The following is a 95,053-nucleotide window of genomic DNA, read 5'->3' as shown; positions in this document are numbered from 1 at the left end:
TGGTCATCATCGGCCGGCTGCGCCGCGACCCCGACACCCAGGCCTACTTCCACCGACGCACCAGCGAACACAAGACCCGCGCCGAAACCATCCGATGCCTCAAACGCCACCTCGCCCGCACCATCTACCGAAACCTCAAAACCGACCTCATGACCACTTGACGATCTATAGGACCGTCGGCCGCCATCGCTCCGCTCCGCTGCGCATGGCGGCCTACTCGATGACCGTGACGGGCAGGTCGACCCAGACCGAACCGGCGGGGATCGGCGCACTCGCTCCGGCGGTGAGTTCGGCGATCCGCGCGGTCAGCGCATCGGGGTCATCGGCGGTCAGCCGCAGCCGGACCGACGCGCCGTAATCGGCGCCGAGGACGGCCACCCCGGCATCGCGCAGCTCGGCCTCGACGCGGCCGGCGTCGGCGTGCGGCAGGTCGAGGTCCAACCGGACCCACTCGACCCGGCGTACCAGCCGCGCACCCTCGAGCGCCGCCCGGACGGCGTCACCGTACGCCCGGGTCAGCCCACCGGTACCGAGCAGGGTGCCGCCGAACCAACGGGTCACCACCGCCACCACATCGGAGAGTTCCTTGCCACGCAGGATTTCCAGCATCGGCGCACCCGCGGTACCGCTGGGTTCGCCGTCGTCGTTGGAGCGCATGATCGCCGGCGCCGGTCCGAGGATGAACGCGGTGCAGTGATGCCGCGCATCGCGATGGGTACGCCGTTGCTCCTCGATCACCGCACGGGCCGCGGCCTCGTCATCGACTCGCCGCACGACCGCGAGGAACCGCGATCGCTTCACCTCGATCTCCGCGGCGGGGGCGGTACCGGCCGCCAGCGTCAGATAGGTCACCTGGTTTCGACTCGCTCGTGCCTCGCTCGCTCAACCGGCGTGGCGCGAATCTCACTCCACCGTGACGGACTTGGCCAGGTTGCGCGGCTGGTCGACGTCGTGGCCGAGCCGGGTGGCGAGCTCGCAGGCGAAGATCTGCAGCGGCACGGTGGCGACCAGCGGCTGCAGCAGGGTCTGCACCTTGGGCAACCCGATCAGCACGTCGGCGTACGGGGCCACCTCGTCGTCCTCGGCCTCGGCGAGCACGATGGTCCGGGCGCCGCGGGCGCGGATCTCCTGGATGTTGGAGACGACCTTGTCGTGCAGCATGTCCCGGCCGCGCGGCGGGACGACCACGAACACCGGCAGGTCCTTGTCGATGACCGCGATCGGGCCGTGCTTCAGCTCACCGGCGGCGAATCCCTCGGCGTGGATGTAGGCGAGCTCCTTCAGCTTCAGCGCACCCTCCAGGGCCACGGGGAAGCCGGCATGTCGGCCGAGGAAGAGCACCGACGGCTGACCGGTGAGTGCCTCGGCCAGGTCGAGCACCGGCTGCTGCTCGTCCAGCACCTGCTGGATCAGCTCCGGCATCTGCTCCAGTTCACCCATCACCTGGGCGATCTCGTCGCCGAACTTGGTGCCCTTCACCTGGGCGAGGTAGAGCCCCAGCAGATAGCAGGCCAGCACCTGGGTGAGGAAGCCCTTGGTGGAGGCGACCCCGATCTCCGGCCCGGCGTGGGTGTAGATCACCGCATCCGACTCGCGCGGGATGGTGGAACCGTTGGTGTTGCAGATCGCCAGCACCTTCGAGCCCTGTTCGCGGGCGTGCCGGATCGCCATCAGCGTGTCGGCGGTCTCCCCGGACTGGGAGATCGCCACGACCAGGGTGTCCGGGCCGACGATCGGGTCGCGGTAACGGAACTCGCTGGCCAGCTCGACCTCGCAGGGCACCCGGGTCCAGTGTTCGATGGCGTACTTGGCCACCATCCCGGCGTAGTGCGCGGTGCCGCAGCCGATGATGACGATCCGGCGGATGCTGCGCAGGTCGGCCTGGGAGATCCGCAGCTCGTCGAGCGCCAACGCACCATCGGGGGCGTACCGGCCGAGGAGGGTGTCCGCGAGCGCCTTGGGCTGCTCGTGGATCTCCTTGCGCATGAACCAGTCGTAGCCGTCCTTCTCGGCGGCCGACAGATCCCAGTCGACGTGGAAGGGGCGTACCTCGGCCGGATTGCCGTCGAAGTCGGTGACGGTCCAGTCGTCGGCGGTGATCACCACCATCTGGTCCTGGCCTAGCTCGATCGCCTCGCGGGTGAACTCGATGAAGGCGGCGACATCGGAGGCGACGAAGTTCTCACCCTCGCCGACGCCGACCACCAGCGGGGAGTTGCGGCGGGCGGCGACCACCCGGGAGGGGTCGCTGGCATCGACCGCGACCAGGGTGAATGCACCCTCCAGCCGGTGGCAGACGCGGCGCATCGCGGTCGGCAGATCGGTACCGCCGTCGACCTCGCGGCCGAGCAGCTGGGCGACCACCTCTGTATCGGTCTCGGAGACCAGTTCGATGTCCTCGGCCAGCAGTTCGGCACGCAGCGCGGCGAAGTTCTCGATGATCCCGTTGTGGATCAGCGCGACCCGGCCGGAGGCGGACAGGTGCGGATGGGCGTTGATGTCGTTGGGGGCGCCGTGGGTGGCCCAGCGGGTGTGCCCGATACCGGTACCGGATTCCGGCAGCGGCTCGGCGGCCAGCGCGGTCTCGAGATTGGTCAGCTTGCCGGCCTTCTTCGCCGAGACGATCTTGTCCTCGGCGACCAGCGCGATCCCGGCGGAGTCATAGCCCCGGTATTCCAGTCGGCGCAGCCCCTCGACGACCACCTCGGTGGCCGACCGGTGACCGACGTAACCCACAATTCCACACATGGGCACGAGCGTACTTGCCCGGTCCACGTACGGCAGAATGCGGAGCATGGCGTCCGACGAAGAGGGCAGATCCGACGGCGGGGTGCGCGAGGAGGTATCAAGTCCCTACGTGCAGATAGCCCGGGCCGATTGGACCGAGATGGCCCCCCGGGTGCCGATGACCGTCGACCAGGGAATGCTCGACGCGCTCCGCGGCCTGGGCGATCCGATCAGCCTGCAGGAGGTCGCGGAGGTCTACCTGCCACTCACCCGGTTGCTCTCCCTCTACGAGCAGCACACCGGTGAGTTGTACGCCTCCACCAACGAATTCCTGGGGATCAGCAGCCGGCGTACCCCCTTCGTGATCGGCGTCGCCGGCTCGGTCGCGGTCGGCAAGTCGACCACCGCCCGGCTGCTGCAGGCCCTGTTGTCGCGCTGGCCGGAGCACCCGCGGGTCGAGCTGATCACCACCGACGGCTTCCTGCACCCGAATGCCGAACTGCAGCGCCGCGGGCTGATGAACCGCAAGGGCTTCCCCGAGTCCTATGACCAGCGGGCGCTGCAACGCTTCGTGATGGAGGTGAAGTCCGGGCGTCCGGAGGTCAGCGCGCCGGTCTACTCACACCTGGTCTACGACATCGTCCCGGGTGCGCAGGTGACCGTCCGCTCCCCCGACATCCTGATCGTCGAGGGGCTGAACGTGCTGCAACCGGCACGGCAGCGCTCCGACGGCAGGACCGGATTGGCGGTCAGCGACTTCTTCGACTTCTCGGTCTATGTGGACGCCGCCGATGCCGACATCAAACGCTGGTACCTGCAGCGGTTCATGCGGCTGCGGGAGACCGCCTTCCGCGATCCGCGCTCCTACTTCCGCAAGTACGCCGAGCTCAGCGACGAGCAGGCGGTCCAGCTGGCCGGTGACATCTGGGACACCATCAATGGCCCCAACCTGGCGCTGAACATCCGCACCACCCGCTCCCGCGCCACCGCGATCCTGCGCAAGGGTGAGAACCACGAGGTGAAGTGGGTACGCATCCGCAAGGTGTGAAGGGTACGCCGGCTGAGCGAGCGCAGCCGCCCCGGTACGCCGGCTGAGCGAGCGCAGCCGCCCTGGTACGCCGGCTGAGCGAGCGCAGCGAGTCGAAGCCAGCGGGTGACCCCTGCGCTGCCTACCGTGACACCGTGAGAGGGCATCGATGAGCGGCAAGGGCACGGTCGCCAAGACCGCTGGTGGCTTCATCCTGAAGTACGCGGATGACTATCTGCGCATCCCGCGAACCTTCACCAAGGGCGCGAAGAGCGCCGATGAGGTGGCCCGGCGGATCGCGAAGAGCGGGGTGGATCCGAACACCTTCAAGAAGACCAAGCGGCTGCGGGAGAAGTTCCTCGGGAAGACCCCGGGAAAGCTCTCGGATACCGGTCAGAAGGTCTTCAAGCGGATGGCGGAGAGGGGCAAGATCTTCGATGCCCGCGGCCGGCCCATCAATCCAGACAACTACCCCAACGGTTTGACGCCCAGAGACCTGAACAAGCTGCGAATCCGGGACGCGAACGGCACACTTCGCCCGCTCAAGCAGGCTCACATGGGCCACAACCCGGTCGATGCCGTGGATCACTGGACCACTCGTGGCAGTCGAACGAGCCCGCAGCAGAACCGCGATTGGATGAACGATCCGGACAACTACGAGTTCGAGTATGGTCCCGACAACATGGCAAGGGGCCGCACCAACTCCAATCGGTATCGCAATGCCGCCCCCTCGCACGACACGGCTGAGATCCCATGACGGTGCGAACAGGCTTCGGCAGGTCCGAATTGCGGGCGTTAATGTGGCGATGCAACGACAAGGAGGAACACCGTGAATCAGCGCAAGCCTCTTCCTGAAGAGCTCGATCCCAAACTCGACGAACTCGAAGCCCGGATGGACAAGGCCATCGATGACGGCGACGGTGCAGCGCTCGCACAGGCCGCAGAGGAAACCTGGAAGATCCTGCCTCGGCCGGTGTTGGAATGGGAGACCCAGGGACTGGTCGGGTGGTGCACCGATTCCCTGGAGGAAATCGGTGAGTGGGATGCGCTCCGCGTGTGGATCCCCCGCTACACCGAGCAGTACGGCCCCGACGATCCCTCCACCCGCATCCTCGTCGGCATCCTCGACTACAACACCGGCAAGAAGGACGAAGCCCAACGCATCCTCACCGACGTACTCGACGAGTTCGGCCCGACGGTCTTCGAAGGACGCAAGGAATATCTCGACGTGGCCAGGAGAGGACGACCGCAATGAGCGAGACCCCGGTGGAACTGCCGCAGCACATCGCCGATGAACTGGACGAGGTGGCCGAGGCCGGTACCGATCTGCTCGACGAGGAGGACTGGGACGGCGCACTCGCCCGCTTCCGCGCCGGTCTGGCACTGATCCCCGAGCCCAAGCGGGAGTGGGAGGCCTCGACCTGGTTGAACGCCTCGATCGGTGACGCACACTTCTTCGCGGGCCGGTATGCCGAGGCGCGCGATGCGTTCTACGAGGCATCCCAGTGCCCCGGCGGCCTCGGGAATCCCTATGTGCAGCTGCGATTGGGCGAGACCGAACTCGAACTCGGTCATACCGATGCGGCCGCCAACGCCCTGATCGGGGCCTACATGCAGGAGGGCCGCGAGATCTTCGAGGACGAGGATCCGAAGTACCTCGTATTCCTGCGCGAGGCCGGGCTGCTCCCCTCGACCGACTAGGTCGCGATCCGCCTTACCTATCGGTAAAACCCCATAATTGGCCCCTCGTTTCCGGGGGCGGCCCGCAAACCCGCATCCGCTCGTCACCACTCACGGACTGGGGTCGAGAAATGGGGTTCTACCGATTGGTCAGCGCTGCTCGATGCCGCGCAACACAGTGGCCACGAAGAGATCCGGGTGCTCGGTGATCATCCGCCAGGTGAACTCGAGGACCAACCAGCCGTCGAGCGTCACCGAGTTCCGCCGCGGATGGTCGTCCTCGAACACCTGGCGCTGACCGTGCCGCTCGAAGCCGTTGATCTCGATCGCGAGCTTCAACTCTGGGAATGCCACATCCAGATAGAACAGCGAGCCATCGACACTCACCGGGAAGTTGGTCCGGAATCCGTCAAGTCCGGCTTCCCGGAGCAGCCGGTGTGCCAATCGCTCGGCCTCCGACCACGGCCGATCGCGGGAGTCCTCAAGGATCTGGCGGCGCACCGTGTTGCCCGGCCGGTTCGGATGCGCATGGAAGGCCCGCCACAGCTGCCCCAACGCCCAGGCCCCGTTCTCCCGGTGTCGGCGCAGCACATCGTCCACCGGTTGCCCACCCAGCTCCGGAATCAGATCCACTGCGGTGAGGAACTGGTTCGTGCAGCTGATCCCACCGGACTGTTGAACCCATTCGGGATCGATCGGGCGCCGGGTCCACACATAACCAGGATGACGTGACGGCACCCGCCGTCGGGGCGCCGCGACGGTCAGCATCGTCGGCGCCAGTTCAGGCCAGCCCGTGAACATCGCCGCCGAGCGACCGATCAGGACCGCATCGGGTGCGTACCTGCGCATCGCGACCGCGCGGATCAGCGGCTCATCGGCCAACCCGGCCGCCGCATAGCAACCGGGCAGGAGCGGGACCAGATCGCCGGCGCGTACCAACCAGCGCACCGCCTCGCGAAGCCCCCCCGGGCATCCCGAAGCGTGATCACGCCGCCGTGGTCGGCCAGAAGTTGCTGCACCTGCGCCCGCTGCCCCATGCAGCACCATGGGGACCGAGGCGCCGAATCGTTCGGGCTCGCGGCCCGCCCTGTGGAGAACCCGAGCCCGGCGAACGCCTGTGCACAACTCGCGCTCAGAGCGTCAGGTACTCGCGTACCTTCCCGGCGAGATGGTCGGCGACCCGCTGGGCCCGGTCGTGGCTGTCGGCCTCGACCATCACCCGGACCAGCTGTTCGGTACCCGACGGACGCAGCAGCACCCGCCCGGAGTCCCCCAGATCGCGGGAGGCGGCCTGCACGGCCTGGACCAGGTCGGGGTGGATACCGGCACGGGACTTGTCCACCCCGGACACGTTCACCAGCACCTGCGGCATCCGGGTCATCACCGACGCCAGCTCGGCCAGCGACTGCCCGGCGACCGCCATCTGGGCCATCAGGTGCAGCCCGGTGAGCACCCCGTCACCGGTGGTGGCGAACTCGCTCATCACCACGTGCCCGGACTGCTCACCGCCGAGGGTGAAGCCGTTGGCCTTCATCGACTCGAGCACGTAGCGGTCGCCGACCTTGGTCTGGTCGACGGTGATGCCGTGCTCGCGCATCGCCCGGACGAAGCCGAGGTTGCTCATCACGGTGGCCACCACGGTGTCGTTGACCAGCTTGCCGGCCTGCTTCATCGCCACCGCGAGGATCGCCAGCACCTGGTCACCGTCGACGATGTTGCCGGCGGCATCCACCGCCAGGCAGCGATCGGCGTCGCCGTCCAGGCCGATCCCGAGGTCGGCACCGTGTTCCACCACCGCGGCCTGCAGGTCACCCAGATGGGTGGAGCCGGAATCCTTGTTGATGTTCGTACCGTCCGGTGCCGCGTGGATCGCGGTCACCTGCGCACCGGCGTTCTCGAACGCCGCCACGGCGGTGTGGAAGGCCGCACCGTTGGCGCAGTCGACGACCACATGGATGCCGTCCAGGCGTACCCCGGCCAGGCTGCCGACCAGATGCTCGACATACCGCTCGACCAGGTCGTAGTCCGGGCGTACCCGGCCCACATCGGCCCCCACCGGACGCTGCCACTGCTCCCGCATCCGGGACTCGATCGCATCCTCGACGACATCATCGAGCTTCGCCCCACCACGGGAGAAGAACTTGATCCCGTTGTCGGGCATCGGGTTGTGACTGGCCGACAGCATCACGCCGAGCTCGGCGCGGGTGCTGTTCACCAGGTACGCCACCCCCGGCGTGGGGACGACGCCGAGGCGCACCACATCGACCCCGGCGCTGGCCAGGCCGGCGATCACCGCGGCCTCCAGGAATTCCCCGGAGGCGCGCGGGTCGCGGCCCACCAGTGCGATCGGTCGAGCGGCGCGGAAGACCCCGGCCTCGCCCAGCACGTGGGCAGCGGCGACGGACAGGTCCAGCGCGAGTTCCGCGGTCAGGTCGACATTCGCCCGACCGCGGACTCCATCGGTACCAAACAGGCGGCCCAAGGCAGCGCTCCGCCGATCAGCGCTTGCTGTACTGCGGCGCCTTGCGGGCCTTCTTCAGGCCAGCCTTCTTGCGTTCCTTGATCCGCGCATCGCGGGTCAGCATGCCGGCCTTCTTCAGCGACGGGCGGGACGCCTCGGCGTCCACCGCGTTCAGGGCGCGGGCCACGCCGAGCCGCAGTGCACCGGCCTGGCCGGTGATGCCGCCGCCGTGGATGCGGGCGATCACGTCGTAGGAGCCGTCGACCTGGGCGGTCGCGAAGGGCTCGGAGACGATCTGCTGGTGCACCTTGTTCGGGAAGTAGTCATCCAGCGCGCGGCCGTTGATGGTCCACTGGCCGGAACCGGGGACGATCCGGACGCGGGCGATGGCCTCCTTGCGGCGGCCGGTGGCCTGGCCGGGGGCGACCACGGCGGGCCGCTCGGTGGCCTGCGCGGCGGATGCGGCGCCGGCCTCGGAGCGGTAGCTGATCTCGCGCTCGCCCTCGGTGAACGGGGTGACGCCGTCGAGGGTCTCGTTCTCGGTGGTGTTCTCAGACATCTGCGGTTCTCCCGGGTTCACTGGGCGATCTGGGTGATCTGGTACGGCTGCGGCTGCTGGGCGGTGTGCGGGTGCTCCGGACCGGCGTACACCTTGAGCTTCTTCATCAGCTTCCGGCTCAGCTTGTTCTTGGGCATCATGCCCCAGACCGCGAGCTCGACGGCCTTGCGCGGATCGTGATCCAGCAGTTCGCCGTAGGGGGTCTGCTTGAGGCCACCCGGGCGACCGGAGTGCCGGTAGGCCATCTTGTCGGTGCGCTTGTGGCCCGACAGCGAGATCTTGGAGGCGTTGACGACGACCACGAAATCGCCACCGTCGACATGCGGGGCGAAGGTCGGCTTGTGCTTGCCGCGCAGCAGGGTGGCGGCGGTGGTGGCGAGGCGACCCAGCACCACGTCGGAGGCGTCGATGACGACCCAGTTGCGGTCGACCTCGCCGGGCTTGGGGCTGTACGTGGACACGTAGAACCTTCTTCGTTCGGGCTGATTTCTCAGCGGCTGGCGGTTCAGCACCCGGTGCCCTGGCCTCGACGGCACGAGATCGCGCCGGAGACGGCACCGCATCTCGAAACCAGAGTTTCGGACAGACGAAGGGATTCGCGGCGAATCTCTCCCGTTTGCGACCGAGCGCAACAGCAGATGAATGTACGCCCCCGAGGGCGCTTCGGGCAAATCGGCCGGGTACGCAGACGGGCCGCCTCCCTGCCGGGAGACGGCCCTTCTCGCTCGGACAGCCGAGGTCAGTCCTTCTTGGCGTAGTCCCGCTCGGTCTCGCCGATGTAGACCTGCCGCGGGCGGCCGATCTTGTTGTCGGGGTCGACCATCATCTCGCGCCACTGCGCGATCCAGCCGGGCAGCCGGCCGAGCGCGAAGAGCACGGTGAAGTAGTTCATCGGGAAGCCGAACGCGGCATAGATCAGGCCGGTGTAGAAGTCGACGTTCGGGTAGAGCTTGCGGGACTTGAAGTAGTCGTCGTTGAGGGCGACCTCCTCCAGGCCCTTGGCGATGTCCAGCAGCTCGTTGTCGGTGTCGGCGAGGATCTCGTCGGTGTGCTTCTTCACGATGGCCGCACGGGGGTCGTAGTTCTTGTAGACCCGGTGGCCGAAGCCCATCAGCTTGACCCCGTCCTCCTTGTTCTTCACCTTCTCCATGAAGGTCGCGGTGTCGTTGTCCGACTCGTGGATCGCGCTCAGCATCTCCAGCACCGCCTGGTTGGCGCCGCCGTGCCGCGGGCCCCACAGCGCGTTCACGCCGGCGGCGATCGAGGCGAAGATGTTGGTGTCCGCGGAGCCGACCAGCCGCACGGTGGAGGTGGAGCAGTTCTGCTCGTGCTCGGCGTGCAGCACCAGCAGGGTGTCCATCGCCTTGACCTGCTTCTCATCGACCGAGTCGCCGAAGCACATCCGCAGGAAGTTCTCGACGTAGCCGAGCTTCGGGTCGACCTCGATGAACTCCTGGTTGGTGACATAGCGGAAGATGTACGCCGCCAGCGTCGGTACCTGCGCCATCAGGCGCACGGTCGCGGCCTCGACCTGCTTCTCGTCGCGCACCGCGACGGCGTCCTGGTTGTAGGACTCGAGGACCATGATGCCGGCCGACAGCATCGCCATCGGGTGGGTGTCCCGGGGGAAGGCCTTGAACAGGTTCTTCACCTCGGGGTCGATCTCGCGCTGGGCGAGGATCTGGTCGGTGAAGTCCTTCAGCTCGGCGGCGGTCGGCAACTCACCTTTGATGACCAGCCAGGCCACCTCGAGGAAGTTGGACTGCTCGGCCAACTGGTCGATCGGGTAACCGCGGTAACGCAGGATGCCCGCATCGCCGTCGATGTAGGTGATCGCCGAACGGCAGGACGCCGTGTTCGTGAAGCCCGGGTCCAGGGTGGTGTTCCCGGTGGTCTTCATCAGTGCGGCGATGCCGTAGCCGCTGTTGCCCTCGGTGGCCGGGGTGACCGGCAACTCGACACGGAACTCGCCGTCCTGGAGCACCGCAACGTCGTCGTTCGACATATTTCTCCCTTGGTGTATGGCTCTTCGCGGCTTACCCTAACGTCCCCCGAGACCTGCTCGTGACCACGTTCCGGGCGATGGATCGCACGCGCGGCCCCCAGACCCGCGACCCAGCGGGTGACCAACTGGTCAAATTGAGATGAGCGGCACACTCCCCGGCGGCACACTGCGCGAATCGACGATGTCCTTGCCGAACGGGAAGCAGGTGATCGGGATCATCTTCACATTCGCGATCGCCAGCGGGATGCCGATGATCGTCACCGCCTGAGCGATGGCGGTGGTGATGTGGGTGGCGGCGATACCGAGCCCGGCCACCACGAACCAGATGATGTTGGCGATCGCCGAACCGGTGCCGGCGCCGGGCTTCTGGATGACGGTCCGCCCGAACGGCCAGAGCGCATAGGACGCCATCCGGAACGAGGCGATCCCCATCGGAATGGTGATGATGAACACACAGGCGATCAGGCCGAACAGGAAATAGCTCAGCGACAGCCAGATGCCTCCGGTGATCAGCCAGATCAGGTTCAGCAGTGTCTTCATGCTCCCATTGTGGTGCCCACCGGCAAGCCGATCGCAGCCGGGTTGCCGAGGCGCCGGGTCGCTAGAGTCTGCCCCCATGACCGGCCCCGAACAGCGCACCCACCGCGAGGTGGTCTCCTTCGTGCGCCGGAGCACCCGGATGAACCCCAGCCAGGAGCGCGCCTGGGCCAACCGGGAGCGGTATCTGGTCGAGGTCCCGCGGGCGGCGACCAGCACCTCGATCGCCGCATCCGCGGCCGTGGACTGGCCTGCGGTCTTCGGCCGCAGGGCCGAGCTGGTGGTGGAGATCGGCTCCGGGACCGGGGACTCGCTGGTCGCGATGGCCGGCGCCGCCCCGGAGCGCGACCATGTCGCCTTCGAGGTGTTCCGGCCCGCGCTCGCCTCGACGATGATCAAGCTGCAGCAGGCCGGGATCGAGAATGTCCGCCTGGTCGACGCCAACGGCGTCGAGGGCCTGACTCGGTTGTTCGGCACCGGGTCGGTGAGCGAGCTGTGGACCTTTTTCCCCGATCCCTGGCACAAGACCCGGCACCACAAGCGGCGGCTGGTCTCGACCGAGTTCGCCGATCTGGTGGCCGACCGGCTGGTCCCCGGTGGGCTGTGGCGGATCGCCACCGACTGGGCCGACTACGCCGAACACTGCCGCGAGGTGCTCGATCCGCATCCGCGCCTTGTCAACCAGGGCACCGATTCCGGCGATCTGGTTCCGCGGCCGGAGACCAAGTACGAACGGCGGGGGGTGGCCGCAGGGCGCGCGGTGACCGAGCTGGCCTATCGGAGCCGACCGTGACGACCAACAGGTGGCGGCTCGACATCTCCTACCACGGCAGGGATTTCTCGGGTTGGGCAGCCCAGCCGAACCGGCGCACCGTGCAGGGCGTTCTGCAGGACTGGATCCCGCGGGTACTGCGGCTGACCGACCCGGTCGAGCTGGTCGTCGCCGGGCGTACCGATGCCGGGGTGCATGCCCGCGGCCAGGTCGCCCATCTCGATCTGCCGGTCGAGGTCGACACCGATTCCTTGCAACACAGGCTTTCCCGGGTGCTGCCACCGGATCTGGTGGTACGCCGGGTCTCGCCGGCACCGCCGGGTTTCGATGCCCGCTTCGCCGCGATCTGGCGCCGTTACGTCTACCGCTTCGACGATTCCGGTACGCCGGATCCGCTGCTCACCGACCATGTGCTGTCGATGCGTGATCGGCTCGACGTGGACGCGATGAATGCGGCCGGGGAGCTGTTGCTCGGGCTGCACGACTTCGCGGCCTTCTGCAAACGCCGCGAGGGGGCGACCACGATCCGTACCCTGCTGGAACTCTCGGCGGTCCGCGAGGGGCCGCGGGTGGCGTACACGGTGCGCGCGGACGCGTTCTGCCACTCGATGGTCCGGTCGCTGATGGGCGCGCTGACCAGTGTGGGCAGCGGCCGGCGCGATCTGGACTGGCTGCGCGGGGTGCTGGCCACCCCGCACCGGGAGAGCAGCGTGCCGGTGCTGCCGGCGCACGGACTGTGCCTGGAGGAGGTCGGCTACCCCACCGACGACCTGCTGGCCGCGCGGGCCACCGAGGCCCGATCGAGACGGGAGCTGTCGTGAGCGAGCACTACTTCCGCACCCCGGACGGGCCGGAGAAGCGGCGTACGGTCGGCGCGCGGATCTTCGACACCGACTATGAATTCCAGACCGCGAACGGGGTGTTCTCCGCCGACGGGCTGGACCTGGGCACGGCAGTACTGCTGCGTACCGTCGCCCCGCCGACCGCCGCGACCCGGCTGCTCGACCTGGGCTGCGGCTGGGGCCCGATCGCGGTGGCGCTGGCCGACCACTCCCCCGGCGCCGTGGTGGACGCCGTCGACACAAACGAGCGCGCGCTCGCGCTCTGCGCCGAGAACGCCGCCGCGGCCGGGGTCGGCGACCGGGTCCGGCCGATGCTGCCCGAGCAGGCCGATCCCGAGGCGGAGTATGACGAGATCTGGTCCAATCCCCCGATCCGGATCGGCAAGGACGCGTTGCACGAACTGCTGCTCGACTGGCTGCCCCGGCTGAGCAGGGAGGGGACGGCGTACCTGGTGGTGGGCCGCAACCTCGGCGCGGACTCCCTGCAGCGCTGGCTGATCGAGCAGGGGTACGGCTGCGAGCGGCTCGCCTCGGCGAAGGGGTTCCGCGTCTTCGCGGTCACCCGGGTCGCCTGACACGCGCCCACCCCAACGGTTACCCGTATCGACATGTGGGCATAATGTGCACATACCGCGGCGAACCTCGCCGCTGGCCGATCTAGGAGGTACAGCATGGGACTGGGCGACAAGATGCAGAATGCGGCCGACAAGGCCGGCGGCAAGATCAAGGAAGGCGCCGGCAAGGCCACCGGTAACGAGCGCCTCGAGGCCGAGGGCAAGGGCGATCAGGCCAAGGGCGGCATCAAGCAGGCCGGCGAGAACATCAAGGACGCCGGCAAGGATGTCACCCGCTGATCTGTCGTACACCAACGACTCGGAGGGCCCGCCAGAACACTGGCGGGCCCTTCTTTATTCCCCGTCTCGACCCGGCAGACCCCCCGGCGGGTCGGCGTACCCCGCCACCTAGAGTGGATCAGGTCAGGCCTGCGAAAGGACAAGGAGCATCATGACCTACACACTTCCGGATCTCCCCTACGACTACAGCGCGCTGGAGCCGGCCATCTCGGCCGAGATCATGCAGCTGCACCACGACAAGCACCACGCCACCTACGTCAAGGGCGCGAACACCGCGGTCGAGAAGCTGGAGGAGGCCCGGGCGAAGGGCGACTTCGCGACGATCAACCAGTTCGAGAAGGATCTCGCCTTCAACCTCGGCGGCCACGTCAACCACTCCGTCTTCTGGAAGAACATGTCCCCCGACGGCGGCGGTGAGCCCGACGGCGAGCTGGGCGACGCGATCAACGAGTTCTTCGGCTCCTTCGAGGGCTTCAAGGGCCAGTTCCAGGCGAACGCGCTGGGCATCCAGGGCTCCGGCTGGTCGATGCTGGTCTGGGACACCCTCGGCAAGCGGCTGAACATCCAGCAGCTCTTCGACCAGCAGGGCAACCTGCCGGCCGGCCAGCTGCCGATCGTGCAGATCGACATGTGGGAGCACGCGTTCTACCTGCAGTACAAGAACGTCAAGGCCGACTACGTGACCGCCTGGTGGAACGTCGTCAACTGGGCCGACGCCGCCGACCGGCTGTCGCAGGCCAAGGCCGCGCAGATCGACTACTGAGTCCGCCGGCTGACCCAGCCGAACGCACTGCCCGCACGGGGCCGGCCCACCTGGGCCGGCCCCGTTCGCGTCCGGGTCTAGAGTGCAGAAATGCTGTACACACGCGACCTGAACACCCTGCGACGCGACGACCTGACGGTCGCCGGTGGCAAGGGCGCGAACCTCGGCGAGCTGCTCGCCGCCGACCTGCCGGTCCCGGACGGCTTCGTGCTGACGACCGACGCCTACACCGAATTCGTCACCAGCAATGGGCTGCAGCCGCGCATCGACGAGCTGCTGGCCGCCGGTGATCCCGACGCCGCCTCGGCCGCTATCACCGCCCTGTTCACCGGCGGTGAGCTGCCGCCGGCGATCCAGACGGCGCTGCGCGGGGCGCACGCCCGGCTCGGCGACCAGGTCGCCGTCGCGGTGCGCTCCTCGGCCACCGCGGAGGATCTCGCCGAGGCGTCCTTCGCCGGGCAACAGGAGACCTTTCTCAACGTACGCGGGGATTCCGCGCTGCTGCAGGCGGTGCGCGACTGCTGGGCATCGCTGTGGAGCCCGCGCGCGATCGCCTATCGCGCCGCCCACCGGGTGACCGGCGACCTCGCCCTGGCCGTGGTGGTGCAGCGGCTCGTCGACGCCCGCTCGGCGGGGGTGATGTTCACCGCGAACCCGACCAACGGGCGTACCGATGAGACGTTGATCTCCGCCGCCTGGGGGCTCGGCGAGTCGGTCGTCTCCGGCAGCGTCAGCACCGACGACCTGGTGCTGCGCGACGGCCGGGTGATCGAACGCAACACCGCCAGCAAGCAGATCCACACGGTGCGCACCGATTCCGGCGTACGCGAGGAGGCGACACCGTCCGACCGGCGCGATGCGCCCGTACTGGACGACGCGGCGGCGGCCGGGTTGGCTGAACTGGGGCGGCGGGCGGCGGATCACTTCGGCCCCCCGCAGGATCTGGAGTGGGCCATCGACACCGACGGCACGCCGTGGCTGGTGCAGTCGCGGCCGATCACCGCGCTGCCGGAGGAGACCGGGGAGGCGCCGACCGAGTGGCCGGTGCCCGCGCGGCACGACGTGTTCATGCGGGCCAGCATCACCGAGCAGTTGCCGAATCCGCTGTCCACCCTGTTCGCCGATCTCGCCGAGAAGCTCGTGGTACCGGGAATGATCGGGACCATCAACAGCTTCTTCGGGCCGCAGAAGTTCTTCACCGCCAAGGACATCTCGTTCGTCACGATCAACGGGTTCGCCTACTACGGTTACGGGAATTCGCTGTTCGTGAAGGTGTTGCCGGTGCTGCCGTTCGCCAGCAAGCTGATCTTCAGCCAGCTCGGCCGGGAGAAGCGGCAGCAGCTGTTCCGGCCGCGTTATGCCGCGGTGGTACGGCGCCGGCGCGAGCAGGATCCCGGTGGGCTGTCGGCGAGCGAGTTGCTGGCCGGCATCGAGGAGCTGGTCGGCGCCGGCTTCGCCTACTACACCTCGGTGCAGACGATCATCCCCGAGGCGGTCACCAGCGAGTTGCTGTTCACCGGTTTCTATGACCGGGTGGTGAAGCGGCCGGGTGATCCGCGGGCCGAGGATTTCCTGCTGGGACTGGATTCCGCGCCGTTGCGCGCCGATCAGTCGGTCTACGAGCTGGCCCGTTGGGCGGCCGGGCGCCCGGCACTGGCGGCAGCGCTGGGGCGCACCGAGGTGGAGCTGGGGGACGCGGCGCCCGCCGGCGTCGACGAGGCCGACTGGGCGGAGTTCCGGCGACTGTTCGATGCGCATCTGGATCGCTTCGGGCACGCCGTCTACAACCTGGATCTGATGAATCCGGTGGCCGCCGACAATCCCGCACCGGTGCTCGATGCGCTGCGCTTCTATCTGTCCGGGACCGATGCGTCACCGGTGCAACGCCGGAATCGACTCGCGACGAACCGGAAGGCGGCCATCGACCAGGTCCTGGGCCGGCTGCGGGGCACCCGGCGCACGCTCTTCCAACGCCTGTTGCAGAACGCCAACGAGATGGGCCCGGTACGCGAGGACTCACTGGCCGACATCGGACTGGGCTGGCCGACCGCACGGGCGTACGCCGCCGAGCTCGGGCGGCGGTTGGTCGCCGCCGGGGTGCTGGAGGGGGCCGAGGACGTCCACTGGTTGCGGCTGGCCGAGTTGGAGCGGGCCGCCGCCGAGCTGGACGCCGGGCGTACGCCCCGGCCGGCCCAGCAGGAGGTGGCCGAGCGTCGTCGGGAGTGGCGCGGCCGGCGCCGGGTGACGCCACCGGCGATCGTGCCGGATCGCTCGCTGTGGCACGTCTGGGACAACTTCATGCCCTCGGTGATGGGTGACCAGTCCGGTGCGGTGCTGCGCGGCACCGGGGCGAGCGGCGGCCGGGTGACCGGCACCGCCCGGGTGGTGCACGGGCCGGAGGACTTCTCCGGAATGCAGCCCGGGGAGATCCTGGTCGCGGCGATCACCACCCCGGCCTGGACGCCGCTCTTCGCGCTCGCCGCCGGCGTGGTCACCGATATCGGCGGCCCGCTGAGTCACTCCTCGATCGTGGCCCGCGAATACGCCATCCCGGCCGTGCTCGGTACCACGGTGGCCACCGCACGGATCAAGACCGGCGACCGGCTCGCCCTCGACGGTGAGGCCGGTACGGTGACCCTGTTGGACGAACAGCAGCCGGAATCCGCACCGGTGCAGGGAAAACGCGGAACGATCAGGAAGGTCGCCCTCGCCGCCGGCGCGGTCACTGCCCTGCTGATCGGCATCCGCCTGGCCCGCCGCCAGCGCTGACGCTCATCGAGTAGCTGACCCGGCGCAGCGACCCCCACCACGTTCATCGAGTAGCTGGCCCGGCGCAGCGAAGCGGAGCCGGGGCAGCGTGTCGAGATGAACCCACGACACCAGCACCTCTCGACACGGTCGCTACGCGACCTACTCGAGGTGCGTACTAGTCGTCCTCGACCTTGCTGCCGAACTCGCGGTACATCCAGCGCGGGAGGGGTTTGCGGGTGAGGGTCGCCTTCCAGCAGGCGAACACCGTGAACAGGATCATCCCGTTGTTGGTGTTCCAGTAGGTCATCGTCCGGAACGGCAGCACCTCGGTGACCGGGATGAACTCGACCTCACCCGGCCCGGCGTTGGCCCGGGAGGCACAGACGTCCAGGGTGCGGCCGTCGATGGTCACCCGCAGCCAGCTGTGCCCCATCCGCCACCAGGGGTTGATGTCCTGGCGGACCCGGGTGGCGAAGACCCGTTCGACCTGGAATCCCAATGCCTCCAGGATTTCAGCGAGCGCGCCGTTGTACTGGTTGGCATAACCGCGGGAGTTCCGGAAGGCGAGCCCGGGGGTCTCCCAGAGGTTCAGGATCGAGTAGCGGGTGAACTTGCGGTGCACCAGCGAGCGGGCGAACTCGACCAGCTCCCAGCCGGACAACCCGCTGTTCCGGCTGACCCAGATCGCATCCCGGATGGTGTGCACGCCATCGGGTTGGGCGCGCAATGCGCGCGGGGCCTGGAGCACCAGTGGCGCCACCGCCGCCCCGGCCGCACCCGCGGCCAGCGCCCACTTCTTCCAACTCATGATCGATCCCCTCGTTCCCGCCTGGCCAGTCGGCCGCGTACCCGGTCCCGCCACAGGGACTGGTACGGCGCCCGTCGGGCCAGCTCCTGGTGCAGCTGCAGCATCCGCTGCACCGATGTGTTCCAGTCGTAGCTCTCGGCCCGCTGCCGGGCGCTGTGCCGGGTCGCGGCACGGGGCCGGCCGGCCATCCGCTCGATCGCGTCGGCGATGCCCATCGGGTCCGGCGCTCCCCACTCACCGCAGCTCTCATCGACCAGTTCCCGCGCGCCACCACGGTCGGAGGTGACCACCGGCGTACCGGTCGCCAGCGCCTCCAGCACCGCCAACCCGAAGGTCTCGGCCGGGCAGACCGACAGCGAGACGTCGGCGTCGGCGTACGCCTCGGCCACGGCCTCCCGGCCGGAAAGGTAACCGTGGAAGGAAACCGGGGCATCGCCGGCGATCTCGCGCAGCTCGTCCAGATGGGGCCCGTCACCGTAGACGTCGAGGCGTACCGGCAGACCGCGACGATGCACCTCGACCGCCCCGGCGACCGCCAGGTGCGGGCTCTTCTCCCGGCTCAACCGACCCACATAGCAGAGCTTGAGAGTGTCGTCGTCGGCCGGGGATCCCTTGTCGGGGTTGAAGGTCCGCAGATCGACACCGAGCGGGACCTTGACCAGGTTGGCGCCGGTGTTGTGGAACTCATCGGCCGCGTACTGGCTGGTGACCACCACCGCGTCGAAGGATTGCGCCAGCCTGCGGTTCAGTGCGCCGACGGCGGTCTCGACGCCGAACTGACGGCGCAGCCAGAGCCCGAGCATGGCGTCCAGGCGTTCGTGGCTGAACAGGATCGAACCGACACCGCGGCGCCGCGCCCAGCCGGCGACCGGCGACAGCGTCCACTTGTCGGAGACCTCGACGCTGGTCGGCGCGAAGCGATCCAACACCGCCAGCGCGCGCCACGGTTGGGCGATCATCCGGTACGCCGAGTTGGGCAGATGGGGGGAGGCGACCTCGACCACGATCCCGCGTTCGGTCTCGGTGGTGCGGTCCTTCTCACCGGGGACCACCAGGATCCGCTCGTGCCCGGCGTCCACATAGCCGGCACCGAGGCTCTCGATGGCCTGGCGCATGCCACCGGAGACCGGACCCACGAAGTTCGCCAGCTGGGCGATCCGCAGGCGGTCAGGTTCACTCACCCGGCCAAGGGTAGTCGGCCCCAGCGAACCGAGATCCGCGCCAAGGAATGATCATGGAATATTCGTACTGGCATACGTATGTTTGCAGGTGAAGGCCCGGATATTCCATGATCATTCGCGGCGATCGGGAAAACGAACGGCGCCCGCCCCCTGCTGGGGACGGGCGCCGTCGGTCTGCTGAGACTCAGGCCTCGTCGGAGTCCTTGGCCTCGGCCTTGTCCTCGTCGGCGTCCTTGTCCTTCACCGCGTTGACGAAGCCGGCCTTCTCGGCGGCCTCGGCGGAGTTGAACCAGACCTCGGCGACGGTGCGGTCGTACCACGGCGACTCGGGGGTGTGGAACTTCATCGAGTCCTCATTGCCCTTGATGTCGTAACCGGCGGGCGGGTTGTCGCCCTTGTACGAACCGTCGGCCTGGGCCTCACCGGCCTCGGTGTCGACGGCGGCCTTCTCCTCGGCCTTGGTGTCGGCGACCTTGGCCGGCTTCGCCGCGGCCTTCTTCGGCGCCTTGGCGCTGACCGGGTCGGTGATCACCTCGATGATCGCCATCGGGGCGTTGTCGCCCTTGCGGGGACCGACCTTGGTGATCCGGGTGTAACCGCCCTCGCGGTCGGCGACGGCCGGCGCGATCTCGGCGAACAGGATGTGCAGCACACCCTTGTCCCGGATGTGGGTGGCGGCCAGCCGGCGGGCGTGCAGGTCACCGCGCTTGGCCTTGGTGATCAGCTTCTCCGCCAGCGGACGGACCCGCTTGGCCCGTGCCTCGGTGGTGGTGATCCGGCCGTGCTCGAAGAGCTGGCTGGCCAGGTTGTCCAGGATGATCCGCTCGTGCGCGGGCGAACCGCCCAGCCGCGGACCCTTGGTTGGCTTCGGCATTCTCTATCTCCAAATCTGTTTCGGGCCGGGAGGCTCAGTACTGCTCGGTCTCGGCGAAGTCCTGGTCGCCGTCCTCGTCGTCCTCGTCGTAGCGACCCACCGCACCGAGCGGGTCGAAGCCGGGGGCGGAGTCCTTGAGCGACAGACCCATCTCGTGCAGCTTCAGCTTGACCTCGTCGATCGACTTGGAGCCGAAGTTGCGGATGTCGAGCAGGTCCTGCTCGGAGCGGGACACCAGCTCGGAGACGGTGTGGATGCCCTCGCGCTTGAGGCAGTTGTAGGACCGGACGGTGAGGTTCAGGTCCTCGACCGGCAGGGCCAGGTCGGCAGCGAGCTGCTCGTCCACCGGGGACGGGCCGATCTCGATGCCCTCGGCCTCCAGGTTGAGCTCACGGGCCAGGCCGAAGAGCTCGACGAGGGTACGCCCGGCGCTCGCGACGGCGTCCCGGGGACGGATCGCGGGCTTGGTCTCGACGTCGACGACGAGCTTGTCGAAGTCGGTGCGCTGCTCGACACGGGTGGCCTCGACCTTGTAGGTGACCTTGAGCACCGGCGAGTAGATCGAGTCGACCGGGATCCGGCCGATCTCGTGGTCGCCGGACTTGTTCTGCACCGCGGAGACGTAGCCACGGCCACGCTCGACGACGAGCTCCATCTCGAGCTTGCCGTTGTCGTTGAGGGTGGCGATGTGCAGCTCGGGGTTGTGCACCTCGACCCCGGCGGGCGGGGCGATGTCGGCGGCGGTGACCGCACCGGCACCGGCCTTGCGGAGGTACATGACCACCGGCTCGTCCTCCTCGGAGGAGACGACCAGGGCCTTGAGGTTGAGGATGATCTCGGTGACATCCTCCACGACGCCCTCGATGGTCGAGAACTCGTGCAGGTTGCCGTCGATCTTGATGCTGGTCACCGCGGCGCCCGGGATGGACGACAGCAGGGTGCGACGCAGCGAGTTGCCGAGGGTGTAGCCGAAACCGGGCTCGAGGGGCTCGATGACGAACCGGGACCGGTTGTCGTCGACGACCTCTTCGGACAGCGTGGGCCGCTGGGCAATGAGCATGTGTTGTTCTTCCTTTCGTGCCAACCGCTATTTGATGGCAAGAGGTGGATCCGCCGGGGGCGAGAAGCCCCCGGCGGGTGGCGGGGACCAACCGGCCCCCGCCCTCGACTCACTTGGAGTAGAGCTCGACGATCAGCTGTTCCTGAACGTCGACGGTGATCTGCTGCCGGGTGGGCAGCTGGTGCACCAGGATCCGCATCTGGTTCGGCCGGGCCTCGAGCCAGGCCGGTACCTCGCGCTCGCCGTGGGTCTCGCGGGCGACGACCAGCGGGTGCAGGTTCAGCGACTTGTCCTTGACATCGATGATGTCGTGGGCGGAGACGCGGAACGAGGGGATGTTCACCTTCTGGCCGTTGACCAGGAAGTGACCGTGGACCACCATCTGGCGGGCCTGGCGGCGGGTGGCCGCGAAACCGGCGCGGTAGATGACGTTGTCCAGTCGCGACTCGAGGATCTGCAGCAGGATGTCACCGGTCTTGCCGGTGACGCGGTGTGCTTCCTCGTAGTAGCGGCGGAACTGCTTCTCCAGCACGCCGTAGGTGTAGCGAGCCTTCTGCTTCTCGCGCAACTGCAGGGCGTACTCGGAGTCCTTGGTGCGACCCCGGCCGTGCATGCCGGGCGGGTAGGGGCGGCGCTCGAAGGCCTTGTCGTTGCCGACCAGGTCGGAGCCCAGGCGACGCGACTTCTTGGTCATGGGACCGGTGTAACGAGCCATGTCAGTTTCTCCTGTTCTCCGCGATCAGACGCGACGGCGCTTGGGCGGACGGCAGCCGTTGTGCGGCACGGGGGTGACATCGGCGATGGCACCCACCTCGAGGCCGATGGCGCCGAGCGAGCGGATGGCGGTCTCCCGGCCGGAACCGGGGCCCTTGACGAACACGTCGACCTTCTTCATGCCGTGCTCCATGGCACGACGCCCGGCGGCCTCGGCGGCCATCTGGGCGGCGAACGGGGTCGACTTGCGCGAGCCCTTGAAGCCGACGGTGCCGGCGGAGGCCCATGAGATCACGTGCCCGTTGGGGTCGGTGATCGAGATGATCGTGTTGTTGAACGTCGACTTGATGTGGGCCTGTCCGGCCACGACGTTCTTCTTCTCCTTGCGGCGCACCTTCTTGGCGGCGCCGCGTCCTGCGGTAGCCATATCTGTTCAGATCTCCCTGGTGCGTCCGTTACTTCTTCTTCTTGCCGGCCACGGCCTTGCGCTTGCCCTTGCGGGAGCGGGCGTTGGTCCGGGTGCGCTGACCGTGCACCGGGAGCCCGGCGCGGTGCCGACGGCCCTGGTACGAGCCGATCTCGATCTTGCGGCGGATATCGGCGGCGACCTCACGACGGAGGTCACCCTCGGTCTGGTAGTTCGCGTCGATGTGGTCACGCAGCTGGACGAGCTGGTCGTCGCTCAGGTCGCGGACGCGGGTGTCGCCACTGATCCCCGTGGCGTCCAGGGTCTCCAGGGCGCGGGTGCGACCCACGCCGAAGATGTAGGTAAGTGCGACCTCGAGGCGCTTCTCGCGCGGGAGGTCGACACCCATGAGGCGTGCCATTTCAGCAGTCCCTTCGGGTCCGGTTCGTGGCGCCGGTTCCAAGGGCGCTGATCCACGAGCCGCGGAGGTCTCTGGCGTGGTGCGTCCGGCGTACCTTCTGATTCGTACGCCGGGCCCGGCCTCCGTCCGGGCGTGGGCCCCGGGGGATCGCTCCCCCGGGATTGGCACCACGTTGGTGGTTATTGAGTTGTCGTTGCTATTGAGTTGTCAAGGGTGCTCTGCGGGCCGTCCGCCCCCAGCGCGAAAGCGTAAACCTGTCGACTCGGCGTACGCCGGGCCTTTCGGGCTCACGCCAGGGACTCAGCCCTGGCGCTGCTTGTGCCGCGGGTTCTCGCAGATCACCATCACGCGACCGTGCCGGCGGATCACCTTGCACTTGTCGCAGATCCTCTTGACGCTCGGCTGAACCTTCATTGCTGAGCTTCCTATCGATTCTGGGCATGCCCGAGGTCGGACACACCTGTGAGTGGTGATTGACCGACCCCGACCACGAAGGGCATGGGATCGGCCGGACTGTCGGTCACTTGTGCCGGTAGACGATTCGGCCGCGGTTCAGGTCGTAGGCAGAGATCTCCACGACCACTCGGTCGCTCGGAAGGATGCGGATGTAGTGCTGCCGCATCTTGCCACTGATCTGGGCGAGCACCTTGTGACCATTGGCCAGCTCAACGCGGAACATCGCGTTGGGCAGCGCCTCGACCACGGTGCCCTCCATCTCGAGGAAGCCCTCTTTCTTCGACATGTACTCTCAATCTGTCGGGAAGTCCGGATGGACGAATTCGACGAATCGCACGACCGATCACCCGGCGTGGGTGACCGACGTGCAATACTACGTCACCCTTGGCGTACGCCCAAATCTTGCGTCGGCCGGGCGCGCGGATGGTTCCTCCCTGCGAGACGACCGAGACGACCGCCACTGCCTCTACGCTCGTCGGCATGCAGTTCGTCGCGCTCGGGCCGGCCACCACTGAGGAGTTGGCCGCGCTGCCACAGGTCGCGGGCGCCGCCCTGCCGCCGGACTATCTGGACTGGCTGGGCACCGTCGGCGGCGCCGACCTCTCCAGCTGGGTGGACATGCCACCGGCGATCGGCACCGGCTGCTTCAACCACGTCTACACCGCGATCGAGGCGATCCGCACCCAGCAGAACCGGGCCCGCGACGACCGCAACTACGGTCCCGAGTTTCTCGGGATCGCCAGTTCCGGCAACGGCGGCTCGGCATGCCTGCTGCTCACCGGCCCCGACGCCGGCTCGATCTGGTGGTGCGACGACACCATCGCCGATGCCCAGGGGCCCGCCGCCCCCGGCGTACTCACCCCGATCGCCGCCACCTGGACCGAGTTCTGGCAGCGCACCCTGGCGACGGAGGAACTCGATGGGTAAGGGCACCGCACTCAAGGGGTTCGTCAAACCCCTGGTCGATCCGCTGCTGCGCACCGTCGACGACGCCGCCGGCGCGTCCGCCAAACAGGGGGCGAAGAAGGGCGGCAAGGAGGCCGCGGAACAGGGCGCGAAGAAGACGGCGAAGAAGAGTGCCGCCGACCCGCTCGCCGCGTCGAGGAGCGCGAAGGAGCAACGGCTGACGCGCTTCAAGCCGCCGGACCCCAAGAACGCCGGGCACCGCAATCCCAACTTCCGGGAGCCCCAGCGGGCCGAGGATCTCGACCCGCGGGAACTGGCCCGCGCCCAGCGTCGGGGCCGCTCCATGAACGGGGGCCAGGCACCGATCAACTCGCAGTACGCCGGCCAGCGATTCCCGCTGGAGAAGGACTATCCGGAACTGGCGAAGCAGTACCCGGAGGGCGTTCGGTTCTCCCCCGAGGGTTATCCACAGTTCGGCCGTTATGCGCTGCACGAGGTGGAGTTGCCGACCCCGTTGGCGAAGACCTCCGGGGGTGACATGGCGGCCGCGAACCGACTGGTCGAACCGGGGTTCAAGCAGCCACCCGGTTTCACCTGGCACCACGTCGAGGGTGGCCCGCCGGTGCGGATGCAGTTGGTGCCGACGCAGCTGCACGGGGCGGTCCGGCACACCGGTGGACGTTCCCAGAATCCGCACCTCTGACCCGCGGGGAAGTTCAGTCCTCCTGGGCCGCGAGTTCGCGGATCCCGGGCTGATCGGCCTCGGCCCGGGACCAGTAGGTCTCGGCCATCTCGGCGTCCCCACGGCCCCGCTCGATGGATTGCGCGATCCGGGCGAGACCGACCGGCTGATCCCCGCCGGGACAACGCATGGCGAACCGGAATGCCAGCTCGGCCATCGGATAGTCCGCCAGCCAGTAAAGCGATTCCCCCATCCCGCCATAGATCGTCGCCGACCAGGACCATTCCTGGGTCGGGGCGGGGATCACGTCCCAGGCTCGCTCCCAGACCTTGAGCGCCTCCCGGTGCTGCTCCTGGTCATCAAGGCCGGCGGCCTCGTCATAGATCGTCTGCAACTGCGCAAGCGCGCTCTCGCTGAGTTCCTCGGGGGCGCGGCGGTCGGTGGTCACCCAGGGCACCGGCATCCGCACGACCGGCAATCCCTTCAACTCCCGGTACTGCGCCAGCAGCTTCGGATGCTCGGCGAATTCGTAGAAGTAGCCGCTCAGTGCGACGGCGCGATCCAGCGCCTCGACTGCCCGCTCCCGCAGGCCCATCGCCAATGACAGCCGGCCCACCAGGGCCCAGTACCCTGCCTGTTCGCCGCGGTCGTCCGGGTCGGCGACCTCGCGATAGCGCTCCAGCCACGTCGCGGCAGCCTCATGATGCCCGGCGGCCAACTCGCCCTCGGCCGACTGACGGGCGACCTCGGCCCCGGTCTGCACCCACTGGTCGCGCGGTTCGGGAATCGCCTGCCAGGCACGCTCGGCGAGTTCGGCGGCCCGCTCCGGGTCGCTGCCCCAGAGTTCGGCGGCCTCGTCGGCGGGCACATAGACTGCGGCGCTGGCGTCACCCAGCAACTCCTTGCGCTTCATGCGCCCAAACCTAACAGCGGACGGGCCCGGATCAGGCGGCCAGCGCCTGCTCCCGCTGGCGATGCAGTTCCAGGCTCTCCCGCAGCGCGCGGAGCACGTAGGGCGGGAACTCCATCCCCTGCCGGTGGGCCCAGAGCAACCGGGCCTCCAGCCGGCCGACCTGCTTGGCGTACGCCTCCAGGTCGCGGGTGATGCCGAGATTCTCCATCACCCCGCCCATGTCGGCGGTGTAGGCCTTCTTGCCGTTGGTGCCGACCAGGCCGTAGGAGATGGACCGCAGCTGACGGGCCAGCCAGAGCTGCCACGGCTTCAACCGGCCGCTCTGGATCATCTCGGTGGAACTCATCTGGTAGAAGGCGAAGTGGCCCGGTTCCTGCTGCTTGATCGGGCCGATCACGGTCTGCGCGATGGCGTCCTCGCCCATCTCGGTGAGCGACTTGTTGAGGGTGTTGTACGCCAGCACCGCCTGGCGTTCGGTGCTCGCGCCGGTCAGGTAGTAGAGCAACCGGGTCACCTCACCGATGGCGGGCAGGTGGGAGAGGGCGCCGAGGATCTTCATCGACAGCTCCACCTCCAGCATCGGCTCGGAGGGCTCCATGCCGAGATCCTGACCGAGTTGGTCGATGATCAACCCGTGCTGGATCTCCTGCGGCTGCCAGACGTCCTCATAGAAGAAGCGGTCCAGCTCCCGGGTGTGCGGCAGCAGGGTGAGCAGCTCGAGCACATTGCGGTCGACCTCGAGCTCGACCCGGGCCAGGTATTCCAGCACGTGACCGAAGCGTTCGCGCACCAGGCGGGGGTTGCGGATGGTGCGATCGACCGAACCAAGACGGATGGGCGGGTGGAGGTCGGCCAGCCGCTGCACGTGGTCGCGGATCTTGGCCGACGTGATCAGGTCCCTTGGCACGGCGCCATACTACCCAGTAGAGCGGTGTGCCGCTGGGTGATGTGCAACTCAGAGAAGCACGGCCAGCAGCACGATCAGCACGATCAGGATCAGCCCGCCGGCGACGCCGCCGACCAGCGCCAGGCTGGCCCGGTTGCTCGGTGTCCGGGCCTCGCTCAACTCACCGGGTCGCCCACCGGGTGTCTGCTGCACGATCGCCGGTTCGTTGTGGGTGGCCGGCTTGCCGAGCCGCTCCACCACCGGCGCCAGGTCACCCAGCTTCGTGGCGCCGAAGATCCGGTCCAGCAACTCGTCGTAACCCTGCTGATCCAGCTGCCCGGCGGTGAAGGCCTCGTTGAGCTGGGTGGAGAGCTGGTTGCGCTCCTCCTCGGTGACCGGCGCATCGGGCTGGGTCCGGTAGCGCGAGGAGATCGGCAGGTTGCTGCTCATGGGAGGAGTCTATGAACGTCGACTGAGCGAGCGCCAGCGAGTCGACGTCGATGCCTGCCGTACGCAGGCTTCGACTCCTCGTTCCTCGTCGCTCAACCGGCGTACGAACCGCGCGGGTCAACCGACACCCAGCAGGGCCTGGGCCCGTTGGCCGTCGGCGCGGAAGTCGGCGACCGTGGAGCGGTGCACGATCTCGCCCTTCTGCATCACCAGCACCCGCTGGGCGACCTTGAAGGCGAGCCGCAGATCCTGTTCCACCAGCAGCACCGCCACCCCGGTACTGGCCAGCTCGGTGAGCACCTCCCCCACCTGGGCGACGATGGTCGGGGCGAGTCCGTCGGAGGGTTCGTCGAGCAGCAGCAGCCGCGGATTGCCGACCAGGGCACGCCCGATCGCCAGCATCTCCTGCTCACCGCCGGAGAGCTGGGAGCCGAGATGGCCACGGCGTTCACCGAGCCGCGGCATCAACGCCAGCACCGAGGCCGGGGTCCACTCCCCCTTCCGCGCCGAGATCGCCAGATGCTCGTCGACGGTCAGCGAGGAGAAGACCCGCCGGCCCTGCGGCACGATCGACACCCCGGCCCGGGCCATCGCATGCGGCAGCCGGCGGGCCAGCTCGGTGCCATCGACCCGCACCGAGCCGGAGCTGGGGCGTACCAGACCCATGATGGAGTTGATCAGCGTGGTCTTGCCGACGCCGTTGCGGCCGAGCACCGCCACCGACTCACCGGCATCGACGGACAGGCTGACCCCGTCCAGCACCCGCGATCCGTCGTAACCCGCAACCAGGTCGCTCACCTCGAGCAGCATCGGCGCGTCCCCTTCCAGGAAAGAAAAAGCATCAGTAGAAGAGCGGTTCGGCACCCTCGGATTCACCCAGGTACGCCACCTTGACCTCGTCGTTGTCGCGGATCTCGGCGGGGCTGCCGTGGGCGATCAACCGGCCGGCGGCCAGCACGCTGACGGTCCGTGCGAGCCGGAACACCACTTCCAGATCGTGTTCGACGATGAGCACCGTGACGGACTCCGGCAGCCCCTCGATCAGCTCCATGAACCGTTTCGTCTCGGCCGCCGACATGCCCGCGGCCGGTTCGTCGAAGAGCACCATGGTCGGCTCGCAGGCCAGCACCATCGCCACCTCGAGCTGGCGGCGCTCACCGTGCGAGAGGGTGCCGCAGATCAGCTCCTCCCGCCCGGACAGTCCGACCGCGGCCAATTGCTCGGCCGCCAGCTCCCTGATCCGCCCGTCCCGCCCGGGTACCGGGAAGAACCGCTTCGGGCTGCCCTCGACGCCCTCGACCGCGAGCACCACGTTGTCCAGCACGCTGATGCCAAGGAACAGGCTGGAGTGCTGGAAGGTGCGCACCAGCCCGGCCCTGGCGCGGGCCGGTTCGTCGAGGCCGGTGATGTCGCGGCCGGCGAAGCCGATGGTGCCGGCACTGGCCGGGGTGGCGCCGCCGATCACCGAGAACAGCGTCGATTTGCCGGCGCCGTTCGGCCCGATCAGGGCGTGCCGGGCGCCGCGCTCGACGGTGAAGCTGACGTCATCGACGGCCTTCAACGACCCGTAGTGCCGGCTCACCCCGTTCAGCTCGAGCAGTGTCTCGCCCATCACTTGGCCCCTTCCACGCCGGCGTCTCCCTCACCGGCCACGGCGAGCGTCGGCCCGCGCCGTCGGCGTACCAATCCGGCGATGCCGCGCGGCAGTGCGAACACCGCGACCACGAACAGCAGGCCGAGGATGGTGGCGCCGTGCCCGTTCACCATCGCGCCGACGTAGTCGCGGATGAAGATCACGATCGCCGCCGCCAGGATCGGGCCCCACAGGGTGCCGGCGCCGCCGAGCACCACCGAGAGCAGCGCGATCGCGGCGAGCGAGAAGGCCATGTCCCCGGGGGAGAAGAAGCGGGCCTGTGCGGTCCAGGCGGTACCGGCCATGCCGGCGATCGCACCGGCGAAGGTGTACGCCATCAGCTTCACCGGGTAGCTGCGCTGGCCGAGCGCGTGCAGCCGGGATTCGGCATCGCGGACCCCGCGCATCGAGCGGCCGAGCGGGGAACGGACCAGCACGATGGCCAGCGCCAGGCCGATCAGGAAGACGAACAGCACCCAGAAGTAGACCAGTCCGGCCAGCCGCAGCGGTTCGCCGCCGGGGGTCAGGGTGACCGCCGGGATCCCGGACAGGCCGTTGGAGCCGCCGGTCACCGCGGTCATCGAATCGGCCTGCCGGTTGGCCAGCTCGGTGATCGCCAGGGTGACCATCAAGAAGACGAATCCGTTGGTGCGGACCGCGACGGCGCCGGTGACCAGGGCGAGCGCGGCGGCGACCAGGGTGCCGAGCAGCAGTTGCAGGAAAGCGTTCGTGGACAGGTGGATCCCGACGAGCCCCGCGGTGTAGGCGCCCGCACCGAAGTAGGCGACCTGGCCGAGCGTCGGCAGCCCGGTGTAACCGGTGAGCAGGTCGACGCTGATCACCAGCAGCGCGAAGGACAGGATCCGCGACAGCAGCAGCACCGGATAGGGCGCCACCCAGAACGGCACCGAGACCAGCAGCAGGATGCCGACGACGATCAGCGGGAGCGCCAGCCAGCGCGGCCGCCGGGGTTTCGGTGCCGTGGTGGTCGGAGACGACGCGGGGGCGGAATCACCGGGGCGGGTGACGGTCGACATCAGTGCCCTCCCCCATGTCGGGCGGGCAGCAGCCCGGCCGGCTTGAGCAGCAGCACCAGGGCCATCACCGCGAACATCAGGAAGCTCGCGTAGCTGGCCAGCACCGAGACGCCGACGGTCTGCACCTGGCCGACCAGCAGCGCACCGACCGCGGCGCCCTTGAAGGAGCCGAGACCGCCGATGACGACGATCACCAGCGCGTAGAGCAGCACCAGGTCGTCGTTGCCGGGCTGGGCACCGAGCAACGGGGCCGCGATCAGACCGCCGACGGCGGCCAGCGCGGCGCCGCCGCCGAAGATCCCGGCCAGCACCAGCCGGGTGCGGATCCCGGTGGCCTCGACCATCGCCCGGTCGGCCACGGTGGCGCGGACCACCGCACCGATCCGGGTCTTCTCCAGGATCAGCCAGAGCCCGATCCCGACGACCAGACCGATCGCGATCATCACCAACCGATAGATCGGGTACGGGGCGCCGAACACCGGCACCTCGCCGCTCAGGAAGGGCGGCGGCGGTACCGATTTCACGTCGGCACCGAAGACGATCAGCAGCAGGTCGGCGACGATCATCGCGACACCCAGGGTGAGCATCGCCTGGCGCAGATGGTTGGTCACCGACTGGGTGAGCACGGCGAGCAGGATGCCGGCCAGCAGGCCGATCACCGCGGCCACCAGCACCGCCACCAGCGACATCGCACTGGAGGCGCCGCCGCCGAGCAGGGCGACCCCGACATAGGCGCCGATCAACGACACCGACCCGTGCGCCAGGTTGAGCACGTCCATCGTGCCGAAGACCAGGGAGAGGCCGATGGCCACGATGAACAGCACCGCCCCGAGGGCGAGGCCGTTCACCGCGGTGACGGCATAGGCGGAGAAGAGTTCCATCGGCTCAACTCGCTGACACGGTGCCGAGGACGGTGTTCACGAACTTGCCGTTCCTGGTGACCACCTGCCGCTCGTAGAACGTCTGGTCCGGGTCGTGGTTGGCGGTGAACTTCCAGGTTCCGCGCGGGCTGTCGACCTGGCTGACGGTGCCGAGCGCCTTGCCGATCGCCTCGCCCGAGGTGCCGTCGGCGGCGGCCAGTGCCTTGTCCAGCACGGCGGCGGCATCGTAGGCCTGCACCGAGAACGCCGTCGGGGTGGCCCCGCCATAGGCGTCGGCGTACGCCTTCACGAAGGCCTGGTTGGCGGGGTTGTCCAGCTGGTCGGAGTAGTGCAGCACGGTCTTCAGACCGTCCGCGGCCGCCCCCTCGGCCTCCAGTGCGGTGCCCTCGGTGAGGTCACCGAAGCTGAGCAGCTGGATGCCGTCACCAGCCAGGAATTGCTTGTACTGCTTGACGAAATTGACCGCCTCGGCACCGGCGTAGAAGACGAACACCGCCTTCGCCCCGGAGGTGCGGACCTTGTTCAGATAGGGCTGCCAGTCGGTGGTGGTGCCGAACGGCGTGTAGTCCTCACCGACGATCTGCCCGCCCGCCGCGGTGAAGGATTCCTTGAATCCGGCCAGGTGCTCCTTGCCGGAGGCGTAGTCGGCGCCGAGCAGATAGACCGACCCGTCACCCAGTTCCTCCTTCACCTTCTTCCCGTACGCCCGGCCCGGATCGCTGTTCTTGAAGCTGGTCCGCCAGATGTAGTCCGAGGGCGGGGTGGTCAGCCCATCGGCCCCGGCGTTCGCGACGACCAGCGGCACCTTGGATTCGACGAAGGTCTTCTTCAACCCCGCCGCGGTGGCCGAGTTGACGATGCCGGCGACCGCGGAGACCTGGTCCTGGGTGATCAGCTTCTCGGTGGCGGGTACGCCGGTCTGCGGACCAGAACCCTCATCGGTCTCGACCAGGGTGATGTCCTTGCCACCGAGCTTGTTGCCCTTCTGGTTCAGATAGAGCTTGAAACCCTGCTCCATGTCCCGACCCAGGGAGGCGTACACCCCCGACTTCGGCACCGACAGCCCGATCTTCACCGGCCCCGACGCGGCACCTCCCCCGCCGCCGCTGCCGCCGAGGCTTCCCCCGCCACAGGCGCTGAGGGCCAGCACGGCCGACAGCACCGGAATCACCCACGCCCTGCGGCGCAGCGAAGCCATCCTGGATGCACTCATGTTGCTACATCTCCCCGGTCCCGGCCGCTCACCCTTGAGCGACATCTCCACTGAGTGAATCGTCGTGACTCAGCGGGCGTCAATGGGCGTTGCATAACGGTTCTTGTTCCGCGGTTCTGACGCCCATCGAGTAGCGAGCCATGCGCAGCGGAGCGGAGCAATGGCTCGCGTGTCGAGATGAGCATCCCTCCCCACTCAGCTCAGCTTCACGCTGCCGGTGACGGAGTTGACGTACTTCCCGTCCTTCATCACGACCTTGCGCAGGTAGTAGGTCTGGTCGGGATCGTGGTTGGCGTTGAACTTCCAGGTGCCGCGGGGGCTGTCGATGTCGCCGACCTGACCGAGTGCCTTGCCGATCGCCTCGCCCGAGGTGCCGTCGGCGACCGCGAGCGCCTTGTCCAACACCGCCGCGGCATCGTAGGCCTGCACCGAGTAGGAGGTCGGTGAGGCACCGCCATAGGCGTCCTTGTACGCCTGCACGAACTCCTTGTTGCGCGGGCTGTCGATCTGGTCGGAGTAGTGCAGCGAGGTCTCCAGCCCGTCGGCGGCGGCACCCTGGGCATCGAGCACCGACCCCTCGGTGAGGTCACCGGAGCTGTAGAGCGCGATCCCGTCATTGGCCAGGAATTGCTTGTACTGCTTGACGAAATTGACCGCCTCGGCGCCGGCGTAGAAGACGAAGATCGCCTTGGCACCGGAGGTGCGGACCTTGTTCAGGTAGGGCTGCCAGTCGGTGGTGGTGCCGAACGGGGTGTACTCCTCGCCGGCGATCTTGCCACCGACCGCGGTGAACTCCTTCTTGAAGCCCTCGAGGTGCTCCTTGCCGGCCGCATAGTCGGCGGCGAGCAGATAGACCGACCCGTCGCCGAGCTGCTCCTTGGCCCGCTTGCCGTAGGCGCGGGCGGTGTCGGCGTTGGTGAAGCTGGAGCGCCAGATGTAGTCCGAGGGCGGCGTGGTCAGCCCGTCCGAGCCGGCGTTGGTGACCACCAGCGGCACCTTGGATTCGACGAAGGTCTTCTTCAACCCCGCCGCGGTCGCGGAGTTCACGATCCCGGCGACCGCGGAGACCTGGTCCTGGGTGATCAGCTTCTCCGTCGCGGGTACGCCGGTCTGCGGACCAGAACCCTCATCGGTCTCGACCAGGGTGATGTCCTTGCCACCGAGCTTGTTGCCCTTCTGGTTCAGATAGAGCTTGAAACCCTGCTCCATGTCCCGACCCAGGGAGGCGTACACCCCCGACTTCGGCACCGACAGCCCGATCTTCACCGGCCCCGACGCGGCACCTCCCCCGCCGCCGGTACTGGCTCCCAGGCTTCCGCCTCCGCAGGCGCTGACAGCGAGCACCGCGGTGACCGCCGGAATCACCCACAGCCTGCGCAGCACGGCACCGATCGATGTCTTCATGGTGACCTCCCCGGTCGGCCCGCTCACCGTTGAGCGGTCTTCTGAGAATCGAAGCGTCCACCGTCACCGGGGTCAATGGAACTTGTATAACGGTTTCGCTTCGCCCGTCGCGCAAGCGCAATGCGGCACATCGGGCGTACGCCGCACCCCGGGGAACTCCCCAGTCCTCACCCAGTAGAGCCCTTGGAGCTCCACCCCACGCCGGCTGAGCGAGCGAGGAACGAGCGAGACGAAGCCATCCACCGCCTGAGGGCCACGTGGCTTCGACTCGCTGGCGCTCGCTCAGCCGACGTCGGCGAACGCCGGGGCTCCAGCGCCGCCGCGCGAGCCGACTTCAGAAAAGGGGCCCGAAGGGGACGCCGAGTTCGGCGAGCATCGACTCGCCGCCGTCCTCGGCGGTCAGCACCCACAGGCCGTCCTTGGTGACGGTGATGGTGTGCTCCCAGTGCGCGGCGACGCTGCGGTCGCGGGTGACCACGGTCCACTCGTCGGCGAGGGTGTCGTTGTCGGGGCTGCCGAGGGTGAGCATCGGTTCCACCGCGAGCGCCAACCCGGGCACGATCCGCTGGCTGCGGCCGTGGTGCCGATAGTTCGGCACGTCCGGCGGCTGGTGCATGGCCGAGCCGATGCCGTGGCCGACGTATTCGGCGACGATGCCGTACTGCTCCGGCTGTTCGTCGATGAAGTCCTCGATGGCCGCGGAGATGTCGGAGACGCGGCCACCCAGCCGGGCGGCGGCGATCCCGTGCCAGAGCGCCCCGCGGGTCACCTCGCTCAACCGGGCGTACTCGGCGGAGGTCTCACCGACCGCGACGGTACGCGCCGAGTCGCCGTGCCAGCCGTCGACGATCGCACCGCAGTCGATGGAGATGAGATCACCCTCGGCGAGCACCCGCTGGCCGGGGATGCCGTGCACGATCTCCTCGTTCACCGACAGGCAGACCACGCCGGGAAAGCCGCCCGAGCCGTCGGCGCCCGCGCCATAGTCGAGGAAGGACGGGGTGGCACCGGCGGAGGCGATCACCTCGGCGGCGATCGCGTCCAGTTCACCGGTGGTGATGCCCGGGCGCACCTCGGAGACCGTGGCGGACAGCGCCCGGGCCACCACCAGACCCGCCCGGCGCATCAGCTTGAGCTGTTCGGGGGTCTTCAGCTCGACCCCCGGCCGGGAGAAGATCACTCGCGGTTCAGGTGCGTGTCCAGGGCGTCGGTGATCCGGTCGGAGACCTCGTCGATCTCCCCCAGGCCGTCGACGGCCACCAGCAGTCCGCGATCGGAGTAGATCCGCAGCAGGTCGGCGGTCTGCTCGGCGTACACCTGCTGGCGCTTGCGGATGGTCTCCTCGTTGTCGTCGGCGCGGCCCTCCACCTCGGCGCGCTTCAGCAACCGGGCGACGAGCTCGTCCTGGTCCGCCTCCAGGGAGATGACGCCGTCGAGGCGCTGGCCGTTGGCGGCGAGCATCGCGTCGAGCGCCTCCACCTGACCGGCGGTCCGCGGGTAGCCGTCCAGCAGGAAGCCCTCGGCGGCATCGGCCTGGCCGAGCCGCTCGGCGACGATCTGGTTGGTGATCTCGTCGGAGACGTAACCACCGGAGGTCATGATCTCCTTGACCTGCAGCGCCAGCTCGGAGGCGGTGGCGGCGTCGGCCTTGGAGATCGCCCGGAAGATGTCACCGGTGGAGACCGCGGGGATCTGGTACGCCTCGGCGATGCCCTTGGCCTGCGTGCCCTTGCCGGCCCCGGGGGGACCCATGATCAACAGTCTCAACGGAGGAACCCTTCGTAGTTGCGTTGCTGGAGCTTGGACTCGATCTGCTTCACCGTGTCCAGACCGACGCCGACGATGATGAGCAGTGAGGTGCCACCGAAGGGGAAGTTCTGGTTGGCCTGGAAGAGGATGAAGGCGATCGAGGGCAGCAGCGAGATCAGACCCAGATAGAGCGAACCGGGCAGGGTCAGCCGGGAGAGCACGAAGCCGAGGTATTTCTCGGTGGGCTTGCCGGCCCGGATGCCGGGGATGAAGCCGCCGTACTTCTTCATGTTGTCCGCGACCTCGACCGGGTCGAAGGTGATCGCGACGTAGAAGTAGGTGAACCCGACGATCAGCAGGAAGAAGGTGGCCATGTAGATCGGGTGGTCACCGGTGACGAAGTTCGCGGCGATCCACTTGGACACCTCGTCCTCGGGGCGGAACTGCGAGTACAGCGTCGGGATGTAGAGCATCGAGGAGGCGAAGATCACCGGGATCACACCGGCCTGGTTCACCTTCAGCGGGATGTAGGTGGTGGTGCCGCCGAACATCCGGCGGCCGACCATCCGCTTGGCGTACTGGACCGGGATCCGGCGCTGGCCGAGCTCCATGAAGATCACCCCGGCCATCACCAGCAGGCCGACGATCAGCACCAGGATGAACGGCACCCAGCCCTTGGCCTGCTTGATGCCCCACATGGCGGTCGGGAAGGTGGCGGCGATCTGGGTGAAGATCAGCAGGGACATGCCGTTGCCGATGCCGCGCTCGGTGATCAGCTCGCCGAGCCACATCACCAGGCCGGTGCCGGCGGTCATGGTGAGCACCATCATCGCCAGGATCAGGTAGTCCTCACCGACCGGGCTCATCCGGAAGTCGGCGCTGAGGCGTACCACGCCGGAGCAGCCCGGGAACAGCTGGTCGTTGGCGGCCAGGGTGACGAACGCGGTCGAGTTGAGGATCGCGAGCACCAGGGTGAGGTAGCGGGTGTACTGGGTGATCTTGTTCTGCCCGGCGGCGCCCTCCTTCTTCAGCGCCTCGAGCCGGGGTACGACGACGGTGAGCAGCTGCAGGATGATGCTCGCGGTGATGTAGGGCATGATGCCCAGCGCGAAGATCGCCAGCTGCAACAGGGCGCCGCCGGAGAACAGATTGATCAGCGAGTACAGGCCGGCCTGCGCGCCGGTCTCGGCGGCCTTGCGGCAGACGTCGACCTGCTGCACGTTCACATACGGCACCGGGACCGTCGAGCCGATCCGGAAGATGACCAGGATCATCAGCGTGAACAGCATCTTCCGGCGAAGATCCGGCGTCTTGAACGCGTTGGCGAAGGCGGAAAGCACCGAGCCCTCTTCCTGTGGTGGACAACTGGGGCATGCCGAAGCACACATCGCCTGACGGCAACCGTGGCAGCGTACCAAGCCGAGGCGCAGAATCTGAAAAGTTCGCCCCGATCGGCGGTCGAGCACGGCGCCCCCGTCGATCGCGATGACGGCGATCGAGAGCACGACGCGGTCGCGGGCCACGTTGCGCGGCGGCCCGAAGACCCGTTGGAAACCCGCGATCCATCGAATCCTGGGTCCATCCAGTGCATGCTGCAGGAATCGACGGGTGCACCCAGGGATCGATGGATCGCCGGGGCCGCTCGCGAGGCTCCGCAATTGAACAGGGGCGGCCCCGGTGGAACCGGAGCCGCCCCTGTGGCGTACCCTTCGACTCGCTCGTTCCTCGCTCGCTCAGGGAACGCGACGTCGGGCTCAGAGCTCGGTGGCCGAGCCGCCCGCCTTCTCGATCTTCTCCTTGGCGCTGGCCGAGAACTTGTCGGCGGTCACCTGGACCGCGACGCCGATCTCACCGTTGCCGAGCACCTTGACCGGGTGGCCGGCGCGGACCGCGCCCTTGGCGACCAGGTCAGCGACCTCGACCTTGCCGCCGTCGGCGAACAGGTCGGCGATCTTCGAGACGTTGACCGTCTGGTACTCGACGCGGAACGGGTTCTTGAAGCCACGCAGCTTCGGCAGCCGCATGTGCAGCGGCATCTGACCACCCTCGAAGTTCTCGGGGGTGTTCTTGCGCGCGCCGGTGCCCTTGGTGCCACGGCCGGCGGTCTTGCCCTTGGACGCCTCGCCACGACCCACGCGGGTCTTGGCGGTCTTGGCGCCCGGGGCCGGGCGAAGGTGATGGACCTTCAGTGCCATGTCAGTCGACCTCCTCGACGCTGATCAGGTGGGTCACGGTGGTGAGCATCCCACGGATCTCGGGACGATCCTCCTTGACGGCCACGTCACCGATGCGCTTGAGACCGATGGTACGCAGGGTCTCGCGCTGGTTCTGCTTGCAGCCGATCTCGGAACGGATCTGGGTCACCTTGAGACGTGCCATCAGTTGGCACCCCCCTCGGCGGTGTCGTCGCTCTTGGCCTTGGCGGCGTTCAGCAGGGCGGCGGGGGCGACGTCCTCGACGGGCAGACCGCGCCGCCGAGCCACCTCCTCCGGCTGCTCGAGCATCTGCAGGGCCGCGACGGTGGCGTGCACCACGTTGATCGCGTTGGCCGAGCCCAGGGACTTGGCCAGCACGTCGTGGATGCCGGCGCACTCGAGCACCGCACGGCAGGCGCCGCCGGCGATCACACCGGTACCCGGGGAGGCCGGGCGCAGCATGACCACGCCGGCCGCCTTCTCACCCTGGACCGGGTGCGGGATGGTGCCCTGGATGCGCGGCACGGTGAAGAAGTGCTTCTTGGCCTCCTCGACACCCTTGGCGATCGCCGCGGGCACCTCCTTGGCCTTGCCGTAGCCGACACCGACCATGCCGTCGCCGTCACCGACGACGACCAGGGCGGTGAAGCTGAAGCGTCGACCACCCTTCACGACCTTGGCGACGCGGTTGATCTCGACCACGCGCTCCAGGTACATGCTCTTCTCTTCGCGCTGCTGGCCACCACGACGGTCGTCACGGCCGCGACGCTCGCCCCGCTGTCCCCCGCGCTGGGAGGACTGGGTAGCAGTCTGGCTCATCGCTTTCTCCTTGTCTTCCGTCGTTCTCAGAAGTCCAGGCCGCCCTCGCGAGCGCCGTCAGCCAGCGCCGCGATGCGACCGTGATACTTGTTGCCAGCGCGGTCGAAGACCACGCGCTCGATACCGGCGGCCTTGGCGCGCTCGGCGATCAGACCGCCGACGGTCTTGGCCTTCTCGGACTTGTCGGCCGAGGCGCCGCGCAGGTCGGCCTCCATGGTGGACGCCGAGACCAGGGTCTTGCCCAGGTCGTCGTCGATCACCTGGGCGAAGACGTGCTTGGCCGAACGCGACACGACCAGCCGCGGACGCTCGGCGGCACCGAAGACCTTCTTGCGACCGCGCACCTGGCGACGGGCGCGCGAGGCGGCCTTGGTCGCCATGCCCTTGTTGTTGGACAGTGAGATGCCCATGGTCACTTACCAGCCTTTCCGACCTTGCGGCGTACGTGCTCGCCGGCGTAGCGGACACCCTTGCCCTTATACGGCTCCGGCTTGCGGATCTTGCGGATGTTGGCCGCGACCTCGCCCACCGTCTGCTTGTTGATGCCGAGCACGGTGAACTTGGTGGGGCCCTCCACGGTGAAGGAGATGCCCTCGGGGGCATTCACCACGACCGGGTGGGAGAACCCGAGGTTGAACTCGAGCTGCTGCGGGCCCTTGGAGATCACGCGGTAACCGACACCGACGATCTCCAGCTTCTTCTCGTAGCCGTCGGTGACACCGGTGACCATGTTGGCCACCAGGGTCCGGGTCAGGCCATGCAGGGAGCGCGATTCGCGCTCATCGTTGGGGCGGCTCACTTCGAGCTGGCCCTCGTCGTTGCGGATGATCGTGATCGGGCTCGGTACGGTGTGGTTCAGGGTGCCCTTGGGCCCCTTCACCTCGACCTGCTGACCGTCAAGGGTGACATCGACACCGGACGGGATCGCGATCGGCATCTTGCCAATGCGGGACATCTGTCGTCTCCTCTCGTCTCTCGTCGCTCACCAGACGTAGGCGAGGACTTCCCCACCCACGCTCCTGGAGTTGGCATCACGGTCGGTGAGCAGGCCCTGCGAGGTCGAGATGATCGCGATGCCCAGGCCACCGAGGACCTTGGGCAGGGCGTTCGACTTGGCGTACACGCGCAGGCCGGGCTTGCTGATACGGCGCACACCGGCGATCGAACGCTCCCGGTTCTGGCCGTACTTCAGGGTGATCTTGAGGGTCTTGCCCACCTCGTCCTCGGCGGCCTCGGCGACCTCGAAGTCGGAGATGTAACCCTCGGACTTGAGGATCTCGGCGATGCCCACCTTGATCTTGGAGTGCGGCATCGAGGTGGAATCGTGGAACGCCTGGTTGGCGTTGCGCAGACGCGTCAGCATGTCTGCGATGGGATCAGTCATGGTCATGGCTTGCGGCCTCTTTCTCGCAACGGTTTCCGCGCTGGGACCTGCTGCGGGTCGAGTGGATCAGGAATAGGTCGGGGCCGTCACCAGGACGACTTGGTCACGCCGGGCAGTTCGCCGCGGTGGGCGAGCTCACGCAGGCAGACTCGGCAGAGGCCGAACTTGCGGAACACGGCCTTGGGTCGGCCACACCGCTGGCAGCGGGTGTACGCCCGGACGCCGAACTTGGGCTTGCGGGACTGCTTGACCTTCAGTGCTGTCTTGGCCACGGGTCACTCACTTCTTCCTGCGCTGGTACGCCGGGCCCTTGGCCTTGGCCTTGGCCGGCTTCGGGTTGTCGTTGAACGGGAACCCGAGCTGCTTCAGCAGGGCCCGCCCCTCATCGTCGTTGGTCGCGGTGGTCACGAAGGTGATGTCCATGCCGCGCACCCGATCGATCTTGTCCTGGTCGATCTCGTGGAACATGACCTGCTCGGTCAGGCCGAAGGTGTAGTTGCCCTGGCCGTCGAACTGGTGGCTGTTCAGGCCGCGGAAGTCGCGGATCCGGGGCAGCGCCAGGGAGAGCAGCCGGTCGGCGAACTCCCACATCCGGTCACCGCGGAGGGTGACGTGGCAGCCGATGGCCTGGCCCTCACGCAGCTTGAACTGCGCGATGGACTTGCGGGCCTTGGTCACCGACGGCTTCTGGCCGGTGATGGCGGTCAGGTCCTTGATGGCGCCGTCGATCACCTTGGAGTCGCGGGCGGCGTCGCCGACACCCATGTTCACCACGATCTTGACCAGGCCGGGGACCTGCATCACGTTGGCGTACTTGAACTCTTCCAGCAGGGCCGGCTTGATCTCTTCGCGGTAGCGCTGCTGCAGGCGCGGCATCTCGCGGGTAGCGGTTGCGGTCTCGGTCATTCTCAGATCTCCTCCCCCGTGCGCCGCGCGATGCGGACGCTGCGGAAGGCCTTGTACTCGGAACCGTCGGGGCGGCGCTTGGTGACTTCCTCGCGCTTGAAACCGACCCGGGTGACAACTTCCTTGCCGCCGTCCTTGACGACGAGCTGGACGTTGGAGGCGTGGATCGGGGCCTCGCGGCTGATGATGCCGCCCTCGGTCTTGCCGGTGGCGGTGGGGGTCTCGCGGACGTGACGCTTGACGATGTTCACGCCCTGGACGATCACGCGGTTGCGCTCGACGTCGACGGCGAGGATCTCACCGACGGTGCCACGGTCCTTGCCCGAGATGACCTTGACGCGGTCACCCTTCTTCACATGCAGGGTGTTGGACATTCAGATCACCTCCGGGGCGAGCGACACGATGCGCATGAACTTCTTCTCGCGCAGCTCGCGGCCCACCGGGCCGAAGATGCGGGTACCGCGGGGCTCACCGTCGGTACGAAGGATGACGGCGGCGTTCTCGTCGAACTTGATGTAGGAACCGTCGGCACGCCGACGCTCCTTCACGGTCCGGACGACGACCGCCTTGACCACATCACCCTTCTTGACGTTGCCGCCGGGGATGGCGTCCTTGACAGTGGCGACGATGGTGTCGCCAATGCCGGCGTAGCGTCGACCAGAGCCACCGAGAACGCGGATGCAGAGGATCTCCTTGGCACCCGTGTTGTCGGCGACCTTGAGTCGCGACTCCTGCTGGATCATCTATTTCTCCTGTATGTCGCACCGGTTCCCGCATCGGTTGTGGCGCACGCGCGACAAACCCATGAGGGCCTGGTGGGACGGACATGTGTCGTTTGCTCGGGAAAGGTCCCCTACGGCACCGGCCCAGCTATGCTGGCGGTGTTGATCCAAGGGCTCAGTCCTGGGCAACCGTGCAAGCGTACCCCAACGGCCCCAGCGAACGAAATCGGCGCGAAGTTGGGTGGTGTACGCCGCCCGCGCGAGCGAGTCGCACGCTGGTTGAGCGAGCGAGGTACGAGCGAGTCGAAGCCAGTCTGCCCCGTCGGCTGAGCGAGCGAGGTACGAGCGAGTCGAAGCCAGTCTGCCCCGTCGGCTGAGCGAGCGAGGTACGAGCGAGTCGAAGCCACGGGCCCTTAGGCGCCTTCGGAATTCGCGGCTCGATCGCAGGAAAGCGCTCTTCCGGCCCGATCCCGCAATCGAGCCGCAAGTTTCGAAGGCGCGGCCCACTCGGGAGAGGCGCCTGCGCTCAGCAGGGGCGCCACGCTTTGCCGCCGGGCTCGTAACAGCGAGGCCCGGTGTACTTGGAGGTGGGCTGTGGGGCGGGCTTCACCGGCTCCGGGGCCCGGCTGGTCGGTGCCTTGGTCGCTGGCGCTCTGGTGGCCGGCGCCTTCGTCGTCGGCGGCCTGACCTCCGGCGGCTTGGTCGTCCGCGGGGCGGTGCTCGTGGTACGCGTGGGTTGCCTGGTCGTCTCCCGCCCCGAGTCGCGACTCGGCGTACTCGCCGGTGTCGAGCTCGGCACCGGGGTCGCGCTCGGGGTCGGCCGCTCGGCGAGCCTGGCCCGCTCGGCCTGCCAGGTCCGGTGCACCGACTCCGCGCGATCCTGCGACCTCTGCAGTGTCGATCGAAAACCGCGCAGTTCGGAGGATTCCCTGCCCCGCCAGGGAAAACGGTCCGGCGGGAAGTCCAGATCCCGCAACAGCGCCCGGCCGCGATCGAGCTCGGCAGCGAGCAGCAACAGCTGCCGGTCGTAGTCCGCCACGTCCGCATTCGATGCCGGCGGCTGGGTCGCCGAGTCGAGCGCCTGGGTCTGCTGGTCGACCAGCGCCTCGACGGTGCAGCGGGAGTCGGCGGCGAAGAGCCCGCGCCGGCCATCCCGGGCCTGCCGCTCGGCCGCCTGCACCTCGGGATAGAAGGCCCGATTCGGTGCAATCACCATCGCCAGACCGAGGCCCTCGCGGGCGATCTCGGCGCTCACGTTCTGGCCCCGACTGATGACCTTGGCGAGGGTGCGCCCGTAGCCATCGGTGCGCTCGACGTCGTACTGCAGCGACACCTCGGCACCGGCCGGCAGCCGCCGCTTCAGCCACTCGGTCGCCTCCGGACCGCCGCACTGCACGGTTTGGTTCGGGTCGACCGTCTCCGGGGTATCCACGTTCAACAACCGGATCCGCCGCGGGGTCCCGGCATCGTCCACCTGGATGGTGTCGCCGTCGATCACCCGCGTGACCGTCGTCGTCGGCCGGGTCGCCGACGGGCTCGGCGCCGGCGCATCCGACGCGGTCCCCCGCTCACCGCTCTGCGCGATGACCGCGCCCAGTACCACCGTCGTCGCCAGCACTCCCCCGGCCACCGCAACCGGCGTGACCACGTCCAACCTCGTTCCACCAGCGCGCGCTGGGCATGCAAAGGGCCGCACCCGCGTGGAGCACGACCCGTCGTACGTCTACCGAGGGCAATGTAGCGGAAGAACACCGGAGATGGGGCTGCGTGGAATGCGCACCGCGGTGGACAGGGACGGTTCGGCCACGGATCGGGATTAGCGTGGCTGGTATGCAGATCAAGCGGTGGGTGGCGCAGGGATTCTCCGGGCTGGATGACTTCGCGTTCGTCGATGCCGAGCTCGGCGAGCCGGGCCCCGGTGAGGTGACGATCGCGATCGAGGCGGCCGGGGTGAATCCCGCCGATCTCAAACACGTGACCCGCGGCGGGGATCCCGCGAAGCTGCCGATCCCGATCGGCTACGAGGTCGCGGGGCGGATCGCGGCGCTCGGGCCGGACACGACGATCGCCTCGGGCGGTGGCGCGGTCGGCGATCCGGTGCTCGCCTTCCGGATCTACGGCGGGTACGCCACCGCGATCACCGCACCGGCTGTGGATGTCTTCGCCCGGCCGGCGTCGCTGCCGGTCGAGCAGGCGGCGAATCTGCTGCTCGCCGGGACGACCGCGGCGGAGATGCTGGATCGGGTGCACGCGAGCGCCGGTGAGGTGATCGTGGTGCACGCGGCCTCCGGGGCGGTCGGGGCGATCGTGCTGCAGCTCGCGCGGTTGCGCGGGATCACCGTGCTCGGCACCTGCGGCGAGCGCAGCGACGAGCTGGTCCGCGGGTTCGGTGGCATCCCGGTGCGCTACGGCGACGGCCTGCTGGAGCGGATCCGCGAGACGGCGCCCGGGCCGGTGGTCGCGGCACTCGACTGCGCCGGTACCGACGAGGCCGTCGACGCCTCCCTCGCACTGGTCGCCGAGCGGGACCGGATCGTCACCGTCGCCGCCCCGGCGCGTGCCAGGCAGGGCGGTTTCCACGCGCTGGCCGGCAACAACCCCGACAGTGCCCGGTTCCGCGACGGGGTACGCGCCGAGCTGATCGAGCTGGCCGGCCGTGGTGAGCTGGTGGTACCGATGGCGGGCAGCTATCCGCTGACCGACGCGGTGGCCGCGCTGCGCCTGGTCGGCGAGGGCCACGCCGGCGGCAATGTCGCGCTGCTGCCCGAGTCCCACTGAGGGCCGGTCCGGATCGGCCGGCGTACACAACCGGTGAATCGGACAACCCTCCGGAGCGCGCCCGCGGAACCCGTCCAATTCACCGGGCGTACACAGAGTTCAAATCGGACGAAACCCTGTCAGCTCCCAAATGGGTCAGCGTCGACCGGTGTCCAGCGATTCGTCGAACTATCGTAGGACCAGTGACCACTGTCGGGAAATCTGCCAGTCTCGCGCGCCTCGCTCATCAGTGCAGTGGTGATGGGAATCGCGGTGTCTGCCGAGGTGGTGAGATGTTGAATCCATTTCACCCTCAGTGCTGGTTGGTCAGGCACAGTGACAGCAATCTCCACAACGCCTGGTGACACCGCCCGCGCGGAATCGATCCGCAGTCGACTGAAACGCGTCACGATTTCGCCATAGGTGCTCAACGCATCAGCTACGCGATCCGTGTCGGTCACGGGCAGGCGCCTCGGACAGTCTGCAGCCTGCACCCAGGGTGCACTTCATATGCGGTGATCACCCCGACCGGCCGTCCATCGAGGGACGCAGGATCCACCCGCTCGGTGTAGGTGACAGAAAATCCGCTGTTTGGACCGTGAACGATTCCCATGTGCCAACGAGATGTCCGCCTCGATATGGCGTTTCCCAAAGTCATCATTTCCATCTCGCGACGGTATATCCGCCCGTCGCACCCGTCGTCAACGGTTTCGCCAATCCAACCTGTGACGACTCGCACAACAGGGCGCGCGAAAGGGCCGCACCCCTGAGTGGGATGCGGCCCTTTGGCTTCGACTCGCTCGTTCCTCGCTCGCTCAGCCAGCGTGGGAAGGACTCGCTCGTTCCTCGCTCGCTCAGCCAGCGTGGGAAGGAACTCGCTCCTCGCTCGCTCGGCCGGCGTACGAGGAACGCTCGATCACTTCGCCTTTTCGCGGATGTCGACCAGACGCCAGCGCTTGGTGGCGGACAGCGGCCGGGTCTCCATGATCCGGACGCGGTCGCCGATGCCGGCCTCGTTGTTCTCATCGTGCGCCTTGAGGCGGGTGGTCTTGCTCATCACCTTGCCGTAGAGGCGGTGCTTCACCCGGTCCTCGACGGCGACGACGATGGTCTTGTCCATCTTGTCGCTGACGACGTAGCCGGTCCGGACCTTGCGAGCGGTCCGCTCCTCGGCGCCCTGCGCCTGCGTGGTGGTGTTCTCTTCAGCCATGATCACGCCTTCTTCTTGCTCGACTCGGCCTCGGCATCATCGGCCGCGACCTGCGGCTCGGCGACGATGCCCAGGTTGCGCTCCTGCAGCACGGTGTAGATCCGCGCGATGTCCTTGCGGACGCTCCGCAGCCGCCCGTGCGACTCCAGCTGGCCGGTGGCCGCCTGGAAACGCAGCGTGAACAGCTCTTCCTTCAGCTCGGTCACCTTGGTGTTGAGCTGATCCCGGCTCAGGCCACGCAGATCGGCGGCAACAAGTGTCTTCGCCATCAGTTCTCACCACCCTCGCGCTTGATGAAGCGCGCCTTCATCGGCAACTTGTGAATGGCCAGGCGCATGGCCTCGCGGGCCACGTCCTCGGGGACGCCGGACAGCTCGAACATCACGCGTCCGGGCTTGACGTTGGCGACCCACCACTCGGGGGAACCCTTGCCGGAACCCATCCGGGTCTCGGCCGGCTTCTTGGTCAGCGGGCGGTCGGGGTAGATGTTGATCCACACCTTGCCGCCACGCTTGATGTGACGGGTCATCGCGATACGCGCCGACTCGATCTGCCGGTTGGTCACGTACGAGGCCTCGAGGGCCTGGATGCCGTAGTCACCGAAGGCCAGCGAGGTGCCCCCCTTGGCCATCCCGGTCCGCTTCGGGTGGTGCTGCTTGCGGAACTTCACTCGACGAGGTACCAGCATGATCAGGCTCCTGCGGTCTCGGTAGCGGTGGCCTCGGCCTGCGCCGGGGCGTTGTCTCCCTGCGAACCACCCTGCTGCTGACCGCCGTCACGACGGCGGCCACCGCGCTCGGGACGGTCGCCACGGTTCGGGCGGCCGCCACGGCCCGGACGCTGCCGGCCGGTGGCGCTGTTGCGGGCGGCCTTCTGAGCGGCGCGCTCGGCGCGGGTGCCGGACACGTCGCCCTTGTAGATCCACACCTTCACACCGATCCGGCCGAAGGTGGTGCGGGCCTCGTAGAAGCCGTAGTCGATGTCGGCGCGCAGGGTGTGCAGCGGCACCTGGCCCTCGCGGTAGAACTCCGACCGGCTCATCTCGGCGCCGCCGAGACGACCCGAGCACTTGATCCGGATGCCCTTGGCGCCGGACCGCATCGCGGTCTGCTGCGCCTTGCGCATCGCGCGCCGGAAGGCGACGCGCTGACCGAGCTGCTCGGCAACGCCCTGGGCGACCAGCTGGGCATCGGTCTCGGGGTTCTTCACCTCGAGGATGTTCAGCTGGATCTGCTTGCCGGTGAGCTTCTCCAGCTCGCCGCGGACGCGCTCCGCCTCGGCGCCGTTACGGCCGATGACGATGCCCGGGCGGGCGGCGTACAGGTAGATCGTGACCCGCTCGGAACGACGCTCGATCTCCACCGAGGAGATGCCGGCGCGCTCCAGGTTCTTGGTCAGGAACTCGCGGATCTTGACGTCCTCGCCGACCAGCTCGGCGTAGTTCTTGTCCGAGAACCAACGCGTGGTGTGGTCGGTGGTCACGCCCAGGCGGAAGCCGTTGGGATTGATCTTCTGCCCCATGCTCAGGCCTCCTTCTCGCTCTTGGTGGACTTCTTGGACTTCGACTTGGTCTGCGCCAGCGCCGACTTCGGCTCGACGACCACGGTGATGTGGCTGCCGCGCTTCAGGATCCGCGACGCGGAGCCCTTGGCCCGCGGCCGGATGCGGCGCATGGTGACGCCCTCGTCGACGAAGACCTGGGAGATGAAGAGGTCCTCGACGCGCAGGTCGTCGTTGGTCTCGGCGTTCGAGGCGGCGGAGGCGACGACCTTGGCCACCGGCTCGGCGGCGGCCTGCGGGGCGAACCGCAGGGTGGTCAGGGCCTCGGTGACGTCCATGCCGCGGACGACATCGACGACGCGGCGCACCTTGGTGGGCGACATCCGGACGTGGCGCGCGATGGCGTACGAGCCGGGACGATCGCCGAGCAGGGCGGCGCGACGGCTCGGCCGTGCCTTGGTATCAGTGCTCATCAGATTGCGTTCCTATCCCTCAGCGCCCGCGCTTGGACTTGCGGTCGTCCTTCACGTGACCCTTGAAGGTCCGTGTCGGGGCGAACTCGCCGAGCTTGTGGCCGACCATGGAGTCGGTGACGAAGACCGGCACGTGCTTGCGACCGTCGTGCACCGCGATGGTCATCCCGATCATGTCGGGGATGATCATCGAACGGCGCGACCAGGTCTTGATGACAGCGCTCTTGGCGCCCTTGTCGGCCTGGGCCTCCACCTTCTTCAGGAGGTGGTCGTCGACGAAGGGGCCCTTCTTCAGGCTGCGTGGCATTTCTTCAGACTCCCGTTCAGCGCTTCTTGCCGGTCTTGCGGCGGCGGACGATCAGGCGGTTGCTCGCCTTGTTCTTGTCGCGGGTACGGCCCTCGGGCTTGCCCCACGGGCTGACCGGGTGACGGCCACCGGAGGTCTTGCCCTCGCCACCACCGTGCGGGTGGTCGACCGGGTTCATCACGACACCGCGGACGGTCGGGCGCTTGCCCTTCCAGCGGTTGCGGCCGGCCTTGCCCCAGTTGATGTTGGACTGCTCGGCGTTGCCGACCTCACCAACGGTGGCGCGGCAGCGGACGTCCACCATCCGCATCTCGCCCGAAGGCATGCGCAGGGTGGCCATCTTGCCCTCGCGGGCGACCAGCTGGATCGAGGCACCGGCCGAACGGCCGAGCTTCGCGCCACCACCGGGGCGGAGCTCCACCGCGTGCACGGTGGTACCGACCGGGATGTTGCGCAGCGCCAGGTTGTTGCCGGGCTTGATGTCGGCACCCTCACCGGCCTCGACCGTCGCACCCTGCTTCAGGTTCACCGGGGCGATGATGTAGCGCTTCTCGCCGTCGGCGTAGTGCAGCAGCGCGATCCGCGCGGTGCGGTTCGGGTCGTACTCGATGTGCGCGACCTTGGCCGGCACGCCGTCCTTGTCGTAGCGCTTGAAGTCGACCAGGCGGTACGCCTGCTTGTGGCCGCCGCCGATGTGGCGGGTGGTGATCCGGCCGGAGTTGTTGCGGCCGCCGGTCTTCTTGTTCGGGACGAGCAGCGACTTCTCCGGGGTCGACCGGGTCAGCTCGACGAAGTCGGCAACCGACGAGCCACGGCGGCCCGGCGTTGTCGGCTTGTACTTACGAATACCCATTGGTTCTTCCTCTCAGCGGTCATCCGGCCTCAGGCGGCCGGACCTCCGAAGATGTCGATGCGCTCGCCGTCGGCGATGGTGACGATCGCGCGCTTGGTGTCGGGGCGCTTGCCGGTGCCGAAGCGGGTACGCCGCTTCTTGCCGGTCCGGTTGGCGGTGTTGACACCGGTCACGGTGACACCGAAGACCTGCTGGACCGCGATCTTGATCTCGGTCTTGTTGGCATCCGGGGCGACCAGGAAGGTGTACTTGTTCTCATCGAGCAGCCCGTAGGACTTCTCGCTCACGACCGGCGCGAGCAGGACGTCGCGGTGGTCGCGGATCTTCAGTGCGTCACTCACTTGGATTCCTCGTCCTTCTCTGCCTTGGGCTTGACGGCGTTCACGAAGCCGGCCGCCTCGGCAGCCTTCTCGCTGTCGAACCAGACCTCGGCGACGGTCGCGCCGTACCACTGCGACTCAGGGGTGTGGAACTTCATCGAGTCCTCATTGCCCTTGATGTCGAAGCCGGCCGGCGGGTTCTCACCGCGGTACGAGCCCTTGCCGAACGGCTGCTCGTCGGCGCTCACCTCGGCGGTGTCGGCCACCGCGGTGGTCGCCTCGGTGGTCTCGGCGGAGCTGGCGACGGACTTGGCGCCCTTGCCGGTCGTCGGACCGGAGACGAAGGCCTCCAGCGCGGCGGCGGTGAAGACGATCTCGTCGGCGACCAGCACGTCGTAGGCGTTCAGCTGGTCGACGGCCAGCGCGTGCACGGTGGCGGAGTTGCGCAGCGACAGCCAGGCGGCGTCCTCGTCGCGGGCCAGGGCGACCAGCACCTTGTCGGTCCTGGTCACCGCAGCGATCGCGGCCAGCGCCTTCTTGGTCGAGGGGGTCTCGTCGGCGACCAGCTGGTCGATCACGAAGACCCGGCCCTCGGCGGCCCGGTCGGACAGCGCACCGCGGAGCGCGGCGGCGACCATCTTCTTCGGGGTGCGCTGGGAGTAGTCGCGCGGCACGGGACCGTGCACGACACCGCCACCGGTCCACTGCGGGGCGCGGCGCGAACCCTGGCGGGCGCGGCCGGTGCCCTTCTGGCGCCACGGCTTGGCGCCGCCGCCACGGACCTCGCCACGGCCCTTGGCCTTGTGGGTGCCCTGGCGGGCGGCGGCCAGCTGGGCCACCACGACCTGATGGATCAGCGGGATGTTGGGCTCGACACCGAACAGGGCTTCGGGAAGCTCGGCGGAGCCGGACTTCTTGCCGTTCAGGTCGACCACGTCAACGGTGAGGCTGCTCATGTTCAGGCCTCCTTCTGGTTCTTCTTGGCGGCGGTACGCAGCACGACCAGGCCGTTCTTCGGGCCGGGGATCGCACCCTTGACCAGGATCAGGCCGCGCTCGGCGTCGACCGAGTGCACGGTCAGGTTCTGCACGGTCACCTTGTCCACGCCCATCCGGCCGGCCATCCGCAGGCCCTTGAAGACGCGACCCGGGGTGGCGCAGCCACCGATGGAGCCCGGCGAGCGGTGCTTGCGGTGCACACCGTGCGAGGCGCGCAGGCCGTGGAAGCCGTGCCGCTTCATCACACCGGCGGTGCCCTTGCCGCGGCTCACGCCGGTGGCGTCGACGATGTTGCCGGCGTCGAAGGTCTCGGCGGTGACCTCCTGGCCCAGCTCGTACTCGCTGGCATCAGCGGTACGCAGCTCGACCAGGTGCTTGCGCGGGGTCACCCCGGCCTTGTCGAAGTGCCCGGCGGCGGGCTTGGTGACCTTCTTGGCCTTGACCGGTCCGAAGCCGAGCTGGACGGCGGAGTAGCCGTCGGTCTCGGGGGTGCGGACCTGGGTGACCACGCACGGGCCGGCCTGGATCACGGTGACGGGGACGACCTTGTTGTTCTCGTCCCAGAGCTGGGTCATCCCGAGCTTGGTGCCGAGGATGCCCTTGACGTTGCGTTCAGCAGTTGCAGTCACTGGTGTCACGTCCCTCAGAGCTTGATCTCGATGTCCACGCCCGCCGGCAGGTCGAGCCGCATCAGCGAGTCGACGGTCTTCGGGGTGGGATCGATGATGTCGATCAGCCGCTTGTGGGTGCGCATCTCGAAGTGCTCGCGGCTGTCCTTGTACTTGTGCGGCGAACGGATCACGCAGAACACGTTCTTCTCGGTCGGCAGCGGCACCGGGCCGGCGACCTTGGCACCCGTACGCGTCACCGTGTCGACGATCTTGCGCGCCGAGCTGTCGATGACCTCGTGGTCATAGGCCTTGAGCCTGATGCGGATCTTTTGTCCCGCCACAGTTCGTCCTTCTCCTCGTACCAACTGGTCCGGTGCTCTGCTGAGCGTTCCGTCTCGTTCCTCTGCTCCGACCCCCGCGGTCGGGTGTGTCGCGCTCTTCGGGCGCACCACCGCAGGTAGTTTTCCTGCTGTGTGGAGTGCCCGGCGCTGTACGCCCGGCCTGACGGGAGGCCTCCTGGTGCGGTGCACCCGGCTCACGCGAAGGGATTCACGATGATCCGTGGACCCTTCTGGGCCATGGCACACCCCGGCGACCCCGTCGGAGCAACCCGACAATCTTGGCAGATGTCGGCGCAGAGTCCAAATCCGGGACCCGAGTCAAGCACCCACGCTGAGCGAGCGGGTCGGAATCACCCGGCTCAGCGGCCGGTGCTGGCCAGCCCGCCGGTGTGTTCCGGGGTCTTCGCGTCAGGTACGCCGGCACCGTCGGCCGGGACATCGGGTACGCCCGGCGCGGGCTCGGCGTCCGGTCCCCCGGCGGGTGCCGGCTGCGGGGCCCGGGTGGTCGGAGCCGCGGCCGGTGGGGCCTGCGTGGTCGGCGCCTGCGTGCTCGTCGCCTTCGTGGTGGGCGGAGCCTGCGTGGTGGGGACCTGAGTCGTGGGCGCCTTGGTCGGCGGCGCCTGGGTGGTCGGCGCCTGGGTGGTCGGCGCCTTGGTCGGCGGGGCCTGCGTCGTCGGCATCTTGGTGGGTGTCTTGGTCGTGGGTGCCTTGGTGGGTGCCTTCGTGGTGGGCTGCCCGGTCGGGGCCTTCGTGGTGGGTGCCTTCGTGGTCGGCTTGCCGGTCGTCGGCCTGCTGGTCGTCGGCTTCGGCGTACCAGCGCCCGACCGGCAGCCGCTGACCGTGGCCTTCATCAGCTTGGCCGGATGATCGGAGTTGAACCCGCCGACACTCTGCTTCGTCTGCACCGCCGGCAGCGAGTCGCCCGGGGCCAGCACCACCCCGAGGTGGTCGATGCCGGTGTCCACCACCTGCTTGTCCCGCGCGGAGAACGGCGCGACGTTCTGCCGGTTGAAGTCGCCGCCGTAGACGACGGACATCCCCTTGGCATTGAAGTCGTCGATGACCCGGGTCTGCTCGGCCCGGTGCTTCAGCCACATCTCCTTGCGCCACGGATCGGCGGTGTTCTCCTTGCCGTTCCATGCCCCGGAGACCATGTGGGTGTTCATGAAGACCGTCTTCCGCCCGCTGCTGCGGTCCTTCAGCACCACCCACGAGATGTAGCGGTTCGGGCTGACCTTCTCCCGGCCGCCGTGCATCAGCTTGCGCCCGTCGGAGACGTACTCCCAGGGTGAATCGCCGCCCAGGCGTACCGAGATCGGCACCGCCAGGTCGAGCTGGAAGGTCCGCCACTCCCCCCGCTTGGGGTCGTTGAGCTTCTCGGCGCGGACCGCGTCCTTGTAGTAGTCGGGCTGGATCTCCTGCCACATCAGCACATCGGCGCCCAGTCCGGCAGCCTTGTCGACATCGGCGACCACCTTGTCGCGCGGCATCAGCGGGAGCGCCTGCACGTTGAGGGTGACCGCGCGGATCTGATCCTCCGCCGGTACGCACGCCCCCTGCTTGTCGGCGGCGACCGCACCGCCGACCAGCCCGAAACCGCCGACCAGCGAGGCGCCGGCCACCGTCACCAGTGCCGTGAGCACACCGATCTTCGCGCGCATCCCCGCCTCCCTGTCCGGTCGAGCGATTCGACCGGTCCCCCACCAGTGCAGCGGATCCGGGGTTCACCGGCCAGTGGAACCTTCCGGTGTGGTGCAACACTTCGGCTGTGGAGGTCCTGATCCAGCTCACCCTGTTCGCGGTGACGGTGCTCGCCGGCACCGTGCTCGCCAACCGGGTCCGGCTGCAACCGCCGCTGATGCTGCTGGTGATCGGCATCGTCGGCTCCTATCTGCCGTTCGTGCACGTGCCGACGCTCTCCCCCGAGCTGGTGCTGATCGGCATCCTGCCCCCACTGCTGTACGCCGCAGCGGTCACCACCTCGCTGGCCGACTTCCGCGAGAACCTCTCGGCGATCGGGTGGCTCTCGGTGGGGCTGGTGCTGTTCACCGCCGCCGGGGTCGGCCTGCTGGTCTGGCAGATCCTGGACATCCCGTTCGCCGCGGCGTTCGCGATCGGTGCGGTGGTGGCCCCGCCGGATGCGGTGGCGGCGACCGCGGTGGCCCGCCAGATCGGTCTGCCCAGGCGGGTGGTGACGATCCTCGAGGGCGAATCGCTGGTCAACGACGCGACCGCGCTGGTCTCGCTGCGGACCGCGGTGGCGGCCCTGGCCGCGCCGATCACGGTGGCCGAGGTCGGTCTGGACTTCACCCTCGCCGTCGGGGTGGCGATCCTGGTCGGGATGGTGGTGGCCAAGCTCGGTTCGATGGTGTTCTCCCGGATCACCAGCCCCGTGGTGACCACGGTGCTCAGCTTCGTGATCCCCTTCGCGGCGTACGCCCCGGCGGAGGAGCTGAAGGCCTCCGGCGTACTCGCGGTGGTGGTCGCCGGCTTGTTCATCGGCCACCACAGCCAGCGCACGATGACCGCACAGGGCCGGCTGGTGCAGCGGTTGAACTGGGCCACCGTGCAGTTCCTGCTGGAGAACTCGGTCTTCCTGCTGGTCGGCCTGCAGGTCCGCCGGATCGTCACCGAAGGGGCGGCCGAGACCTCGGGTTGGCGGTTGGCCGGGATCTGCGCGGCGGTGCTCGGCACGGTGATGCTGCTGCGGGTGCTCTGGGTCTTCGGCAGCCGGCTATGGCTGCGGCCGGCCATCAAGCGCGGCAAGGAGCCGCGGCTCAGTTGGCAGGAGTCGGCGGTGGTCTCCTGGGCCGGGATGCGCGGGGTGGTCACCCTGGCCGCGGCACTCACCCTGCCGCTGGACGCACCGGTCCGCGCCACCCTGGTGCTGGTCGCGCTGACCACCACGATCGGCACCCTGCTGCTGCAGGGCCTCACCCTGCCCCGGCTGGCGCGCCGGCTCGGTGTGCACGGACCCGATCCGCGGGAGGACGCCCTGCAGGAGGCGACGATCCTGCAGACCGCGATGGGCGCGGGGATGACGGCCGCGCGGGCAGCTGCCGGGGCCGGTGACGACGCCACCCTCGCCCGACTCGAGGAGAGCTACCAGCACCGGGTGAACGCCGCCTGGGAACAGCTCGGTCGTTCCACCGAGGAGGTGGACACCCCCTCCGAGGCGTACCGGCGGTTGCGGATGACGGCCCTGCACGCCGAACGGGAGGCGGTGCTCACGATGCGGGCCGACGGCGCGATGGATCAGGAGGTGCTGGCCCGGGTGCTCGCCGGTTTCGACATGGAGGAGTCGATGCTGGTGCTGATCGACGAACGCGATGAGGCGATCACCTCCGCCCCGCTGTCCCCCGCGCTGCCCGAGGCCCCGTGCCGGCATCTCGCGGAGGCGCCGACCACCCACGCGCCCGCGCATGCCGAGCACGGCATCGAATGCCGGATGTGTCTGCGGGAGGGAACGGTGCCGGTGCACCTGCGGATGTGCCTGGCCTGCGGTGAGATCGGTTGCTGTGATTCCTCCGAGGGTCGACACGCGAGCCGGCACCACCACGACACCGGCCATCCGGTGATGCGCTCGGTGGAACCGGGTGAGTCCTGGCGCTGGTGCTTCGTCGACGAGGTCCTCGGGTCATGAACCGGTCGTCGGCTGGGTAGGTTGGGGGAATGAGCACCCCGACCTCGACCTATCGCCTGCAGGTCCGGCCGTCGTTGACTCTCGCCGATGCCGCCGGGCTCGCCGACTATCTCACTGAGCTCGGTGTGGATGCGGTCTATCTCTCCCCGATCCTGACCGCCACGCAGGGGTCCGATCACGGATACGACACCACCGACCCGACGACCATCGACCCGGCCCGGGGCGGTGAGGAGGGCTGGCGGGAACTGCTCCGCGCCTGCCGGGCCAACCGGTTGCAGGTGGTCGTCGACATCGTGCCGAACCATCTGGGAATCTCTGCCCCGGCAGAGAATCCGGCCTGGTGGGACGTGCTGCGACGTGGCCGCGATTCGGCGTACGCAAACTGGTTCGACATCGACTGGGAGCGGGCGCCGATCCTGGTCCCGATCCTCGGTGACGACGGACTCGATGCGGTCGAGATCCGCGACGGTGAGGTGCGCTACCACGAGCACCGGTTCCCGCTCGCGCCCGGCAGCTGGCAGGAGGGTGACGAGGTGGCCGAGGTGCTGGGCCGCCAGCACTACCGGCTGGCGCACTGGCGCACCGGTGACGACCGGCTCAACTATCGCCGGTTCTTCACCGTGACCACGCTGGCCGGAGTACGCCAGGAGGATCCGGCGGTCTTCGACGCCACCCACGAACGGGTGCTGCGCTGGGTCAGCGAGGACGGGGTGGCCGGGTTGCGCATCGACCACCCGGACGGACTCACCGATCCGGGTGGTTATCTCACCCGGTTGCGCGCGGCCACCGGAGCGGACACCTGGATCGTGGCCGAGAAGATCCTGGAACCCGGGGAACGGTTGCCGCGCGAGTGGCCGATCGCCGGCACCACCGGTTATGACGCGATGACCGAGGTGAACCAGGTCTTCGTCGATCCCGATGCCGAGGCGGGGTTCACCGACTTCTATCGCGAGGTGGTCGGTGATGCCCGCGACTTCGCCGCGCATGTCCTGCAGGGCAAGGAAAGAGCGGCGACCCAGCTGCTCACCGCCGAGCTGGATCGACTCGTCTCGCTGGTCCCCGGATCGGACGTGGGCCGCGATCAGGTACGCCGGGCCCTGGTCGCACTCACCGCACACTTCCCCGTCTACCGGTCCTATCTGCCCATCGGGCAGGACCATCTCGATGCAGCGGTCACCGCGGCCCGCACCGCCGACCCGGACCTGGCACCGGTGTTGGATGCCCTGCTGCCGACCCTGTCCGACCCGGAATCCGAACTGTGCAGGAGATTCCAGCAGTTCACCGGTGCCGTGATGGCCAAGGGCGTCGAGGACACCGCCTACTACCGGTACAGCCGTTTCATCGCGTTGAACGAGGTGGGTGGCGATCCGGGGCGCTTCGGCCTGCGGCTCGACGATTTCCATGCAGCACAGGAAGAGCGGCAACGGTCGGCCCCGGAGTCGATGACGGCGCTGTCCACCCACGACACCAAGCGCGGTGAGGATGTCCGGGCCCGGTTGGCGGTGCTCAGCGAGGTCGGTGAGCTGGCCCGGGACTGGTTGCGCACCTTCATCGACGCGGCCGACCTCCCCGATCGGTCGTTCGCCTCGCTGCTCGGCCAGACCTTCGCCGGGGTGGGGCCGATCGAGCGGGACCGGATGCATGCCTACGCGGAGAAGGCGATGCGGGAGGCATCCACCGCTACCAGTTGGACCGACCAGGACGCCGACTTCGAGGCGGCCGTGCACACGGCCGTCGACCGGGTCTATGACGATCCCGATCTGAACGATGCGCTGCGCCGGTTGCTGAGCCAGATCGAACAGCCCGGCTGGTCCAATGCGCTCGGCCAGAAGCTGGTGCAGCTGACGATGGCCGGTGTCCCGGATGTCTATCAGGGCACGGAATTGTGGGATGACTCCCTGGTCGATCCGGACAACCGGCGGCGCGTCGATTTCGACGAACGGCGGGGGTTGCTGGAGCTGTCCGAGCCACCGGTGGTCGACGACACCGGCCGGGCGAAGTTCTGGTTGGTGCGGCATGCGCTGCGGTTGCGTCGCTCCCGCCCGGATCTGTTCACCGGTTACGGACCGATCACCGCCGAGGGCCCGGCGGCGCGCCACCTGCTGGGCTTCGACCGGGGTGGCGCGATCAGCCTGGCGACCCGGTTCCCGTACGCGCTGAGCGCCAGCGACCACGGCTGGAATGACACCACCGTTGAACTTCCGGGCGCCGTCGTCGATGTGCTGACCGGCTCCCGGTACGAGGGCCGGACCCCGGTCAGCGACATCTTCCACCACTATCCCGTGGCCCTGCTGACGCTCATCGAGTAGGTCGCGCAGCGACCGTCCCCCACGCTCCTCGAGTAGGTCGCGCAGCGACCGTCCCCCACGCTCCTCGAGTAGGTCGCGCAGCGACCGTGTCGAGAGGTGCGTGGGCAGGGCGCTCGGCGACCAGGCTCGATCGGGCTGATTCGTGGCTCGCTCCACTTCGCGGCTCAACTCTCACTCTGCGGCCTGCATGCGGTCCGCGGAGTGAGAGTTGAGCCGCAGAGTGGGGAACGATCGCCAGGGAAGGCGGGGCTGATGCTGGCGGGCTGCGGTGCGTGGTCGACACCCCGGCGAGTCGGCGGCAGGATCAACCGAGCCGGCCTCTCGACACGCTCGCTGCGCGAGCTACTCGAGGACCGTGAAAGGGAACGGTCGCTGCGCGAGCTACTCGAGGACCGTGAAAGGGAACGCTCGCTGCGCGAGCTGGGGAGGTCATCTCGACACGCAGCCCATTGCTCCGCAGGCTCCGCATGGGCCGCTACTCGATGACCGTCAGGCGAGACCTTCGGCTTCGGCCACGGAGGTCGGGTCGTGGCCGAGCACGGTCAGCCGGAGATCGGCGTCGCAGTAACCGCCGAGCACGTGCAGCCCGCTGTGCTCACGCAGCAGCTGATCGGCTCGGTCACCGGCCAGGGTGTGCTCGGCGACCGGGTGCCGCCAGTGCGCCGCGATCACGTGCCCGTCGGCGGGCAGTCGGCGGCCGACGCGTTCGACGATCTCGATCACCTCGGGCTCGGTGAGGTAGTAGAGCACCTCGCTGAGCACCACCAGGTCGTGCCCGTCGGGCAACCGGTGCTCGCGCACGTCGGCCAGCTCGAACCGGACGCGGTCCGAGGCCACCCGGTCCCGGGCCCGCTCCACCGCGGCGGGCATCAGATCGGTGGACAGCAACCGGTCGCAGCGTTCGGCGAGCGCCTCGCTGAGGACACCGATCGAGCAGCCGGGTTCGTAACCGGAGCGGTACCGACGCCTGGGCAGGGCGGCCACGGTGAGCGCGCGCTTGCGCTGCTCGTACCACTTGGAGGTGAACCCCCACGGGTCGGCGGCCCGGGCGTACTGGGTCTCGAAGTAGCCGGCAGTCATTCGATGAGCACCTCCTCGGCGGTGACCAGCCGGTCCAGCACCGGTCGCGGCAGCACCGGATCCCGGCCCGGTCCGGGTGGTTCGAGCTGGCTGGTGAACGCGGCCACCGCCTCGGCCTTGAGCTGCTGCAGGTCGGCGGGCAGCGCTACCCGACGGGCGGCCGGTCGTGGACCGGTCGGATCGTCGGGCCGGCCCCAGTGCCACCACCAGACCGGGTAGGACAGCAGGCGCGCGCCGACCCCGGTCGCGGCCCTGGTGGCGGCTCGGCCGCAGGCGTCGTGATCGGGATGCCCGTCCTGCGGCCAGGTGCTCAGGCAGATCGTCTGCTCATCGAGGTGGCCGGCGATCAGTTCGACGAGCACCGCCTCGTCGGCGGTGACGGCGCCGTCCTGCAGACCGAGCCGCAGCGGGGCCGGCAGGCCGAGCAGGGCGCAGGCCCGTTCGGACTCGGCGCTGCGGCGCACCCCCAGCTCCTGGGCCGACCAACCGGCGGGCGCCGGCGCGGCGGTGCCGTCGGTGACGGCCAGCACGGTGACCGGTACGCCGCTGCGGGCCAGCAGGTGCAGCAGACCGCCGACGCCCAGGATCTCGTCATCGGGGTGCGGCGCGACCACCACCACCCGCCGCCAGTCGGCGTACGACAACTCCGGCAGACTCTCCCGCCAGCCACGCCAGCACTCGGCCGGGGTGCCCGGGTGGGCTTCGGTCACCGGCGGCACGTCGGCCAGCGAGTGCGGTTGCTCGGCGGTCATCGGCGGACCAGTTCGCCGAGGCCGGCCAGGTCACGTTCGGCGTGGCTCTGCCGCAGATAGATGCTCAGGTCCGCGACAGCACGAGCGTGCTCGGCGTCCTGGCAGAGCGGACCGGCACCGAGCGCCCGCCCGACCCGGTCGATGGTCAGCGCGGCGGCCGCCTCGACGATCGCCCGCACCCGCAACGCCCGGATCCGGGCCGCCGGCGCATCCTCCGGCGCGGCATCCACCTCGGCGCCGGCCGCGGCCAGGGTCCAGCGGGCCCCGGCCAGCGCCGCGTCCACCGCGCCGAGATGGGCCAGGGTGATCGGGTCGTCGCGGCGGGAGCCGCGCAGGGTGTCGGCGACGGCCTCGGCCCCGCCGGCCCAGCAGGCGGCGACGCCGGCCCCGCCGTGCCAGAACCCGGCCCGGTCGAGATAGTCGGCACCGCTGCCGACCCTGGTCGCCGGAACCTGATCCAGGTGCACGGTGTGGGTGGCCGAGCGGGTCATTCCGGGGTTGGCCCAGGCCTCCTCGACGCGGACGCCCGGTCCGGTGAGTTCGACCGCGGCCAGCAGTCGCCGGTCGGGATCGGCGGCGTCGCGGACGGTGATCAGCGCGTGGTCGCAGAGGCCGGCACCGGAGCACCAGGGCTTGGCGCCGTCGAGCAGCAACCGGTCGGGATCCTCCGGGTCGGGCTGGGCGCGCACCACCGGCCGGGGTGGTTCGGCCGCCCAGACCCCCCACCACTGCCCCGGTGCGAGCAGGTCGGTGCGGCCGAGCTCGGTGAGGATGGCGGTCGCGTCGGCGTGCGCCTCGACCAGCCGGCCGACGACGATGTCGGTGCGGGCGAGATCGGCCAGCCGCTGCCACCGCTCGGCGGTGTGCCCGTGGCCGGGCAGCGGCCACTGCGGACCGGCCAGCGCGCTCCGCACCTGGTCGGCGAGGCTCACCGGCCACCCCCCTCGGTGGAGAGCGGGTGGCGTTCCTCGAAACGCAGCTGCTCCTCCAGCGCATCCAGGGCGGCGGCGAACCCGCCCGGCGCGCGGGTGGAGCGGCGAGCGGAGGTGAGGACCGGCGCGGCATCGGACCAGTCGACGGGCAGCTGGGCGTCGACGGCGGCCCGGACCAGCTCGACATCCTCATGCACCCGCAACGGCTTGAACCCGCCCAGGCTGCGGTAGGCGCCGAGGCGTACCCCGAGGTTCGCACCGTGGACGTGCCGGTGCCCGGGTTGCAGGTCGTAACCGAGATCGTGCTGGGCGAGCAGTCCGGGCGCGCGGCCCGACCAGTCGTCCACCCGGACCGTGCCGACGAACAGATCGTGCCCGGCGGCGGCGCTGTCCAGCTGCGCGACCAGCCAGTCGGCCGGTACCTCCGAGTCGGCGTCGGTGCAGGACAACCAAGTACGCCGCCCCGGCGACTCGACCTCGGGGGCCTCGAGCAGGTCGGCGAAACCGACGGCCCGCGCGGCGCCGACGTTGCGGTACTGCACCTCCAGAGAGTGCACCCAGCGCGGCACCTGGGCGGCGGTCGCGTCCTGGCAGGCGTCCAGCACCACCCGGACCCGCACCGGGATCCGGACCCGGCGGACGGCCCGCTGCACCGAGGCCAGACAGGTGGCGAGCCAATCGGCCTCGTTGTGTGCGGGCACGACCACGACCATCGCGTCGATCCCGGTCACCGACCCTCCTCGTTCTCGGCCATCGCCATGTGTTGAGTTCGTCCCGGGGTGTTACCCAGTGGCCGATCGGCTCATCCACCATCGGATTCGTCGCTAGGGTCGGCCCATGGCAGGTAAGTCGAAGTCCGGGCGTCGCAAGCGGATGGACAAGTCGCTCTACGAGGCCGAGCTGTTCCGGCTGCAGGGTGAGCTGGTCAAACTCCAGGAGTGGGTGAAGGCCACCGGGCAACGGGTGGTGATCGTCTTCGAGGGCCGTGATGCCGCCGGCAAGGGTGGCGCGATCAAACGGGTCACCGAATATCTCAACCCACGGGTCGCCTCGATCGTCGCCCTGCCGGCGCCGACGGAGCGGCAGCGCAGTCAGTGGTATTTCCAGCGCTATGTGGAGAATCTGCCGGCCGCCGGCGAGATCGTGCTGTTCGACCGCTCCTGGTACAACCGCGCCGGGGTGGAGCGGGTGATGGGTTACTGCACACCCGAGGAGTACCGGCGGTTCCTGCACCAGTGCCCGATCTTCGAGCGGCTGCTGGTCGAGGACGGGATCCTGCTGCGCAAGTACTGGTTCTCGGTCTCGGATTCGGAGCAGGAGAAGCGATTCCGCTCCCGGCTGGAGGATCCGATGCGCCGCTGGAAGCTCTCCCCCACCGACCTGGAGTCGCTGACCCGGTGGGAGGACTATTCGCGGGCCAAGGACGAGATGCTGGTGCACACCGACATCGCCGAGGCGCCGTGGAACGTGGTCGAGTCCGAGGACAAGCGCCGGGCCCGGATCAACATGATCGCCCACCTGCTCGATTCGATCCCGTGGACCACGTTCGAACAGCCCGAGCTGACGCTGCCGAAGCGGCCGCCCTCGACCGGGTACCAGCGGTTGGAGCGCGATCTCCAGCACGAGGTACCCGATCACGCCGCCCGGGTCGAGCAGGCCGAGCGGGGGCGTACCTCGGCACGCGAAGCCGGCTGACCGCTAACCCGGCCCCGGGCCGTGATGCCCGAGCGGGACGCGTTCGGTGAGGCCGAGGGCGGCGAGCAGGGAGGGCAGCATCGCCTTGGCGGTACGCCGGTAGCCGGCCGAGGAGGGGTGGAAGCGGTCCAGGCTGAACATCTCGTCGGGGTTGGTGATGAAGAACGGCCCGACGGCGCGGGCCAGGGACACCGCCCGGGCACCGTGGGCCAGCGCGACCCGGCGCTGGGCGGCGGCGAGTTGGCGGCTCTTGCGGGAACCGAGGCTGCGCAGCGGCTGCGGCACCGGGCGCAGCGTCCCCAGATCGGGGCAGGTGCCGACGACCACCTGAGCGCCGCGGGCCTGCAACCGTTCGATCGCCTCCGCCAGGTGCGCCACCGATTCGCCGATCGGGATCCGGTGGGTGACGTCGTTGCCGCCGACGACGATCACCGCCAGGTCCGGTCGGTCGGCGGGGGTGAGCCGGTCCAGCTGAGTGGCCAACATCCCTGACTCGGCACCGATCCGGGCGATGGTACGCAACCGGACCGGTCGCTGGGCCCGCTTGGCGAGCCCCTTGGCGAGCCGGGCGCCGAGGGTGTCCTTGGGCCGTTCGGCGCCCAGCCCAGCGGCCATCGAGTCGCCGACCAGCAGCAGCTCGATCGGCTCGCCGGGCAGCTTCCTCTTGTAGACCTTGTCGGCATCCGGCGCGATCTCGCCGAAGGGGTCGCCGATGATCCGTCGGGCGATCGCCGCCTGCCGGCGCAGCAGTTCCCGGCTGCCGAGATGCCCGACCAGCAGCAACCCGGCCGCGCTGCCCAGCCAGCCGAGTGTCCAGATCGTGCGCCGCCGCTCCACGCCAGTGTTCTGCCACGGCCAGATGCAACGGTGGTGACATCGACATGAACGCCCGGCGACAACGTTGACCCGGGCCGACCGGTCGGGCCGGTCAGGGTTGCAGCACGACCTTGAGGCAGCCGTCGGACTTGGTCTGGAACATCCGGTACGCCTCGGCGGCCTGGTCCAGCGGCAGCCGGTGGGTCGCCAGCGTCTCGACGTCGAGGGTGGCGTTGCCGTCCCGGACCAGTTCCATCAGCTCATCGGTCCAGCGGCGGACGTTGGCCTGTCCCATCCGGATGGTCAGCTGCCGGTCGAACATCTGCATCATCGGCATCGGGTCGGCCGCGCCGCCGTAGACGCCGGACAACGACACCGTGCCGCCGCGGCGGGCCGCGCCGAGGGCCAGGTGCAGGGCGGCGAGCCGGTCGATGCCTGCCTTTTCGGTGGCTGCGCGGGCGATCGGGCCGGGCAGGCTGCTGACCGCCTTGACCACGCCCTCGGCGACCGGGCTGCCGTGCGCCTCCATCCCGACGGCGTCGACCACCCCGTCGGCACCGCGGCCCTGGGTGAGGTCCTTGATCGCCGCGGCCGGGTCGGACAGGGTCCGGATGTCGACCGCCTCGACGCCGTGCGCACGGGCCGTCTCCAACCGCTCGGGCACCAGGTCCAGCCCGATCACCCGGTCCACCCCGAGCACCTGGGCACAGCGGGTGGCGAGCTGGCCGACCGGGCCGAGCCCGACGACGACCAGCGTGTCACCCTCGCCCACGCCGGCGTACCGCACTCCCTGCCAGGCGGTCGGCAGGATGTCGGAGAGGTAGAGGTAGCGCTCGTCCGGGCCGTCGGTGGGCAGCACCACCGGGCCGTACTGGGCCTGCGGGACGCGGACGTACTCGGCCTGCCCGCCCGGTACGGAGCCGTAGAGTCGGGTGTAGCCGAACAGGGCGGCGCCGCTGTCCTGCTGGGTGACCTGGGTGGTCTCGCACTGCGACTGCAGCCCGCGCTGGCACATCCAGCAGTGGCCGCAGGAGATGGTGAAGGGCACCACCACGCGGTCGCCGACCTGCAGGTTGCCGGCCTGCGGGCCGACCTCCTCGACGATGCCGAGGGCCTCGTGGCCGAGGATGTCGCCGCGGTCCAGGAAGGGCGCCAGCGGCCCGTAGAGGTGGAGGTCGGAGCCGCAGATCGCGGTCGAGGTGACCCGCACGATCGCGTCGGTGGGCTCGAGGAGGACCGGGTCGGGCACTTCGGTGACCTCGACGTTGTGTTTGCCCTGCCAGGTGACTGCTTTCACGGTTCATCCCTCTCGGAGTCGAACGGATCGTGGATCCTCTGGGGTTGTTTCCCACCCGACCGGGGGGCCCATTCATGGTCGCGGGGTCTGCTTGCGAGGATGAGGCCATGACCGAGTTGAACTCCGTGCTCACCGACCTGGCCGGCCGGATCACCGACACCCTCGACGGTGTCGTCGACGGGCTGGACCAGGACACCGCCGAACGGGTGCCGGCAGAGGGCAGCAACACCATCTGCTGGCTGCTGTGGCACAGCGCGCGCGGCATCGACCTGCAGTTGCGCGGGCTGACCGGTGACGATCAGCGGTGGGGCGAATGGAAGCCGCGGTTGGGGATCCCGCTGGCCGACGACCAGCTCGGGTCGGGCGAGATGGGTTATGGACAGTCCCCCGCCGACGCCGCCAAGGTGGCCGCACCGGTCGGTGAGTTGGCGGCGTACCTGCGCGTGGTGACCGATGACCTGGTCGACTACTGCTCCCGCGTGACCGACGCCGAGTTGGCGAAGGTGATCGATGAGAACTGGGATCCGCCGGTGACCGCCGGCGTACGCCTGGTCTCGCTCATCGATGACGTGATCCAGCACCTCGGTGCGGCGGCCTACCTGCGCGGCTTCTTCGGTGGCTGACGTCGTCCTGCTGACCGGGCCGCCCGGGTCGGGCAAGTCGACGACCGCGCGGGCCCTCGCCGCCGGTTTCCCGCGGGCCGTGCACCTGCACACCGATGACTTCTGGCACTGGATCGTCGCCGGAGCGATCCCGCCGTATCTGCCCGAGTCGGATGCGCAGAACCAGACCGTGTTGGCGGTGCTCGCGGGTGCTGCAGCTGGCTATGCCGGTGGTGGTTTCACGACCGTGGTGGACGGCATCATCGGCCCCTGGATGCTCGACCACTTCCGCCCGCTCGGCGGGCCGGGTGGTCTGCGGTTGCACTATCTGGTGCTGCGCCCCTCCCGAGCCGAGACCCTGCGGCGGGCCCAGGCGCGTACCGCACCCGATGCGCTGGTCGACGAGGGCCCCGTGCTGTCCCTGTGGGATCAGTTCGCCGACCTGGGAGTGCTGGAGCCCCACGCGCTCGACACCACCACCCAGACCCCGGACGAGACGCTTGCCGCGGTACGCGAGGGGGTGGCCAGCGGCGCCTATCTGCTCACCCCTCCCCTGCCGCCCGAAAATTGATGCGGCTCTGATGCCCACGAAGCATCAAAGAAATCTTTGATGCCCGAGAGGGATCAAGAAAATCCTTGATGCTCTGTAGGGATCAAGAAAAACCTTGATGCTCGGTAGGCATCAAGAAAAACCTTGATGCCCGACAGGGATCAAACCCCTATTGATCTGGGGGGACCCGGGGAGAGGTCAGCGGGGGTGCGGGATGCGGTCGGCGAGGGAGCAGGCGGGGGTGCCACCGGGCATTCGTTCGCGATTGTCGGCGATCCAGCGGTAGATGAACCCCGCCGGGCGTTCCAGCGCCTGGGAGTCGAGCACGACGCCGAGGGTGCGCAGCAGCGGATTGCCGGTCTTCAGGATGCCGGCCCAGGCGTGGTGGCCGAAGCTGACCCGGCCAGCCGCGTCGACGAAGGCCATCGACTCGAGCGCCTCATCCATGGTGATCCCGTACGCCGCCAGATCGGCGGTCTGCAGTTCCTCGAAGCGGGTCCCCAACCGCAACCGGGAGACGACGCCGACGCTGCGCGTACAGAATCCGCAGTCGGCGTCGTAGAAGGCAACGGGACCACGGGTGCTCATACCTCAACGATACCGGCCGACCTGGGCGATCCATCGAATCCTGAGGCGATCCATCGAGCCCCACAGCACTCGATGGTTACAACCAGGATTCGATGGATCGCGAGGCCGACCGGAGAACGACGAGGCCCCCGGACCTGGCGGTCCGGGGGCCTCGTTCGGTTCAGATCAGATCACTTGAGGATCGTTGAGTCGAAGACTCACTTGAGGATCTTGGTGACACGACCGGCACCAACGGTGCGGCCGCCCTCACGGATGGCGAACTTGAGCTCTTCCTCCATCGCGATCGGCTGGATCAGGTGCACCGTCATGTCGGTGTTGTCGCCCGGCATGACCATCTCGGTGCCCTCGGGCAGCTGGATGGTGCCGGTGACATCGGTGGTGCGGAAGTAGAACTGCGGCGAGTAGTTCGAGAAGAACGGCTTGTGACGGCCACCCTCGTCCTTGTTCAGGATGTAGACGCGCGCCTCGAAGTCGGTGTGCGGAGTGGTCGAACCCGGCTTGATGACACACATGCCGCGCTCCACGTCCTCCTTCTTGGTGCCGCGGAGCAGCAGGCCGACGTTCTCACCCGCCTGGCCCTCATCGAGGATCTTGCGGAACATCTCCACACCGGTGATGGTGGTGGTCTGCTTGGTCTCGCGGATGCCGATGATGTCGACGGTCTCGCCGGTCTTGACGATGCCGCGCTCGATCCGGCCGGTGATCACGGTGCCACGACCGGTGATGGTGAAGACGTCCTCCACCGGCATCAGGAACGGCTTGTCGGTCTCGCGCTCCGGCTGCGGGATGTAGTCGTCCACAGCGTTCATCAGCTCGAGGATGGAGTCGGCCCACTTCTCATCGCCCTGCAGCGCCGGGAAGGCGGCAACGCGAACGACCGGGGCGTCCTCGTCGAACTCCTGCGAACCGAGCAGCTCGCGGACTTCCATCTCGACGAGCTCGATGAGCTCCTCGTCGTCGACCATGTCGCACTTGTTCAGCGCGACGACCATGGCGGGCACACCCACCTGGCGAGCCAGCAGCACGTGCTCGCGGGTCTGCGGCATCGGGCCGTCGGTGGCGGCCACGACCAGGATCGCGCCGTCCATCTGCGCCGCACCCGTGATCATGTTCTTCACGTAGTCGGCGTGGCCCGGGCAGTCCACGTGGGCGTAGTGGCGCTTCTCGGTCTGGTACTCGATGTGCGCGATGGAGATGGTGATACCGCGCTGACGCTCCTCGGGGGCCTTGTCGATCGAGTCGAACGGCGACGCCTCGTTGAGGTCGGGGTACTTGTCGTGGAGCACCTTCGAGATCGCCGCGGTCAAAGTGGTCTTGCCGTGGTCAATGTGCCCGATGGTGCCGATGTTGACGTGCGGCTTGGTCCGCTCGAACTTGGCCTTTGCCACTTGATGGGCTCCTTCTATGTTGATGCCGCGCCGGTTGCGTGGCATCGATGGTTTACACGATTGATCTTTACTGCTTTACGTCTGTCTTGCTACCAGACCGGGAGGGCGTACGCGCGCGCCAGGCGCGTGGCCACCCGGCCCAGTCTTGTGCACCTTGGCGGCGGAGTCAAACCAGTTGGTCCGCCGCCAGGGTGCACCCGGCGATCACTCGCCGCGGGCCTTCTGGATGATCTCCTCGGAGACGTTGCGCGGGGTCTCGGCGTAGGAGTCGAACTCCATCGAGTAGGACGCCTGGCCCGAGGTCTTCGACCGCAGGTCGCCGACGTAGCCGAACATCTCCGACAGCGGCACCAGCGCATCAACGACCTGGTTGCCGTGCTCCTCGCGGGTGCCCTGCATCTGGCCGCGCCGGGAGTTGATGTCGCCGATGACGGTGCCCAGGTAGTCGTTGGGCGTGGTCACCTCGACCTTCATCATCGGCTCCAGCAGCGCCGGGTCGGCCCGCCGAGCGGCCTCCTTGAAGACGTTCAGACCGGCGATCTTGAACGCCAGCTCGGAGGAGTCGACGTCGTGGTAGGCGCCGTCCAGCAGGGTGACCTTGATGTCCTCGACCGGGTAGCCGGCGAGCACACCGGTGGTCATGGCCTCCTGGATGCCCTGGTCCACCGAGGGGATGTATTCCTTGGGGATGCGGCCACCGGTCACGGCGTTCACGAACTCGTAGCCGGCACCGGTCTCCTGCGGCTCCATCGCGATGATGACCTTCGCGTACTGACCGGAGCCACCGGACTGCTTCTTGTGGATGTACTCGACCTTGTCGACCTTGCGACGCAGGGTCTCGCGGTAGGCCACCTGCGGCTTGCCGATGTTGGCCTCGACCTTGAACTCGCGCTTCATCCGGTCGATCATCACCTCGAGCTGGAGTTCGCCCATGCCACCGATGATGGTCTGGCCGGTCTCCTCGTCGGTGTGCACCCGGAAGGTCGGGTCCTCCTCGGCGAGCCGCTGGATCGCGACCGAGAGCTTCTCCTGGTCGGACTTGGTCTTCGGCTCGATGGCCTGTTCGATCACCGGGTCCGGGAAGGTCATCGACTCGAGCACGATCGGGTTGTTCGGGTCGCACAGGGTCTCACCGGTGGTGGTCTGCTTCAGGCCCATCACCGCGACGATCTGGCCGGCGCCGACCGAGGCGATCTCCTCACGCTTGTTGGCGTGCATCTGATACACCTTGCCGATCCGCTCCTTGCGGCCGGTGATCGAGTTCAGCACCTGCGAACCCGCCTCCAGCTTGCCGGAGTAGACGCGGACGAAGGTCAGCTTGCCCAGGTGCGGGTCGGTGGCGATCTTGAACGCCAGCGCCGACAGCGGCTCGCTGTCGGAGGCCTGTCGGGTGAGCTTCTCCTCCTCGTTGCCCGGCTTGAAGCCCTCGATGTCGGGGACGTCGACCGGAGCCGGCAGGTAGGCGATCACGGCGTCCAGCAGCGGCTGCACACCCTTGTTCTTGTAGGAGGTGCCACAGACGACGGCGGTCACCTTGGTGGAGAGCACAGCGGCGCGGATGGCGTGCTGGATCTCCTCGGCGGTGATCTCCTCCTCCATCAGGAACTTCTCGGCCAGCTCGTCGTCGAAATCGGCGAGCTGCTCGATCAGCTTCTGGTGGGCCTCTTCGGCCTTGTCCTTGAGATCGGCGGGGATCTCCTCGACCTCGTAGTCCTCACCGATCTTGGTCTCACCGCGCCAGGTCAGCGCCTTCATGGTGACCAGATCGACGACGCCGATGAAGTCGGACTCGGCACCGATCGGCAGCTGCAGAACCAGCGGGGTGGCCTTCAGCCGGTCGACGATCGTCTGCACGCAGTAGTCGAACGAGGCACCGGTGCGGTCCAGCTTGTTGACGTAGCAGATCCGGGGCACGCCGTACTTGTCGGCCTGCCGCCACACGGTCATCGACTGCGGCTCGACGCCGGCGACCCCGTCGAAGACGGCGACGGCACCGTCGAGCACCCGGAGCGAACGCTCCACCTCGACGGTGAAGTCGACGTGCCCGGGGGTGTCGATGATGTTGATCTGATGGTCCTTCCAGTGGCAGGTGGTTGCCGCGGAAGTGATGGTGATGCCGCGCTCCTGCTCCTGCTCCATCCAGTCCATCGTGGCGCCGCCGTCGTGGACCTCACCGATCTTGTGGTTGATACCGGTGTAGAACAGGATGCGCTCGGTCGTGGTGGTCTTGCCCGCGTCGATGTGGGCCATGATGCCAATGTTGCGGACCTTGCCCAGGTCAGTCTTGATGTCGACAGCCACGGAAACGTTCCCTCTTGTCTGTAGTCGGGTGATCGAAAGGTGGATGGTGGAGGGCCGGTGTCGCGGGGCCCGCGCACGAGGTGCGCTGCGCTCCCGGGACCAGGTCGGCGTACGCCGGAAAGGCGAGCAGCTCGAGGTACGCCTCGGCGTACCTCGAGCCTGCGATCACCAGCGGTAGTGCGCGAAGGCCTTGTTGGCCTCGGCCATCTTGTGGGTGTCCTCGCGGCGCTTCACCGCGGCCCCCAGGCCGTTGGAGGCGTCCAGGATCTCGTTCATCAGGCGCTCGGCCATCGTCTTCTCGCGGCGCTGCCGGGAGAAGGAGACCAGCCAGCGCATCGCCAGGGTGGTCTGCCGGCCCGGCTTGACCTCGACCGGCACCTGGTAGGTGGCACCGCCGACGCGGCGGGACTTCACCTCGAGGCTCGGCTTGACGTTGTCCAGCGCCCGCTTCAGGGTCTGCACCGGATCGACACCGGTCTTGGCCCGGGTGCCCTCCATGGCGGTGTAGACGATGTTCTGCGCGACCGTCTTCTTGCCGTCCAGCAGGATCTTGCTGACCAGCTGCGAGACCAGCGGCGACCCGTAGACCGGGTCGACCAGCATCGGACGCTTCGGGGCGGGACCCTTGCGAGGCATTACTTCTCCTTCTTCGCGCCGTAGAGGCTGCGAGCCTGCTTGCGGTTCTTGACACCCTGGGTGTCCAGCGAACCGCGGATGATCTTGTAGCGGACGCCCGGCAGGTCCTTCACACGGCCACCGCGGACGAGCACCATCGAGTGCTCCTGCAGGTTGTGACCGACGCCGGGGATGTAGGCGGTCACCTCGACACCGGAGGACAGCTTCACGCGGGCCACCTTGCGCAGCGCCGAGTTCGGCTTCTTCGGGGTGGTGGTGTAGACGCGGGTGCAGACACCGCGGCGCTGGGGCGAACCCTTGAGCGCGGGCGTCTTGTTCTTGCTGACCTTGTCGGTCCGGCCCTTGCGGACCAGCTGCTGGATGGTGGGCACCGGCTGCTATCTCTTTCCGTAGTACGTCATGGCGATCCCGTCGGAACCGACTGGCAGTTCCTCAAGGTGTGACTCCGTCAGGGGTGCAGTGCGCGGGGCGCATTGCGTTGTGCTTGCCGCACCCGTCACCGGAAGGCACGCTGGGGCACGCACGAAGGTTCGGGCAGGCCGAACACAAGGACCAAGACTACCCGCGGCCCGCGAAAGGGTCAAAATAGCGCGGTTGCTAGGGTCCGGGCATGACGACACCCCGGGTTCCGGATGCCCCGCCGGCGGTCCGCCGGCAGTTGCCGCGTTGGTCCCAGTTGCGCCCGTTGCTCGGTTTCCAGGCGCCCGCGCTCGGTACCCGGGCGCGGCTGGCCCGGGCGGCCACCATCGATGACCTGCGCGATCAGGCCCGTCGGCACACCCCGCGCTCGGTGTTCGACTACACCGACGGGGCGGCCGATGACGAGTCGAGCCTGACCCGCAGCCGGGAGCTGTACGCCCGGGCGGAGTTCGCGGGCCAGGTCCTGAACGACATCGCCGCGGTCGATCTGTCCACCGCGATCCTCGGTGAACAGGTGTCGATGCCGCTGGTGCTGGGGCCGACGGGTTTCACCCGGATGATGAACCACGAGGGTGAGACCGCGGTCGCCCACGAGGCCCGACGCGCCCAGGTGGCGTACTCCCTCTCGACGATGGGCACCACCCCGTTGGAGCGGGTCGCCGAGGTGTCGGGCCCCAACCCGCACTGGTTCCAGCTCTATCTGTGGCAGGACCGGCCGGCCTCGATCGAGCTGATCGAACGGGCCAGGGAGTCCGGTTATTCGGCGCTGGTGGTGACCGTGGACACCGCGGTCGCCGGCAACCGGTTGCGCGATGTCCGCAACGGGCTGACGATCCCGCCGAAGCTGACCCCGAAGACCTTCCTCGACATGGCCACCCACCCGGGTTGGTGGGGGAATCTGCTGACCACCGAACCGCTGGAGTTCGCCTCCCTGTCGAACTGGGAGGGCACGGTCGCGGAGATGATCAACAAGATGTTCGATCCCTCGGTGACCTGGGACGACGTGGCCTGGCTGCGCGGCATGTGGCCCGGAAAGGTCGTGCTGAAAGGGATCCAGAGCGCCGAGGACGCGGTCCGCGCCTTCGATCTCGGGGTCGATGCGGTGCTGATCTCCCAGCACGGCGGCCGGCAGATCGGCCGGGGCCGCCCGCCGTTGCGGGTGCTGCCGGAGGTGCGGGATGCGGTCGGCGGCGAGCGCGAGGTGTTCGTCGACGGTGGGGTGATGAGCGGTGCGGACGTGGTCGCCGCCCTGGCCCACGGCGCCGACTCGGTGTGGGTCGGCCGGGCCTACCTCTACGGCCTGATGGCCGGTGGTCATCTGGGGGTACGCCGGGCGCTGGAGATCTTCCGCTCCGAGATCACCCGCACCATGCAGCTGCTCGGGGTGTCCCGGATCGCCGACCTGCGTCCCGAATACGTACGCCTCCCCGTCGACCCGACCGTCGCCTGAGCCCCGTCGGGTCGGCTGAGCGAGCGAGGAACGAGCGAGTCGAAGCCCCTCCGGCGAGACACCAGAAAGTGTCACCAGACCCCTGCTGCAACTGGTGTCCGGCTACAGGTTCTGGTGTCTCGTCGCCGTTCTGTCGCCAGCGCCCCGGGCCGGGCCCGCCTCAGCCCCGCGGACCGGCGTACCCGGCTCAGAGTTCGTCGCCGGACTCGATCTTCTCGAACAGCGCGACCCGGTCGGCGTGCCGACCGCCCTCGAACTCGGCGCCGAGGAAGGCGTCGACGATGGCCTTGGCCATGTCCACCCCGACGAACCGCTCCCCCAGCGCGAGCATGTTGGCGTCGTTGTGCCGGCGGGCCATCTGCGCGGAGAACGGCTCGGTGCACACCACGCACCGGGCGCCCGGGACCTTGTTCGCCGCGATCGAGATGCCGATCCCGGAGCCGCAGACGATGACCCCGCGCTCGGCCTCACCGCCGACGACCAGGTGGGCGGCCCGCGAACCCCAGATCGGATAGTCGGTGCGCTCGGCGCTCAGCGTGCCGGCGTCGATCACCTCATGCCCGAGCCCACGCAGGTGCTCGGCGAGCTCGTTCTTCAGGGTGAATCCGGCGTGGTCGGCGCCGACGGCGATCTTCATGAGTTCTCCAGCTGGCTCGGATGGCGGGCGAGGGCGATCCTGCCACAGCCGCGGCGCCCGTGCCGGGCGTACGCCTTCGGTCCTCGACCTCGCCCAGCTTTCCACCCCCGGTTACCCCCCATTCATCCGCAGCACACACAATGGCTGCGTGATTTCGGAAGAGCAGCCCGGGCGGGACCTCAACCCGCCGCCCGCGACCGAGCGGGGCCGCGTCATCGTGATCACCGGCGCGATGGCGGCCGGCAAGTCCACGGTGGCGGCGCTGCTCGCCGAACAGCTGCACCCGCGCTCGGTGCACATCCGCGGTGACGCGTTCCGCCGGATGGTGATCAACGGGCGGGCGGAGATGACCCCGGATCCCGATCCGGAGGCGCTGCGGCAGCTGCACCTGCGCTATTCGTTGGCCGCCGCGACCGCCGACCGCTACGCCGACCACGGCTTCGACGCGATCGTCCAGGACGTGATCATCGGCGCCGAACTGTCCCAGTTCATCGACCTGATCGACAGCCCGTCGCGCTACCTGGTGGTGCTCTCCCCCAGTCTGTCGGCGCTGGAGTGGCGGCAGGAGCAGCGCGCCAAGGCGGGCTCGGTCTATTTCTCCCCCGGTGCGATGGACACCGCACTGCGCCAGGAGACGGCCCGGATCGGCTACTGGCTGGACTCCTCCAGCCAGACCCCCGAGGAGACCGTCGGCGACATCCTCGGCAACCTCGACCAGGCCCGGGTCTGACTATTCCCCGGTACGCCCGTCCGCGGCCTCGGCGAGCAGGTCGGCATGGCCGGCGTGGCGGCCGTACTCCTCGATCAGGTGCAGCAGCCAGCGCAGATTGATCCGGGTCTCCCCGTCGCGCAGGGTGCCGGCCGACAGGGCGTCCAACGAATCGACCTCGGCGATGATCCGGTCGCTCCGCTCGACGGCGGCCCGCCAGTCCCGCCGCAGCTCGTCACCCGGCAGTTGGGCGGCCCGGTGCCAGTCCCAGTCGGCGTCCTCGGCCCAGGGGGCGCTGCGCCACGGCTCGCTCGGGGCCCCACCGAGCCAGACATGGGTGAGCCAGTGGTCCTCGACGAAGGCCAGATGGCTGAGCAGCCCACCCAGGGTCATCGTCGACGGCGCCAGCGGCCAGCGCAGTGCGGCATCGTCCATGCCGGCGGTCTTCCATTCGATGGTGTCGCGGAAGTAGTCGAGGTAGCCCTGCACCGTGGTCCGCTCGTCGGCCGTCGCCACCAGGCCGGGGTCGGTGCGCTCATCGGGGAGGTCCATGGTCGGTCACGCTAGCCTCGGCGGGTGCCACCACGCTCGCCATTACCGCCGCGCCACGGGCTGCAGGCCGCCTGGCTGCGGACGCCGGACCGCGGCAAGGAGCCGCCGGGGGCGTGGGCGACGATGCGGGACTTCCTGGTGGCGCGTTTGGGGCCGCTGGGTGCCGACGGGGTGGATCGGATGCTTGCCGCGGGCGAGTTCGTGGATGCCGCCGGCCGGCCGCTGACCGGTGCGGAGGCGTACACCCCGCACACCTTCGTCTGGTTCCACCGCGAGCTGCGCGCCGAGCCGCGGGTGCCGTTCGAGTTGCGGGTGGTGTACGCCGACGAGCGGATCGTGGTGGTGGACAAGCCGCACTTCCTGTCCACGATCCCGCGCGGACGGCACGTCACCGAGTCGGTGGTGGTCCGGGCCCGGCAGCAGCTCGACCTGCCCGGGCTCGGGCCGGCGCACCGATTGGACCGGCTCACCGCGGGCCTGGTGCTGCTGACCACCGAACCGCGCTGGCGGGCGGCGTACCAGCAGGTCTTCGAACACCGGCTGGTGAGCAAGCGCTACCTGGCCCTGGCCAACCACGACCCGAGGCTGGCGCTGCCGCGGACCGTCCGCTCGCACATCGTGAAACGCCGCGGATCCCTGCAGGCACAGGAGATCCCGGGTCTCGAGCCGAACGCGGAGACCCTGGTCGAACGGGATGAGGTGCGCGGTCGGTACGCGCGCTATCGGCTCACCCCGCGCACCGGGCGCACCCATCAACTGCGGCTGCACCTGAACTCGCTCGGCCTGCCGATCCTCGGCGACCCGCTCTATCCCGAGGTGCTGGACGTCGACATCGACGACTTCTCGACCCCGCTGCAACTGCTGGCCGCCGAACTGGAGTTCACCGACCCGGTCGACGGCCGGCCGCGACGCTTCGTCAGCGAGCGCACACTGGACTGGCCGACGGTGGAATAGTTGTCCTCGATCATGAACAGCGAACCACGACTCAGCGGCTGCCCGATCCGGCTGCTCTTCCACGAGCCCCGGATCCCGGGCAACACCGGCGCCACGATCCGGCTGGCGGCGGCCACCGGTTGCGAACTGCATCTGGCCGGGCCGCTCGGGTTCGAGCTGGACGACACCCGGTTGAAGCGGGCCGGCCTGGACTACCACGATCTGGCGCATCTCGTTGTACACAAGGACATCGAGGCCGCCTACGAGGCGCTGCTGCCGGCCCGGGTGTGGGCGTTCACCACCGGTGGGACGCGCGGCCACGCCGAGGTGACCTACGCCGAGGGCGATGTGTTGCTGTTCGGCCCGGAGCCGACCGGGCTGGCGCCCGAGGTGCTCGCCGACGAGCGGATCACCGAGCAGCTGCGGATCCCGATGCTGGCCGGGCGCCGGTCGCTGAATCTCGCGACCAGCGCCGGCGTCGCGGCCTATGAGGTGTGGCGCCAGTTCGGCTTCCGCGGCGCCGTCTGAACCGAGGGCTGCGATCCATCGATCCTTGCGTACATCCATCGCGTCCTGGAGCACTCCATGGATGCACCCAGGGTTCGATGGATGGCGAGAGCGAGACCTACGACCTACGCCGCGGTACCCGGTGTCGGCAGTTCCGCGAGCAACCCGCCGGTGAGCCCGTCGAGATCGTCGAGCACCGCGCTCGCCCGGGCCAGCACGTCGGCGGGCGGCGGGTGGAAGTGCGGCGGGATCGCCACCACCGCCATCCCGGCGTTCAGTGCGGAGCGGATCCCATTGGCGGAGTCCTCCACCGCGACCGCCCGCTGCGGCTCCACCCCGAGCCGGCGGCAGCATTCGGCGTACCCGTCGGGCGCGGGTTTGCCGGCGGCGACCTCCTCGGTGGAGACGGTGGCCGAGAACAGCTCGGTGACGCCGAGTTCGGCCAGGGCGGCGTCCAGCAGCACCCTGGGTGAGCTGGTGGCGGCGCCGAGCAGCCCGGTGGCGGCATGCATCCGGCGAACGGCGTCGACGGCGCCCGGGAGCACCGGCAACCCGCGGTGGTAGTGCTCGAGCATCCCGTCGATGGTGCGCTTCGCGACCTCCTCGGGCGTACCGCGGACACCGACCGTCTCGGCCAGGTAGCGGCTCCACTCCGGGGTGGACATGCCGAGCATCGCGCTCGTGGCATCCGCGGGCCAGTCCCGGCCATCGGCCGCCGCGAGCCCGCGGCGCACCTCGTCCCAGAGGTGTTCGGTGTCGATCAAGGTGCCGTCCAGGTCGAAGACCACTGCTGCCACATCCATGGCTTCACCCTCCCATGCGCCGTGGAGCGAGCGGGTTCAGGCCGCCACCCCGGCCAGCCGGGCGTACCGGCCACCCCGCGTACTGAGTTGATCATGGTCACCGATCTCGGCCACCCGACCATGATCGAGTACGACGATCTGGTCGGCTGCCGCGACCGTGGAGAGCCGGTGCGCGATGGTGATCGTGGTGCGCCCCTGGACCAGTTCGTCGAGGGCGCGCTGCAGTTCACGCTCGGTCTCGTTGTCCAGGGCACTGGTCGCCTCGTCGAGGACCAGCACCTTCGGGTCCCGCAGCAGGGTGCGGGCGACGGCCAGCCGCTGCTTCTCCCCGCCGGAGAACCGGTAGCCGCGGGATCCCACCACCGTGTCCAGCCCCTCGGGCAGACCGGTCACCAGCTCATCGATCTGGGCGGCGGCCAGCGCCCGCCAGAGGACGTCCTCGTCGGCGTCCGGGGCGGCGAGCAGCAGGTTCTCCCGGATGCTGGCATGCACCAGATAGGGGTCCTGGCTGACCACGCCGACGATCCGGGCGAGGTCGGCGAAGGCCAGGTCCCGCAGGTCGATGCCGTCGATGGTGACCCGCCCCGCGCTCGGATCGTGCAGCCGGGAGACCAGCGCGGCGAGGGTGCTCTTGCCCGAGCCGGTCTCCCCGACCAGGGCCAGCGCACTGCCGGCGGGCACCGTCAGGTCCACCCCGGCCAGGGCATCGGAGTCGGCGTCCGGATAGCGGAACCAGACATCGGAGAAGCGCACCTCGCCGCGGATTCGATCATGGTCGACCGCCACCGGGCGCTCGGGTTCGGCGACATCGATCGGCAGGTCGAGATAGCCGAAGATCCGGCTGAACACCGCCATCGAACTCACCCACTGCACGCCCACCGACAACAGCCCGAGCACCGGGCGGAAGATCGTCGCCTGCAGGGCGCTGAACGCGACCAGGGTGCCGATGGTCATCCCGCCGGAGGTGATCGGGAAGCCGGCGGCCAGATAGATGAGCGCCGGGATGGTGGCGAAGACGATGGTCATCGTCGACATCCGCCAGCGACCGGAGAGCTGGGAGGCGACCTCCAGGCGGGCGATGTCGCCGGAGGCCCGGTCGAAATCCGAGCCGGTGCGGTCGGTGGCACCGAGGGTCTTGATCAACAGGGCACCGGAGACCGAGAGCCGCTCCTCGATCTGGGACTGCATCCGGGCTCGCTGGCGGGCGAGTGCGGAGGTCTTGTCGCGGCGCAGCTGCGCGACCCGGCGGCTCACCCAGATGGCCGGTGGCAGCACCACCAGCGACAGCAGCGAGAGCCGCCAGCTGAGCGCGGCCATCGCGATCGCGGTGCCGACGGCGGTGGTCACATTGGAGGCGATCGAGGTGGCGGTGGTGGTGACCACGTTCTGCATCCCGGAGATGTCGTTGGTCAACCGGGACTGCACCTCACCGGAGCGTTCCCGGGTGAAGAAGGACATCGACTGGCGCTGCAGGTGCGCGAAGACCCGGGTACGCAGGGTGTGCATGATCTGCTGGCCGATGCTGGTGGACAGCCAGGTCTGCAGCACCCCGAGCACCGAGGTGGCGACGGCGATGCCGATCATGCCGGCGACCAGCCAGAGCAGCAGCCGGGTGTTGCCGTGCGGCAGCGCGTCGTCGATCACCGAGCGGACCAGGAATGGCTGCGCGAGCGAGATCACCGAGGAGGCGATGATCAGCGCCATCACCGCGGTGACCGCCGGCCAGCGGCCACGGAAGAGGGCCAGCACGCGGCGCGCACTGACCGGGGATTCGGCGAGCTGGGCGCGGTCGGCGGCTTCTTCCCGCTCGGAACCGCGGCGGCGGCCGCCGGAGGAGTCGAGCTGACTCACAGGCTCTCCTCTCGTCAGGGGATTCGGGCGTGGCGTCGCTCCCATTTAATGAGGCAACCTCACAATGAGGCTAACACCGCATCCGCTAGGTTTGTTCCCATGGACGATGGGTCGGATGCCGGTGAGCTGGGTGATCTGGTACGCCGGACCTCGCGTGCGCTGCGCCGGATCACCGTGGCCGCCGCCGAGCCGTACGGGCTGAGCCCGCACCAGCTGCGCGCCCTGCGGGTGATCGCCGAGGCCGATCGGCCGCGGCCCTCCGATGTGGCGGAGCGGTTGCACATCCAGGCCCGCTCGGCCACCGATGTGATCGATCAGCTGGTCGGCAGTGGCCTGGTGGAGCGGACCCCGCATCCCGAGGACCGTCGGGCGAGCCTGCTGCACTGCACCGCGGCCGGTCGGCGGGCACTGACGGCGATCGAGGCCGAGCGCGGGGCCGCCACAGCGGCGTACTTCGCGGTGCTCGAGCCGGCCGAACGCACCACCTTGACCCAGCTGCTGCAGCGCCTCAACGCCGAGGGTCCGGAGTGCCCGACTCAGCCGGCGGCCGGGACCGAGGCCCCGCGGTGGCGGCGCACATAGACCTGCCGGCGAACCTGCGCGACCACCTCGCCGTGCCGGTCGGTGATCGGGAATTCGAACCAGGGCAGGGATTTTCCGCCATCGGCGGTCTCCGTGCGGACCCGTTCCAGTTCCTCGTCACTGAGCTCCATCCGGGCGGTGACGACTCCCCTGCCCGGCCTGATGAACCGGGTCTCGGCCGCGGCGTCCCAGACGTTGTAGCCGCGCCCCAGCCGGTGGATCAGCAGCAGCGCGTGGAAGGCGTCGGTCATCGACTGCAGCGAGCCACCGAAGGCGGTGCCGTGGATATTGCTGTTCAGCCGCCGGGGGTGCAGCTCGACGGTGGCCGAGGTCCAGTCCGGCGCGATCTCCTTCACCACGATCCCGGCGCCCAGGAACGGGGGCCAGATCCGCATCCCCCACTTGAGGGTCGTCGGTGTGTACCGCATGAGGGACAGCATTGCCTACCGGCGAGTAACTTTCAAGGGGTGTCTCGGCGCGGGGCTCAGGGCAGGCGTTCGCGGATCCCGCCGACGAAGCCGTAGAGCAGCTCGTTGAACGCGGCCGGGGCATCGCTGGGCGCCTCCCCCGCGGCGTCCACCTGCTCGAACCGGGCCCCGCCGACCCCGGCGGCGACCAACCGGCCACCGGCGGTACCGGCGCGGTCCCGGTTGCCGACCACGACCAGGGTGGGTACGCCGATCTGCTGCAGCGGCGGCCCGGCCTCGCTGCCGGCCAGCTGATCCAGCATCCGCAGCATCGCGTCCTTGTCCACCCCGCGGGCCGCGAGCCGGCGGCGGGACATCGCCCGCACCGCGAGCCGTTGCGCGGTGACCGCCCAGCGCGGCGGGTTCACCTGCGGGGCGCTGAGCACCAACCCGGCGATCCGGTCGTCGCCGATGGTGGCGTGCAGCGCGACCAGCGCGCCCAGTCCGTGCCCACACAGGTAGGCGCGGTCCGCGCCGTGCTGCAACAGCACCGAGGACACCTCCGAGACCGCGTCGTCGAGGGAGAAGTCCTGCTGCCCACCGGGCCGGGTACCGCGCAGCCAGGGCGCGGCGGCCGGCAGATCGGCGGGCAGCTGTTGCACCTGCTCCTGCCAGGACTGCGGGGTCTGCCCCAGGCCGTGCAGGAAGACCAGCAGCTCATTCGCCATTGGGCCAGCCTAGTTGGCCCCGGTGATCGGCCGACGGTTCAGCCGAGGGTGATCTGGAAGACCTGCACCGCCAGGGTCATGGTGACCAGGGTGATCAGCACGATGCCGATCAGGTTGAGCCAGATGCCGCCCTTGACCATCTGCCCGATGGTCACATAGCCCGAGCCGTAGGCGATCGCGTTCGGCGGGGTGGCCACCGGCAGCATGAACGCACAGGTCGCGGCCAGCGCCACCGGGATGGTGAGCAGCAGCGGATCGGCGCCGATCCCCATCGCCACCCCGCCGGCGACCGGCAGGAAGGTGGCGGCGGTGGCGGTGTTTGAGGTGATCTCGGTGAGGAAGAGCACCCCGGCGGAGGCGATCGCGACCAGCAGCACGACCGGTACGCCGCCGAGCCCGGCGGCCTGCTCACCGATCCACTTGGTCAGCCCGGAGGAGGAGAATTGCGCCGACAGCGCGAGGCCGCCGCCGAACAGCAGCAGTACGCCCCAGGGCAGCTTGACCGCCGACTCCCAGTCGAGCAGGCGTACGCCCCGCTTGGTGCCGGCCGGCAGCAGGAAGAGCAGCAACCCGACCGTCATCGCGATCCCGGCGTCGCTGATCGGCACGCTGTCACCGAAGATCAGCGGGACCGCGATCCAGGCGACCGCGGCCAGCACGAACATCACCAGCACCCGGATCTCACCGGAGGAGACCTTGCCGAGCTTCTCCAGCTCGTCGTCCATCAGCCTGCGTCCGCCGGGGATCTCGGAGATCTCGGCCTTGAACAGCACCTTGGTGAGCAGGAACCAGCAGATCACCAGGAAGACCACCGACAGCGGCACCCCGACCAGCATCCACTGGCCGAAGCCGATGGTGATGTCGTGCTCGCGGGCCAGGTAACCGACCAGCAGGGTGTTCGGTGGCGTACCGATGATCGTGCCGAGCGAACCGAGCGAGGCGGCGTACGCGATGCCGAGCATCAGCGCGGTGCCGAAGTTGGACCGGACGACCGCCTCCTTGACCTCGGCGGACTCGGGGTCGGCGCCCTCGACCCGCTCACCGAGGCGGGTGACCAGCATCAGCACCGAGACGCCGATCGGCAGCATCATCACCGCGGTGGCGGTGTTGGAGACCCACATCGAGAGGAAGGCGGTGGCGATCATGAATCCGGCGACCACCGCCGACGGCCTGGTACCCATCGCGCGCACGGTGAGCAGCGCGAGCCGGCGATGCAGGTTCCAGCGCTGCATCGCCAGCGCCAGCAGGAATCCGCCCATGAACAGGAAGATCACGTTGTTGCCGTAGGACCCGCCGACGGTGTCGAACTTCGCGCCGCCGATGGTCGGGAAGACGATCAGCGGAACCAGTGCGGTGGCCGGGATCGGGAGCGCCTCGGTCATCCACCAGATGCCCATCAGCACGGCGGTGGCGGCGGTGATCCGGGCGGGGCGCGGGACCTCGCCGGGCATCAGGAAGAAGACCGCCAGGCCGAGCAGTACGCCGGCCGCCAGACCGATCATCCGGATCCGGAACTCGCGGCTGCCGAGGGCAGGCTGCTGCTCGCCGGGTGAGCGGTGGTCGACCTCCGCTCCCCGGTTCGGGTCAGGGTTCAGGTCGCGCAGATGGTCACCAGGAACGGATGCCGGCATGAGGCGGCCCTCCTTCGGGTCGTCTCGAACAGTGGACGCGGGTCGATCAGGCTATCCCCCACTCAGGGGCGAATCAACCGGTGCCAGAATGCCCACCATGGACGCAGCCACCCAGGACGGTGCCGAACGGGCGAAGCGGGCCCTCGAGGCCGCCGGGATCGACCACTCGGTCACCCGGCACGGGCCGGTGCGGTCGCTGGCGGAGGCCGCGGTGGCGCGTGGGGTCGAACCGGGGCAGATCATCAAGACGATGGTGGTCCGCCGCGGCGCGGAGGACCATCTGTTCGTGCTGGTGCCGGGTGATCGGCAGATCTCCTGGCCGAAGCTGCGCGACCTGCTCGGGGTGTCCCGGATCTCCATGCCCGATGCGGATGCCGCCCGGGAGGTGACCGGTTACGTGCGTGGCACGATCACCCCGTTCGGTTCGCTGCGGCAGCTGCCGGTGATCGCCGACAAGCGGATCAGCGGCACCGTCTCGATCGGCGGCGGTGCGCCCGGTGTCGCGGCCACCGTGGCCGCCGACGACCTGGTCCGGGTGCTGGACGCCCAGGTCGCCGACGTCACCGACGCCAACCCCGGCTGAGACCCCGCGTCACCCCACCCGACCATCCACCGAATCACCGCGAGGGGCTTCGACGACTGGGCCGAAGAGCGGGGTCATCGCGCGCCGCGCGCGAGCCGACGTCACGGGAGGCGAGCGTCCAGCGGCGCGCCCCCGCGATGCAGGCCCACCAAGGAGAAGACCCCCGCGTCACCCCACCCGACCATCCACCGAATCACCGCGAGGGGCTTCGACGACTGGGCCGAAGAGCGGGGTCATCGCGCGCCGCGCGCGAGCCGACGTCAGACGAGAGGTCGATGCCGCGGGTCTCCCGCAGCGAGAGGATGGTGCCGGCCGAGACCAGCAGCAGCGCGATGGCATAGATCGGGAAGAGCAGCTTCTGGTCCGGGTAGCGCCCGACGAGGGCCTGCTGGATCAGCGGGGCGGTGCCGCCGAAGAGTGCGATGCAGATCGAATACGGGACACCGACCCCGGCGGTCCGGACCCGGGTCGGGAACATCTCGGCGTACATCGCCGGCGCGATCGCCGAATAGGCCGACAGCGTGATCATCATCGTGCCCATCGCGATGAACAGCGACAGCGGGGTGTTGGACAGCACCGCATTCATCGGGATGAACAGCGCCGCGGAACCGAGCACCGAGAACAGCGCCACCTTCTTGCGCCCGATCCGGTCCGACAGCCAGCCATAGACCGGCAGCAGCGCGACGAAGATCAGGTTGGCCGCGACGCCGACCCAGAGTGCCGGTGCGGCCGGGATCTTGAGCTGGTTCTGGGCGTACGCCGGGGCGTTGACCGCCCAGGCGTAGTAGGCGACGGTACCGCCGCTGGTCATCAGGATGACCTGCAGCGCCTGCCGCCAGTGCGCCGCAATGTCTTTGAGCAGTGGGATCTTCGGCTCGTCGGTCTGCGCCACGTCCGCGACGAAGGTCTCCGATTCGATCATTCCCTTGCGCATGTAGAGGGCGTACAACCCGAATGCCGCGCCGAGCAGGAACGGGATCCGCCAGCCGAAACCGGACATCTGGTCCCTGCTGAGCACGGTGGCCAGCAGCGCACCGACCGCGAGCGCGATCATGTTGCCCGCGGTGCCGGAGACATAGATCCACGACGACCAGAGACCGCGCCGTTCCCGCGGCGCCTCCTCGACCAGATAGGTCTGCGCCGAGGGCAGTTCGCCACCGTGCGCGAGACCCTGCAGCAGGCGGGCACAGAGCAGCCAGATCGAGGCGACGACGCCGACGGTGTCGAACTCCGGCGCCAGACCGATCAGCAGCGAACCGACCGAGGCGGCCGCAACGCTCAGCATCAAAGAGAATTTGCGCCCCTTGCGGTCCCCCACCCAGCCGAACAGGAACCCACCGAGGGGACGGGCGAGGAAGCCGACGGCGAAGACGGCCAGGGTGCTGAGCACCGCCGAGGTGGGATCGGACCTGTCGAACAGATGCGCGGCCAGGAAGGCGCTCATCGCGGTGTAGACGTTCCAGTCGTACCACTCCAGGGCGTTGCCCAGACCGGTGCCGAGCAGCGTCTTGCGGATCGATTGGCGCGGTGCGGACGGCGGCGTGACCGCCGCGCTGCTCATTGCTTTTCCTGCGTCGACAGGGATTCCAGCCGGTCGATGGCGAGCTGGGCATAGAGGGCGGCACCGTCGACGAGCACCTGGTCGTCGAAGGTCGCGAACGGTGAGTGGTTGTACGCCGCGGTCGCCGGATCCACGCCCGGACCGACCGCGGAAAGGAAGGCGAAGGCCCCCGGCACCTCGTCCAGCACCCGGGAGAAGTCCTCGGAACCGGCGACCGGATTCACCATCGGCACGAACCGCTGCTCACCGAACAGTTCGGTGGTGGTGCGGGCCAGGAAGTCGGTCTCGGCCCGGTCGTTGATCGTCAGCGGGTACTGAAACTGGTACTCCACCTCGGCGTCCAAGCCGTGCGCCCGCGCGATCCCGGTGACCAGCCGCGGCAGATCCTCCCGCAGCCGTTCCTGGTTCTCGGTGGAGAAGGAGCGCACGGTCGCCTCGATCTCCGCACTGGCAGGGATCACGTTGGCCTTGGTGCCGGCGACCAGTCGGCCGACCGTCACCACCACGGGGTCGAACATGTCGAAGTGCCGGGTGACCACGGTCTGCAACGCGGTGGTGATCTCGGCGGCCACCACCACCGGATCCTTGGCGCGGTGCGGGGCCGAACCGTGCCCGCCGGCACCGTGCACCGTCACGTGCAGCACGTCGGAGGCCGACATCAGCGGGCCGGGCCTGCTGGCGAACAGCGCTGGCGGCATCATCGCCGACATCACGTGCAGCCCGTACGCCGCGTCCACGCGGCGACCGGCCAGGTCGAGGATGCCCTCGCGCACCATGTACGCCGCGCCGTCGTAGCCCTCCTCGCCCGGTTGGAACATCAGCACCACGTCACCGGGCAGCCGATCCCTGCGGTCGTCGAGGATCCGCGCGGCACCGACCAGCATCGCGGTGTGCAGGTCGTGCCCGCAGGCGTGCATCGTGCCCGCGACGCGCGAGCTGTAGTCGACCCCGGTCTCCTCCTGGACCGGGAGCGCGTCCATGTCGGCGCGCAGCAGCACCGTCGGCCGCCGGTCGGCCGGCGTACCAGCACCGGCTCCGCCGCGGAGCACCGCGCCGATACTGCTGACCTCCCTGCCCAGGGTGGTCTCCAGGGCCAGGCCGTCGAGCTCGGCGAGCACCCGCTCCTGGGTCCGCGGGAGCTCCAGCCCGAGTTCGGGTTCACCGTGCAGCTCCCGCCGGAAGCGCCGCAGTTCGTCCTGCTGGCTCCGGGCATCCTCGATCACGCTCATCTGCTTCTCCCTCGTCGATGTGCACCACCCGCCACCATGGCACTCGGCCCCGGGGTGGGTGAAGCCGGTGTCCACGACCTACCGGAGTGTCAATTGCAACGATTCGGTCACGCTTGGAACTCCTGCCGGAGTGGCCAGGTCGGGCGGGCGGGGGCCCGGCCTACGTTCGGCCTCGGAATCGCACTCTTCCCATCATCATCTGCATTCCGGAAGGATCACCCATGCTCCGCAGCAAACTTCTCGCCGCCAGCCTGGCCGGCGGTCTCGCGTTCTCCGGGGCGTACGCCCTCAGCGCCCAGGCCGCCCCGACGCCCACGCCGAAGCCCTCCGCCGCCTCGACCCCGGATCAGAACCTCCCGATCTCGAAGGACAGGATCGGGGCCAAGCGCGCCGGTGGAGAGGCGGGCATCTCGGACATGACCTCGGACAAGCCGTCCTACGCCGCCGGGGAGAACTACACGCTGACCGTCGAGGTCACCACCAACACCGACGGTGCCTACGTGGTGAACTACAGCAAGGTCACCGGCGCCACCTGCCAGGGCAGCGGGTCCACCACGGTGACCTTCTCCGGCCTGAACGGGAAGCCGGCGTCGAAGACCACCAGCTTCACCTGCACGATCAACCGGTTCCCGGTGAACGGGACCGTGACGCTGCAGACCCCCAAGGGTGTCGAGGAGCTCGGCGGTCCGGTCGATTACACCATCGGCGGTTCGCTGCCGGGGACCCCGCCCCCGACGAAGAAGCCCACCAAGAAGCCGACCGAGAAGCCGAGCACCGGCGGCCTGGCCAACACCGGCGTCTGATCCCTACCCGATCCCCAGGCACAGAGCAGGGCCCCGGAACTCCGGTTCCGGGGCCCTGTTGCATGTCGGCCGGTTCGGGTCGTCCGTACATCAGGCTGACGAGCGTGCGTGAAGCTGGCGTACCCCCGGAGGACGCGAAAGGGCCCCGGGACCGAAGTCCCGGGGCCCTCCCCCTGTCTCAACCGATGGCTTCGACTCGCTCAGCCGGCGTAGGAGACTCGATCAGCGGTATTCGCCGAGATCGAAGTCGTCCAGCGGCACCGAGGCACCCGAACCCGAACCGAAGGCGTAGTCGTACGGGTCGTAGCTCATCGAGTACGACGCCGCCTTGGCCTCCGCGGTCGGCTCGACCCGGATGTTGCGGTAGCGCTCCAGACCGGTACCGGCCGGGATCAGCTTGCCGAGGATGACGTTCTCCTTCAGACCGACCAGGGAGTCGGACTTGCCGTGGATGGCCGCGTCGGTGAGCACCTTGGTGGTCTCCTGGAAGGAGGCCGCCGAGAGCCACGACTCGGTCGCCAGCGACGCCTTGGTGATACCCATCAGGACCGGACGGCCGGAGGCCGGCTGGCCGCCCTCGGCGACCACCTTGCGGTTCTCCGACTCGTACGCCCCACGATCGGCCCAGTCGCCCGGCAGCAGGTTGGTGTCACCGGACTCGATCACCGTGATCCGCCGCAGCATCTGGCGGATGATGATCTCGATGTGCTTCTCGTGGATGGCGGCACCCTGCGTGCCATACACCTTCTGCACCTCGGCCACCAGGTGCTCCTGCACCTTGCGGACACCGAGGATGCGCAGCACGTCCTGCGGATCCGGCGTACCGGCGGTGAGCTGCTGACCAACGGTCACCCGCTCCCCATCGGTGACCTCGAGCCGCGCCCGGCGACCCACCGGCACCTCGAGCTCCTCCTCGCCGTTGTCCGGCACCAGGAAGACCTTGCGCGAACGCTCGCCCTCCTCGATCCGGATCCGGCCGGCGAACTCGGCGATCGGCGCCTTGCCCTTCGGGGTACGGGCCTCGAAGAGCTCGACCACACGGGGCAGACCCTGGGTGATGTCGTCGCCCGCCACACCACCGGTGTGGAAGGTACGCATCGTCAGCTGGGTACCGGGCTCGCCGATGGACTGGGCCGCGACGATACCGACGGCCTCGCCCACGTCGACCAGCTTGCCGGAGGCCAGCGACCGGCCGTAGCAGGCCGCGCAGGTCCCGGTGACGGCCTCGCAGGTGAGTACCGAGCGCACCTTGACCGAGGTCACCCCGGAGTTGACCAGCAGCGCGATGTTCACATCGCCGAGGTCGACACCGGCCGGTACCAGCACCTCGCCGGTCTTCGGGTCGGTGACGTCGACGGCCAGCGTCCGGGCGTACACCGCGGTCTCGACGTTCTCCGCCGCGGCGACGGTCGCACCCTCCTCGAAGGGCTCGGCCGGCTCCCGGGTCGGACGACCGTTGGCGTCGGTACCGGGCTTGGTCCACTCGGCGATCACCTTGTTCAGGCCGCGCTCGGTCCCGCAGTCCTCCTCGCGGATGATCACGTCCTGCGACACGTCCACCAGACGACGGGTCAGATAACCCGAGTCGGCGGTCCGCAGCGCGGTGTCGGCCTGGCCCTTACGGCCACCGTGGGTGGAGATGAAGTACTCCAGAACCGTCAGGCCCTCACGGAAGTTGGACTTGATCGGCCGCGGGATGATGTCGCCCTTCGGGTTGGCCACCAGGCCACGCATGGCGGCGATCTGACGCATCTGCGTCATGTTTCCGCGAGCACCCGAGTGCACCATCATGTAGATGGGGTTGGTCTCGGTGAAGTTCTCCTCCATCTCCTTGGTCAGCACCGCGGTCGCGTCGGTCCAGATCTCGATGAGTTCCTGGCGCCGCTCGTCCTCGGTGATCAGACCGCGCTCCCACTGCTTGTCGATCTTGGTGGAGCGGTCCTCGTAACCCGCCAGGATCTCCGGCTTGTTGGCCGGGGTCTGGACGTCGGAGATGGACACCGTGACACCGCTGCGGGTGGCCCAGCGGAAGCCGAGCTCCTTCAGCGCGTCCAGGCAGGTGGCCACCTCGACCTTCGGGTAGCGCTCGGCGAGATCGTTGATGATCACACCCAGTCGCTTCTTGCCGACCTCGGCGTTGACGAATGGGTAGTCCGCCGGCAGCGCCTCGTTGAAGATGGCCCGGCCGAGGGTGGTCTCCAGCAGGATCGACCCGTCGGCGCGCAGCTCCGACCCCTCCGGCGGCACGATGTCGCGCAGCCGCAGCCGGATCTTGGCGCCGATCGCCAGCTCGCCCAGGTCGAAGGCCATCAGGGCCTCCGCCACCGACCCGAACACCCGGCCCTCACCGAGGGAGCCCTCGCGCTCCTGGGTGAGGAAGTAGTGCCCGATGATCATGTCCTGGGTGGGCATGGTCACCGGCCGGCCGTCGGCCGGCTTGAGGATGTTGTTGGTCGACAGCATCAGGATCCGGGCCTCGGCCTGCGCCTCTGCGGACAGCGGCAGGTGGACCGCCATCTGGTCGCCGTCGAAGTCGGCGTTGAAGGCGGTGCAGACCAGCGGGTGGATCTGGATGGCCTTGCCCTCGATCAGCTGCGGCTCGAAGGCCTGGATGCCCAGGCGGTGCAGCGTGGGGGCACGGTTCAGCAGCACCGGGTGCTCGGAGATGACCTCTTCGAGGACGTCCCACACGACCGGGCGCTGCCGCTCCACCATCCGCTTGGCGGACTTGATGTTCTGGGCGTGGTTCAGGTCGTCCAGCCGCTTCATCACGAACGGCTTGAACAGCTCCAGCGCCATCGCCTTGGGCAGACCGCACTGGTGCAGCTTGAGCTGCGGGCCGACCACGATGACCGAACGGCCGGAGTAGTCGACGCGCTTGCCGAGCAGGTTCTGACGGAACCGGCCCTGCTTGCCCTTCAGCATGTCCGAGATCGACTTCAGCGGGCGGTTGCCCGGGCCGGTCACCGGACGGCCACGACGGCCGTTGTCGAACAGCGAGTCCACGGCCTCCTGCAGCATCCGCTTCTCGTTGTTGACGATGATCTCCGGCGCACCCAGGTCGAGCAGTCGCTTGAGCCGGTTGTTCCGGTTGATCACGCGGCGATAGAGGTCGTTCAGGTCGGAGGTCGCGAAGCGGCCACCGTCCAGCTGCACCATCGGACGCAGGTCCGGCGGGATGACCGGGACGCAGTCCAGCACCATGCCGGTCGGGCTGTTGTTGGTCTGCAGGAACGCCGAGACCACCTTGAGCCGCTTCAGGGCGCGGGTCTTGCGCTGGCCCTTGCCGGTCTGGATGGTCTGGCGCAGCGACTCGGCCTCGGCCTCCAGGTCGAAGTCCTGCAGCCGCTTCTGGATCGCGGCGGCACCCATCGAACCCTCGAAGTACTTGCCGAAGCGTTCCTTCATGGCGCGGTAGAGGATCTCATCGCCCTCGAGATCCTGGACCTTGAGGCCCTTGAAGCGGGCCCAGACGGCGTCGAGCCGGTCGAGATCGCGCTGCGCGCGGTCGCGGAGCTGCTTCATCTCCTTCTCGGCGGCGTCCTTGACCTTCTTCTTCTGCTCGCCCTTGGCGCCCTCGGCCTCGAGGGTGGCCATGTCCTCCTCGAGCTTCTTCATCCGGTTCTCGATGTCGGAGTCGCGCCGGTTCTCCAGCTGCTTGCGCTCCACATCGACCTTGCCCTCGAGCGAGGACAGGTCGCGGTGCCGCGCGTCCTCGTCGACGGAGGTGATCATGTACGCCGCGAAGTAGATGACCTTCTCCAGGTCCTTCGGGGCGATGTCGAGCAGGTAGCCCAGGCGGGAGGGAACGCCCTTGAAGTACCAGATGTGGGTGACCGGGGCGGCCAGCTCGATGTGGCCCATCCGCTCCCGGCGGACGCCGGAACGGGTCACCTCGACGCCGCAGCGCTCGCAGATGATGCCCTTGAACCGGACCCGCTTGTACTTGCCGCAGTAGCACTCCCAGTCCCGGGTGGGACCGAAGATCTTCTCGCAGAACAGGCCGTCACGCTCGGGCTTGAGCGTGCGGTAGTTGATCGTCTCGGGCTTCTTGACCTCACCGTGGGACCACTCGCGGATCTCGTCCGCGGTGGCCAGACCGATTCGGAGTTCGTCGTAGAAGTTGACGTCGAGCAATGTGTTTCCTCTGTGTTCGTGCGGGGCGTACGCCGCCCCGCTGCGTCAAGCTCTGCTGTTGTGGGAGGGGTACGCCGCAGCGCGCGCTGCGGCGTACCCCCCTTGGGGGTCAGACCTCTTCGACTCCGGCGAAGCCCTCACCCGGGCGACGCGACAGGTCGATGCCGAACTCCTCGCTGGCGCGGTAGTTGTCCTCATCGGACTCGCGCAGCTCGACCACCGTGCCGTCGGAGCTGAGCACCTCGACGTTCAGGCAGAGAGACTTCATCTCCTTCACCAGCACCTTGAACGACTCCGGGATGCCCGGCTCGGGGATGTTCTCGCCCTTGACGATCGCCTCGTAGACCTTGACCCGGCCCTGGACGTCGTCGGACTTGATGGTCAGCAGCTCCTGCAGGGCCCAGGCGGCGCCGTACGCCTCGAGTGCCCAGACCTCCATCTCGCCGAACCGCTGGCCACCGAACTGCGCCTTACCGCCCAGCGGCTGCTGGGTGATCATGGAGTACGGACCGGTGGAGCGGGCGTGGATCTTGTCATCGACCAGGTGGTGCAGCTTCAGCATGTACATGTAGCCGACACCGATCGGGTCCGGGTAGGGCTCGCCGGAGCGGCCGTCGAAGAGCCGCGCCTTGCCGGAGCCGTCGACCAGCTTGAGGCCGTCGGCGGTCGGCAGACCGTTCTCCAGCAGACCGGAGAGCTCCTGCTCGGTGGCACCGTCGAAGACCGGGGTGGCCAGGCGCTGGTCACCCTGAACCATGCCGATCCCGTTCTCCACCAGGCGCTTGGCCCACGGCTCGTCGACCTCGGTGACATCCCAGCCGGTCTTGGCGATCCAGCCGAGGTGCAGCTCCATCACCTGTCCGACGTTCATCCGGGAGGGGACGCCGAGCGGGTTCAGCACGATGTCGACGGGGGTGCCGTCCTCCAGGAACGGCATGTCCTCGACGGGCAGGATCTTGGAGATCACGCCCTTGTTGCCGTGCCGGCCGGCGAGCTTGTCGCCGTCGGAGATCTTCCGCTTCTGGGCCACGTAGACCCGGACCAGCTGGTTCACACCCGGGGCGAGTTCGTCACCCTCCTCGCGGTCGAAGACGCGGACGCCGATGACCGTGCCGGCCTCGCCGTGCGGCACCTTCATCGAGGTGTCGCGGACCTCGCGCGCCTTCTCGCCGAAGATCGCGCGCAGCAGCCGCTCCTCCGGGGTCAGCTCGGTCTCACCCTTCGGCGTGACCTTGCCGACCAGGATGTCGCCGGTGCCGACCTCGGCGCCGATGCGGATGATGCCCCGCTCGTCGAGGTTGGCCAGCATCTCCTCGGAGACGTTGGGGATGTCGCGGGTGATCTCCTCGGCACCGAGCTTGGTGTCGCGGGCATCGACCTCGTGCTCCTCGATGTGGATCGAGGTGAGCACGTCGTCCTGCACCAGTCGCTGGGACAGGATGATCGCGTCCTCGTAGTTGTGGCCCTCCCACGGCATGAACGCCACCAGCAGGTTGCGGCCCAACGCGATCTCCGCGCTGTCGGTGGCCGGCCCGTCGGCCAGCGGCGTACCGGGCTCGACCCGGTCCCCCGCGGTGACCAGCGGACGCTGGTTGATGCAGGTGCCGGCGTTGGAGCGGTTGAACTTGTGCAGCCGGTAGGTCTGGTAGGTGCCGTCGTCGCAGGCGATCTCGACCAGGTCGGCCGAGACCGAGGAGACGACGCCCGCCTTGGCGGCCACGGTCACCTCGCCACCGTCGACGGCGGCGCGGTATTCCATGCCGGTGCCGACGAACGGACGGTCGCTGCGGATCAGCGGCACCGCCTGACGCTGCATGTTGGCACCCATCAGGGCGCGGGAGGCGTCGTCGTGCTCGAGGAACGGGATCAGCGCGGTCGCCACCGACACCATCTGGCGCGGCGAGACGTCCATGTACTGCACTTCCTCGCGCGGGATGGTGTCCACCTCGCCGTGCCGCTTGCGGACCAGCACGCGCTCCTCGGCGAACGACCCGTCGTCGTTGAGCACCGCGTTGGCCTGCGCGACCACGTAGCGGTCCTCCTCATCGGCGGTGAGGTAGTCGATCGTGTCGGTGACCACACCGTCGGTGACCCGGCGGTACGGGGTCTCGATGAACCCGAACGCGTTCACCCGGCCGAAGGAGGCCAGCGAGCCGATCAGGCCGATGTTCGGGCCTTCGGGGGTCTCGATCGGACACATCCGGCCGTAGTGCGAGGGGTGCACGTCACGGACCTCCATGCCCGCGCGGTCGCGGGACAGGCCGCCCGGGCCCAGCGCCGAGAGGCGGCGCTTGTGGGTGAGACCGGCGAGCGGGTTGTTCTGGTCCATGAACTGGGACAGCTGCGAGGTGCCGAAGAACTCCTTCAGCGCAGCCACCACCGGACGGATGTTGATCAAGGTCTGCGGGGTGATCGCCTCGATGTCCTGGGTGGTCATCCGGTCGCGCACCACGCGCTCCATCCGCCCGAGGCCGGTACGCAGCTGGTTCTGGATCAGCTCGCCGACGGTCCGCAGGCGACGGTTGCCGAAGTGGTCGATGTCGTCCTCTTCGACGATGATCTCTGCACCGTCGGCGGCCGGCAGGGTCTCCTGGCCCTCGTGCAGCGCCACCACGAAACGGATCGCGGAGACGATGTCGTCGATGGTCAGCACCTGCTGGTCGAACGGCTGATCAAGGCCGAGCTTCTTGTTGATCTTGTAACGACCGACCTTGGCCAGGTCGTAGCGCTTCGGGTTGAAGTAGTAGTTCTCCAGCAGCGCTTGGGCGGCCTCGCGGGTCGGCGGTTCACCCGGACGGAGCTTGCGGTAGATGTCGAGCAGCGCGTCGTCCTGACCGCTGGTGGCGTCCTTCTCCAGGGTGAGCCGCATCGACTCGTACTGGCCGAACTCCTCCAGGATCTGCTCGTCGGTCCAGCCGAGGGCCTTGAGCAGCACGGTGACGTTCTGCTTGCGCTTGCGGTCCAGGCGTACGCCGACCATGTCGCGCTTGTCGACCTCGAACTCGAGCCAGGCACCGCGGGACGGGATCACCTTGCAGGTGAAGATGTCCTTGTCGGAGGTCTTGTCGGGGGTCTGCTCGAAGTAGACGCCCGGGGAACGCACCAGCTGGGAGACCACGACACGCTCGGTGCCGTTGATCACGAAGGTGCCCTTGTCGGTCATCAGCGGGAAGTCACCCATGAAGACGGTCTGGGACTTGATCTCGCCGGTGTCGTTGTTCATGAACTCGGCGGTCACGAACAGCGGGGCGGCGTAGGTGACGTCGCGGTCCTTGCACTCATCGACCGAGAACTTGGGGTCCTCGAAGCGGTGGTCGCGGAACGACAGCGACATCGTCTGGGAGAAGTCCTCGATCGGGGAGATCTCCTCGAAGATCTCCTCCAGCCCGGACTTCGTGTTCACGTCGGTCCGTCCCTCGTCCAGGGCGGCCTGGACCCGGTCCTGCCAGACCTGGTTGCCGATCAGCCAGTCGAAGGAGTCGACCTGCAGATCGAGCAGGTCCGGGACTTCCATCGGTTCGGCGATCTTGGCGAAAGAGATCCGCCCAGTGGGGGAGACGACGTTGGTGTTCTTCGAGGCAGTGCGCGAGGCGGCCAACAGCTTGGTCCTTCCGAGAACTCGCAGGCGTTCTGTTCTGTGCATGCTGAACGACCCTTGTCAAGCACGGTCTGACGAGCAGGGAACCGGACGAGGGTCGAATCTACGCGGGGCAAACCCCTACACTACCCGAAAGTACGCCCACTGTAAAGCGCGGGCGCAGCGCTGACCAGAACGGTCAAATCATCGCCGGTGGGAACCAGCGGTCGAACGCTCGCGAAAAGCATACTCACGTCCGGGCCGTTGGCAAGTATCCGGGCGGAAACCGCCGTGTCGCGGGGCTCTGGCACGCTCATCGAGTGGGCCGCCATGCGGAGCGAAGCGGAGCAATGGCGGCCGTGTCGAGATGAGCCGAGCCGGCGACTCGACGAGGCAAAGCTGCTGTTGCGCTCCCTGGCGCAAATGCATCCCCGACACGCGAAACCCCGGCTGCAGTCGCGCTGTCCAGCGCAACTGCAGCTCATCGCCGGCGTGTCGTCCAACCGCCCCAGGTCGAGCAGATGCCTGCAGCGCACCGATCCGCGCGCTCGGGCCCAAGCCACCCTCGCCCGTCGGAATCTGCGGCTCGATTCGCGATCGAAGAGCAAACCGGCCAATTCCTGGATCGAGCCGCAAATTCCGACGGCCCAGAGGAGATGAACCCGTAGGTTCACGTCCGGGACTCCGGTCTGACGCACGTTCGTTGGGTTCGCGCCCCGTGTGCCGTGCGCCCGAACGACCGTGCGTCAAGCGGTCAGCGGCACTGGTACATCTCGATCTCGGGATTTGTTTCCGTCCGCTTGCAGGTCATCCCAGGCAGCGGAACCCACGGTGGTGACCCGTCGACCAGACGTTCCTCGACCACCACGGTCGCCCCGACGTACGGCTGGTCGGGGTCGTCGATCGCCGGCCCCACCCGCCGCTGCTCCAGAATGCGACCGGTCACCGGATCGAGCAGGAGCGTGGCCCGAACCCCCGGCCCGCGCATCGGCTCGGTCCGACTGATGATCTTCGCCGGCCTGCCCAGGGAGTCCACGCCGTCGCGCACCGTGACATTGGTGAGCCGGGGCAGCACCTTGATCAGCGCGGCCCGGTGCTCGGGGTCCGGGTTCTCCACCAGGGCATACCCCACGGCCTCCCAGACCGCCTCATCCTGGTTCAGCGACCCGGTCGCCCGCGCCCGCAGCGCGATCTCCAGCGAGACCGGGTTGGTGGGCAGGTCCGCCCACGGTGTGTAACCCATCAAGGGCCCCCGCGAGATGTAGACGGTCTGCTTGTCGTTCTGCCTGGTCCGCGTGGTCGCGATGCCCCCCGGTGAAGGCAACCATTCCTCCCGATCGATCTCGCCACCGGCATAGCGGTTGCTGTTATCGTCACGGCCGGGCTGGGTGCGCCGGTAGTAGTACTCCCCCGGCCCGGGCTGCAGCGACTTCTGCCGTTCGGCCCGCTCGGCGAGCGGTGTGAGGTCGGCGTACGCCGTCGGAGAACCGCGGAAGACGACCGCCGGGATCGCGAGCAGGGCACAGACCACGCCTACCAGTACCAGGCGGCGGGCCCCGGTGCAGCGCAGCCGCCGGCGCGGCTCCGGTTCGGCGGGTTCGGCGGTGATCTCCCGATGCAGGCGGGCCAGTCCGATGCGGGTCTGGTCGGGATCAGCCGTCGGGTCCGGGCGCAGCCGGGTGAGCACGTCGAAGGTGGAGTTGTCAGACGTTCGCATTGCATTCCCCCGCTTGGTCGGTTCGGTTGATTTGCCCGCGCGAGCGAGCCGCGCCGGCCGGCATGTCGGGGGCGCCGGCGGCTCTCTCCAGTCGCGCCCGGGCCCGGTGCAGGCGTACCCCGAAGGTCGCCCGGGACACCCCGAGGACCTGGGCGGCCTCGGCCGAGCTGAGCCCGTCCCAGGCGATCAGCAGCAACAGCTCGCGGTCGGTCTCGCTGAGTGCGGCGAGCGCACGCAGCGCCTGGTCGCGTTCAGTGGCGGTGACCTCGGCCGAGGCTGCGGCCAGCGACTGCCAGTCCGGCGGCGGTCGATCCCGCTCCCGGGTTCGCTGCCGCAGTTGTTCGGAGATCACCTGGCGGGCGGTCACCAGCAGCCAGGGCAGCGGATTGGGCGGCAGGTCCGCACGACGCCGCCAGGCGATCAGGAAGGTCTGGGCGACGACGTCATCACAGCTGGATTCGTCCACCCGACGGCGGCAGTACTGGCGCACCCGCGGGCTGTGCGCCGCATACAGGGCGGTGAAGTCGTCCATGTCCACACCCCGTACTGGTCCGGCAGCCCCGTTTGTTACATCCAATCAGGGGACGGGCTCCGACACCTTCCCCACGACCGGGTTCGTGGTCCGGGCACCCGGTTGTGCGACCGGGCACCCACAACTGCGTGGCGGAATCGGGTGCCCGGTCGCACCTTTGGGTGCCCGGACGAAGCAGCGGCCTGGAGCGCGAGCGGGGAGAAACCGATGCCGCCGGGCCCCCGCGCTCATCGAGTAGGCGGGCCATGCGCAGCGGATCGGAGCAATGGCCGCCGTGTCGAGATGACCGACCCGCTCCGCGACCAACCTCCCGCTGCACAGGCGCGGCGGATGCACCGCACCAGGAGGCCGCTGCGCTCCCTCACGACCAGACTCGCCGTCCGGGCACCCAGGGGGTGGACATCCCCGGGCGATGTGGACGAGCGCGCCTGCTGACTCAAGCGTCTCGTCCACATCGCTGGGCATGCACACCCCCTGGGTGGGGCACATCTCGACACAGTGAGGATGGTGGTGGGGGTCCGGTGGCCTTGGGGATGATGTCTTTGGGGTCTGGGTTGTTCGTTTGACCGATCTCGACACTGGCGCTGTTGGTTGGGTGCCTTGAACGCGACTTGTCGACGGCCGGCCCGCCGGGCCCCTCTTTCGGTTTGGATGGCCAGACCGGGCGGGTGTGACTTGATAGGACCTTGATCGGTGTCTCATCACTGTGGTGTCCGCCCGGCCTGGGAGGTCATCCCTCGATCCAGTTGTAGAGGGAGACATCACCCATGATGACCACCAACCATGCCACGCCTCAAGACCCGACCCCGGTGGTGGCCGGGGTCGATACTCATCAACGCACCCATCACGCGGTCGTGCTCACCGAGACCGGGGTGTTGTTGGCTGATCGGGAGTTCCCGGTCTCCCGCGCGGGTTATGCCGCGTTGGTGGACTGGGTCGCCGGCCACGGACCGATCACCGCGATCGGGGTCGAGTCGACCGGTTCGTATGGGGCCGGGTTGACGGTGCATCTGCTGGCGGCCGGGATCGAGGTGATCGAGGTCAACCGGCCCGATAAGACCACCCGG

General features: G+C 68.6%; 103 protein-coding genes. 26 read left to right on the top strand and 77 right to left on the bottom strand.

From position 1 onward, the window contains the following. Positions 1-213: 213 nt before the first annotated feature. Complete coding sequence (locus tag BI335_RS06760; RefSeq protein ID WP_094429990.1) at positions 214-852, bottom strand: IMPACT family protein; 639 nt, start codon at positions 850-852, stop codon at positions 214-216. A gap of 51 nt (positions 853-903) precedes the next feature. Continuing rightward, complete coding sequence (glmS, locus tag BI335_RS06755; protein WP_094359823.1) at positions 904-2,748, bottom strand: glutamine--fructose-6-phosphate transaminase (isomerizing); 1,845 nt, start codon at positions 2,746-2,748, stop codon at positions 904-906. 46 nt (positions 2,749-2,794) lie between these two features. Here glmS and coaA point away from each other — a divergent pair, with 46 nt between their 5' ends. The 4 genes from coaA to BI335_RS06735 all read left to right on the top strand — a co-directional run bounded on the left by coaA (position 2,795) and on the right by BI335_RS06735 (position 5,455). Next, the gene (coaA, locus tag BI335_RS06750; RefSeq protein WP_094360101.1) at positions 2,795-3,775 is read left to right on the top strand and encodes a type I pantothenate kinase; all 981 of its coding nucleotides are present in this window, start codon (positions 2,795-2,797) and stop codon (positions 3,773-3,775) included. A 148-nt stretch (positions 3,776-3,923) separates the two neighbouring features. Then, positions 3,924-4,511 carry a GH-E family nuclease gene (locus BI335_RS06745; RefSeq protein ID WP_094429989.1) on the top strand — a complete coding sequence of 196 codons (588 nt, stop codon included), beginning with the start codon at positions 3,924-3,926 and terminating at the stop codon, positions 4,509-4,511. 72 nt (positions 4,512-4,583) lie between these two features. Then, positions 4,584-5,009, top strand: coding sequence for a hypothetical protein (locus BI335_RS06740; RefSeq protein ID WP_094429988.1), 426 nt, complete (start codon positions 4,584-4,586; stop codon positions 5,007-5,009). Continuing rightward, positions 5,006-5,455, top strand: coding sequence for a tetratricopeptide repeat protein (locus BI335_RS06735; protein ID WP_229119473.1), 450 nt, complete (start codon positions 5,006-5,008; stop codon positions 5,453-5,455). Before BI335_RS06740 ends, BI335_RS06735 begins: the two co-directional genes overlap by 4 nt. A gap of 129 nt (positions 5,456-5,584) precedes the next feature. Here the strand turns inward: BI335_RS06735 and BI335_RS06730 are convergent, their stop codons facing one another. From BI335_RS06730 to BI335_RS06705, 6 genes are all read right to left on the bottom strand, one after another. After that, a complete protein-coding gene (locus tag BI335_RS06730; protein ID WP_094429987.1) occupies positions 5,585-6,382 on the bottom strand; it encodes a DUF559 domain-containing protein in 798 nt (265 codons plus the stop codon). Between the two features lie 184 nt (positions 6,383-6,566). Then, entirely contained in the window at positions 6,567-7,916 is a 1,350-nt protein-coding gene (glmM, locus tag BI335_RS06725; RefSeq protein WP_094429986.1) for a phosphoglucosamine mutase, read from the bottom strand. A 16-nt stretch (positions 7,917-7,932) separates the two neighbouring features. Next, on the bottom strand, positions 7,933-8,454 hold the full coding sequence (gene rpsI / locus BI335_RS06720; RefSeq protein ID WP_094359811.1) for a 30S ribosomal protein S9: 522 nt from the start codon (positions 8,452-8,454) through the stop codon (positions 7,933-7,935). A gap of 17 nt (positions 8,455-8,471) precedes the next feature. Continuing rightward, on the bottom strand, positions 8,472-8,915 hold the full coding sequence (gene rplM, locus BI335_RS06715; protein WP_094359809.1) for a 50S ribosomal protein L13: 444 nt from the start codon (positions 8,913-8,915) through the stop codon (positions 8,472-8,474). Positions 8,916-9,193: 278 nt separating this feature from the next. Then, entirely contained in the window at positions 9,194-10,459 is a 1,266-nt protein-coding gene (locus BI335_RS06710) for a citrate synthase (protein ID WP_094429985.1), read from the bottom strand. 129 nt (positions 10,460-10,588) lie between these two features. Further along, the gene (locus BI335_RS06705; RefSeq protein ID WP_094429984.1) at positions 10,589-10,999 is read right to left on the bottom strand and encodes a YccF domain-containing protein; all 411 of its coding nucleotides are present in this window, start codon (positions 10,997-10,999) and stop codon (positions 10,589-10,591) included. Between the two features lie 76 nt (positions 11,000-11,075). On the opposite strand from BI335_RS06705, the gene trmB reads away from it, so the two are divergent. From trmB to BI335_RS06675, 6 genes are all read left to right on the top strand, one after another. Next, entirely contained in the window at positions 11,076-11,789 is a 714-nt protein-coding gene (trmB, locus tag BI335_RS06700; protein ID WP_094429983.1) for a tRNA (guanosine(46)-N7)-methyltransferase TrmB, read from the top strand. Beyond that, the gene (gene truA, locus BI335_RS06695; RefSeq protein WP_094429982.1) at positions 11,786-12,589 is read left to right on the top strand and encodes a tRNA pseudouridine(38-40) synthase TruA; all 804 of its coding nucleotides are present in this window, start codon (positions 11,786-11,788) and stop codon (positions 12,587-12,589) included. Before trmB ends, truA begins: the two co-directional genes overlap by 4 nt. After that, entirely contained in the window at positions 12,586-13,185 is a 600-nt protein-coding gene (locus tag BI335_RS06690) for a class I SAM-dependent methyltransferase (protein ID WP_094429981.1), read from the top strand. Before truA ends, BI335_RS06690 begins: the two co-directional genes overlap by 4 nt. Before the next feature lie 96 nt (positions 13,186-13,281). Then, positions 13,282-13,464, top strand: a complete 183-nt coding sequence (locus BI335_RS06685) for a CsbD family protein (RefSeq protein WP_094429980.1) — start codon at positions 13,282-13,284, stop codon at positions 13,462-13,464. A gap of 148 nt (positions 13,465-13,612) precedes the next feature. Further along, positions 13,613-14,227 carry a superoxide dismutase gene (locus tag BI335_RS06680; protein WP_094429979.1) on the top strand — a complete coding sequence of 205 codons (615 nt, stop codon included), beginning with the start codon at positions 13,613-13,615 and terminating at the stop codon, positions 14,225-14,227. A 90-nt stretch (positions 14,228-14,317) separates the two neighbouring features. Beyond that, positions 14,318-16,996 carry a PEP/pyruvate-binding domain-containing protein gene (locus BI335_RS06675; RefSeq protein WP_094429978.1) on the top strand — a complete coding sequence of 893 codons (2,679 nt, stop codon included), beginning with the start codon at positions 14,318-14,320 and terminating at the stop codon, positions 16,994-16,996. A gap of 157 nt (positions 16,997-17,153) precedes the next feature. On the opposite strand, the gene BI335_RS06670 is transcribed toward BI335_RS06675, so the two are convergent. From BI335_RS06670 to infA, 9 genes are all read right to left on the bottom strand, one after another. Beyond that, positions 17,154-17,786 (bottom strand): hypothetical protein, encoded by a 633-nt coding sequence (locus BI335_RS06670; RefSeq protein ID WP_094429977.1) that lies wholly within the window; start codon positions 17,784-17,786, stop codon positions 17,154-17,156. Next, complete coding sequence (locus tag BI335_RS06665; RefSeq protein ID WP_094429997.1) at positions 17,783-18,901, bottom strand: glycosyltransferase; 1,119 nt, start codon at positions 18,899-18,901, stop codon at positions 17,783-17,785. Before BI335_RS06665 ends, BI335_RS06670 begins: the two co-directional genes overlap by 4 nt. Positions 18,902-19,151: 250 nt before the next feature. Next, complete coding sequence (gene rplQ, locus BI335_RS06660) at positions 19,152-19,841, bottom strand: 50S ribosomal protein L17, sunset domain variant (RefSeq protein WP_094429976.1); 690 nt, start codon at positions 19,839-19,841, stop codon at positions 19,152-19,154. Positions 19,842-19,875: 34 nt separating this feature from the next. Then, a complete protein-coding gene (locus tag BI335_RS06655; RefSeq protein ID WP_094359787.1) occupies positions 19,876-20,901 on the bottom strand; it encodes a DNA-directed RNA polymerase subunit alpha in 1,026 nt (341 codons plus the stop codon). A gap of 109 nt (positions 20,902-21,010) precedes the next feature. After that, entirely contained in the window at positions 21,011-21,616 is a 606-nt protein-coding gene (gene rpsD, locus BI335_RS06650) for a 30S ribosomal protein S4 (protein WP_094359785.1), read from the bottom strand. Positions 21,617-21,640: 24 nt separating this feature from the next. Continuing rightward, complete coding sequence (rpsK, locus tag BI335_RS06645) at positions 21,641-22,042, bottom strand: 30S ribosomal protein S11 (RefSeq protein WP_094359783.1); 402 nt, start codon at positions 22,040-22,042, stop codon at positions 21,641-21,643. Between the two features lie 28 nt (positions 22,043-22,070). Then, positions 22,071-22,442, bottom strand: a complete 372-nt coding sequence (rpsM, locus tag BI335_RS06640; RefSeq protein WP_094359781.1) for a 30S ribosomal protein S13 — start codon at positions 22,440-22,442, stop codon at positions 22,071-22,073. A 300-nt stretch (positions 22,443-22,742) separates the two neighbouring features. Beyond that, positions 22,743-22,856, bottom strand: a complete 114-nt coding sequence (rpmJ, locus tag BI335_RS06635) for a 50S ribosomal protein L36 (protein WP_013862061.1) — start codon at positions 22,854-22,856, stop codon at positions 22,743-22,745. Between the two features lie 106 nt (positions 22,857-22,962). Then, positions 22,963-23,184 (bottom strand): translation initiation factor IF-1, encoded by a 222-nt coding sequence (gene infA, locus BI335_RS06630; RefSeq protein WP_094359779.1) that lies wholly within the window; start codon positions 23,182-23,184, stop codon positions 22,963-22,965. A gap of 194 nt (positions 23,185-23,378) precedes the next feature. On the opposite strand from infA, the gene BI335_RS21010 reads away from it, so the two are divergent. Then, positions 23,379-23,825, top strand: a complete 447-nt coding sequence (locus tag BI335_RS21010) for an SMI1/KNR4 family protein (RefSeq protein WP_166646862.1) — start codon at positions 23,379-23,381, stop codon at positions 23,823-23,825. Further along, positions 23,818-24,507, top strand: a complete 690-nt coding sequence (locus tag BI335_RS21005; protein WP_166646861.1) for an HNH endonuclease — start codon at positions 23,818-23,820, stop codon at positions 24,505-24,507. The genes BI335_RS21010 and BI335_RS21005 overlap by 8 nt, the downstream gene beginning before the upstream one ends. Before the next feature lie 13 nt (positions 24,508-24,520). Here BI335_RS21005 and BI335_RS06620 read toward each other — a convergent pair whose 3' ends face one another. The 23 genes from BI335_RS06620 to BI335_RS06510 form a co-directional block, all read right to left on the bottom strand. Next, on the bottom strand, positions 24,521-25,399 hold the full coding sequence (locus BI335_RS06620; protein WP_094429975.1) for a hypothetical protein: 879 nt from the start codon (positions 25,397-25,399) through the stop codon (positions 24,521-24,523). A gap of 31 nt (positions 25,400-25,430) precedes the next feature. Next, positions 25,431-26,306, bottom strand: a complete 876-nt coding sequence (locus tag BI335_RS06615; RefSeq protein ID WP_094400052.1) for a GTP-binding protein LepA — start codon at positions 26,304-26,306, stop codon at positions 25,431-25,433. Positions 26,307-26,354: 48 nt separating this feature from the next. Then, positions 26,355-26,735: a DUF1707 SHOCT-like domain-containing protein gene (locus BI335_RS06610; protein WP_094359773.1), complete on the bottom strand. Its 381-nt coding sequence runs from the start codon at positions 26,733-26,735 to the stop codon at positions 26,355-26,357. Between the two features lie 117 nt (positions 26,736-26,852). After that, the gene (locus BI335_RS06605; protein ID WP_208109360.1) at positions 26,853-27,533 is read right to left on the bottom strand and encodes an ABC transporter ATP-binding protein; all 681 of its coding nucleotides are present in this window, start codon (positions 27,531-27,533) and stop codon (positions 26,853-26,855) included. A 43-nt stretch (positions 27,534-27,576) separates the two neighbouring features. Further along, positions 27,577-28,347 carry an ABC transporter ATP-binding protein gene (locus tag BI335_RS06600; protein WP_094429974.1) on the bottom strand — a complete coding sequence of 257 codons (771 nt, stop codon included), beginning with the start codon at positions 28,345-28,347 and terminating at the stop codon, positions 27,577-27,579. Further along, on the bottom strand, positions 28,347-29,405 hold the full coding sequence (locus tag BI335_RS06595; RefSeq protein ID WP_094427399.1) for a branched-chain amino acid ABC transporter permease: 1,059 nt from the start codon (positions 29,403-29,405) through the stop codon (positions 28,347-28,349). The genes BI335_RS06600 and BI335_RS06595 overlap by 1 nt, the downstream gene beginning before the upstream one ends. Continuing rightward, the gene (locus BI335_RS06590) at positions 29,405-30,286 is read right to left on the bottom strand and encodes a branched-chain amino acid ABC transporter permease (RefSeq protein WP_094429973.1); all 882 of its coding nucleotides are present in this window, start codon (positions 30,284-30,286) and stop codon (positions 29,405-29,407) included. Before BI335_RS06590 ends, BI335_RS06595 begins: the two co-directional genes overlap by 1 nt. 4 nt (positions 30,287-30,290) lie before the next feature. Further along, on the bottom strand, positions 30,291-31,499 hold the full coding sequence (locus tag BI335_RS06585; RefSeq protein ID WP_166646860.1) for an ABC transporter substrate-binding protein: 1,209 nt from the start codon (positions 31,497-31,499) through the stop codon (positions 30,291-30,293). Positions 31,500-31,694: 195 nt separating this feature from the next. After that, positions 31,695-32,903, bottom strand: a complete 1,209-nt coding sequence (locus tag BI335_RS06580; RefSeq protein WP_141212387.1) for an ABC transporter substrate-binding protein — start codon at positions 32,901-32,903, stop codon at positions 31,695-31,697. Between the two features lie 334 nt (positions 32,904-33,237). Then, positions 33,238-34,083 (bottom strand): type I methionyl aminopeptidase, encoded by an 846-nt coding sequence (gene map / locus BI335_RS06575; RefSeq protein ID WP_094400058.1) that lies wholly within the window; start codon positions 34,081-34,083, stop codon positions 33,238-33,240. Continuing rightward, complete coding sequence (locus tag BI335_RS06570) at positions 34,080-34,670, bottom strand: adenylate kinase (protein ID WP_208109359.1); 591 nt, start codon at positions 34,668-34,670, stop codon at positions 34,080-34,082. Before BI335_RS06570 ends, map begins: the two co-directional genes overlap by 4 nt. Next, positions 34,667-35,992, bottom strand: coding sequence for a preprotein translocase subunit SecY (gene secY / locus BI335_RS06565; RefSeq protein ID WP_094359755.1), 1,326 nt, complete (start codon positions 35,990-35,992; stop codon positions 34,667-34,669). The genes BI335_RS06570 and secY overlap by 4 nt, the downstream gene beginning before the upstream one ends. A gap of 414 nt (positions 35,993-36,406) precedes the next feature. Then, the gene (gene rplO, locus BI335_RS06560) at positions 36,407-36,847 is read right to left on the bottom strand and encodes a 50S ribosomal protein L15 (RefSeq protein WP_094359753.1); all 441 of its coding nucleotides are present in this window, start codon (positions 36,845-36,847) and stop codon (positions 36,407-36,409) included. Position 36,848: 1 nt separating this feature from the next. Further along, on the bottom strand, positions 36,849-37,031 hold the full coding sequence (gene rpmD, locus BI335_RS06555; protein WP_094429971.1) for a 50S ribosomal protein L30: 183 nt from the start codon (positions 37,029-37,031) through the stop codon (positions 36,849-36,851). Beyond that, on the bottom strand, positions 37,031-37,666 hold the full coding sequence (gene rpsE, locus BI335_RS06550) for a 30S ribosomal protein S5 (RefSeq protein WP_094429970.1): 636 nt from the start codon (positions 37,664-37,666) through the stop codon (positions 37,031-37,033). Before rpsE ends, rpmD begins: the two co-directional genes overlap by 1 nt. 26 nt (positions 37,667-37,692) lie before the next feature. Beyond that, positions 37,693-38,076, bottom strand: coding sequence for a 50S ribosomal protein L18 (rplR, locus tag BI335_RS06545; protein WP_094429969.1), 384 nt, complete (start codon positions 38,074-38,076; stop codon positions 37,693-37,695). A 2-nt stretch (positions 38,077-38,078) separates the two neighbouring features. After that, the gene (rplF, locus tag BI335_RS06540) at positions 38,079-38,621 is read right to left on the bottom strand and encodes a 50S ribosomal protein L6 (protein ID WP_094359745.1); all 543 of its coding nucleotides are present in this window, start codon (positions 38,619-38,621) and stop codon (positions 38,079-38,081) included. 27 nt (positions 38,622-38,648) lie between these two features. Continuing rightward, positions 38,649-39,056, bottom strand: coding sequence for a 30S ribosomal protein S8 (gene rpsH / locus BI335_RS06535; RefSeq protein WP_094359744.1), 408 nt, complete (start codon positions 39,054-39,056; stop codon positions 38,649-38,651). Between the two features lie 80 nt (positions 39,057-39,136). Next, positions 39,137-39,322 (bottom strand): type Z 30S ribosomal protein S14, encoded by a 186-nt coding sequence (locus BI335_RS06530; protein WP_094359742.1) that lies wholly within the window; start codon positions 39,320-39,322, stop codon positions 39,137-39,139. A gap of 7 nt (positions 39,323-39,329) precedes the next feature. Continuing rightward, positions 39,330-39,956: a 50S ribosomal protein L5 gene (rplE, locus tag BI335_RS06525; RefSeq protein ID WP_094359740.1), complete on the bottom strand. Its 627-nt coding sequence runs from the start codon at positions 39,954-39,956 to the stop codon at positions 39,330-39,332. Positions 39,957-39,958: 2 nt separating this feature from the next. Beyond that, positions 39,959-40,330 (bottom strand): 50S ribosomal protein L24, encoded by a 372-nt coding sequence (gene rplX / locus BI335_RS06520; RefSeq protein ID WP_094359738.1) that lies wholly within the window; start codon positions 40,328-40,330, stop codon positions 39,959-39,961. Then, on the bottom strand, positions 40,331-40,699 hold the full coding sequence (gene rplN, locus BI335_RS06515) for a 50S ribosomal protein L14 (RefSeq protein WP_094359736.1): 369 nt from the start codon (positions 40,697-40,699) through the stop codon (positions 40,331-40,333). A 505-nt stretch (positions 40,700-41,204) separates the two neighbouring features. Then, positions 41,205-42,326: a thermonuclease family protein gene (locus tag BI335_RS06510; protein WP_172421771.1), complete on the bottom strand. Its 1,122-nt coding sequence runs from the start codon at positions 42,324-42,326 to the stop codon at positions 41,205-41,207. A 182-nt stretch (positions 42,327-42,508) separates the two neighbouring features. Between BI335_RS06510 and BI335_RS06505 the strand changes: the two genes are divergently transcribed. After that, positions 42,509-43,456, top strand: coding sequence for an NADP-dependent oxidoreductase (locus tag BI335_RS06505; protein ID WP_094429967.1), 948 nt, complete (start codon positions 42,509-42,511; stop codon positions 43,454-43,456). 119 nt (positions 43,457-43,575) lie between these two features. Here the strand turns inward: BI335_RS06505 and BI335_RS21000 are convergent, their stop codons facing one another. From BI335_RS21000 to BI335_RS06445, 13 genes are all read right to left on the bottom strand, one after another. Continuing rightward, the gene (locus BI335_RS21000; RefSeq protein WP_144009082.1) at positions 43,576-43,896 is read right to left on the bottom strand and encodes a hypothetical protein; all 321 of its coding nucleotides are present in this window, start codon (positions 43,894-43,896) and stop codon (positions 43,576-43,578) included. Between the two features lie 455 nt (positions 43,897-44,351). After that, positions 44,352-44,645, bottom strand: coding sequence for a 30S ribosomal protein S17 (rpsQ, locus tag BI335_RS06500; protein ID WP_094360095.1), 294 nt, complete (start codon positions 44,643-44,645; stop codon positions 44,352-44,354). A gap of 2 nt (positions 44,646-44,647) precedes the next feature. Next, positions 44,648-44,914, bottom strand: a complete 267-nt coding sequence (gene rpmC / locus BI335_RS06495; RefSeq protein WP_094359724.1) for a 50S ribosomal protein L29 — start codon at positions 44,912-44,914, stop codon at positions 44,648-44,650. Continuing rightward, positions 44,914-45,333 carry a 50S ribosomal protein L16 gene (gene rplP, locus BI335_RS06490; RefSeq protein ID WP_094359722.1) on the bottom strand — a complete coding sequence of 140 codons (420 nt, stop codon included), beginning with the start codon at positions 45,331-45,333 and terminating at the stop codon, positions 44,914-44,916. Before rplP ends, rpmC begins: the two co-directional genes overlap by 1 nt. Positions 45,334-45,335: 2 nt before the next feature. Then, positions 45,336-46,166: a 30S ribosomal protein S3 gene (gene rpsC / locus BI335_RS06485; protein WP_094429966.1), complete on the bottom strand. Its 831-nt coding sequence runs from the start codon at positions 46,164-46,166 to the stop codon at positions 45,336-45,338. Between the two features lie 2 nt (positions 46,167-46,168). Next, the gene (rplV, locus tag BI335_RS06480) at positions 46,169-46,618 is read right to left on the bottom strand and encodes a 50S ribosomal protein L22 (RefSeq protein ID WP_094359719.1); all 450 of its coding nucleotides are present in this window, start codon (positions 46,616-46,618) and stop codon (positions 46,169-46,171) included. Between the two features lie 19 nt (positions 46,619-46,637). Then, entirely contained in the window at positions 46,638-46,925 is a 288-nt protein-coding gene (gene rpsS / locus BI335_RS06475; RefSeq protein ID WP_094359717.1) for a 30S ribosomal protein S19, read from the bottom strand. Between the two features lie 16 nt (positions 46,926-46,941). Further along, positions 46,942-47,778, bottom strand: coding sequence for a 50S ribosomal protein L2 (gene rplB, locus BI335_RS06470; protein WP_094359715.1), 837 nt, complete (start codon positions 47,776-47,778; stop codon positions 46,942-46,944). Positions 47,779-47,807: 29 nt separating this feature from the next. Next, a complete protein-coding gene (rplW, locus tag BI335_RS06465; protein ID WP_208109358.1) occupies positions 47,808-48,119 on the bottom strand; it encodes a 50S ribosomal protein L23 in 312 nt (103 codons plus the stop codon). Continuing rightward, on the bottom strand, positions 48,116-49,054 hold the full coding sequence (gene rplD, locus BI335_RS06460) for a 50S ribosomal protein L4, sunset domain variant (protein WP_094359713.1): 939 nt from the start codon (positions 49,052-49,054) through the stop codon (positions 48,116-48,118). The genes rplW and rplD overlap by 4 nt, the downstream gene beginning before the upstream one ends. Before the next feature lie 2 nt (positions 49,055-49,056). Further along, on the bottom strand, positions 49,057-49,725 hold the full coding sequence (rplC, locus tag BI335_RS06455; RefSeq protein WP_166646858.1) for a 50S ribosomal protein L3: 669 nt from the start codon (positions 49,723-49,725) through the stop codon (positions 49,057-49,059). Between the two features lie 14 nt (positions 49,726-49,739). Then, complete coding sequence (gene rpsJ, locus BI335_RS06450; protein WP_012923688.1) at positions 49,740-50,048, bottom strand: 30S ribosomal protein S10; 309 nt, start codon at positions 50,046-50,048, stop codon at positions 49,740-49,742. A 359-nt stretch (positions 50,049-50,407) separates the two neighbouring features. Continuing rightward, the gene (locus BI335_RS06445) at positions 50,408-51,709 is read right to left on the bottom strand and encodes a hypothetical protein (protein WP_094429965.1); all 1,302 of its coding nucleotides are present in this window, start codon (positions 51,707-51,709) and stop codon (positions 50,408-50,410) included. A gap of 107 nt (positions 51,710-51,816) precedes the next feature. Here BI335_RS06445 and BI335_RS06440 point away from each other — a divergent pair, with 107 nt between their 5' ends. Both BI335_RS06440 and treY read left to right on the top strand, forming a co-directional pair. Next, the gene (locus tag BI335_RS06440; protein WP_094429964.1) at positions 51,817-53,691 is read left to right on the top strand and encodes a Na+/H+ antiporter; all 1,875 of its coding nucleotides are present in this window, start codon (positions 51,817-51,819) and stop codon (positions 53,689-53,691) included. 29 nt (positions 53,692-53,720) lie between these two features. Further along, positions 53,721-56,000, top strand: a complete 2,280-nt coding sequence (treY, locus tag BI335_RS06435; protein WP_094429963.1) for a malto-oligosyltrehalose synthase — start codon at positions 53,721-53,723, stop codon at positions 55,998-56,000. A gap of 489 nt (positions 56,001-56,489) precedes the next feature. Here the strand turns inward: treY and BI335_RS06430 are convergent, their stop codons facing one another. From BI335_RS06430 to BI335_RS06415, 4 genes are read right to left on the bottom strand one after another with little or no spacing between them, the layout of a single operon-like run. Further along, positions 56,490-57,080: a class I SAM-dependent methyltransferase gene (locus BI335_RS06430; protein ID WP_094400074.1), complete on the bottom strand. Its 591-nt coding sequence runs from the start codon at positions 57,078-57,080 to the stop codon at positions 56,490-56,492. Next, complete coding sequence (locus BI335_RS06425; RefSeq protein ID WP_094429962.1) at positions 57,077-57,832, bottom strand: PIG-L deacetylase family protein; 756 nt, start codon at positions 57,830-57,832, stop codon at positions 57,077-57,079. Before BI335_RS06425 ends, BI335_RS06430 begins: the two co-directional genes overlap by 4 nt. After that, complete coding sequence (locus BI335_RS06420) at positions 57,829-58,764, bottom strand: acyl-CoA dehydrogenase family protein (protein ID WP_208109357.1); 936 nt, start codon at positions 58,762-58,764, stop codon at positions 57,829-57,831. The genes BI335_RS06425 and BI335_RS06420 overlap by 4 nt, the downstream gene beginning before the upstream one ends. Further along, positions 58,761-59,495: a glycosyltransferase family 2 protein gene (locus BI335_RS06415; RefSeq protein ID WP_208109356.1), complete on the bottom strand. Its 735-nt coding sequence runs from the start codon at positions 59,493-59,495 to the stop codon at positions 58,761-58,763. The genes BI335_RS06420 and BI335_RS06415 overlap by 4 nt, the downstream gene beginning before the upstream one ends. 106 nt (positions 59,496-59,601) lie before the next feature. Between BI335_RS06415 and ppk2 the strand changes: the two genes are divergently transcribed. Then, on the top strand, positions 59,602-60,459 hold the full coding sequence (ppk2, locus tag BI335_RS06410) for a polyphosphate kinase 2 (protein WP_208109355.1): 858 nt from the start codon (positions 59,602-59,604) through the stop codon (positions 60,457-60,459). A gap of 3 nt (positions 60,460-60,462) precedes the next feature. On the opposite strand, the gene BI335_RS06405 is transcribed toward ppk2, so the two are convergent. Both BI335_RS06405 and BI335_RS06400 read right to left on the bottom strand, forming a co-directional pair. Next, positions 60,463-61,296 (bottom strand): SGNH/GDSL hydrolase family protein, encoded by an 834-nt coding sequence (locus tag BI335_RS06405; protein ID WP_208109354.1) that lies wholly within the window; start codon positions 61,294-61,296, stop codon positions 60,463-60,465. A 91-nt stretch (positions 61,297-61,387) separates the two neighbouring features. Continuing rightward, on the bottom strand, positions 61,388-62,572 hold the full coding sequence (locus BI335_RS06400) for a zinc-dependent alcohol dehydrogenase (RefSeq protein ID WP_094429960.1): 1,185 nt from the start codon (positions 62,570-62,572) through the stop codon (positions 61,388-61,390). Positions 62,573-62,679: 107 nt separating this feature from the next. Between BI335_RS06400 and BI335_RS06395 the strand changes: the two genes are divergently transcribed. After that, positions 62,680-63,195 carry a DinB family protein gene (locus BI335_RS06395; RefSeq protein WP_094429959.1) on the top strand — a complete coding sequence of 172 codons (516 nt, stop codon included), beginning with the start codon at positions 62,680-62,682 and terminating at the stop codon, positions 63,193-63,195. Beyond that, entirely contained in the window at positions 63,188-63,745 is a 558-nt protein-coding gene (locus BI335_RS06390; protein ID WP_094405563.1) for an AAA family ATPase, read from the top strand. Before BI335_RS06395 ends, BI335_RS06390 begins: the two co-directional genes overlap by 8 nt. A gap of 177 nt (positions 63,746-63,922) precedes the next feature. Here BI335_RS06390 and BI335_RS06385 read toward each other — a convergent pair whose 3' ends face one another. The 5 genes from BI335_RS06385 to rpsL form a co-directional block, all read right to left on the bottom strand. Continuing rightward, on the bottom strand, positions 63,923-64,312 hold the full coding sequence (locus BI335_RS06385) for a thiol-disulfide oxidoreductase DCC family protein (RefSeq protein ID WP_094427367.1): 390 nt from the start codon (positions 64,310-64,312) through the stop codon (positions 63,923-63,925). 197 nt (positions 64,313-64,509) lie between these two features. Then, on the bottom strand, positions 64,510-65,700 hold the full coding sequence (gene tuf, locus BI335_RS06380) for an elongation factor Tu (protein ID WP_094359689.1): 1,191 nt from the start codon (positions 65,698-65,700) through the stop codon (positions 64,510-64,512). 204 nt (positions 65,701-65,904) lie between these two features. Further along, positions 65,905-67,950 (bottom strand): elongation factor G, encoded by a 2,046-nt coding sequence (fusA, locus tag BI335_RS06375; protein ID WP_229117900.1) that lies wholly within the window; start codon positions 67,948-67,950, stop codon positions 65,905-65,907. A gap of 216 nt (positions 67,951-68,166) precedes the next feature. Then, positions 68,167-68,637: a 30S ribosomal protein S7 gene (gene rpsG / locus BI335_RS06370; protein WP_094359685.1), complete on the bottom strand. Its 471-nt coding sequence runs from the start codon at positions 68,635-68,637 to the stop codon at positions 68,167-68,169. Then, positions 68,637-69,008: a 30S ribosomal protein S12 gene (gene rpsL, locus BI335_RS06365; protein ID WP_094359683.1), complete on the bottom strand. Its 372-nt coding sequence runs from the start codon at positions 69,006-69,008 to the stop codon at positions 68,637-68,639. The genes rpsG and rpsL overlap by 1 nt, the downstream gene beginning before the upstream one ends. A 239-nt stretch (positions 69,009-69,247) precedes the next feature. Between rpsL and BI335_RS06360 the strand changes: the two genes are divergently transcribed. Next, a complete protein-coding gene (locus BI335_RS06360; protein WP_094429958.1) occupies positions 69,248-70,507 on the top strand; it encodes an alpha-hydroxy acid oxidase in 1,260 nt (419 codons plus the stop codon). 187 nt (positions 70,508-70,694) lie between these two features. Here BI335_RS06360 and rpiB read toward each other — a convergent pair whose 3' ends face one another. Continuing rightward, positions 70,695-71,144 (bottom strand): ribose 5-phosphate isomerase B, encoded by a 450-nt coding sequence (rpiB, locus tag BI335_RS06355; RefSeq protein WP_094429957.1) that lies wholly within the window; start codon positions 71,142-71,144, stop codon positions 70,695-70,697. A gap of 148 nt (positions 71,145-71,292) precedes the next feature. Between rpiB and BI335_RS06350 the strand changes: the two genes are divergently transcribed. Then, positions 71,293-71,874 (top strand): AAA family ATPase, encoded by a 582-nt coding sequence (locus BI335_RS06350; RefSeq protein ID WP_208109353.1) that lies wholly within the window; start codon positions 71,293-71,295, stop codon positions 71,872-71,874. Here the strand turns inward: BI335_RS06350 and BI335_RS06345 are convergent, their stop codons facing one another. Beyond that, the gene (locus BI335_RS06345) at positions 71,875-72,405 is read right to left on the bottom strand and encodes a mycothiol transferase (protein WP_094429956.1); all 531 of its coding nucleotides are present in this window, start codon (positions 72,403-72,405) and stop codon (positions 71,875-71,877) included. 123 nt (positions 72,406-72,528) lie between these two features. Here BI335_RS06345 and BI335_RS06340 point away from each other — a divergent pair, with 123 nt between their 5' ends. Next, positions 72,529-73,359: a pseudouridine synthase gene (locus tag BI335_RS06340; RefSeq protein WP_208109375.1), complete on the top strand. Its 831-nt coding sequence runs from the start codon at positions 72,529-72,531 to the stop codon at positions 73,357-73,359. Positions 73,360-73,371: 12 nt separating this feature from the next. Next, positions 73,372-73,866, top strand: coding sequence for a tRNA (cytidine(34)-2'-O)-methyltransferase (locus tag BI335_RS06335; protein ID WP_094429992.1), 495 nt, complete (start codon positions 73,372-73,374; stop codon positions 73,864-73,866). 104 nt (positions 73,867-73,970) lie between these two features. On the opposite strand, the gene BI335_RS06330 is transcribed toward BI335_RS06335, so the two are convergent. Together BI335_RS06330 and BI335_RS06325 are read right to left on the bottom strand one after the other, a co-directional pair. Next, positions 73,971-74,648 (bottom strand): HAD family hydrolase, encoded by a 678-nt coding sequence (locus tag BI335_RS06330; protein ID WP_094400092.1) that lies wholly within the window; start codon positions 74,646-74,648, stop codon positions 73,971-73,973. Positions 74,649-74,684: 36 nt separating this feature from the next. Further along, on the bottom strand, positions 74,685-76,499 hold the full coding sequence (locus tag BI335_RS06325; RefSeq protein WP_229119472.1) for an ABC transporter ATP-binding protein: 1,815 nt from the start codon (positions 76,497-76,499) through the stop codon (positions 74,685-74,687). A 99-nt stretch (positions 76,500-76,598) separates the two neighbouring features. On the opposite strand from BI335_RS06325, the gene BI335_RS06320 reads away from it, so the two are divergent. Next, positions 76,599-77,081 (top strand): MarR family winged helix-turn-helix transcriptional regulator, encoded by a 483-nt coding sequence (locus tag BI335_RS06320; RefSeq protein WP_094429953.1) that lies wholly within the window; start codon positions 76,599-76,601, stop codon positions 77,079-77,081. On the opposite strand, the gene BI335_RS06315 is transcribed toward BI335_RS06320, so the two are convergent. The 3 genes from BI335_RS06315 to BI335_RS06305 are packed head-to-tail and all read right to left on the bottom strand — an operon-like array spanning position 77,036 to position 79,847. Next, positions 77,036-77,509 (bottom strand): DUF4442 domain-containing protein, encoded by a 474-nt coding sequence (locus BI335_RS06315; RefSeq protein ID WP_094427520.1) that lies wholly within the window; start codon positions 77,507-77,509, stop codon positions 77,036-77,038. The two genes, BI335_RS06320 and BI335_RS06315, sit on opposite strands and share 46 nt — an antisense overlap. 56 nt (positions 77,510-77,565) lie before the next feature. Then, positions 77,566-78,216: an alpha/beta fold hydrolase gene (locus BI335_RS06310; protein WP_094359661.1), complete on the bottom strand. Its 651-nt coding sequence runs from the start codon at positions 78,214-78,216 to the stop codon at positions 77,566-77,568. 38 nt (positions 78,217-78,254) lie between these two features. Continuing rightward, a complete protein-coding gene (locus tag BI335_RS06305; protein WP_094359659.1) occupies positions 78,255-79,847 on the bottom strand; it encodes an SLC13 family permease in 1,593 nt (530 codons plus the stop codon). A 97-nt stretch (positions 79,848-79,944) separates the two neighbouring features. On the opposite strand from BI335_RS06305, the gene BI335_RS06300 reads away from it, so the two are divergent. Then, positions 79,945-80,430 carry an aminoacyl-tRNA deacylase gene (locus BI335_RS06300; protein WP_094429952.1) on the top strand — a complete coding sequence of 162 codons (486 nt, stop codon included), beginning with the start codon at positions 79,945-79,947 and terminating at the stop codon, positions 80,428-80,430. Positions 80,431-80,623: 193 nt separating this feature from the next. Here BI335_RS06300 and BI335_RS06295 read toward each other — a convergent pair whose 3' ends face one another. Together BI335_RS06295 and BI335_RS06290 are read right to left on the bottom strand one after the other, a co-directional pair. Then, positions 80,624-81,991, bottom strand: a complete 1,368-nt coding sequence (locus BI335_RS06295; protein WP_094429951.1) for an MFS transporter — start codon at positions 81,989-81,991, stop codon at positions 80,624-80,626. Then, positions 81,988-83,220, bottom strand: coding sequence for a M20 metallopeptidase family protein (locus tag BI335_RS06290; protein ID WP_094429950.1), 1,233 nt, complete (start codon positions 83,218-83,220; stop codon positions 81,988-81,990). The genes BI335_RS06295 and BI335_RS06290 overlap by 4 nt, the downstream gene beginning before the upstream one ends. A gap of 221 nt (positions 83,221-83,441) precedes the next feature. Here BI335_RS06290 and BI335_RS06285 point away from each other — a divergent pair, with 221 nt between their 5' ends. Then, positions 83,442-84,023, top strand: coding sequence for a hypothetical protein (locus BI335_RS06285; protein ID WP_094429949.1), 582 nt, complete (start codon positions 83,442-83,444; stop codon positions 84,021-84,023). A 222-nt stretch (positions 84,024-84,245) separates the two neighbouring features. Here the strand turns inward: BI335_RS06285 and BI335_RS06280 are convergent, their stop codons facing one another. The 4 genes from BI335_RS06280 to BI335_RS06265 form a co-directional block, all read right to left on the bottom strand. Next, a complete protein-coding gene (locus BI335_RS06280; RefSeq protein WP_094429948.1) occupies positions 84,246-88,160 on the bottom strand; it encodes a DNA-directed RNA polymerase subunit beta' in 3,915 nt (1,304 codons plus the stop codon). A 109-nt stretch (positions 88,161-88,269) separates the two neighbouring features. Then, the gene (rpoB, locus tag BI335_RS06275) at positions 88,270-91,758 is read right to left on the bottom strand and encodes a DNA-directed RNA polymerase subunit beta (protein WP_172421770.1); all 3,489 of its coding nucleotides are present in this window, start codon (positions 91,756-91,758) and stop codon (positions 88,270-88,272) included. 733 nt (positions 91,759-92,491) lie between these two features. After that, the gene (locus tag BI335_RS06270; RefSeq protein WP_094429947.1) at positions 92,492-93,454 is read right to left on the bottom strand and encodes a hypothetical protein; all 963 of its coding nucleotides are present in this window, start codon (positions 93,452-93,454) and stop codon (positions 92,492-92,494) included. After that, positions 93,441-93,986: an RNA polymerase sigma factor gene (locus BI335_RS06265; protein ID WP_094429991.1), complete on the bottom strand. Its 546-nt coding sequence runs from the start codon at positions 93,984-93,986 to the stop codon at positions 93,441-93,443. Before BI335_RS06265 ends, BI335_RS06270 begins: the two co-directional genes overlap by 14 nt. Positions 93,987-94,753: 767 nt before the next feature. Here BI335_RS06265 and BI335_RS06260 point away from each other — a divergent pair. Then, positions 94,754-95,053 (top strand): IS110 family transposase (locus tag BI335_RS06260; RefSeq protein ID WP_144009081.1); only part of this gene is annotated, 300 nt, incomplete at its 3' end.

This window comes from Enemella evansiae (assembly GCF_002250705.1).
Classification (GTDB): domain Bacteria; phylum Actinomycetota; class Actinomycetes; order Propionibacteriales; family Propionibacteriaceae; genus Enemella; species Enemella evansiae.
Note: the sequence above shows the minus strand (reverse complement) of the source record. Positions and strands in the feature narration are given on the sequence as shown.

Excerpts from the sequence above, each read along its gene's own strand:
- glmS (WP_094359823.1), bottom strand. The coding sequence starts at position 2,748 with ATGTGTGGAATTGTGGGTTACGTCGGTCACCGGTCGGCCACCGAGGTG.
- coaA (WP_094360101.1), top strand. The coding sequence starts at position 2,795 with ATGGCGTCCGACGAAGAGGGCAGATCCGACGGCGGGGTGCGCGAGGAG.
- BI335_RS06745 (WP_094429989.1), top strand. The coding sequence starts at position 3,924 with ATGAGCGGCAAGGGCACGGTCGCCAAGACCGCTGGTGGCTTCATCCTG.
- BI335_RS06735 (WP_229119473.1), top strand. The coding sequence starts at position 5,006 with ATGAGCGAGACCCCGGTGGAACTGCCGCAGCACATCGCCGATGAACTG.
- rpsI (WP_094359811.1), bottom strand. The coding sequence starts at position 8,454 with ATGTCTGAGAACACCACCGAGAACGAGACCCTCGACGGCGTCACCCCG.
- BI335_RS06710 (WP_094429985.1), bottom strand. The coding sequence starts at position 10,459 with ATGTCGAACGACGACGTTGCGGTGCTCCAGGACGGCGAGTTCCGTGTC.
- BI335_RS06705 (WP_094429984.1), bottom strand. The coding sequence starts at position 10,999 with ATGAAGACACTGCTGAACCTGATCTGGCTGATCACCGGAGGCATCTGG.
- trmB (WP_094429983.1), top strand. The coding sequence starts at position 11,076 with ATGACCGGCCCCGAACAGCGCACCCACCGCGAGGTGGTCTCCTTCGTG.
- BI335_RS06685 (WP_094429980.1), top strand. The coding sequence starts at position 13,282 with ATGGGACTGGGCGACAAGATGCAGAATGCGGCCGACAAGGCCGGCGGC.
- BI335_RS06675 (WP_094429978.1), top strand. The coding sequence starts at position 14,318 with ATGCTGTACACACGCGACCTGAACACCCTGCGACGCGACGACCTGACG.
- BI335_RS06670 (WP_094429977.1), bottom strand. The coding sequence starts at position 17,786 with ATGAGTTGGAAGAAGTGGGCGCTGGCCGCGGGTGCGGCCGGGGCGGCG.
- BI335_RS06665 (WP_094429997.1), bottom strand. The coding sequence starts at position 18,901 with ATGCGCCAGGCCATCGAGAGCCTCGGTGCCGGCTATGTGGACGCCGGG.
- rplQ (WP_094429976.1), bottom strand. The coding sequence starts at position 19,841 with ATGCCGAAGCCAACCAAGGGTCCGCGGCTGGGCGGTTCGCCCGCGCAC.
- BI335_RS06655 (WP_094359787.1), bottom strand. The coding sequence starts at position 20,901 with ATGCTCATTGCCCAGCGGCCCACGCTGTCCGAAGAGGTCGTCGACGAC.
- rpsD (WP_094359785.1), bottom strand. The coding sequence starts at position 21,616 with ATGGCTCGTTACACCGGTCCCATGACCAAGAAGTCGCGTCGCCTGGGC.
- rpsK (WP_094359783.1), bottom strand. The coding sequence starts at position 22,042 with ATGGCTACCGCAGGACGCGGCGCCGCCAAGAAGGTGCGCCGCAAGGAG.
- rpsM (WP_094359781.1), bottom strand. The coding sequence starts at position 22,442 with ATGGCACGCCTCATGGGTGTCGACCTCCCGCGCGAGAAGCGCCTCGAG.
- rpmJ (WP_013862061.1), bottom strand. The coding sequence starts at position 22,856 with ATGAAGGTTCAGCCGAGCGTCAAGAGGATCTGCGACAAGTGCAAGGTG.
- infA (WP_094359779.1), bottom strand. The coding sequence starts at position 23,184 with ATGTCGAAGAAAGAGGGCTTCCTCGAGATGGAGGGCACCGTGGTCGAG.
- BI335_RS21010 (WP_166646862.1), top strand. The coding sequence starts at position 23,379 with ATGCAGTTCGTCGCGCTCGGGCCGGCCACCACTGAGGAGTTGGCCGCG.
- BI335_RS21005 (WP_166646861.1), top strand. The coding sequence starts at position 23,818 with ATGGGTAAGGGCACCGCACTCAAGGGGTTCGTCAAACCCCTGGTCGAT.
- BI335_RS06620 (WP_094429975.1), bottom strand. The coding sequence starts at position 25,399 with ATGAAGCGCAAGGAGTTGCTGGGTGACGCCAGCGCCGCAGTCTATGTG.
- BI335_RS06610 (WP_094359773.1), bottom strand. The coding sequence starts at position 26,735 with ATGAGCAGCAACCTGCCGATCTCCTCGCGCTACCGGACCCAGCCCGAT.
- BI335_RS06600 (WP_094429974.1), bottom strand. The coding sequence starts at position 28,347 with ATGGGCGAGACACTGCTCGAGCTGAACGGGGTGAGCCGGCACTACGGG.
- BI335_RS06595 (WP_094427399.1), bottom strand. The coding sequence starts at position 29,405 with ATGTCGACCGTCACCCGCCCCGGTGATTCCGCCCCCGCGTCGTCTCCG.
- BI335_RS06590 (WP_094429973.1), bottom strand. The coding sequence starts at position 30,286 with ATGGAACTCTTCTCCGCCTATGCCGTCACCGCGGTGAACGGCCTCGCC.
- BI335_RS06585 (WP_166646860.1), bottom strand. The coding sequence starts at position 31,499 with ATGAGTGCATCCAGGATGGCTTCGCTGCGCCGCAGGGCGTGGGTGATT.
- BI335_RS06580 (WP_141212387.1), bottom strand. The coding sequence starts at position 32,903 with ATGAAGACATCGATCGGTGCCGTGCTGCGCAGGCTGTGGGTGATTCCG.
- rplO (WP_094359753.1), bottom strand. The coding sequence starts at position 36,847 with ATGGCACTGAAGGTCCATCACCTTCGCCCGGCCCCGGGCGCCAAGACC.
- rpmD (WP_094429971.1), bottom strand. The coding sequence starts at position 37,031 with ATGGCACGTCTCAAGGTGACCCAGATCCGTTCCGAGATCGGCTGCAAG.
- rpsE (WP_094429970.1), bottom strand. The coding sequence starts at position 37,666 with ATGAGCCAGACTGCTACCCAGTCCTCCCAGCGCGGGGGACAGCGGGGC.
- rplR (WP_094429969.1), bottom strand. The coding sequence starts at position 38,076 with ATGGGCATCTCACTGTCCAACAACAAGGGCATGGCGACCAAGGCCGCC.
- rplF (WP_094359745.1), bottom strand. The coding sequence starts at position 38,621 with ATGTCCCGCATTGGCAAGATGCCGATCGCGATCCCGTCCGGTGTCGAT.
- rpsH (WP_094359744.1), bottom strand. The coding sequence starts at position 39,056 with ATGACCATGACTGATCCCATCGCAGACATGCTGACGCGTCTGCGCAAC.
- rplE (WP_094359740.1), bottom strand. The coding sequence starts at position 39,956 with ATGACCGAGACCGCAACCGCTACCCGCGAGATGCCGCGCCTGCAGCAG.
- rplX (WP_094359738.1), bottom strand. The coding sequence starts at position 40,330 with ATGTCCAACACCCTGCATGTGAAGAAGGGTGACCGCGTCAAGGTCATC.
- rplN (WP_094359736.1), bottom strand. The coding sequence starts at position 40,699 with ATGATCCAGCAGGAGTCGCGACTCAAGGTCGCCGACAACACGGGTGCC.
- BI335_RS06505 (WP_094429967.1), top strand. The coding sequence starts at position 42,509 with ATGCAGATCAAGCGGTGGGTGGCGCAGGGATTCTCCGGGCTGGATGAC.
- rpsQ (WP_094360095.1), bottom strand. The coding sequence starts at position 44,645 with ATGGCTGAAGAGAACACCACCACGCAGGCGCAGGGCGCCGAGGAGCGG.
- rpmC (WP_094359724.1), bottom strand. The coding sequence starts at position 44,914 with ATGGCGAAGACACTTGTTGCCGCCGATCTGCGTGGCCTGAGCCGGGAT.
- rplP (WP_094359722.1), bottom strand. The coding sequence starts at position 45,333 with ATGCTGGTACCTCGTCGAGTGAAGTTCCGCAAGCAGCACCACCCGAAG.
- rpsC (WP_094429966.1), bottom strand. The coding sequence starts at position 46,166 with ATGGGGCAGAAGATCAATCCCAACGGCTTCCGCCTGGGCGTGACCACC.
- rplV (WP_094359719.1), bottom strand. The coding sequence starts at position 46,618 with ATGAGCACTGATACCAAGGCACGGCCGAGCCGTCGCGCCGCCCTGCTC.
- rpsS (WP_094359717.1), bottom strand. The coding sequence starts at position 46,925 with ATGCCACGCAGCCTGAAGAAGGGCCCCTTCGTCGACGACCACCTCCTG.
- rplB (WP_094359715.1), bottom strand. The coding sequence starts at position 47,778 with ATGGGTATTCGTAAGTACAAGCCGACAACGCCGGGCCGCCGTGGCTCG.
- rplD (WP_094359713.1), bottom strand. The coding sequence starts at position 49,054 with ATGAGCAGCCTCACCGTTGACGTGGTCGACCTGAACGGCAAGAAGTCC.
- BI335_RS06445 (WP_094429965.1), bottom strand. The coding sequence starts at position 51,709 with ATGCGCGCGAAGATCGGTGTGCTCACGGCACTGGTGACGGTGGCCGGC.
- treY (WP_094429963.1), top strand. The coding sequence starts at position 53,721 with ATGAGCACCCCGACCTCGACCTATCGCCTGCAGGTCCGGCCGTCGTTG.
- BI335_RS06430 (WP_094400074.1), bottom strand. The coding sequence starts at position 57,080 with ATGACTGCCGGCTACTTCGAGACCCAGTACGCCCGGGCCGCCGACCCG.
- BI335_RS06425 (WP_094429962.1), bottom strand. The coding sequence starts at position 57,832 with ATGACCGCCGAGCAACCGCACTCGCTGGCCGACGTGCCGCCGGTGACC.
- ppk2 (WP_208109355.1), top strand. The coding sequence starts at position 59,602 with ATGGCAGGTAAGTCGAAGTCCGGGCGTCGCAAGCGGATGGACAAGTCG.
- BI335_RS06395 (WP_094429959.1), top strand. The coding sequence starts at position 62,680 with ATGACCGAGTTGAACTCCGTGCTCACCGACCTGGCCGGCCGGATCACC.
- BI335_RS06385 (WP_094427367.1), bottom strand. The coding sequence starts at position 64,312 with ATGAGCACCCGTGGTCCCGTTGCCTTCTACGACGCCGACTGCGGATTC.
- fusA (WP_229117900.1), bottom strand. The coding sequence starts at position 67,950 with ATGGCCCACATCGACGCGGGCAAGACCACCACGACCGAGCGCATCCTG.
- rpsG (WP_094359685.1), bottom strand. The coding sequence starts at position 68,637 with ATGCCTCGCAAGGGTCCCGCCCCGAAGCGTCCGATGCTGGTCGACCCG.
- BI335_RS06360 (WP_094429958.1), top strand. The coding sequence starts at position 69,248 with ATGACGACACCCCGGGTTCCGGATGCCCCGCCGGCGGTCCGCCGGCAG.
- rpiB (WP_094429957.1), bottom strand. The coding sequence starts at position 71,144 with ATGAAGATCGCCGTCGGCGCCGACCACGCCGGATTCACCCTGAAGAAC.
- BI335_RS06345 (WP_094429956.1), bottom strand. The coding sequence starts at position 72,405 with ATGGACCTCCCCGATGAGCGCACCGACCCCGGCCTGGTGGCGACGGCC.
- BI335_RS06340 (WP_208109375.1), top strand. The coding sequence starts at position 72,529 with ATGCGGGACTTCCTGGTGGCGCGTTTGGGGCCGCTGGGTGCCGACGGG.
- BI335_RS06335 (WP_094429992.1), top strand. The coding sequence starts at position 73,372 with ATGAACAGCGAACCACGACTCAGCGGCTGCCCGATCCGGCTGCTCTTC.
- BI335_RS06330 (WP_094400092.1), bottom strand. The coding sequence starts at position 74,648 with ATGGATGTGGCAGCAGTGGTCTTCGACCTGGACGGCACCTTGATCGAC.
- BI335_RS06320 (WP_094429953.1), top strand. The coding sequence starts at position 76,599 with ATGGACGATGGGTCGGATGCCGGTGAGCTGGGTGATCTGGTACGCCGG.
- BI335_RS06315 (WP_094427520.1), bottom strand. The coding sequence starts at position 77,509 with ATGCGGTACACACCGACGACCCTCAAGTGGGGGATGCGGATCTGGCCC.
- BI335_RS06310 (WP_094359661.1), bottom strand. The coding sequence starts at position 78,216 with ATGGCGAATGAGCTGCTGGTCTTCCTGCACGGCCTGGGGCAGACCCCG.
- BI335_RS06305 (WP_094359659.1), bottom strand. The coding sequence starts at position 79,847 with ATGCCGGCATCCGTTCCTGGTGACCATCTGCGCGACCTGAACCCTGAC.
- BI335_RS06300 (WP_094429952.1), top strand. The coding sequence starts at position 79,945 with ATGGACGCAGCCACCCAGGACGGTGCCGAACGGGCGAAGCGGGCCCTC.
- BI335_RS06295 (WP_094429951.1), bottom strand. The coding sequence starts at position 81,991 with ATGAGCAGCGCGGCGGTCACGCCGCCGTCCGCACCGCGCCAATCGATC.
- BI335_RS06290 (WP_094429950.1), bottom strand. The coding sequence starts at position 83,220 with ATGAGCGTGATCGAGGATGCCCGGAGCCAGCAGGACGAACTGCGGCGC.
- BI335_RS06285 (WP_094429949.1), top strand. The coding sequence starts at position 83,442 with ATGCTCCGCAGCAAACTTCTCGCCGCCAGCCTGGCCGGCGGTCTCGCG.
- BI335_RS06270 (WP_094429947.1), bottom strand. The coding sequence starts at position 93,454 with ATGCGAACGTCTGACAACTCCACCTTCGACGTGCTCACCCGGCTGCGC.
- BI335_RS06265 (WP_094429991.1), bottom strand. The coding sequence starts at position 93,986 with ATGGACGACTTCACCGCCCTGTATGCGGCGCACAGCCCGCGGGTGCGC.